At 66.6% G+C, this 111,562-nt stretch carries 106 protein-coding genes, 2 tRNA genes, 1 pseudogene and 2 riboswitches (1 of these 111 cut by a window edge); of the genes and pseudogenes, 40 read left to right on the forward strand and 69 right to left on the reverse strand.

All coding sequences use genetic code 11. The features are described 5' to 3' along the window. Positions 1-167 precede the first annotated feature (167 nt). Positions 168-244 (reverse strand) — tRNA-Met (locus C1H66_RS02435). 210 nt (positions 245-454) lie between these two features. On the opposite strand from C1H66_RS02435, the gene betI reads away from it, so the two are divergent. The 4 genes from betI to C1H66_RS02455 all read left to right on the forward strand — a co-directional run bounded on the left by betI (position 455) and on the right by C1H66_RS02455 (position 7,088). Then, positions 455-1,060, forward strand: coding sequence for a transcriptional regulator BetI (gene betI, locus C1H66_RS02440; protein WP_181423444.1), 606 nt, complete (start codon positions 455-457; stop codon positions 1,058-1,060). An 11-nt stretch (positions 1,061-1,071) separates the two neighbouring features. After that, a complete protein-coding gene (betB, locus tag C1H66_RS02445; RefSeq protein WP_102626328.1) occupies positions 1,072-2,541 on the forward strand; it encodes a betaine-aldehyde dehydrogenase in 1,470 nt (489 codons plus the stop codon). A gap of 235 nt (positions 2,542-2,776) precedes the next feature. Then, positions 2,777-4,468: a choline dehydrogenase gene (betA, locus tag C1H66_RS02450; RefSeq protein WP_102626329.1), complete on the forward strand. Its 1,692-nt coding sequence runs from the start codon at positions 2,777-2,779 to the stop codon at positions 4,466-4,468. A gap of 172 nt (positions 4,469-4,640) precedes the next feature. Further along, complete coding sequence (locus C1H66_RS02455) at positions 4,641-7,088, forward strand: acyl-CoA dehydrogenase (RefSeq protein WP_102626330.1); 2,448 nt, start codon at positions 4,641-4,643, stop codon at positions 7,086-7,088. Positions 7,089-7,205: 117 nt separating this feature from the next. Here C1H66_RS02455 and C1H66_RS02460 read toward each other — a convergent pair whose 3' ends face one another. The 4 genes from C1H66_RS02460 to C1H66_RS02475 form a co-directional block, all read right to left on the reverse strand. Beyond that, positions 7,206-9,134: an SLC13 family permease gene (locus C1H66_RS02460; RefSeq protein ID WP_102626331.1), complete on the reverse strand. Its 1,929-nt coding sequence runs from the start codon at positions 9,132-9,134 to the stop codon at positions 7,206-7,208. Between the two features lie 145 nt (positions 9,135-9,279). Beyond that, positions 9,280-10,086, reverse strand: a complete 807-nt coding sequence (locus C1H66_RS02465) for an enoyl-CoA hydratase-related protein (RefSeq protein WP_102626332.1) — start codon at positions 10,084-10,086, stop codon at positions 9,280-9,282. After that, positions 10,083-12,281 carry an acetate--CoA ligase family protein gene (locus C1H66_RS02470; RefSeq protein WP_102626333.1) on the reverse strand — a complete coding sequence of 733 codons (2,199 nt, stop codon included), beginning with the start codon at positions 12,279-12,281 and terminating at the stop codon, positions 10,083-10,085. Before C1H66_RS02470 ends, C1H66_RS02465 begins: the two co-directional genes overlap by 4 nt. Positions 12,282-12,338: 57 nt before the next feature. After that, positions 12,339-13,145, reverse strand: coding sequence for an enoyl-CoA hydratase/isomerase family protein (locus C1H66_RS02475; protein ID WP_102626334.1), 807 nt, complete (start codon positions 13,143-13,145; stop codon positions 12,339-12,341). A 238-nt stretch (positions 13,146-13,383) separates the two neighbouring features. On the opposite strand from C1H66_RS02475, the gene C1H66_RS02480 reads away from it, so the two are divergent. Further along, the gene (locus C1H66_RS02480) at positions 13,384-14,301 is read left to right on the forward strand and encodes a MurR/RpiR family transcriptional regulator (RefSeq protein ID WP_240618192.1); all 918 of its coding nucleotides are present in this window, start codon (positions 13,384-13,386) and stop codon (positions 14,299-14,301) included. Positions 14,302-14,493: 192 nt separating this feature from the next. Here the strand turns inward: C1H66_RS02480 and C1H66_RS02485 are convergent, their stop codons facing one another. Then, positions 14,494-15,471 (reverse strand): NADPH:quinone reductase, encoded by a 978-nt coding sequence (locus tag C1H66_RS02485; protein ID WP_102626335.1) that lies wholly within the window; start codon positions 15,469-15,471, stop codon positions 14,494-14,496. Between the two features lie 188 nt (positions 15,472-15,659). Here C1H66_RS02485 and C1H66_RS02490 point away from each other — a divergent pair, with 188 nt between their 5' ends. Further along, complete coding sequence (locus C1H66_RS02490; RefSeq protein WP_102626336.1) at positions 15,660-18,476, forward strand: LysM peptidoglycan-binding domain-containing protein; 2,817 nt, start codon at positions 15,660-15,662, stop codon at positions 18,474-18,476. A gap of 84 nt (positions 18,477-18,560) precedes the next feature. Further along, positions 18,561-18,756 (forward strand): annotated as a pseudogene (locus C1H66_RS02495) (SDR family oxidoreductase); the annotation flags it as partial. Positions 18,757-18,938: 182 nt separating this feature from the next. On the opposite strand, the gene C1H66_RS02500 reads toward C1H66_RS02495, so the two are convergent. Next, a complete protein-coding gene (locus C1H66_RS02500; RefSeq protein WP_102626337.1) occupies positions 18,939-19,505 on the reverse strand; it encodes a bactofilin family protein in 567 nt (188 codons plus the stop codon). Between the two features lie 416 nt (positions 19,506-19,921). On the opposite strand from C1H66_RS02500, the gene C1H66_RS22795 reads away from it, so the two are divergent. After that, a complete protein-coding gene (locus C1H66_RS22795) occupies positions 19,922-20,257 on the forward strand; it encodes a bactofilin family protein (RefSeq protein WP_170064073.1) in 336 nt (111 codons plus the stop codon). 256 nt (positions 20,258-20,513) lie between these two features. Here the strand turns inward: C1H66_RS22795 and C1H66_RS22540 are convergent, their stop codons facing one another. The 3 genes from C1H66_RS22540 to C1H66_RS02515 are packed head-to-tail and all read right to left on the reverse strand — an operon-like array spanning position 20,514 to position 23,065. Continuing rightward, the gene (locus C1H66_RS22540; protein ID WP_146010679.1) at positions 20,514-20,834 is read right to left on the reverse strand and encodes a hypothetical protein; all 321 of its coding nucleotides are present in this window, start codon (positions 20,832-20,834) and stop codon (positions 20,514-20,516) included. A gap of 20 nt (positions 20,835-20,854) precedes the next feature. Continuing rightward, positions 20,855-22,489: a DUF637 domain-containing protein gene (locus C1H66_RS02510; protein WP_102626339.1), complete on the reverse strand. Its 1,635-nt coding sequence runs from the start codon at positions 22,487-22,489 to the stop codon at positions 20,855-20,857. A 3-nt stretch (positions 22,490-22,492) separates the two neighbouring features. Further along, positions 22,493-23,065 (reverse strand): hypothetical protein, encoded by a 573-nt coding sequence (locus C1H66_RS02515; protein ID WP_102626340.1) that lies wholly within the window; start codon positions 23,063-23,065, stop codon positions 22,493-22,495. A gap of 143 nt (positions 23,066-23,208) precedes the next feature. Between C1H66_RS02515 and C1H66_RS02520 the strand changes: the two genes are divergently transcribed. Continuing rightward, on the forward strand, positions 23,209-23,961 hold the full coding sequence (locus C1H66_RS02520; protein ID WP_102626341.1) for a glycerophosphodiester phosphodiesterase family protein: 753 nt from the start codon (positions 23,209-23,211) through the stop codon (positions 23,959-23,961). Here the strand turns inward: C1H66_RS02520 and bluB are convergent. Genes bluB through cbiE form a run of 7 tightly spaced genes read right to left on the reverse strand, consistent with a single transcriptional unit; the run spans position 23,918 to position 30,010 of the window. Continuing rightward, complete coding sequence (gene bluB / locus C1H66_RS02525) at positions 23,918-24,691, reverse strand: 5,6-dimethylbenzimidazole synthase (RefSeq protein ID WP_102626342.1); 774 nt, start codon at positions 24,689-24,691, stop codon at positions 23,918-23,920. The genes C1H66_RS02520 and bluB overlap by 44 nt on opposite strands. A gap of 31 nt (positions 24,692-24,722) precedes the next feature. Then, the gene (locus C1H66_RS02530; protein ID WP_102626343.1) at positions 24,723-26,171 is read right to left on the reverse strand and encodes a cobyric acid synthase; all 1,449 of its coding nucleotides are present in this window, start codon (positions 26,169-26,171) and stop codon (positions 24,723-24,725) included. Between the two features lie 3 nt (positions 26,172-26,174). After that, positions 26,175-26,780, reverse strand: a complete 606-nt coding sequence (gene cobO, locus C1H66_RS02535) for a cob(I)yrinic acid a,c-diamide adenosyltransferase (RefSeq protein ID WP_102626344.1) — start codon at positions 26,778-26,780, stop codon at positions 26,175-26,177. A gap of 14 nt (positions 26,781-26,794) precedes the next feature. Then, positions 26,795-27,589: a precorrin-6A synthase (deacetylating) gene (cobF, locus tag C1H66_RS02540; protein ID WP_102626345.1), complete on the reverse strand. Its 795-nt coding sequence runs from the start codon at positions 27,587-27,589 to the stop codon at positions 26,795-26,797. Further along, entirely contained in the window at positions 27,586-28,404 is an 819-nt protein-coding gene (gene cobM / locus C1H66_RS02545) for a precorrin-4 C(11)-methyltransferase (protein ID WP_102626346.1), read from the reverse strand. Before cobM ends, cobF begins: the two co-directional genes overlap by 4 nt. Further along, positions 28,401-28,790, reverse strand: a complete 390-nt coding sequence (locus tag C1H66_RS02550) for a cobalamin biosynthesis protein (RefSeq protein WP_170064074.1) — start codon at positions 28,788-28,790, stop codon at positions 28,401-28,403. The genes cobM and C1H66_RS02550 overlap by 4 nt, the downstream gene beginning before the upstream one ends. After that, the gene (gene cbiE, locus C1H66_RS02555; RefSeq protein ID WP_102626453.1) at positions 28,790-30,010 is read right to left on the reverse strand and encodes a precorrin-6y C5,15-methyltransferase (decarboxylating) subunit CbiE; all 1,221 of its coding nucleotides are present in this window, start codon (positions 30,008-30,010) and stop codon (positions 28,790-28,792) included. The genes C1H66_RS02550 and cbiE overlap by 1 nt, the downstream gene beginning before the upstream one ends. Positions 30,011-30,095: 85 nt before the next feature. Between cbiE and C1H66_RS02560 the strand changes: the two genes are divergently transcribed. Next, a complete protein-coding gene (locus C1H66_RS02560; RefSeq protein ID WP_102626347.1) occupies positions 30,096-30,854 on the forward strand; it encodes a cobalt-precorrin-6A reductase in 759 nt (252 codons plus the stop codon). Here the strand turns inward: C1H66_RS02560 and cobJ are convergent. The 8 genes from cobJ to C1H66_RS02600 all read right to left on the reverse strand — a co-directional run bounded on the left by cobJ (position 30,818) and on the right by C1H66_RS02600 (position 42,512). Further along, the gene (gene cobJ / locus C1H66_RS02565) at positions 30,818-31,600 is read right to left on the reverse strand and encodes a precorrin-3B C(17)-methyltransferase (RefSeq protein WP_102626348.1); all 783 of its coding nucleotides are present in this window, start codon (positions 31,598-31,600) and stop codon (positions 30,818-30,820) included. The two genes, C1H66_RS02560 and cobJ, sit on opposite strands and share 37 nt — an antisense overlap. A 50-nt stretch (positions 31,601-31,650) precedes the next feature. After that, a complete protein-coding gene (locus tag C1H66_RS02570) occupies positions 31,651-32,376 on the reverse strand; it encodes a precorrin-2 C(20)-methyltransferase (protein ID WP_102626349.1) in 726 nt (241 codons plus the stop codon). 11 nt (positions 32,377-32,387) lie between these two features. After that, entirely contained in the window at positions 32,388-33,017 is a 630-nt protein-coding gene (locus tag C1H66_RS02575; protein ID WP_102626350.1) for a precorrin-8X methylmutase, read from the reverse strand. A 106-nt stretch (positions 33,018-33,123) separates the two neighbouring features. Then, on the reverse strand, positions 33,124-34,356 hold the full coding sequence (locus C1H66_RS02580; RefSeq protein WP_102626351.1) for a cobalamin biosynthesis protein CobG: 1,233 nt from the start codon (positions 34,354-34,356) through the stop codon (positions 33,124-33,126). Further along, positions 34,353-38,222 carry a cobaltochelatase subunit CobN gene (cobN, locus tag C1H66_RS02585; RefSeq protein WP_102626352.1) on the reverse strand — a complete coding sequence of 1,290 codons (3,870 nt, stop codon included), beginning with the start codon at positions 38,220-38,222 and terminating at the stop codon, positions 34,353-34,355. Before cobN ends, C1H66_RS02580 begins: the two co-directional genes overlap by 4 nt. Then, positions 38,222-39,349: a cobalamin biosynthesis protein CobW gene (cobW, locus tag C1H66_RS02590; protein ID WP_102626353.1), complete on the reverse strand. Its 1,128-nt coding sequence runs from the start codon at positions 39,347-39,349 to the stop codon at positions 38,222-38,224. Before cobW ends, cobN begins: the two co-directional genes overlap by 1 nt. Next, positions 39,346-40,761 carry a cobyrinic acid a,c-diamide synthase CobB gene (locus C1H66_RS02595; protein WP_102626354.1) on the reverse strand — a complete coding sequence of 472 codons (1,416 nt, stop codon included), beginning with the start codon at positions 40,759-40,761 and terminating at the stop codon, positions 39,346-39,348. The genes cobW and C1H66_RS02595 overlap by 4 nt, the downstream gene beginning before the upstream one ends. After that, positions 40,758-42,512, reverse strand: coding sequence for an ATP-binding protein (locus C1H66_RS02600; RefSeq protein ID WP_102626454.1), 1,755 nt, complete (start codon positions 42,510-42,512; stop codon positions 40,758-40,760). Before C1H66_RS02600 ends, C1H66_RS02595 begins: the two co-directional genes overlap by 4 nt. Before the next feature lie 160 nt (positions 42,513-42,672). After that, positions 42,673-42,904: riboswitch (cobalamin riboswitch) on the reverse strand. A 357-nt stretch (positions 42,905-43,261) separates the two neighbouring features. Here C1H66_RS02600 and C1H66_RS02605 point away from each other — a divergent pair. Genes C1H66_RS02605 through C1H66_RS02615 form a run of 3 tightly spaced genes read left to right on the forward strand, consistent with a single transcriptional unit; the run spans position 43,262 to position 46,016 of the window. After that, on the forward strand, positions 43,262-44,176 hold the full coding sequence (locus C1H66_RS02605) for an ABC transporter substrate-binding protein (protein WP_240618193.1): 915 nt from the start codon (positions 43,262-43,264) through the stop codon (positions 44,174-44,176). Positions 44,177-44,187: 11 nt separating this feature from the next. Further along, the gene (locus C1H66_RS02610) at positions 44,188-45,255 is read left to right on the forward strand and encodes a FecCD family ABC transporter permease (RefSeq protein ID WP_102626356.1); all 1,068 of its coding nucleotides are present in this window, start codon (positions 44,188-44,190) and stop codon (positions 45,253-45,255) included. Then, a complete protein-coding gene (locus tag C1H66_RS02615) occupies positions 45,252-46,016 on the forward strand; it encodes an ABC transporter ATP-binding protein (protein ID WP_102626357.1) in 765 nt (254 codons plus the stop codon). Before C1H66_RS02610 ends, C1H66_RS02615 begins: the two co-directional genes overlap by 4 nt. A 61-nt stretch (positions 46,017-46,077) precedes the next feature. On the opposite strand, the gene C1H66_RS02620 is transcribed toward C1H66_RS02615, so the two are convergent. The 11 genes from C1H66_RS02620 to cobT form a co-directional block, all read right to left on the reverse strand. Beyond that, a complete protein-coding gene (locus C1H66_RS02620; RefSeq protein WP_102626358.1) occupies positions 46,078-46,854 on the reverse strand; it encodes an ABC transporter ATP-binding protein in 777 nt (258 codons plus the stop codon). After that, positions 46,854-47,861 (reverse strand): FecCD family ABC transporter permease, encoded by a 1,008-nt coding sequence (locus tag C1H66_RS02625; RefSeq protein WP_370741276.1) that lies wholly within the window; start codon positions 47,859-47,861, stop codon positions 46,854-46,856. Before C1H66_RS02625 ends, C1H66_RS02620 begins: the two co-directional genes overlap by 1 nt. Beyond that, positions 47,842-48,705 (reverse strand): cobalamin-binding protein, encoded by an 864-nt coding sequence (locus C1H66_RS02630; protein ID WP_102626359.1) that lies wholly within the window; start codon positions 48,703-48,705, stop codon positions 47,842-47,844. Before C1H66_RS02630 ends, C1H66_RS02625 begins: the two co-directional genes overlap by 20 nt. Positions 48,706-48,751: 46 nt before the next feature. Further along, a complete protein-coding gene (locus C1H66_RS02635; protein ID WP_102626360.1) occupies positions 48,752-50,611 on the reverse strand; it encodes a TonB-dependent receptor domain-containing protein in 1,860 nt (619 codons plus the stop codon). Between the two features lie 122 nt (positions 50,612-50,733). Then, a riboswitch (cobalamin riboswitch) is annotated at positions 50,734-50,963 on the reverse strand. 52 nt (positions 50,964-51,015) lie between these two features. After that, the gene (locus C1H66_RS02640) at positions 51,016-51,444 is read right to left on the reverse strand and encodes a bifunctional adenosylcobinamide kinase/adenosylcobinamide-phosphate guanylyltransferase (RefSeq protein ID WP_102626361.1); all 429 of its coding nucleotides are present in this window, start codon (positions 51,442-51,444) and stop codon (positions 51,016-51,018) included. Beyond that, a complete protein-coding gene (locus tag C1H66_RS02645; protein ID WP_102626362.1) occupies positions 51,396-52,037 on the reverse strand; it encodes a histidine phosphatase family protein in 642 nt (213 codons plus the stop codon). The genes C1H66_RS02640 and C1H66_RS02645 overlap by 49 nt, the downstream gene beginning before the upstream one ends. Then, positions 51,989-52,747, reverse strand: coding sequence for an adenosylcobinamide-GDP ribazoletransferase (gene cobS / locus C1H66_RS02650; RefSeq protein ID WP_102626363.1), 759 nt, complete (start codon positions 52,745-52,747; stop codon positions 51,989-51,991). The genes C1H66_RS02645 and cobS overlap by 49 nt, the downstream gene beginning before the upstream one ends. Then, positions 52,744-53,277, reverse strand: coding sequence for a bifunctional adenosylcobinamide kinase/adenosylcobinamide-phosphate guanylyltransferase (locus tag C1H66_RS02655; RefSeq protein ID WP_102626456.1), 534 nt, complete (start codon positions 53,275-53,277; stop codon positions 52,744-52,746). Before C1H66_RS02655 ends, cobS begins: the two co-directional genes overlap by 4 nt. Then, the gene (cobD, locus tag C1H66_RS02660; protein ID WP_102626364.1) at positions 53,274-54,368 is read right to left on the reverse strand and encodes a threonine-phosphate decarboxylase CobD; all 1,095 of its coding nucleotides are present in this window, start codon (positions 54,366-54,368) and stop codon (positions 53,274-53,276) included. Before cobD ends, C1H66_RS02655 begins: the two co-directional genes overlap by 4 nt. Continuing rightward, positions 54,365-55,348 (reverse strand): adenosylcobinamide-phosphate synthase CbiB, encoded by a 984-nt coding sequence (gene cbiB / locus C1H66_RS02665; protein WP_102626365.1) that lies wholly within the window; start codon positions 55,346-55,348, stop codon positions 54,365-54,367. The genes cobD and cbiB overlap by 4 nt, the downstream gene beginning before the upstream one ends. After that, positions 55,345-56,394 carry a nicotinate-nucleotide--dimethylbenzimidazole phosphoribosyltransferase gene (gene cobT / locus C1H66_RS02670; protein ID WP_102626366.1) on the reverse strand — a complete coding sequence of 350 codons (1,050 nt, stop codon included), beginning with the start codon at positions 56,392-56,394 and terminating at the stop codon, positions 55,345-55,347. Before cobT ends, cbiB begins: the two co-directional genes overlap by 4 nt. 133 nt (positions 56,395-56,527) lie before the next feature. Between cobT and C1H66_RS02675 the strand changes: the two genes are divergently transcribed. Further along, positions 56,528-57,616 (forward strand): PA0069 family radical SAM protein, encoded by a 1,089-nt coding sequence (locus tag C1H66_RS02675; RefSeq protein WP_102626367.1) that lies wholly within the window; start codon positions 56,528-56,530, stop codon positions 57,614-57,616. Positions 57,617-57,775: 159 nt separating this feature from the next. Here the strand turns inward: C1H66_RS02675 and C1H66_RS02680 are convergent, their stop codons facing one another. From C1H66_RS02680 to C1H66_RS02745, 14 genes are all read right to left on the reverse strand, one after another. Beyond that, positions 57,776-58,639, reverse strand: a complete 864-nt coding sequence (locus C1H66_RS02680; protein ID WP_102626368.1) for a DUF2797 domain-containing protein — start codon at positions 58,637-58,639, stop codon at positions 57,776-57,778. Next, entirely contained in the window at positions 58,623-58,907 is a 285-nt protein-coding gene (locus C1H66_RS02685; RefSeq protein WP_102626369.1) for a YeaC family protein, read from the reverse strand. Before C1H66_RS02685 ends, C1H66_RS02680 begins: the two co-directional genes overlap by 17 nt. A gap of 12 nt (positions 58,908-58,919) precedes the next feature. Then, positions 58,920-59,771 carry a rhomboid family intramembrane serine protease gene (locus C1H66_RS02690; RefSeq protein ID WP_102626370.1) on the reverse strand — a complete coding sequence of 284 codons (852 nt, stop codon included), beginning with the start codon at positions 59,769-59,771 and terminating at the stop codon, positions 58,920-58,922. A 178-nt stretch (positions 59,772-59,949) separates the two neighbouring features. Next, complete coding sequence (locus C1H66_RS02695; protein ID WP_102626457.1) at positions 59,950-60,936, reverse strand: metallophosphoesterase; 987 nt, start codon at positions 60,934-60,936, stop codon at positions 59,950-59,952. Between the two features lie 19 nt (positions 60,937-60,955). Continuing rightward, positions 60,956-61,852 carry an NAD(+) kinase gene (locus C1H66_RS02700; protein WP_102626371.1) on the reverse strand — a complete coding sequence of 299 codons (897 nt, stop codon included), beginning with the start codon at positions 61,850-61,852 and terminating at the stop codon, positions 60,956-60,958. A gap of 63 nt (positions 61,853-61,915) precedes the next feature. Beyond that, positions 61,916-62,785 carry a carboxylate/amino acid/amine transporter gene (locus C1H66_RS02705; RefSeq protein ID WP_102626372.1) on the reverse strand — a complete coding sequence of 290 codons (870 nt, stop codon included), beginning with the start codon at positions 62,783-62,785 and terminating at the stop codon, positions 61,916-61,918. Between the two features lie 92 nt (positions 62,786-62,877). Then, complete coding sequence (locus C1H66_RS02710; RefSeq protein WP_102626373.1) at positions 62,878-64,554, reverse strand: glycerol-3-phosphate dehydrogenase/oxidase; 1,677 nt, start codon at positions 64,552-64,554, stop codon at positions 62,878-62,880. 172 nt (positions 64,555-64,726) lie between these two features. Further along, positions 64,727-66,466, reverse strand: coding sequence for an ABC transporter substrate-binding protein (locus C1H66_RS02715; RefSeq protein WP_102626374.1), 1,740 nt, complete (start codon positions 66,464-66,466; stop codon positions 64,727-64,729). A 59-nt stretch (positions 66,467-66,525) separates the two neighbouring features. After that, positions 66,526-66,798 (reverse strand): DUF2160 domain-containing protein, encoded by a 273-nt coding sequence (locus C1H66_RS02720; protein ID WP_102626375.1) that lies wholly within the window; start codon positions 66,796-66,798, stop codon positions 66,526-66,528. A 15-nt stretch (positions 66,799-66,813) separates the two neighbouring features. Then, positions 66,814-67,752 (reverse strand): carbohydrate ABC transporter permease, encoded by a 939-nt coding sequence (locus C1H66_RS02725; RefSeq protein ID WP_102626458.1) that lies wholly within the window; start codon positions 67,750-67,752, stop codon positions 66,814-66,816. Continuing rightward, complete coding sequence (locus tag C1H66_RS02730) at positions 67,742-68,635, reverse strand: carbohydrate ABC transporter permease (protein ID WP_102626376.1); 894 nt, start codon at positions 68,633-68,635, stop codon at positions 67,742-67,744. Before C1H66_RS02730 ends, C1H66_RS02725 begins: the two co-directional genes overlap by 11 nt. After that, positions 68,628-69,728: an ABC transporter ATP-binding protein gene (locus C1H66_RS02735; protein ID WP_102626377.1), complete on the reverse strand. Its 1,101-nt coding sequence runs from the start codon at positions 69,726-69,728 to the stop codon at positions 68,628-68,630. The genes C1H66_RS02730 and C1H66_RS02735 overlap by 8 nt, the downstream gene beginning before the upstream one ends. Before the next feature lies 1 nt (position 69,729). Further along, complete coding sequence (locus C1H66_RS02740) at positions 69,730-70,818, reverse strand: ABC transporter ATP-binding protein (RefSeq protein WP_102626378.1); 1,089 nt, start codon at positions 70,816-70,818, stop codon at positions 69,730-69,732. A 353-nt stretch (positions 70,819-71,171) separates the two neighbouring features. Continuing rightward, complete coding sequence (locus tag C1H66_RS02745; RefSeq protein ID WP_102626379.1) at positions 71,172-71,687, reverse strand: YqaE/Pmp3 family membrane protein; 516 nt, start codon at positions 71,685-71,687, stop codon at positions 71,172-71,174. Positions 71,688-72,020: 333 nt separating this feature from the next. Here C1H66_RS02745 and C1H66_RS02750 point away from each other — a divergent pair, with 333 nt between their 5' ends. From C1H66_RS02750 to C1H66_RS02795, 10 genes are all read left to right on the forward strand, one after another. Next, positions 72,021-72,428, forward strand: a complete 408-nt coding sequence (locus C1H66_RS02750) for a CBS domain-containing protein (protein ID WP_102626380.1) — start codon at positions 72,021-72,023, stop codon at positions 72,426-72,428. A gap of 346 nt (positions 72,429-72,774) precedes the next feature. Then, positions 72,775-72,848, forward strand: a tRNA-Gly gene (locus C1H66_RS02755). 144 nt (positions 72,849-72,992) lie between these two features. After that, positions 72,993-74,327 carry a tyrosine-type recombinase/integrase gene (locus C1H66_RS02760; RefSeq protein WP_102626381.1) on the forward strand — a complete coding sequence of 445 codons (1,335 nt, stop codon included), beginning with the start codon at positions 72,993-72,995 and terminating at the stop codon, positions 74,325-74,327. A 79-nt stretch (positions 74,328-74,406) separates the two neighbouring features. Further along, on the forward strand, positions 74,407-74,691 hold the full coding sequence (locus C1H66_RS02765; protein ID WP_102626382.1) for a hypothetical protein: 285 nt from the start codon (positions 74,407-74,409) through the stop codon (positions 74,689-74,691). A 77-nt stretch (positions 74,692-74,768) separates the two neighbouring features. After that, positions 74,769-75,071: a KilA-N domain-containing protein gene (locus C1H66_RS02770; RefSeq protein ID WP_102626383.1), complete on the forward strand. Its 303-nt coding sequence runs from the start codon at positions 74,769-74,771 to the stop codon at positions 75,069-75,071. 578 nt (positions 75,072-75,649) lie between these two features. Then, positions 75,650-76,045, forward strand: coding sequence for a Rha family transcriptional regulator (locus C1H66_RS02780; protein ID WP_102626385.1), 396 nt, complete (start codon positions 75,650-75,652; stop codon positions 76,043-76,045). A gap of 26 nt (positions 76,046-76,071) precedes the next feature. After that, positions 76,072-76,305, forward strand: coding sequence for a hypothetical protein (locus C1H66_RS22545; RefSeq protein ID WP_146010680.1), 234 nt, complete (start codon positions 76,072-76,074; stop codon positions 76,303-76,305). A gap of 148 nt (positions 76,306-76,453) precedes the next feature. Beyond that, complete coding sequence (locus tag C1H66_RS02785) at positions 76,454-76,990, forward strand: KilA-N domain-containing protein (protein WP_102626386.1); 537 nt, start codon at positions 76,454-76,456, stop codon at positions 76,988-76,990. A gap of 768 nt (positions 76,991-77,758) precedes the next feature. Continuing rightward, complete coding sequence (gene rnhA, locus C1H66_RS02790; RefSeq protein WP_370741280.1) at positions 77,759-78,235, forward strand: ribonuclease HI; 477 nt, start codon at positions 77,759-77,761, stop codon at positions 78,233-78,235. A 645-nt stretch (positions 78,236-78,880) separates the two neighbouring features. Then, complete coding sequence (locus tag C1H66_RS02795) at positions 78,881-79,453, forward strand: recombinase family protein (RefSeq protein ID WP_102626387.1); 573 nt, start codon at positions 78,881-78,883, stop codon at positions 79,451-79,453. An 83-nt stretch (positions 79,454-79,536) separates the two neighbouring features. Here the strand turns inward: C1H66_RS02795 and C1H66_RS22550 are convergent, their stop codons facing one another. Further along, complete coding sequence (locus C1H66_RS22550; RefSeq protein ID WP_146010681.1) at positions 79,537-80,655, reverse strand: hypothetical protein; 1,119 nt, start codon at positions 80,653-80,655, stop codon at positions 79,537-79,539. 491 nt (positions 80,656-81,146) lie between these two features. On the opposite strand from C1H66_RS22550, the gene C1H66_RS02800 reads away from it, so the two are divergent. The 5 genes from C1H66_RS02800 (at position 81,147) to putP (ending at position 87,445) form a co-directional block, all read left to right on the forward strand. Beyond that, positions 81,147-81,242 (forward strand): hypothetical protein, encoded by a 96-nt coding sequence (locus tag C1H66_RS02800; protein WP_276308819.1) that lies wholly within the window; start codon positions 81,147-81,149, stop codon positions 81,240-81,242. Between the two features lie 66 nt (positions 81,243-81,308). After that, the gene (locus tag C1H66_RS02805) at positions 81,309-81,683 is read left to right on the forward strand and encodes a hypothetical protein (RefSeq protein ID WP_102626389.1); all 375 of its coding nucleotides are present in this window, start codon (positions 81,309-81,311) and stop codon (positions 81,681-81,683) included. A gap of 63 nt (positions 81,684-81,746) precedes the next feature. Next, the gene (locus C1H66_RS02810) at positions 81,747-82,547 is read left to right on the forward strand and encodes a helix-turn-helix transcriptional regulator (RefSeq protein ID WP_102626390.1); all 801 of its coding nucleotides are present in this window, start codon (positions 81,747-81,749) and stop codon (positions 82,545-82,547) included. A gap of 184 nt (positions 82,548-82,731) precedes the next feature. Then, complete coding sequence (gene putA / locus C1H66_RS02815) at positions 82,732-85,923, forward strand: bifunctional proline dehydrogenase/L-glutamate gamma-semialdehyde dehydrogenase PutA (protein ID WP_102626391.1); 3,192 nt, start codon at positions 82,732-82,734, stop codon at positions 85,921-85,923. Between the two features lie 43 nt (positions 85,924-85,966). After that, positions 85,967-87,445 (forward strand): sodium/proline symporter PutP, encoded by a 1,479-nt coding sequence (gene putP, locus C1H66_RS02820; RefSeq protein WP_102626392.1) that lies wholly within the window; start codon positions 85,967-85,969, stop codon positions 87,443-87,445. 69 nt (positions 87,446-87,514) lie between these two features. Here putP and C1H66_RS02825 read toward each other — a convergent pair whose 3' ends face one another. After that, positions 87,515-87,808: a hypothetical protein gene (locus tag C1H66_RS02825; RefSeq protein ID WP_102626393.1), complete on the reverse strand. Its 294-nt coding sequence runs from the start codon at positions 87,806-87,808 to the stop codon at positions 87,515-87,517. Positions 87,809-88,098: 290 nt separating this feature from the next. Here C1H66_RS02825 and C1H66_RS02830 point away from each other — a divergent pair, with 290 nt between their 5' ends. Both C1H66_RS02830 and C1H66_RS02835 read left to right on the forward strand, forming a co-directional pair. Beyond that, complete coding sequence (locus tag C1H66_RS02830) at positions 88,099-88,692, forward strand: OmpW/AlkL family protein (protein WP_102626394.1); 594 nt, start codon at positions 88,099-88,101, stop codon at positions 88,690-88,692. A 195-nt stretch (positions 88,693-88,887) separates the two neighbouring features. Next, entirely contained in the window at positions 88,888-89,520 is a 633-nt protein-coding gene (locus C1H66_RS02835) for an OmpW/AlkL family protein (RefSeq protein ID WP_102626395.1), read from the forward strand. 69 nt (positions 89,521-89,589) lie between these two features. Here C1H66_RS02835 and C1H66_RS02840 read toward each other — a convergent pair whose 3' ends face one another. The 5 genes from C1H66_RS02840 to C1H66_RS02860 form a co-directional block, all read right to left on the reverse strand. Then, positions 89,590-90,090: a gamma-glutamylcyclotransferase family protein gene (locus C1H66_RS02840; RefSeq protein ID WP_102626396.1), complete on the reverse strand. Its 501-nt coding sequence runs from the start codon at positions 90,088-90,090 to the stop codon at positions 89,590-89,592. 20 nt (positions 90,091-90,110) lie between these two features. Next, the gene (locus C1H66_RS02845; RefSeq protein ID WP_102626397.1) at positions 90,111-90,443 is read right to left on the reverse strand and encodes a YqcC family protein; all 333 of its coding nucleotides are present in this window, start codon (positions 90,441-90,443) and stop codon (positions 90,111-90,113) included. A 65-nt stretch (positions 90,444-90,508) separates the two neighbouring features. Next, the gene (locus tag C1H66_RS02850; RefSeq protein ID WP_102626398.1) at positions 90,509-91,267 is read right to left on the reverse strand and encodes an amino acid ABC transporter ATP-binding protein; all 759 of its coding nucleotides are present in this window, start codon (positions 91,265-91,267) and stop codon (positions 90,509-90,511) included. Then, positions 91,264-91,938, reverse strand: coding sequence for an amino acid ABC transporter permease (locus tag C1H66_RS02855; RefSeq protein WP_102626399.1), 675 nt, complete (start codon positions 91,936-91,938; stop codon positions 91,264-91,266). The genes C1H66_RS02850 and C1H66_RS02855 overlap by 4 nt, the downstream gene beginning before the upstream one ends. Before the next feature lie 17 nt (positions 91,939-91,955). Beyond that, on the reverse strand, positions 91,956-92,714 hold the full coding sequence (locus tag C1H66_RS02860; protein ID WP_102626400.1) for an amino acid ABC transporter substrate-binding protein: 759 nt from the start codon (positions 92,712-92,714) through the stop codon (positions 91,956-91,958). 328 nt (positions 92,715-93,042) lie between these two features. Here C1H66_RS02860 and C1H66_RS02865 point away from each other — a divergent pair, with 328 nt between their 5' ends. The 4 genes from C1H66_RS02865 to C1H66_RS02880 all read left to right on the forward strand — a co-directional run bounded on the left by C1H66_RS02865 (position 93,043) and on the right by C1H66_RS02880 (position 96,019). After that, positions 93,043-94,068, forward strand: a complete 1,026-nt coding sequence (locus C1H66_RS02865) for a DUF3549 family protein (protein ID WP_102626401.1) — start codon at positions 93,043-93,045, stop codon at positions 94,066-94,068. 24 nt (positions 94,069-94,092) lie between these two features. Beyond that, positions 94,093-94,530: an ATP-dependent zinc protease family protein gene (locus tag C1H66_RS02870; RefSeq protein ID WP_102626402.1), complete on the forward strand. Its 438-nt coding sequence runs from the start codon at positions 94,093-94,095 to the stop codon at positions 94,528-94,530. A 23-nt stretch (positions 94,531-94,553) separates the two neighbouring features. Then, the gene (gene rimK, locus C1H66_RS02875) at positions 94,554-95,462 is read left to right on the forward strand and encodes a 30S ribosomal protein S6--L-glutamate ligase (RefSeq protein ID WP_102626403.1); all 909 of its coding nucleotides are present in this window, start codon (positions 94,554-94,556) and stop codon (positions 95,460-95,462) included. A 110-nt stretch (positions 95,463-95,572) separates the two neighbouring features. Further along, positions 95,573-96,019, forward strand: coding sequence for a hypothetical protein (locus C1H66_RS02880; protein WP_102626404.1), 447 nt, complete (start codon positions 95,573-95,575; stop codon positions 96,017-96,019). A gap of 13 nt (positions 96,020-96,032) precedes the next feature. Here C1H66_RS02880 and C1H66_RS02885 read toward each other — a convergent pair whose 3' ends face one another. The 7 genes from C1H66_RS02885 to C1H66_RS02915 all read right to left on the reverse strand — a co-directional run bounded on the left by C1H66_RS02885 (position 96,033) and on the right by C1H66_RS02915 (position 102,794). Next, a complete protein-coding gene (locus tag C1H66_RS02885; RefSeq protein ID WP_102626405.1) occupies positions 96,033-96,749 on the reverse strand; it encodes a SanA/YdcF family protein in 717 nt (238 codons plus the stop codon). 32 nt (positions 96,750-96,781) lie between these two features. Further along, positions 96,782-97,354 (reverse strand): putative Fe-S cluster assembly protein SufT, encoded by a 573-nt coding sequence (gene sufT, locus C1H66_RS02890; RefSeq protein ID WP_102626406.1) that lies wholly within the window; start codon positions 97,352-97,354, stop codon positions 96,782-96,784. An 8-nt stretch (positions 97,355-97,362) separates the two neighbouring features. After that, a complete protein-coding gene (locus C1H66_RS02895) occupies positions 97,363-98,622 on the reverse strand; it encodes a cysteine desulfurase (RefSeq protein ID WP_102626407.1) in 1,260 nt (419 codons plus the stop codon). A 15-nt stretch (positions 98,623-98,637) separates the two neighbouring features. Next, complete coding sequence (sufD, locus tag C1H66_RS02900; protein ID WP_102626408.1) at positions 98,638-99,996, reverse strand: Fe-S cluster assembly protein SufD; 1,359 nt, start codon at positions 99,994-99,996, stop codon at positions 98,638-98,640. Then, the gene (sufC, locus tag C1H66_RS02905; protein ID WP_102626409.1) at positions 99,993-100,745 is read right to left on the reverse strand and encodes a Fe-S cluster assembly ATPase SufC; all 753 of its coding nucleotides are present in this window, start codon (positions 100,743-100,745) and stop codon (positions 99,993-99,995) included. Before sufC ends, sufD begins: the two co-directional genes overlap by 4 nt. A 69-nt stretch (positions 100,746-100,814) precedes the next feature. Further along, a complete protein-coding gene (gene sufB / locus C1H66_RS02910) occupies positions 100,815-102,257 on the reverse strand; it encodes a Fe-S cluster assembly protein SufB (protein WP_102626410.1) in 1,443 nt (480 codons plus the stop codon). Between the two features lie 72 nt (positions 102,258-102,329). After that, positions 102,330-102,794 (reverse strand): SUF system Fe-S cluster assembly regulator, encoded by a 465-nt coding sequence (locus tag C1H66_RS02915; RefSeq protein WP_102626411.1) that lies wholly within the window; start codon positions 102,792-102,794, stop codon positions 102,330-102,332. 280 nt (positions 102,795-103,074) lie between these two features. On the opposite strand from C1H66_RS02915, the gene C1H66_RS02920 reads away from it, so the two are divergent. The 3 genes from C1H66_RS02920 (at position 103,075) to C1H66_RS02930 (ending at position 105,969) form a co-directional block, all read left to right on the forward strand. Further along, a complete protein-coding gene (locus C1H66_RS02920) occupies positions 103,075-103,842 on the forward strand; it encodes a class I SAM-dependent methyltransferase (RefSeq protein ID WP_102626412.1) in 768 nt (255 codons plus the stop codon). A gap of 16 nt (positions 103,843-103,858) precedes the next feature. Further along, the gene (locus C1H66_RS02925) at positions 103,859-104,761 is read left to right on the forward strand and encodes a complex I NDUFA9 subunit family protein (protein WP_102626413.1); all 903 of its coding nucleotides are present in this window, start codon (positions 103,859-103,861) and stop codon (positions 104,759-104,761) included. Positions 104,762-104,862: 101 nt separating this feature from the next. After that, entirely contained in the window at positions 104,863-105,969 is a 1,107-nt protein-coding gene (locus C1H66_RS02930; protein ID WP_240618194.1) for a histone deacetylase family protein, read from the forward strand. Positions 105,970-106,060: 91 nt separating this feature from the next. Here C1H66_RS02930 and gloA read toward each other — a convergent pair whose 3' ends face one another. The 5 genes from gloA to C1H66_RS02950 form a co-directional block, all read right to left on the reverse strand. Continuing rightward, the gene (gloA, locus tag C1H66_RS02935) at positions 106,061-106,594 is read right to left on the reverse strand and encodes a lactoylglutathione lyase (protein ID WP_102626414.1); all 534 of its coding nucleotides are present in this window, start codon (positions 106,592-106,594) and stop codon (positions 106,061-106,063) included. Positions 106,595-106,799: 205 nt separating this feature from the next. Then, positions 106,800-107,924, reverse strand: a complete 1,125-nt coding sequence (locus C1H66_RS02940; protein ID WP_102626415.1) for a CapA family protein — start codon at positions 107,922-107,924, stop codon at positions 106,800-106,802. A 15-nt stretch (positions 107,925-107,939) separates the two neighbouring features. Beyond that, positions 107,940-108,878: a hypothetical protein gene (locus tag C1H66_RS02945; protein WP_170064075.1), complete on the reverse strand. Its 939-nt coding sequence runs from the start codon at positions 108,876-108,878 to the stop codon at positions 107,940-107,942. Continuing rightward, a complete protein-coding gene (locus tag C1H66_RS22800; RefSeq protein ID WP_170064076.1) occupies positions 108,854-108,994 on the reverse strand; it encodes a hypothetical protein in 141 nt (46 codons plus the stop codon). The genes C1H66_RS02945 and C1H66_RS22800 overlap by 25 nt, the downstream gene beginning before the upstream one ends. Further along, positions 108,991-109,749 carry a VIT1/CCC1 transporter family protein gene (locus C1H66_RS02950; RefSeq protein WP_102626417.1) on the reverse strand — a complete coding sequence of 253 codons (759 nt, stop codon included), beginning with the start codon at positions 109,747-109,749 and terminating at the stop codon, positions 108,991-108,993. The genes C1H66_RS22800 and C1H66_RS02950 overlap by 4 nt, the downstream gene beginning before the upstream one ends. A 327-nt stretch (positions 109,750-110,076) precedes the next feature. Here C1H66_RS02950 and C1H66_RS02955 point away from each other — a divergent pair, with 327 nt between their 5' ends. Both C1H66_RS02955 and C1H66_RS02960 read left to right on the forward strand, forming a co-directional pair. Further along, a complete protein-coding gene (locus C1H66_RS02955; protein ID WP_102626461.1) occupies positions 110,077-110,676 on the forward strand; it encodes an NADPH-dependent FMN reductase in 600 nt (199 codons plus the stop codon). Between the two features lie 47 nt (positions 110,677-110,723). After that, positions 110,724-111,562: the beginning of a M14 family metallopeptidase gene (locus C1H66_RS02960; RefSeq protein ID WP_102626418.1), read on the forward strand. Its footprint extends 907 nt past the window's final position; the window shows 839 of its 1,746 coding nt (coding positions 1-839); it begins with the start codon at positions 110,724-110,726; the stop codon falls past the right edge of the window.

Below are 111,562 nucleotides of genomic sequence, written 5' to 3' on the forward strand. Positions count from 1 at the left end.
CAGTCATTTGCTCTACCAACTGAGCTATCGGGGAATGGCCTCGAGCACGGGGCGTAGTATACGGATCGGACGTGTCAGGTCAAGGGGGAGTTGCCGTGGCAGCCGGCCGAGAAACAGCGAAAAACGCCCGCACGGTCGGTGACCGGGCGGGCGTTCTCGAGGTGTTCTGGTGGCTACGCCCTGATTTGAACAGGGGACCCCATCATTATGAGTGATGTGCTCTAACCAGCTGAGCTACGTAGCCATTTTCCCGTTGCCGACCAGGCTGCGCCGAACAACGGGGGTGGATTATGCACGTGGCCCGCCGGCTTGGCAAGCCCCGGGCCCGCCTTGGCGTCTCGTCCATTTCTTTTATTGATTGAACGTTCAATAAAAAAATGCCATGCTGAAACCGTTGGCCCTCCTGCCTCCCTCGAGCGGCAGGATGAACCCCCACCGGAGAGGAGTCAGCAAGGTGCCCAAGGTCGGAATGGAACCCATCCGCCGCCAGCAACTGATCAAGGCCACCATGGCGGCCATCGACGAGGTCGGCCTGGCCGACGCCACCGTGATGCGCATCGCCCGTCACGCCGGCGTCTCCGCTGGCATCATCAGCCACTATTTCGGCGGCAAGGACGGCCTGCTCGAGGCCACCATGCGCCAGATCCTCAGCGATCTCGGGACCGCGGTGGCGGCACGGCGCCGGGCTCTCGCCGACGACAGTCCCCGGGCTCACCTCGGCGCCATCATCGACGGCAACTTCGACCGCAGCCAGGTCACCGGGCCGGTGGCCAAGACCTGGCTGGCCTTCTGGGCCAGCAGCATGCACAGGCCGACGCTGCAGCGCCTGCAGAGTGTCAACGACCACCGCCTCTACTCGAACCTGTGCAGCCAGTTCCGCCGCCTGATGCCCCGGCAGGAGGCACGCCGCGCCGCCCGCGGCCTGGCGGCGATGATCGATGGCCTGTGGTTGCGTGGCGCCCTGACACCGGAAGGGCTCGACGCCGACCACGCTCGCCGGCTGGCCCATGACTACCTGGATCAGCTGCTGGCCGCCCACCCTTCGTCACCCGCTTCCTGAGAGGAGACCCCATGGCAAGTCTCGACACCCAGACACTCTACATCGACGGCCGCCGAGTGGACGCCACCTCCGGCGAGACCTTCCCGGTCGTGAACCCCTTCGACGGCCGCCTGCTCGCCAATGTACAGCAGGCCTCCCCTACCGACCTGGACGCCGCCGTCGCCGCGGCGCGCCGTGGCCAGCGGGCCTGGGCCGCCATGACTGGCATGCAGCGCAGCCGCATCCTGAACCGCGCCGTGGCACTCTTGAGAGAGCGCAATGACGAGCTCGCCGAGCTCGAGACCCGCAACACCGGCAAGCCGATCAGCGAGACCTCGGCGGTGGACATCGTCACCGGCGCCGACGTGCTCGAATACTATGCCGGCCTGGCTCCGGCCATCGAGGGCAGCCAGATTCCGCTGCGCGAGGGGTCGTTCGTCTATACCCGTCGCGAACCGCTGGGAGTGATCGGCGCCATCGGCGCCTGGAACTACCCGATCCAGATCGCCTGCTGGAAGGCCGCCCCGGCGCTGGCCGCCGGCAACGCCGTGGTCTTCAAGCCCAGCGAGGTCACCCCGCTGACCGCCATGAAACTGGCCGAGATCCTCACCGAGGCGGGCCTGCCCGACGGTGTCTTCAACGTCATCCATGGCGACGGCCGGGTCGGCGCCCTGCTCACCGAACACCCGGGCATCGACAAGATCTCCTTCACCGGCGAGGTCGGCACCGGCAGGAAGGTGATGGCCGCCGCCGGCGGCTCGACGCTCAAGGACGTGACCATGGAGCTCGGCGGCAAGTCGCCGCTGATCGTCTTCGCCGATGCCGACCTCGACCGCGCCGCCGACGCCGCCATGATGGCCAACTTCTACTCCAGCGGACAGATCTGCACCAACGGCACCCGGGTGTTCATCGAGCGCCCCGTCAAGGCGGCCTTCGAGGCGAAGGTCGCCGAGCGCGTGGCGCGCATCCGCGCCGGTGACCCGCTCGACCCGGCCGTCAACTTCGGCCCCCTGGTGAGCTTCGAGCACCAGCAGAAGGTGCTCGGCTACATCGCCCTGGGCAAGCAGGACGGCGCCACCGTGCTGGCCGGCGGCGACGCCTGGGACAGCGGCGACTGGGCCCGCGGCGCCTGGGCCGCCCCCACGGTGTTCACCGACTGCACCGATGAGATGCGCATCGTGCGCGAGGAGATCTTCGGCCCGGTGATGGCGATTCTCGCCTTCGACGACGAGGACGAGGTGATCCGCCGCGCCAACGACACCCACTACGGCCTGGCCGCCGGGGTCTTCACCGAGAGCCTGAACCGCGCCCATCGCACCATCCACCGCCTGGAGGCCGGCATCTGCTGGATCAACACCTGGGGCGAGTCCCCCGCCGAGATGCCGGTGGGCGGTTACAAGCAGTCCGGCGTTGGCCGCGAGAACGGCATCGAGACCCTGGCCCACTACACCCAGACCAAGTCGGTCCAGGTGGAGATGGGGCCCTTCGAGTCGGTGTTCTAGGAGGCAGCGAAGACAGCACAGCTAACTGGATCGCTCGGGGCTGATCCGTCGACAAGCCTACGAGGAGGCGCTGTGAACCCCTCCCTGGGCGCTACCTACGCCATCCGTGGCGTAGGACCTCCTCTTCGTCTTGTCCCCGGCGCCCCTCGCTACAGCCAGCTGCGTCTGCCTTGGGCCGACTCTACTTGCACATGCAAGCAGACCCGCTTCCGTGGTGTTATCAGTGAGAGATGTTATGTCCCAGCTTCGCGAATTCGACTACGTCATCATCGGCGCCGGCTCCGCCGGCAACGTGCTCGCCACCCGCCTCACCGAGGACGAAGGCGTCAGCGTGCTGCTGCTCGAGGCCGGCGGTCCCGACCACCGCCTCGACTTCCGCACCCAGATGCCGGCGGCGCTCGCCTACCCGCTGCAGGGCAAGCGCTACAACTGGGCCTTCGAGACCGACCCCGAGCCGCACATGGACGGCCGGCGCATGGAGTGCGGCCGCGGCAAGGGCCTCGGTGGTTCCTCGCTGATCAACGGCATGTGCTACATCCGCGGCAACGCCCTGGACTACGACCACTGGGCCAAGGCGCCCGGCCTCGCGGACTGGACCTACGCCGACTGCCTGCCCTACTTCCGCAAGGCGGAGAGCCGCGACATCGGCCCCGACGCCTACCATGGCGACGACGGCCCGGTCAGCGTGACGACCCCGAAGCCCGGGAACAACCCGCTGTATCGCGTCTTCATCGAGGCCGGCAAGCAGGCCGGCTACGCCGAGACCGAGGACGTCAACGGCTATCGCCAGGAGGGCTTCGGCCCCATGGACCGCTTCGTCACGCCGGGCGGCCGGCGCGCCTCCACCGCGCGCGGCTATCTCGACCAGGCCAAGGCGCGCGAGAATCTCACCATCGAGACCCACGCCACCACCGACGTCATCGAGTTCGACGGCAAGCGCGCGGTGGGCGTGCGCTACGCGCGCAAGGGCCAGGTCCGGCGGGTCCGCGCCCGCCGCGAGGTGCTGCTCTGCGCCGGCGCCATCGCCTCGCCGCAGATCCTGCAGCGCTCCGGCGTCGGCCCTAAGGAGGTGCTCGACGAGTTCGGCATCGGCCCGGTGCTGGTCAACGACAACGTCGGCGCCCACCTCCAGGACCATCTGGAGATGTACATCCAGTACGAGTGCAAGCAGCCGATCTCACTCTATCCGGCGCTGAAGTGGGTCAACCAGCCGAAGATCGGCGCCGAGTGGCTGCTCCTCGGCCGCGGCGTCGGCGCCAGCAACCAGTTCGAGTCCTGTGGCTTCATCCGCAGCAATGACCGCGAGGAGTGGCCCAACCTGCAGTACCACTTCCTGCCCATCGCCATCAGCTACAACGGCAAGAGCGCGGTGCAGGCCCACGGCTTCCAGGCTCATGTGGGCTCGATGCGCTCGGAGAGCCGCGGACGGATTCGCCTGACCTCCCGCGATCCCGGGGCGGCGCCCAGCATCCTGTTCAACTACATGTCCACCGACAAGGACTGGCAGGAGTTCCGCGATGCCATCCGCCTGACCCGAGAGATCATCGCCCAGCCCGCCTTCGACGCCTATCGCGGCCGGGAGATCTCGCCTGGCCCGGACGTGGCCACCGACGCCGAACTCGACGCCTTCGTGCGCGAGCACGCCGAGACCGCCTACCACCCCTGCGGCAGCTGCCGCATGGGCGAGGGCGACGACGCCGTGGTCGACGGCCAGGGCCGGGTGCACGGCCTCGAGGGGCTGAGGGTCGTGGACGCCTCGCTGTTCCCGCTGATCCCCACCGGCAACCTCAACGCCCCGACCATCATGCTGGCGGAGAAGATCGCCGACCGGATCCGCGGCCGGGAGCCACTGCCGCGCAGCGATGCCCCCTACTACGTGGCGAACGGCGCCCCGGCCAGGGTCGAGCCTCGTCGGCGTCTCGCCTGACCCCCGAAGCGTTCCCACCCCGCATGACGCCCCGCCCTGTCGACGACAGCGCGGGGCGTCTTATCTTCCACGAGGGTCGACAAGGCTCGCCAGTTGCCACACCATGGGCTAGTCTGCAAGAATTCAAACAACCGTTCGAATGACGTGTTAACCGACGACACGGAGACGCCCCATGCTCACCCTGATTCTTCTCGTCCTCGCCGTGACCGGCCTGCTGGTGGTCATGCGCCGCGAGGCCGGCGCCCTGCCCGCCCTCGGCGTACTCGCCGTGCTCGGCCTGGTCGGCCTGCTGCTCGGCTCGCCGGTGCTCGGCGTGCTGCTGCTGATCGGCGCCGGCGGCGTGGCCGTGGCCGGCCTGCCGGCCCTGCGCATCCGCTGGCTCACCCCCCGGCTCTTCGCCACCTTCAAGGAGGTCGCGCCGAAGGTCTCGGACACCGAGCGCACCGCACTGGAAGCCGGTACCGTGGCCTGGGACGGCGAGCTGTTCTCCGGCCGGCCGGACTGGCAGCGCCTGCTCGACTATCGCGACGAGGGGCTCTCCGCCGAGGAACGCACCTTCCTCGAGCACCAGTGCAGCGTCGCGGCCGGCATGTGCAACGCCTGGGAGATCGCCCGGGAGCGCGCCGACCTGCCCCAGGAGCTGTGGGACTACCTCAAGCGGGAGGGCTTCTTCGGCATGATCATCCCGAAGGCGTATGGCGGCCTGGAGTTCTCGGCCAAGGCCCAGTCGCTGGTGCTGCAGAAGCTGTCGATCAGCGAGACGCTGATGGTCACCGTGGGCGTGCCCAATTCGCTGGGCCCGGGCGAGTTGCTGCTCAAGTACGGCACCCAGGCGCAGAAGGACCACTACCTGCCACGACTGGCCGATGGCCGCGAGATCCCCTGCTTCGGGCTCACCGGCCCGCGGGCCGGCAGTGATGCCACCGCCATCCCCGATACCGGCGTGGTATGCAAGCAGGTGGTCGACGGCAAGGAGGTGCTGGGCCTGCGGCTGAACTTCGAGAAGCGCTGGATCACCCTGGCCCCCATCGCCACCGTGGTGGGGCTGGCCTTCCGCATGTTCGACCCGGACCACCTGCTCGGCGACGAGGAGGACCTGGGCATCACCTGCGCATTGCTTCCCCGCGATACCGAGGGCATGGAGATCGGCCGCCGCCACCACCCCATCGGCAGCCCCTTCATGAACGGCCCGCTCAAGGGCCGCGACGTCTTCGTGCCGCTGGACACCATCATCGGCGGCCCCGAGATGGCCGGCCAGGGCTGGCGCATGCTGGTCGAGTGCCTCTCGGTGGGCCGCTGCATCACCCTGCCCTCCGGCGCCGCCGGCACCGCCCGCTACGGCCTGGGCTGGAGTGGCGGCTTCGCCCGCATTCGCCGCCAGTTCAGCGTGCCGGTGGCCGAGATGGAGGGCGTCCAGGAACCCCTGGCACGCATGGCCGCGCTCTGCTACATCGCGCGGGCGGCGGTGTACCAGACCGCCAACACCATCGATCACGGGGTCAAGCCGGCGGTGCCCTCGGCGATCCTCAAGAGCCAGCTCACCGAGTTCCAGCGCCAAGCCCTGGGCGACGCCATGGATATCCACGGCGGCAAGGCGGTGACCCTGGGGCCGCGCAACTACCTCGGCATCGGCTACAGTGCCAACCCGGTGGCGATCACCGTGGAGGGCGCCAACATCATGACCCGCAACCTGATGATCTTCGGCCAGGGCGCCATCCGCTGCCATCCCTATGTGCTCGAGGAGCTGGCCGCCAAGGACGCCGACGACCTCCCGGCCTTCGACCACGCCGTCTTCGGCCACACCGGCCTGATCCTCGGCAACGCCGCTCGCGCCCTCACCCAGGGCCTGGGGCTGGGCAAGCCGGCGGTGCCCTTCGACACCATTGCCGCCCCCTACGCCCAGGACGCCGCACGGCTCTCCGCCGGCTTCGGCCTGTGTGCCGATGCCGCCATGGCCAGCCTCGGCGCCAGCATGAAACAGCGCGAGATGCTCTCGGCGCGCCTCGGCGACGTGCTCTCCAACCTCTACCTCGCCTCCATGGTGCTCAAGCAGTGGCACGACGGCGACCGTGTCGAGGGCGAAGCGACGCTGCTCCACTACAGCTGCCGCTTCCTGCTCCACCGCGCCGAGCAGGCCCTGGACGAGCTGTTCGACAACCTGCCGAACCAGGCACTGGGCCGCTTGCTGCGCGTGATCGTGATGCCCACCGGGCGCCGCTGGAAGCGTCCCCACGACGATCTGGCCCGCGAGATCGCCCAGGCCGTCTCGCGGGATACCGCACTTCGCCGCACCCTGCTGGAGGCCACCTGGCAGGACAGCGACGGCGCCCGCGACAACCCCCTGGCCCACTACAACGCCCTGCTCGCCGAGTACGACCGTGCCGAGGTGCTCTACCGTACGGTCAACAAGGCCTACGCCAGGGGGGAGCTGCCGATGCAGGCCCTGCACCCCGAGCAACGCGTCGAGGCGGCCCTGGAGGCCGGCATCATCGGCACGGACGATGCCGACTTCATGCGGCGCTACGAGGCCGAGGTGCTGGAGCTGCTCAGCGTCGACGACTTCGACTACGACGCCTTCGCCAGCGACCAGGCCAACATCCTGCGCCATAACGCGGCATGACGCGTGCCGCCCGAGCGGCGGCCCCCGCCCCCTGAACGACGACGCCCCGGCATGCCGGGGCGTTTTGATGGCCGTAATTTCATCAAGCGCCCGAGCGCAGTAGCGAATCACGCTTTCCTACAGCGGCCAGACCAGCAGGATCATCGGAATGGCCACCGCCACCACCACCAACTCCAGCGGCAGCCCCATCCGCCAGTAGTCACCGAAGCGGTAGCCGCCGGGTCCCATCACCAGGGTATTGGACTGGTGGCCGATGGGGGTCAGGAAGGCGCAGGAGGCGCTGACCGCCACCACCATCAGGAAGGGGTCGATCGAGACATCGAAGCCACTGGCCAGGCTCGCCGCGATGGGCGCCATCAGTACTGCCGCCGCGGCGTTGTTGATCACGTCCGAGAGCATCATGGTGATCACGAACAGCCCCACCAGGGTGGCCACCACCGGCCAATCACGGCCCATGTGCAGCAGGCTCTCGGCGATCAGTTCCGCCCCGCCACTGGTCTCCAGCGCCTGGCCCACCGGGATCATGGCACCGAGCAGCACGATCACCGGCCCGTCGATGGCCTGGTAACCGTCGCGCAGCGGCAACACCCCCACCAGCAGCGAGAGCAGCGCCGCGGTGGAGAGCGCCACCGCGGCCGGCAACAGGTCGAACAGAATGGCCAGAATCGCCGCACCGAAGATGGCCAGGGAGACCAACAGCATTCGCGGCTGCCCAAGCGTCAGGTTGCGGCTGGCCAGCGGCAGGCAGCCCAGCGTCGCCAGGCTCTCGGAGAGCTCGCTCTCGCCGCCCTGCAACAGCAGCACGTCGCCGGGACGAAAACGGATCTCCCGCAGCCGCTGCTTGAGACGCCCACCGTCCCGGGCCACCGCCACCAGGTGCAGGCCGAACTGGTTGTGCAGGCGCAACTGGGTGACGGTACGGTTGACCATCATGGAGTCGGTTCGTACCACCACCTCGACCAGTTCGAGCCCCTCGGTATCGACTCCCTTCTTCTTCTTCTCCTTCTTCTCCTTCCTGTCCTTCTTCTTCTCCTTCCTGTCCTTCTTCTTCTCCTGCCTATCCTTCTTCTCCCCCCCGTCAGCCTGCTTGCCGTTGCCGCCATCGCGCTGCTCGCGTGGGGCCGGGTCGGCGGCGTCGGCCGTCTCCTCCTCGTCCTCCGTCTCGGCGCCGAGCGAGAGCCCCGCCTTGTCCTCGAGCAGCTTCATCTCCTCGGGGCCCGCCTCCACCAGCAGGATGTCGCCCTCCTGGAGGCCGCCGTAGAAGGCATGGCCGGCCCGACGCTTCTCGTCGCGCACCACCGCCAGCACCGGGATGGTCTCCTCCAGGGCATCATGCAGGTCACGCAGCGTCCAGCCGATGGCCTTCGCCTCCTCGCCGACCTTGAGCTCGACAAGGTAGTTGGCGGTATCGAACATGGCCTCGGTGGAGGCCTTGCCGGCCCGCTGTGGCACCAGCCGCCACCCCAGCAGCAGGATGAAGGCCAGGCCGGCCAGGGCGACCGATACCCCGACGGGAGAGAAGGAGAACATGCCGAAGGAGTCGCCGGTGACCGAGCCCCGGTAGCTGGCGATGATGATGTTGGGCGGGGTGCCGATCAGGGTGGTCAGACCGCCGAGCAGCGAGCCGAAGGCCAGCGGCATCAACAGCAGCGAGGGCGAGGTGTCGTGCTCGCGGGCCAGGCGCATGGCCACCGGCAGCAGCAGCGCCAGGGCACCGGTATTGTTCATGAAACCGGAGAGCACCACCACGGTGCCGGTCAGGGCGGCGAGCTGCAGGAAGAGCCGCTCGCCCACCTTGAGCACCTGCTCGGCGATCACGTCCACCACCCCGGAGCGCTCGAAACCGCGGCTGATCACCAGTACCGCGGCGACGGTGATCACCGCCGGGTGGCCAAACCCCAGGAACGCCTCATCGCCCGGCACCAGCCCCAGCAGCACCGAGCCCAGCAGGGCCGCGAGCGCTACCAGGTCGTAGCGGAAACGCCCCCAGACGAAGGCCGTCAGCGTCAGCCCGAGCACGATGAAGACCAGAGTGCTGTCGGCCATGCTCGCTCACCTCCGTGTGCCTTCGTGGTGCCTCAAGCACAACAGCAGCACGACGGAAAATCCAGCCTTTTTCGAGGCGATGGCGTTGCCCTGACGCGCAAGACCCGGCGAGCGCCGGGTCTTGCGGTGCAGCATCGAAGGCGTTTCACTTCTTCACCATCGCCTCCAGCATGGCGTTGACGGCCTCGAGATGCTCGGGCTCGTTGTGGCACAGGCCCTGGAAGACCGCGCAGAGGTCGAGGAAGTCCTTGAGCTCGGTACGCTGCGCCATCTTCATCAGCCGCTTGGTCAGGCGAGTCGCCTTCGGCGGCTGGGCGGCGATACGCGACGCCAGTTCGCCCACGCGCGCCATCAGCGCCTCGGGCTCCACCACCTCGAGCACGATGCCGAGTTCCCTGGCCTCCTCGGCGTCGATCACCCGGCCGGTCAGGGTCAGCTCGAAGGCGCGCTGGTAGCCGATCAGGCGCTGCATGAACCAGGCGCCGCCGTCGCCGGGAATGATGCCCAGGTTGAGGAAGGTCTCGCCGAACTTGGCCGTGCTCGATGCCAGCCGCAGATCGGCCATGTTGGCCAGGTCGAAGCCGGCGCCGATGGCCGGGCCATTGACCGCGGCGATGATCGGCACCTCCGCCTCCTGCAGGGCCAGCGGGATGCGCTGGATGCCGCGGCGGTAGCGGGCGGCCACCTCGGACACGTCACCGGCGAAGTCGCCGCCGCGGTTCGCCATGTCCTTGACGTTGCCGCCGGCGGAGAAGGCGCTGCCGGCACCGGTGATCACCAGCACCGAGACCTCGGCACAGCGGTTCACCCACTGCGCGGTGGCGACGATGTCGTCGGCCAGGGCGCTGCCGGTCAGGGCATTGCGCACGTCGTGGCGGTCCAGGGTCAGGGTCGCGACGCGCCCCTCCAGGGTGAGGCGGGCGTCGGTGAGTGGCGGTAGGGTCGGGCTCATGGGCGGGATTCCTCGTCGCTGGATTGACGGTCGACGATGACCCGGGCATCCACCACCGCATAGCCGTCCGCGTAGGCGATGACCGGGTTGAGGTCGAGCTCGGAGAGCGCCGGGTAGGCGTCGACGATGCTCGACACCTTGAGCAGCAGGTCGACCAGCGCCTCCTTGTCCACCGCGGGCTCGCCCCGGGCGCCCTCGAGCACCTTCTTCGCCTTGATCTGCGCCACCATGGATTCGGCGTCATGGCGCGACAGCGGAATCGAACGGAAGGCCACGTCCTCGAGGATCTCGACGAAGATGCCCCCCAGGCCGAACATCAGCACCGGCCCGAAGATCGGATCGCGGATCACCCCGACGATCACCTCGACCCCCTTGCTCTCCATCGGCGTCACCAGCACGCCCTCGATCTCGGCGGCCGGGGCATGGGCACGGCAGGATGCGAGGATCTCCTCGCGGGCCTGGCGCAGGGCCTGCTCACCGGTGAGGTTGAGCTTGACGCCGCCGGCATCGGACTTGTGCAGGATATCCTTCGACACTACCTTCATCACCAGCGGCGTCTCGCCGACCTCCTCACGGAACCGGGCCGCGATGGCCGCCAGCTCTCCCTCGCTTCTGGCGATGCGCTCGGCCGGCACCTCGACACCATGGTCACGCAGCAGCTGCTTGGCCTCGTATTCGAAGAGGTCCCGCCCCTCGCCGCGTGCCCGCTCGAACATCGCGGCCAGTTCCGGCCTGGGTGTCACGGCCGCCTCGCGGCTCTGGCGGTGCAACTGGGCCAGGTACTGGCCCCGCTCGCCCAGCGCGGCGAGCACCCGCACCGACTGCTCGATGGAGGCGTAGACCGGCAGGCCCGCCTCGTGCAGGCGACGCAGCGCCGGCGGCTTGATCGGCGTGTAGAGGCTGTAGATCACCAGCGGCTTGGTGGTGGCCCTGGACAGGTCGACCATCGCCTCGGCGCCGCGCATCTCGTCGCCCAGCAGCGACTCGGCGAAGCGGATGCTGTAGCCGCCGAACATGCCCACCAGGAAGACGCTGTCGACGTTGTCGTCGGCGGCGACGATCTCCATGCAGGTGGCCAGCAGCGAGGGCTTGGCATCGGTGGAGCCGGCCACGTCGACCGGGTTGACGGTGGAGGCCTGGGGGAGGAGCACCTCGCGCAACTGCTGGCGCGTGGTGTCGCTGAGCTCGGCCAGCTCGAGGCCCGCCTCGGCCAGCCGGTCGGAGGCGATGGTCGCCTGGCCGCCGCCGTCGGAGATCACCGCCACGCGCTTGCCATGGGCCTTCTGCAGCAGCCCCAGGCCCTCGGCCACCGGCAGGATCTCGTCGGAGTACTGCACCACGCTGACCCCGGCCTGCCTGAGCAGGTCCACGGTCATGGCGTAGCTGCCGGCCAGCGCCCCGGTGTGGGAGCTCGCCGCCTTCTGGCCCTGCTCGGTGGAACCGGACTTGTAGACCACCACCGGTTTCATGGCGGTGACCTCACGGGCCACGTCGAGGAACTTGCGGCCGTCGCGGAAGCCCTCGACGTAGAGGGTAGCGACGCGCGTATGCACATCCTCGCCCAGGTAGCGCAGGTAGTCGTTGAAGCCGATGTCGCTCTGGTTGCCCGGCCCGACGTAGGTGGAAAAGCCCACGTGGCCGTTGTGCTGAGCCTCCAGCGCCAGCGACAGCAGCATGTTGCCCGACTGGGAGATGATGCCGACGTCGCCGGGCCTGACATTGTCCAGCGCCAGCAGGTTGATCTTGTGGTGCAGGTTGAAGATGCCCGAGGTATTGGGGCCGATGATGCGCACCCCGTGCGCCTCGGCCTTGGCCATCATCTCGCGCTCGAGCGCGGCCCCCTCACCGCCGACCTCGGCGAAGCCGCTGGCGAGTATCACCGCCCCCTTGATGCCGCGCCGGCCACATTCGGCGATCAGCCCGGGCACCGTGGCGGCCGGGGTGCAGATCAGCGCCAGCTCCGGGTTGCCGGGGATCGCCGTGACCGAGGGCCAGGCCTTGACGCCGAGGATCATGTCGGCTTTGGGGTTGACCGGATAGATGCTGCCGCGATAGCCATCCTTGATCAGGCCGACCATGGCCTTGTAGCCGCGCTTGGTGGGGTCTGCCGAGGCCCCGACCACGGCGATGCCGGTGGGGGCCAGGATGTCGTGCAGGGGACTGCGGCTGTCGAGATGTCCTTCGATGGGATTCATGTAGTGCTGACCTTGGCCCGGGGGGCCCTTGAACGGTGATCGACGGGGGAACCTGGCTTACTTGCCCTGGAACCGCGGCGAGCGCTTCTCGGCGAAGGCGTCGACGCCCTCCTGCCAGTCCTCGGTGGTGGAGCAGGTGAAGACCGCGTCCAGCTCCTGCTGCAGCTGGCTGTCCAGGCCGGTGTCGCTGCCCTGGTTGACCAGCCGCTTGAGCATGGCGATCGACACCGGCGCCTGCTTGGCCAGCTGGCCGGCCAGGCGATGCGCCTCGCCGAGCAGGGCGTCGTCGGTCCAGTGGGAGGTCGCCAGGCCGATGTGGGTGGCCTCCTCGCCGTCGATGCGCCGGCCGGTGAACAGCAACTGGCGTGCCATGTTGAGGCCGACCAACTGGGGCAGGATCTTGGAGACGCCGCCCCCCACACAGGTGCCGATGCTGGTCTCGGGGAAGCCGATCTGAGCGTCCTGGGCCATCAGGATGAAGTCGCAGGAGACCGCCATCTCGGCCCCGGCGCCCAGGGCATAGCCGTTGACCGCGGCGATCACCGGCTTGCGAAGCCGGAAGATCGCCTCGCAGACATCGTTGCCGAGCTGCAGGTACTGGCGACGCTGGAACAGCGAGCGCTTGGCGCTGCCGTGCTCCTTCATGTCGGCGCCGACGCAGAAGGCCCGGCCCTCGCCGGTGAGGATCACGGCACGCACGTCGACGTCGGCGGAGGCCACGGCCAGGGCATCGAGCAGCTCGGTGTAGAGCGTCTCGACCACCGCATTGAGGCGGTGCGGGCGGTTGAAGCGGATCTCAAGCACCTGGTCATGGCGGCGGGTGATCAGGGTCTCGTAATCGGGCTTGGGGGTGGCGTGGGGCATACGGGTCTCGGCGGTAACGGACGGATGAACGGCAAGCGGAACAAACGTGTCGCCTGTGTATCGATGAAGACACGTCTGTTGTGGCGAATGCTAGACGAAGGTCATACGCCAGGTCAACACATCCGTACCACCACCCACCATAATGGGATACATTTGTTTCATCCATCCATCGACCCCATGGGTTACACTACGCCTCCGCGCTCGCGGGGCGATGACAGGATCAGTTGAGGAGAACCGTGTGCTGGAACAGGAGACCCCGAGTCCCGAGGCCCCTCTGGACGGCGCCGCCCGGCTGGATGCCGTCAATCAGCAACTCGCCGAGGCCTACCCGGAGCTCAGCCCCCAGCTCAAGCTGGCCGCCGGCTATGTGCTGGAGCATCCGGTCGAGATCGCCTTCCAGTCGATCCGCAAGTCGGCCACCGCCGCCGAGGTGACCGCCTCGACCCTGATGCGCCTGGCCAAGCGGCTGGGGTTCGAGAGCTACGAGCAGTTCCGCGAGGTGTTCCAGTCGGCGGTGCAGGCCGGCCCGGTGGAGCTCTCGGGGCGGGCCAGCCAGCTGCGCAGCCTGGCCAGCCAGACCGACGACCAGGTGTTCCTCGACGTGGGCGATGCGGCCTTCGACAACATCGGCCGGCTGTTCACCGCCGACAACCAGGCCCGGGTGCGCGATGCCGCCCGGCGGCTGCTGGCCGCGGAGAAGATTGCGGTAGTGGGCTTCCGGGACACCTTCGCCTGTGCCTACCACTTCGCCTATGTGGGGCGCATTGCCATGCCCAATATCCAGCTGATACGCGGCCTGGAGGGGGGGCTACTCACCGAGCTCGCGCCCTTCGGCGAAGGCGACGTGGTGGTGGCCTTCGGCTTCGAGCCCTACTGCGCCGAGACCATGCGCGCACTGGAGATCACCCGGGGGGCGGGGGTCAGCGCCATCGTGGTCACCGACACCATGCGCTCGCCGCTGGTGCCGGGGGCCACCATCACCTTCCCGGTGGCCAACGCCACGCCGCACTTCTTCCCCTCGATCCTCTCGGCGATCACCCTGATCGAGGGGCTGCTGGCCGAATGCGTGGCCTTCGGCCCCGACGACCTGGTCGACAACGTGGCGAGCTTCGAGTCGCGGATGCGCCAGATGGGCGCCTACGTGGAGACAAGCTGAGACACTAGCAGCAAGGCACTCGCCACTACCGAGAGCGAGAGGCGCCGGGGACAGGTCGAAGAGGGGGTCCTACGCCAGGGATGGCGTCGGTAGCGCCCAGGGAAGGGTTCACAGCGCCCCCTCGCAGACCTGTCGCCGGAACAGCCTCGAGCACTACCTACGACTGGTAGAAAACCCTGCTCCAATGACTGCTCAGGGCAGCAGGATGGTGGAGCCGGTGGTCTGGCGTCCCTGCAGGGCATCCTGGGCCTTGCCCGCCTCGGCCAGCGGATAGCGCTGGGCGATATCGATCCTGACCTTGCCGCTTTCGAGCATGGCGAAGAGCTCGTCGGCCATCGTCTTCAGCCGCTCGCGGGTATCGGCGTAGCCGTTCAGGCTCGGGCGGGTGACGAACAGCGAGCCCTTCTGGTTGAGGATGCCGATGTTCACCCCGTCCACCGGGCCCGAGGCATTGCCGAAGCTGACCATCAGCGCACGCGGCTTCAGGCAGTCCAGCGAGGTCTCCCAGGTGTCCTTGCCCACCGAGTCGTAGACCACGTCGCACATCTCGCCACCGGTCAGTTCGCGGACCCGCTCGGCCACGCTCTCCTTCGTGTAGTCGATGGTCGCCCAGGCGCCGTTCTTCTCGGCGAGCGCCGCCTTCTCGGGGGAGCTCACGGTGCCGATCAGCTTGACGCCCAGCGCCCGTGCCCACTGGCAGGCGATCGAGCCGACGCCACCGGCGGCGGCGTGGAAGAGGATCGTCTCGCCCCCCTTGAGCGGGCAGGTCTGGCGCAGCAGGTACTGCACGGTCAGCCCCTTGAGCATGCAGGCCGCCGCGGTCTCGAAGTCGACGGCCTCGGGCAGCACCACCGCCTTGGCGGCGGGCAGCACATGGTAGTCGGCGTAGGCCCCCAGCGGGCCCTGGGCGTAGGCGACGCGGTCACCGACCTTGAGGTGAGTGACGCCCTCGCCCACCGCATCGACCACGCCGGCCCCCTCGGTACCGAGCCCGGAGGGCAGCGACGGCGCCGGATAGAGGCCGGTGCGGAAGTAGATGTCGATGAAGTTCAGGCCGACGGCCCGATTCTCGACCCGGACCTCGCCCGGCCCCGGCTCGGCGGGAGTGACATCGACGAGTTCGAGGACCTCGGATCCGCCGGTGCGGGCAAACTGGATGCGCTTGGCCATGGGATGCATTCCTTTATTCGGCTGACGGGATCGGCTCACCATGGAAGCGCTGCCGGCCGAGCAGGTCAAGTCGCCCTTGCCCCGGCGCGCCCGGAAAGACCCATGCAACAAAAGATTCAAGGAATCTTCAGAAAGCCCGCCCCTTCCAGCCCCTATCTTGTGGGCTTCATGGAGGGAGGGACGGGAGCATGTCGTACCGGATCGATATCGAAGCACTACGCCGTTACAACGCCGACGGCGTGACATCGAAGGCCTTGACCGAGGCGGAGCGTCAGCGTTTCGAACAAGCCGTGGAGGATGCCCTCGACGCCCGCTCCGGCGCCGGTGGCGCGGGTGAGCTGGATGCCAGCGACGAGCGCGTGTTCATCGTCGAGGACGGCGACAGCCTGTGGCAGATCGCCGACGAGCTCAACGTCGACGTCGACGAGCTTCTCGCCCTCAACGAGCGCGACGACATGCCCGCTCCCGGCGAGATCGATGCGGGCGACGTGGTCTTCGTGCCCCATACCTCGCCTGACGAGGCCGCGACCTCGCCACGCGATGCGCAGGGTGTGCCGGAGGGCGAAACGGATTTCGTCCACAGCCTGCGCGAACGCGGCAACGCTCTCGAGTACGCCGACGATCCCGCCTCGATCGACTACGATGCCGAGGTCGGAGAGCTTGCCGCCGATATCGAGGCCTATCTGGCGGCGCTTCCCGAGGAGGAGCGACAGGCCGCCCTGCAACGCTTCCATGACCACGACTGGGTCGATGCCGGCCCCGCGCAGATGGCCATCGAACAGGCGGCGGAGAACACCGGCATCGCCCTCGAGGCGACCAGCCACGCCGGGCCCGAGGTCGAGTCCGAGGCGCGCGAGATCATCGCCGAGGCCGAGGCGGAAAGCGACCCGGCTGCCGCCCTGGGAGTCCTGGAGGAAGGCTACACCAGCGCCTCCGAGCGAGTGCAACGAGCCCTGGATCGCTCCAGCGATGCCCAGGCGATCATCGATGATGCCGCCGCCTGGGCAGCCGAGCCGCTTGACGGTGAGCTGGAAGGTACCGATACCCCGCAACTGCGCACGCTCGAAATGATCGAACGCCTCGACGCCCTGACCGAGGGGCTGGGGGTCGAACTTGCCAGCGAGGTAGTGGAAGCCCTGGTCGACGAGATCGAAGCGGCCAACCAGGGCGACCTGCAGGCTTACGGCGGGGCGATGGCCGGGCCGAACGGCACCGTGATGCTGATGGAGATCCTCGACCGCATCGCCGGGACGGAAGCGGGCGACCGCGCGGCGAACCGGCTCGCCGAGCAGCTACCGATCGACATGAACACGGTGCGCAACGAGATGCACGAGGCGGTCTCCTCCGGCGAGGCCATTCCCAGCCTGGCCTTGGCGATCGCCTCGCTGGAAGGCGTGGAGGGCTTTCGTGACGAGGTCTTCAGCGCGGTGGAGCATTTCCGCGACCGTACCATCGCCGAGCAGGCCGATGACTATCACGAGCATCTCGACGAATTGAGCTTCCTCATCCTCAACGGCGGCGCGGCGATGACGGAGGAACAGCTCGAAGCGGCCATCGACGACTACATCGCCTCGAATCCCGACTGGGAAGCGGAGTTCCAGGCGTTGCAGGAACAACTGGCCGAGAGCGGTGCCGGGCTGCTGGAACAGATCGAGCAGCTGCAGGCGCTGCCCGACGGTGTGCGGGCAGATCATCAGGCACGTATCGACGCCCTGCTCGACGACCCCAACGCCCAGTTGGCCGTCTCGACGGCCCTCCAGGAGAGACCCGAGCTGGTGACGGGGGAATCGGGCGACGCCCTGATCGAAACCTTCAACGAACTGGGCATCACTGGCGACCACCCCCTCGCGGTGAGCCTGGCCGGCGCCTACCTGCGCGAGAACGTGATCCTGCCGGCCGGCGACATCGACCCCAGTGACGCCCAGTCGCTGGAGGAGGCCCGGACTCGGCTTGACGAGACACTGCGCAACAACCCGGGACTCGCCGAACTGCTCGGCACCACGGCCGACGAACTCGACGAGCTCGCCGATGCCTTCGAACCCCTGATACCTGAGTTCACCGACGATTTCGATCCGCAGCGCTACGGCATCGACGTGGCGCGCAACCTCAACAACACCCTGGACAAGACCAACGAGATCTTCCGCGATTCGCCCTACAATCGCGCCTTCCGCGCCTCTGCCCTCTCCATCGTCGGCTCGGGGCTGGCCAACGCCATCGACGCCTACGGCGACGATCCTTCGCTGCGCAGCGCCCTGCAGGTTTCCATCGAGACGGCGCGGGTCGGCGTGGATGGCGCTCAATTGGTCGATGCCCTGCTCACCGGCGGCGAGGGCTCCCGGGTCACCCCTGGCCTCAAGCTTGGCGGCAAGTTCGTGCATCTGTTCGGTGCAGGGCTGGCCGGTGTCGATGCGCTGGTGCGCCTGAACGAGGGCGATGTCGTCGGGGCGGGCCTCAACGCGGCCGTTGCGGGCGGCGTCGGCTATGCGGTGTTCGGTACCTCGTCCCTGGCCGGGCCGATCGGCTTCGGCATCGCCACGGTGGCCACCCTGGTGCAGTTCGGCCGGGACGCCTACCAGACCGCACAGCACAACAGCCGCTTCGAGACCCAGACCACGGCCGATTTCCTGGCCCACGCCGGTTTCAGCGAAGAGGCCGCCCAGGTGTTGATCGACCAGAGCGGCGAGGGTCACAGCGTGGTGCCCCTGCTGATGAGCTACGGCGAACTGCACGGGCTCACGCCCGAGCAGACCGTGGAGTGGGTCAATTCGATACCGGAGGGCGAGAACGGCACGGTGATGCTCGCCGCGCTGCGCGACAACCTGCACAACACGCTCGACGAGTTCGACGGCGACGTCACGCAGTTCGACGAACATGCCGACGGCTTCGAACTGGCCTCGCCTTCCCTGGGGGAATCACGCAGCGGCTCCCTGACGCCCAGGTCCATGTTCGAACTCGATGCCATCCTGCCTCAGCTCGATATCGAATCGCCACAAGCCTATGCCTGACGGATGCCGGTCGGCAGTTTCCAGACAAAGCGCAGGAGGAGCCTTATGAAGCTGTTCTCCCTCGAAGGCCGAGTCGCCATGGTCACCGACAACACCCAGGCGCTGCGCGACGACCCGCAGCGCAGCGCAGCGCAGCGCCGACATCCTGGGGCGTATTCCCGCCGGCCGCTGGGGCGAGCCCGACGACCTGGCCGGCGCCGCGGTCTTCCTCTGCTCGGACGCGGCGAACTACGTGCATGGGCATGCCCTGGCGGTGGACGGCGGCTGGCTGGCCCGTTAGGGGGAGATGCTGGCAACCCATGTCCGGCCATGCGGGGAAAGCGGCCAGGGCCATATTCACCGGCGGGCCGTCACTCATCCGGGGGCCGACGGCTTCATGACAGAGGGAACCGCTATCCAAACGCCAAGCCGATACCGGGCCAGGGCACGACCCTGCCTACGCCCCTGGGCCCGGCGGAGTCCTCATGAGACACCGTCTCGACTGATCTCGTGGTCGGCGTGTGCGTCTGCCTCGTCCTCCCCCTGAAGAGGGGCATCGCTCACCATGGTCCCGACGAGAGCCCCTGGCGGCGGGGCATCGCCGAACGCCGCGACCAGAACCTCATGCTCGGGGTCCATGTCGATGCTGCCATGAAAAACGCCCCCCTCTTCCAGTGCCAGGCGGGGGGAGATGATCGTGCCGGTCACCCGTGCGCTGCGGTGAATCGTCACCTGGTGTGACGCAATCAGGCGTCCCTCAACGCACCCCGCCACATACAGGGTCTGCGCAAACACGTCGCCAACGACGTTACCCTCGCTGCCAATGGTGATCGGATGGTTCTTGCACTCGACCCTTCCCTTCACCCGGCCCTCTATCAACAGCTCCTCCTCCCCCGAGACATTGCCCTCGACAGACGACTCGGGCCCGATGGTGGCGATGCGCGACACACCACGGTTGCCTTCTATCTCACTGCCTCGCTGGGGGGCCCGGGAGGAAGAGGCCTCGGGAAGATCGACAGAGGCGCGGGGCGGATTCCGCTTGCTGAACATAGGAAGACTCCAAGTGACATGAGAGACGCAACAGCGCAGCGGCATATTGCCATGCGCCGCGACACGGCAAGCGGCCGATCAAACGCCGAAAAGCGCCGGTTAGCATGCCTTACCCGCGGTGGCGACCCCCTATAATGCCACTGGACATCAGCGATGAGGGGATACATATGGGAGGCAGCGAGTGGCTGATGGCCCTGGGGGGCTTGCTGGCTGTCATCATCGTTGCGGATGGCAGGTGGCGAATCGTCAAGCGAGTGCGACGGCGCCCGAGGGCCGAGGCTCCCGCCCAGCGGGCGCTGGCATCGCCGGCCTCGAACGCACCTTCCGCGACCACCGCACTCGCCTCCGCACACCCGGCATCGAGCGCATCCCAAGAGCCCACTTCGCTACCCTCGACGGTCGCGCCGGGGAGCCTCGTGGGCGCCTCGCTGCACATCAGCGGCGACCTGGTCTCGCAGGAGCCGCTGGTCATCCATGGCACCATCAACGGCAGCGTCACCGCCCGGCAGCATGGCGTCATGGTGGCGGCCTCCGGCACCGTGACCGATGCCATCGACGCCCGCCGCGTCGTCGTCGCCGGCAGGGTGACGGGCAGTCTGCATGCCGCGGAAGCGGCGGTGCTGCTCGCCACCGCCCATGTCGACGGCACCATCCACGCCGGACACCTCAGCTGCGCGGCGGGGGCCCGACTGCAGGGCGCCATCCACACCCCGCCGCAGCGTTCATGCCGCCGGGAGAAAGCACGCGGCTGATGGCCCACACCGACTTCAACGCCAGAATCCCAGCCCGCCGCTGTCCCGCTCCTCCGGCCACCCACGACTCATGCCCCCAGCATTAGCAACATGAAGCGTGCAGAAACCTGGGGGCTAATACAGATTCTTGACAGAGAACGTCAGGTAAATATCACCACTGTACACCATGAGAAGTGTTTCGGTTATTCTATAAATTCAGAAAGCAAGGTAACCCAGTGGACATCGTCACTGCACAACCTTTCCCCAGCGAGAGTCATCACCCCCAAGGATATCCATCAAATAAAAAGACGAAGGAATACCCAGCCAATGCAACAAAACATGCAGAAAGCCTTAACCCTTTACTATCTTCCTCCTTTACAACCCCCACACCCAAAAATATATTTTTTCCATACAAATAAGACTGAACAGCCTGCCAAAATATGAGATGTGCAATGAGGACGCCGAAAAAATACTTCCATTCACCCCAAAACCTGGCAAAGGCATTGAGCAACGCAGCCACAACCATCCCCAACAAAATATACAGCCTATATTTTCTCAGCACTTTCACCCACCCCCATAACATTACAACCATGGTCATACCAAACACCCCCCATAAAATCAATCTCCAAGCATGCCTCCCCCGTTCTCAACCACAGTATCCCAAACACCTGCCAAGTCCAGAAAAGCGGCAAATCGCGTCACCTCAGTAGCTGGGAACCCCCGGGCACTAGCATATCGCTCAAAGCCCAATATTAAGGCTTCTTTAGAGGCCGATGAGACGAAATCATCTTTCAAGTAACCAGACACCAAGCTAGCCGCCATACCACCTACGGCAAGACCCGCACCTATCTGCCCGACAGGTGTCATCACCACCCCGGCCGACGCCGCCTTGGAAACATCATCCAGCGCTTTGGCATTCAGCGCCCGCTCCCACGCCTGGGCCGCCGGATCGCCATAATCGATATTCGCACCCTGCACCACACAGGCCGCATCGCCACACGAGTAATGGGGCACGTGGAAAATCTTGCCATCCACCACATAGCTAACCGTGTAGCGGCCCTCCTCATCAAGCGGTCGCCCCGTCAGGCGGTCGCGCGGCTGGCCTGGTGCGGCCTCCTCCGCCGGCAACCGGTAGACGGGCGCACGATAGGGCGAACTTTCCCCGCCTGTCTGATCAATGATATAGGCAATCAGGTCTGGTGGTGCATCTGTCGGCACCTGCTGGATCAGGTAGCGAGTCGTGCCATCCGGGCCGGGTATGGCCTGCCACTCACCGCCATGGTCAAAGTAACTTGCATCGATGGTAGCAAGGTCTTGTAAATCGACGATGGTGTTGGCACCTCGCCCTTCGCCCAAGCCATCGTTGTGCATCCCCCGCAGTGCTTGTTCGATCTCTTCCAAGGTGAAGCGTCCATCGCTCACATCCGCCAGATCCCTCGCCAGCATGCGCTCCTCTGAATGCAGCTGGCGGTTGTAGGACTCCACCTGTCCGGCGATCCAGGCGCCGTCATTGATGTCGCCACCGGCCAGCCCCGCCGCCACAATGCCCACCAGCTGCGCCACTGTGTTGCTCAATACCGGGTTCGTATGGGCGTTTTCAACTAACTGATCCACCAAGGCCTCGCTGGCCCCTGCCGCCAACGCCCCACTGCGGAAGTCACCGCCCATCGCCTCGGAAACGGTGCCGCCAACCAGCGCATGCAGCGCGACTTTCTCGGCACTGCCGGGCTTGGCATGATCGCCCACGGCGTGAAACAGCACGCCGGAGACCACGTGCGCCAGGGCATCCTCGAGACCGTCGCCGAGGTGGTCCCGGAAGCTGCCGCCGTCGATGGCGCTGCGGATGCCGGCGTCGATCGTCGCCTGGGTGGCGCGCTGCCCGGCGAAGCGGGCGATGTCGCTCCCATTGCCGAAGCTGAGGTTAAGGTTGCGGGTGGCACCGGTGGTGGTGTTGGTCGTGGTGCCCCAGGCACGGTCGGTGATGCCCTGGGTCGCCCCGGCGCTCAGCGCGGCACCTTCGCCGAGGCCCGATTGCGAATAGGCCCAACTATTATGGAGTTCCTTGACCTGGCGCCAGTCGATATCGCCGCGCTCTTCCATCGCCTTGAGCCAGGCGAGATCGGGGTCGGCGGCCACCATGGCATCGACGGTCTGGCGCACCGAGTGCTCGTCGATCTCGGGCACCTCGATGGCGATGCCTTCGGCGGCCTGGATGATGAGCTCGCCTGGGCCGCCCCGCCAGCGACATGCCAAGCGTTACGGTTGCCGTCGGGCGGTGCCAACCGCCAGCCCCTCCACGAAAGCGCGTTTCTCCGCCTCGAAGAAGCGCGCGTCGTGCTTGAAGCGACGCAGCACCTCCTGATCGTCGAAGGCGAGCGTCGCGGCCGGCTCGCCGGAGGCATGCGCCGGATGGCGGCGAGACAGGCCGACGCGTGCGCCGCGAGCGTCCTCGGTCCAGCGCGAGATGCCGCAACCACGCAGGAACCCTTCGTCGAGGTCATCCGTCGGCTCGACCCGCAGCGGCGCATTCAGCGCCAATTCGCGAATCAACCGCCGCTGGGGCTCGCGGCTCTCGCCGAGCGAGGCGCTCAGCGCCAGCGTCATGCCGTCGCCGGCCTCGTCGAGCACCAGCAGGGCCAGCGCCAGTGGCGCCTCGTTGTCGTCCACCAGGGCCCACAGCCGTGCCGCCTCGTTGGCAAACAGCAGGTGGCGCGTGCCGCTGAACGCCACCAGCGGCGTCAGCCCCGCCGTCGTGCCGTGCACCGCGGCGCACAGACGGGCCAGGCAGGCATCGCGCCAGCCGCCCGGTTCGAGACTCACCACCTTCATCGCCATCCTCACCTGTGTCATACCGTCGCGCGAAGCCTAGCATATTCCCTCCGGCGACCGCCCGGCACATCGTGCGGTGACACTCCGTCGTCACAGCCGTGTAGGATGATCACAGTTCGACCGCTCAAGGATGCGACGTCCCTATGCCCCACCCCGCCATTGCCCTGCCCCGCCTGATGGCGCATCGCGGCCTCTCGGCCCATGCCCCGGAGAACACCCTGACCGCCGTACGGGCCGCCTGCGAGGCCGGCTTCCCCTGGGTGGAACTCGACGTGCAACTGCTCGGCGACGCCACCCCGGTGATCTGGCACGACGCCACCGTGCGGCGCTGCTCCGACGGGCGGGCGCGCCTGGTGGACCTGGACCTGCCCCGGGCACGCCGGCTGGACACGGGCGCCTGGTTCTGCGATCGCTTCCGCAGCGAGCGCATGGCGACGCTGCGCGAGATGCTCGCGCTGATCGAGGAACTCGGCATGGGCCTCAATCTGGAGCTCAAGGTCACCCGCGGGCGCAACCCGGCGGCACTGGTCGATGGCGTGCTGCCGACCCTGCTCGACGCCCTGCCCCCGGAGCGGCTGATACTCTCCTCGTTCCACGATGGTGCCCTGGCCCGCGCCCGGGAGCTGGCCGACTCATCGCGCCTGGCCCTCGGGGTGCTGTTCGAGGGCATCGGCCGCGAGTGGCAGTCGCGCTGCGCGGCGGTGGACGCCTACAGCGTCCATGCCAACTGGAAGCGCCTCAGCCAGCGCGGCGCCCAAGCCGTGCGCGAGGCCGGCTACCACCTGCTCTGCTATACCGCCAACGACCCCACCGCCTTCGCCCATCAATGGGCCTGGGGCGTGGAGAGCGTGATCAGCGACGACCCGGCGTGCTTCGTCGGTCATCTTCCGGATTGACGCCTACCTTACCGAGCGCCCCCAGCAGGGCGCCGTCGGCCTCGCCCGCGGCGCCTCCCCAACCATCGAAGTGCAGCAGCTCCTCCAGGGGCAGCCTGGACAACCACCCCGCTTTCTCCAGTTCGGGGCGAGCATGGAACTGGCTCACATAGCCCATGCACAGGTAGGCGATCGGCAGGATGTCGCGAGGAATCCCCAGGGTGTCGCGCAGGGCATCCTGATGGAAGATGCTGACCCAGCCGACGCCGAGCCCTTCGGCGCGGGCCGCCAGCCACAGGTTCTGCACGGCGCACACGGAACTGAAGATATCCATCGTCTCGATATGGGTGCGCCCCACCACCACCGGGCCGTGGCGCCGGCGATCGCAGGTGATGCACAGGTTGACCGGCGCCTCGACGATGCCCTCCAGCTTGAGGTTCCGGTAGGTCGCCTGCTTCTCGCCCTCGAACAGCTGAGCCGCCTCCTCGTTGGCCTGGCGATAGAGCGCCTGCACCCGGGCCTTGACCGCCGGCGAGCGGATCACCAGGAAGTCCCAGGGCTGCATGAAGCCCACCGAGGGGGCGTGATGGGCCGCCGTCAGTACTCGGGCCAGGACCTCATCGGGCACCGGGTCGGGGAGGAACTCGCTGCGCACGTCGCGACGGGTGAAGATCGCCCGATAGACGGCGTCACGCTCTTCCTCGCTGAACCCGGGGTGGGGCTGCATTCCCGGCGGGGTAGTGTCACTCATGGTCGGGCCTCGTCGTTCCAGGGTGGGGGTATCAACCAATCAGCTGCCACAGCCGGTCGGTGTCCAGATGGGCCTCGAGGGTATCGGCGAGGCGGTCGAGCTCGTCCTGGCGATGGGCGGCGTAGTCCACAGCCGCCGCCACGCCGGCCAGCCCGCAGCGCCCCAGCAGTGCCGCGCAGGCCTCGGCGCCATCGAAGAGGCCATGCAGGTAGGTGCCCATCACCTGGCCGTCGGTGCTCACCGCCCCGTCCGGGCGACCGCCCAGCTCGCAGAGGGGGTGCGCCAGGGCCGGGCCCTCGCTCACCCCATGGTGGATCTCGTAGCCGGTGATCGTCACGTCCTCAGGGCGCAACCGCCCCGTCACGTTGCGCAGCTGCTTGCCCGCCACCATGCGCGTCTCGAACTCCAGCAGCCCCAGCCCCGACGTGGTCCCGGGTCGACCGTCGAGCCCCGCGGGGTCGTGGATGGCCTGGCCCAGCATCTGGAAGCCTCCACAGATGCCGAGCAGCCGGCCGCCATAGCGCAGATGCTGCCGGATGGCCGCTTCCCAGCCTTGGGCACGGAGCCAGTCGAGATCGGCCCGGGTACTCTTGCTGCCCGGCAGGATGATCAGGTCGGCACGGGGAGGCGCCTGGTTCGGCCCCACGAAGGTGAGCTCGACCTCGGGATGCAAGCGCAGCGGGTCGAAGTCGTTGTGGTTGCTGATGCGCGGCAGCGCCGGCACCACCACGCGCAGCGCCGGCTCGCCCTCCCCCCGCCCTTCCAGCCCGATGCTGTCCTCGGCGTCGAGCAGCAGGCCCTGAAGATACGGCAGGGTGCCCAGCACCGGCTTGCCGGTACGCTCGGCGAGCCACTCCAGGCCCGGCTCGAGCAGGCCGATATCGCCGCGGAAGCGGTTGATGATAAAGCCCCGGGTGCGGGCCCGTTCGGATGCGGAGAGCAGTTCCAGGGTACCCACCAACTGGGCGAAGACCCCGCCGCGGTCGATGTCGCCGACCAGCAGCACCGGGCAGTCGACGGCCTCGGCGAACCCCATGTTGGCGATATCGTTGGTCCGCAGGTTGATCTCCGCCGGGCTGCCCGCCCCCTCGGCGATGATCACATCGTAACGGCTCGACAGTGCTTCCCAGGCGGCCAGCACCGAGGCCATCGCCTCGCGCTTGTAGGCGTGATAGTCCAGCGCATCCATATGGCCATGCACCCGCCCGCGCAGGATCACCTGGGCGCCGCGGTCGCTCTCCGGCTTAAGCAGTACCGGGTTCATGTCGCTGTGGGGCGCAACGCCGGCGGCCAGCGCCTGCAGGGCCGTGGAGCGACCGATCTCGCCGCCATCCTCGGTCACCGCACTGTTCAGTGCCATGTTCTGCGGCTTGAACGGCGCCACCGACACCCCGCGCCGCGCCAGCACCCGGCACAGCCCCGCCACCACCGTGCTCTTGCCGGCATCCGAGGTGGTGCCCTGAATCATCAGTGTCGCCATGGCCTAGAGTTCCACTCCCTTCTGGGCCTTGATGCCCTGCTCCTTGAAGGCGTGCTTGACCACCTTCATCTCGGTGACGGTGTCGGCCAGCTCGATCAGCGCCTCCGGGGCGTGGCGGCCGGTGACCACCACGTGCTGCATCTCGGGGCGAGCCTGGAGGTCGTCGAGTACCCGGTCGAGGTTCAGATACCCGTGGCGCAGGGCGATATTGAGTTCGTCGAGCAGCACCAGGTCGAAGCTGGCATCGGCCAGCATCCGGCTGGCCTCGGCCCAGGCGGCCTCGGCGGCCTGGACATCGCGCTCGCGATCCTGGGTGTCCCAGGTGTAGCCCTCGCCCATCACGTGGTACTCCACGCCAGGCTGCTGGCGGAAGAACGCCTCCTCGCCGGTCTGGAACTTGCCCTTGATGAACTGCACCACGCCCACCTTCATGCCGTGGCCCAGGGCACGCGCCAGCATGCCGAAGCCGGAGCTGCTCTTGCCCTTGCCGGGCCCGGTGAGTACCAGCAGCACACCCTGCTCCTTGTCGGCACGGGCGATGCGCTCGTTCATGATCTTCTGCTTGTGGGCCATGCGCTCGGCATGACGCTGCGGGTCGACCGTCTTCATTGCACTCTCCTTAATTACACTCGCCGTAACAGATAGGCATCCATGATCCAGCCATGCCGCTCGCGCAGGGCGGCACGCTGCTCGAGGATCGCTGCGGCCACGTCCACCAGCCAGCCGTGGATCAGGCTCTGCTTGTCCATGCCCAGGTAGGCGCCCCACCAGATATAGAGGCCTTCGGGCGGCAGCGACTCGAAGGCCCCGCCGCTGTCGAGCATTACCGCGACGCTTGCGGCATCGCTGGGCCAGCCGCGCTCGCGCAGCCGCCGCCCAGTGGTGATCTGCACCGGTTCGGCGAGGGCATTGAGGGGGATGCGGTGCTCGGCGGTGAGGACCTGCAGGCTGGTGATGCCCGGTACGATTTCCACCTGAAGGTCCACCTGCAGCTCCCCCTCGCCCTCTCTCCCGGCAGCGCTTTGCATAAACGATTTCAGGCGCTCGGCGATGCGCAGGCTGCTGTCGTACAGCGAGGGGTCGCCCCAGATCAGCATGCCGACTCGGCCGCCCTGGGGTAGATGGGTCGCCATCAGCTCCGCCCAGACCGCGGCAATCGCCCCGTGCCAGTCGTCCACCGCGCCCAGGTAGTCGGCGCGGGCATCGCGGCGCGGCAGGTCGAACTCCACGATTCGGGCGCGTGACGACGCCTCCAGCAGATTGCGGCACAGCAGCCGGCGCAGGTCGACCAGGTCCGACTTGGCCTCCCCCTTGCGCGGCAGCAGGATCAGGTCCGCTTCATTCAGCGCCCGCACGGCGGCCAGGGTGACATGCTCGGGATTGCCCGTGCCGATGCCGATCAGCGAGAGGTGGATCATGCCTCGCCCCTCTCGTCGGCCCTTTCGTCTCCGGGTGTGTTAACGGCGAAGGGCGAGTCCGCCGACTGGGGCCGAAAGCGACGGTCATAGCCGACCGAGTAAAGGCAGCTCTCCTGGAAGTCCTCGCTGCCCAGCACCGGCCCCACCAGGATCAGCGCCGTGCGCTGCAGGGAGTCATCGAGCAAGGTTTCTATCGTTGACAGGCGGCCCCGGAGCACTCGTTCATCGGGCCAGCTGGCCCGCCAGACGATGGCGACCGGGCAATCGGCGCCGTAGAACGGCTCCAGCGCGTCCACCACCTGGGCCAGGTTGTGGATGGAGAGATGGATCGCCAGGGTGGCGCCGGTCCTGGCGAAGTTGGCCAGGGTCTCGCCGTCCGGCATGGCGCTGGCCCGCCCCGGCGTGCGGGTCAGCACGAGGGATTGCGCCACCCCCGGCAGGGTCAGTTCCTGCCCCAGTGTAGCGGCAGCGGCGGCGAAGGACGGCACGCCCGGGGTAATGGCGTAGGGAATCTCCAGCGCGCGCAGCCGGCGCAACTGTTCCCCCATGGCGGACCACACCGACAGGTCCCCGGAGTGCAGCCGGGCCACGTCCTGGCCCGCGGCATGGGCGGCGTGCATCTCGGCGATGATCTCGTCGAGGGAGAGCGGCGCGGTGTTGACGATCCGGGCGCCCGCCGGGCAGTGCTCGAGCAGCTGTTCGGGCACCAGCGACCCGGCATAGAGGCATACGGGAGAGGAGGCGATGAGGTCCCGACCCCGCAGCGTCAGCAGGTCCGGCGCCCCGGGGCCGGCGCCGATAAAGTTTATCGTCATGCGCTCTCTCCTCTCAGGGCTCCTCTCGCCACCGCCACGGTGGCTCGCCGATCCGTGGAAATCAGCCGCGGCCCGAGCAATTCCGCCCCGAGGCCTGCCGCCAACAGGGCGACGGCTTCGGCGACGCTACCCGTACCCCGTGCTCGCAGGCTATGTCGGGAGTGCGAAAGGGTAACGGCCGATGGCAGGGCCTCGTCTTCCACGCGGATCACCGCGAGGCCCCGCGCGAGCCCCAATTCCTGCACCAGCGGCCACATCGTCTGGGTCGCGGCCAGCCGGTCGACGCTGCCATGCTGCGCCTCGAGCCGCTCCAGCGCATCGACCAGCGAGGCCAGCCGCGCCTCGCGACGAAAGCCGAAACCCGCCACCGTTATCGAATCACCCATCACCGGGCCACCCGCCACTGCACGATGGGGTAGCCGGCCTTCCAGCCCCGCCGCGTGCCGATGGGCGCGGCGGAGGCCAGCTCCAGACGTAGCAGCTCACCGCCGGCCTGCTGCTGCCAGTGCGCCAGCAGGGCCTCGGACTCCAGGGTCACCGCATTGGCCACGATACGCACGCCAGCCGGCAGACGCCGCCACAGCGCCTCCAGAAGCGCCTGCGACAGCCCGCCGCCGATAAAGACCACCTCGGGCGGCTGATCGCTCAGCGTCTGATCACTCAGCGCATCGAGGGCGCTACCCTCCACCACCTCGAGCCAGTCGACGCCGAGGTTATCGGCATTGCGACGCGCCCGCGCCGCTCGCTCAGCGTCACGCTCGAAGGCCACGGCTTGGTTATCCGGGTGGGCCAGCAGCCACTCGATGGCCACCGAGCCCGACCCGGTGCCGATATCCCATAGACGCTCCCCCGCCCTCGGAGCCAGGGCAGCCAGGGTCATGGCGCGCACGGCCTGCTTGGTGATCTGGCCATCGTGCTCGAACAGCGCGTCCGGCAGGCCGGGCGTCAGCGGCAGGGCCGGCCCGTCTCCGGCCACCTCCAATCCTACGGCGACCGGGTGAGCGATATCGCCTGGCAGATCAGCGTCGGCCCGCATGCTGCAGATACGCTCGCGGTCTCCGCCCAGCGCTTCCAGCACATGCAGCCGGGAGGCGCCAAAACCGAAACGCTTGAGCCAGCCGGCCAGCTCGATCACTGCGTCCCCATCCCTCACCAGCACCATCAGGCGCCTACCGCGTTGCAGGTAGGGCCGGATGCGAGTCAGGGGCTTGGCATGCAGGCCCAGGCAAGTGCAATCCTGCAGCGGCCAGCCCAGGCGGGAGGCCGCCAGGCTGAAGGTGGAGGGCGATGGCAGCGCCTGCCACTCCTCGGCGGGCAGGTGACGCGCCAGGCTGGTCCCAGCCCCGAACCAGAACGGATCGCCGGAGACCAGCATCACAACCCGGCGGCCGCGCTCGGCCAGCAGTTCAGGGATGCCATCGGCAAAGGGCACCGGCCATTCGCGCACCTCGGCGGCCAGGGGCGGCAGCAGGCGCAGGTGGCGTCGGGCGCCGAACACCACCTCGGCGGCGTCCAGCGCCTGCCGGCTTGCCGCCGTCAGGCCCGCTGTGCCACTCTCGCCCCAGCCGAGCAGCGTCAGCCAGGGAGCGTCGTCAACGTCAGCCATCATCTGAGCCTCGCTAAAGGAGATGAGCTGTTCGGGCGCTCATCTTGCCAACTGCTTGAATGGGAAAGGAGCTCAAGAAGCCCCAATGAACGTCCTGATTCTGGGCGGCACCACCGAAGCCAGTGCCCTGGCCCACGCGCTGGCCGAGCGCTCGGTCCCTGCCCTGTTCAGCTATGCCGGTCGAGTGGCCGCGCCCAAGTCGCAGCCGCTGCCGACCCGCGTCGGCGGCTTTGGCGGGGTGGAAGGCCTGGCCGCCTTCCTGGCAGACAACCGCATCACCCACCTGGTCGACGCCACCCACCCCTTTGCCGAACGCATGAGCCGTAACGCCATCTTGGCGGCACAGCAAAACAGGATCCCCTGCCTCGCCCTGACCCGGCCGCCCTGGGTGCCCCAGGCCGGTGACCGCTGGCAACGGGTCGCCGGCATCGAGGCGGCGGTGGACGCCCTGGCCGGCCCGCCCGAGCGCATCCTGCTGGCCATCGGGCGCCAGCACCTCACTGCCTTCGCGGCCCGGCCCCAGCACCACTATCTGCTCAGGCTGGTCGACCGGCCCGAGGCACCGCCGCCCCTGCCGCATCACCATGTGGTTATCGACCGCGGCCCCTTTACCCTGGCAGGCGACCTGTCCCTGCTGCGGGAACATGGCATCCAGTGCCTGGTGTGCAAGAATTCCGGCGGCGACGGCGCAGTGTCCAAACTCACCGCGGCCCGTCAACTGGGGCTGCCGGTGGTAATGATCGAGCGGCCGGCGCTGCCGGAGCGCCGGGAAGCTCACTGCGTCGAAGCGGTGCTGGCCTGGCTCGATCATGAGCCCGCCCCTGATACCGAGCGCGGCGTATAGACCCAGGGCGTACTCTGACGCTCGGCACCTCCGGCATGGCGCTGGATGAGACGCGTATGACTGGAGCCCACCATCACCAGGGTGCGCATATCGGCCATGTCCGGTTGCGCCTCGCCGAGGGTCGTGACCCGCAGGGACTCCTCAGGAGTGGAGACGGCCCGGGCGAACACGATCAAACGCTCCGGCCCGCAAGCCTCTCGTAGTACTTCCAAGGCGCGTTCGAACCCTTCCGGCCGTGCCCGGGAGCGGGGGTTGTAGAAGGCCATGGCGAAGTCGGCCTCGGCGGCCAGCCGCAGGCGCTTCTCGATCAGCGCCCAGGGCTTGAGGTTGTCGGAGAGGTTGATACAGCAGAAATCGTGCCCCAGCGGCGCTCCCACCCGCGCGCTGGCGGCCAGCATGGCGGAGATACCCGGCAGCACCTGGATGTCCAGCGCCCGCCACGCCGGCTCGCTCGCCTCCAGCGCCTCGAAGAGGGCCGCGGCCATGGCGAATACGCCGGGGTCGCCTGACGAGACCACCACCACCCGATGGCCAGTGGCGGCCAGCTGCAGCGCCTGCTCGGCCCGGCGGATCTCCTCGCGATTGTCCGAGCCGTGGCGCGTCAGCCCCGGCCGCGGCGCCACCCGCTCGACATAGGGTACGTAGCCCACCACATCGGTGGCATCCGCCAGCGCGGCAGAGACCTCGGGGGTGATCAGCGCATCATCGCCCGGACCCAGGCCGGCAACCTTCAACCATCCACCCAAAGACTGTTCACGACCTGCTGCGCGTCGGCCATTCGGCGTAGTCGCCTCTTTCATGGCCGCCTCCCATTGCCATGAATCAGCAGAATGGAAAAGTACGGCACGCTGTCGCCCACTTCGTGCAGTGGCAGGATCCGCTGCTGGGGCATGGCGGCGTATTCGATCAGCCAGGCCTCGTCCTCGCGGCCGGTCTCGGCCAGGGCTCGCCTGACCTTGTCCAGGTTGCGGCCGATCTTCATCACCACCAGGGCATCGGTCTGGGCGATGCGCTCCACCAGCATCGCCTCCGGCAGGGTACCCATCAGCACGGTGAGGATGTCGTCGCCCCAGGTCACCGGCCGCCCGGTGGCGGTCCAGGCGGCGGACATGCCGGTGATACCGGGCACCACCGCCACCGGTACCCGCCCCTGCAGCCGTGTATAGAGATGCATGAAGGAGCCATAGAAGAACGGGTCGCCCTCGCACAGCACCACCACATCCTGGCCAGCAGCGGCGATCTCGGTCAGTTGGGCGACGTGGCGTTCGTAGAAGGCCGCCAGCAGCTCGTTGTAGCGGGGGTCGTCGAAGGGGATTTCGGTAGTGACCGGATACTCCATCGGCAGCTCGATGGCATCAAACGCGATCAAGCCTTCCACGATGCTGCGGGCATGGCCGGTGCGGCCCCTCTTGCGAAAATAGGCGACATGCGACGCCCCGCGGATCAACCGGTCGGCGCGCACGCTCATCAGGTCCTGGCTGCCGGGCCCGAGGCCTACCCCGTGGATGGTGCCCGGCTTCATGGTTCCGAGGCTCATTCGCTACGATCCGCCATGGCATTGATGGCGGCCACCGTCACCGCACTGCCGCCGAGTCGCCCCTGGACGACGACGCAGGGCGCCGCGGCGCTCTCCCACAGGGCCTGCTTGGATTCGGCGGCGCCCACGAAACCCACCGGGCAGCCGATGATGGCCGCCGGGCGGGGGCAGTCCGGGTCTTCCAGCATGTTCAACAGGTGAAACAGGGCGGTGGGTGCATTGCCGATCGCCACCACCGCCCCCTCCAGGTGAGGCCGCCAGAGCTCCAAAGCCGCCGCCGAGCGGGTGGTGGACAGCTCCCTGGCCAGGTCGGGCACCCGCTCGTCGTGTAGGGTGCAAAGGATGGCGTTGTCAGCCGGCAGGCGCTTGCGGGTGATGCCCTCGGAGACCATGCGCGCGTCGCACAGGATCGGCGCGCCGCGCTCCAGCGCCGCCCGGGCACGGTTAACCGCGTCGCCGTGGAAATGAATGTTTGCGGCGAGCTCAACCAAGCCCGCGGCATGGATCATGCGCACGGCCACCGGCTCTTCCTCCGGCGCGAAGCGCGCCAACTCGGCCTCGCGCCGGATGATGGAAAAGGACTCCCGGTAGATAGCCGGGCCATCCGTTTCATAGACGTGAGGCATTTCTCTTCTCCAAATAAACGACGACTCTCCTTCACCACCGAGCAAAGGAGATGAGCTTTCCCGACGGCAACCCTCCGCGAGGGCGCTGTAAACCCATCCCTGGGCGCTACTTTTGCCTTCCATGGCAAAAGACCCTCGCTACGCCTTGCCCTCGGCGCTCATCTTCCCGATGTCGGGAAATAAGCGCTATTACCTCGGCTTCACTAAGACCAGTAGCCACCGGCGCGCCATCGGCGCGACCACCGACGATCAGATCGAAGCGCCCGTCCCGCCCGCTCAGGCACAGACCGGCCGGCGCCTGGCGGGCACAGCCCTTGGCACAGCCGGAGACATGCACGCTGCCTTCGATCCGGCCACTCAACCGCTCAGCCAGCGCCAAGGTCTCTACGCTCGCCTGCTCACAGTGGGGAGCGCCTGGGCATACATCCATGGATAAACGCGGATCGCGGTTATCGTCCAGCAGGCCCTGCACCGCCGTCGGCGCTTCGCCCTCCACCAGCAGGCGCCGCCAGGGCGTGACCCGCACGGCGCTGACCGCGGCTGAATCGACAGCGGCACGCAGCGCCGCGGCCGGAGCCCGCCCGAACGGCAAGCCGACTACCCTGCCCCACGCACCCTTTCCTTCGAGATATGGGCCCAATGCCAGCCGGGGGCCAGGCGCGGCGGGGGCCATGACTGCCGGCGCCCATGCCGGCAGCGGTGCCGCGTGACGGCGCATTCGCCCGGCTTCTCGCCCACCGCTGTCGACGAACCAGTGCGCCAGCCGAATCAGCAGCGCGACGGCCGCGGCGGGCGAGTCCACCGGGGTGCCCAGCGCCCGCCCATCGGTGCGGACGAGTAATGTGCCCGCTGCCGCGCACTCGATGCGCAGGTCCGCGGAAACCTCACCCAGCAGCGGCGCGGCACCGGCATCGATGGCCAGGCCCCACTTGGCCGGCAGTGCCGGTAATTCGTCGAGGCGGGCCTCCAGCAGCCGAACCGCCTCAAAGGTGGCGTCGCCCGCCTGCCAGTCCGGTGCCAGCAGCAGTTGGGGCCGGCGCTCGCTGTGGGGGTCCGGGTCGACCAGCCCATGCTCGACGAGGAAATCCATCAGGCCGGGCCAACTGGCCTCGGATACGCCGCGTAGCTGCAGGTTGGCGCGGCTGGTGAGCTCGATCAGGCCGCTGCCGAAGGTCTCGGCCGCCTCGCACAGCGCCAGCATCTGGTGGCGGCTGAGTCGCCCCAGCGGAGGGCGCACGCGTACCAGCAGCCCATCGCCGCTGGCCATGGGTCGCCACGCCCCGGGGCACCAGCCCTTGATCCGTGGTGCAACCGGCTTATCCCGCTGGCCGGTCGTCATGGCGCGAGCTCCCGGGTCTCGTCGATCTCGAGCAGCAGGTCCTGCAGGGCCGGCCCTTGCTCGCCGGGCTCCTGCCACAGGCCCCGCTGAACGGCCTCCAGCAGCCGCTCGGCCATCTCCTCCAGCGCCGCCGGGTTGTGCTCGCGCAGGAACGCCTGGTTGGCGCCATCCAGCACCAGCGCCTCGCTGACCTGGGCGTACTGGTAGTCGGCGACCAGGTCGGTGGTGGCGTCATAGGCGAACAGGTAGTCGACGGTGGCAGCCATCTCGGAGGCGCCCTTGTAGCCGTGCTCGCGCATGGCCTCGATCCACTTGGGATTGAGCACCCGGGAGCGGATCACCCGGGCCAGCTCCTCCTTGAGGGTGCGCATGCGCGGCTGCGCCGGGTTGGCGTGATCGGCGTGGTAGATGGTCGGCGCTTGCCCGCCGAGGGCCCGGCTGGCGTTGGCCATGCCGCCCTGGAATTCGTAGTAGCCGTTGGAATCGAGGATATCGTGCTCACGGTTGTCCTGGTTGTGCATCACCGCCTCCAGGCCCTTGATCCGCTCCTCGAAAGCGCGCCGCGCCGCGGTCCCCGACTCCGGGAACTGGCCGTAGGCGTAGGCCCCGGCATCGAGATAGGCCTCGGCCAGGTCGTCGGCGCTGCCCCAGGCGCGACTGTCGATCATGCGGTTCAGGCCGGCGCCATACTCGCCGGGCTTGCTGCCGAAGATACGATACGCGGCTTCTTGGGCGGCGGCATCCGGGTCGAGCCCCTGGCTTTCGAGCTCCTGGCAGCGCGCCAGCACCGCCGCGCGGATGGTGTTGCCATCGCCCGGCTCGGCGTATTCGGCCACCGCCCTCACTGCACGGTCGAACAGGCGAATGACGTTGGCAAAGGCATCGCGGAAGAAGCCGGAGACCCGCAGGGTAACGTCCACCCGGGGGCGCTGCAGCAGCATGGCGGGAATCACCTCGACATCGATCACCCGCTGGGAGCCCAGCGACCAGATCGGCCGCACCCCCATCAGGGCGAAGGCCTGGGCGATATCGTCGCCGCCGGTGCGCATGGTGGCGGTGCCCCAGATCGACAGCCCCAGCTGGCGTGGGTAGTCGCCGTGATCCTGCAGGTAGCGCTCGACGAAGGCCTGGGCCGACTTCTCGCCCAGCGACCAGGCTGCGGGTGAGGGTATCACCCGGTTATCGACGCTGTAGAAGTTGCGCCCGGTGGGCAGCACGTCCAGCCGCCCGCGGCTGGGGGCGCCGCTCGGTCCGGGTGGAACGAACAGGCCGTCGAGGCCATCCAGCAGCGACTGGATCTCCATCTCGGCGCCGCGCTGCATGGCGGCCCACAGCCGCTCGCGGGCATAGCGGCACTGCTCGGCGGTGGCCGGGTAATCCCGGGCCAGGGTGGCCAGGCAGCCCGGTTCCAGCACGTAGGCGTCGATCAGCCGGTGGGCGAGCAACTCCAGGCGCTCGCGGGTATCGGCGGCGGTGCGCCAGGCGGAGCTGTCCTGCTCGGCCAGGGCCGGCGGCCGCGGGCCGTGCCAGGGCTCGGCCCCGGCCATCAGCGGATCGAAGTCTGCGGCCAGCCCCAGGTCGTTTGCCAGGTTATGCAGCAGGCCGCGCTGGGCCGGCGTCTCGCCCCGCGGCAAGCGCAGGATGGCCGCCAGAGTTCCCGCCTGCTTGTCCCGCGGCGGCACGCTGCCCAGCACGTGCAGGCCATGGCGGATCTGGGCCTCCTTGATATCGCACAGGTAGGTGTCCAGCTCGTTGAGCAGACGCTCGTCATCGGTAACCTCAGCGTTATTCCCGCTCTGGGCCAGCTCCTGGTCGATACCGGTGCGGCGCAGATGCGCGATGATCCGCTCGCGCAGCAGCGTCTCGCGCCGCGGATCCATGCCCAGGGCCTGATAATACTCGTCGGTCAGGGCTTCAAGCTCCGCCATGGCGCCGTAGAGTTCGGCGCGGGCCAGCGGCGGCATCAGGTGGTCGATGATCACCGCCTGGCTGCGGCGCTTGGCCTGGGCGCCTTCGCCCGGGTCGTTGACGATAAACGGATAGAAGTGCGGCAGCGGTCCCAGGGCGATATCCGGCCAGCACTCGGCGGAGAGCGCCGTGCTCTTGCCCGGCAGCCACTCCAGGTTGCCGTGCTTGCCCACATGTACCACCGCATCCACCCGGTAGTGCTCGCGCAGCCACAGATAGAACGCCAGGTAGCTGTGGGGCGGCACCAGTTCGGTATCGTGGTAGCTCTTGACCGGGTCGTCGATGCGCCAGGGGCCTTGAGTGAAAGCACGCTCCGGCTGTATGCCGACGAAGGTCTCGCCCAGGCGAATTCCGGCGATCATCAGCCGGCCCTGGCGGCACTTGGGGTCCTCCGACGGCGCCCCCCAGCGTGTGCATACTGCTTCCTGCAGCGTCTCCGGCAGGGTCCGGAACCACGCCAGGTAGTCGTCGAGCCCGATGCTCTGCCAGCAGGCGCGCTGATCCAGCACATCGCGGTCATTGGTGACGCCGCCCTGCAGCAGCCGAATCAGGCCGTCGCTGTCGTCCGGGACATCGCTCACCGGATAGCCCGCCGCGGCCAGCGCCCGCAGGAGCTGCAGCGTCGAGGCCGGGGTATCCAGGCCGACGCCGTTGCCGATGCGCCCATCGCGGTTGGGGTAGTTGGCCAGCACCAGCGCCAGGCGCTTGTCGGCGTTGGGTGTCTGACGTAACCCACACACGCGGCGCGCCAGCGTGGCCACGAAGGCGGCACGCTCGGGGTGCAGCACATGACGGATTACCGATAGCTGGCAGCGCTCGCTGTAGTGCGCCTCGCTCTTGAAGCCCACCGCCCGGGTGATGACGCGGCCGTCCATCTCCGGCAGCACCACCTGCATGGCCACGTCGCGACTGTGCAGGCCGCCGGCCTTGGCCTGCCAGTCCTCCTCAGTGCTGCTCGCCAATATGGCCTGCAGCACCACCGGCCGGCCGACGAACTGCCCGGCGAAGCGCCCCTCGAATGGATCCCCTCCCAGGGCCTCCTTGTCGTCGTCACTGCGATTGACGGAAAAACTGGTGGTATTGACCACCAGCATGGCCCCGGTCTGCTCGATCAGGTGATTGACGAAGGCCACACAGGCCTCCTCCTTGAGCGACGCCACGGCCACCGCCAGCGGCTCGAGCCCCTGCTCCCGCAGCGCCTCGATCAGGCCATCCAGCATGGCGGTGTTGGCGCCCTGCAGATGGCTGCGGTAGAAGAGCAGCAGGCAGACCGGGCGTTCGGGATCGCGCCGTGCCATCCATTCGTTCAGCGTCGCTTCCCGTTGTGTGGCGGCATGCGGCATGTAGAGCAGCGCCGCGGGAATCGCCCTGGGCTCCTGCCAGTCCAGCCCATGGCCAAAGCACTCGCTGCCGACAAAGCGCAGCAACTGCTCGGCATTGTCCACGCCGCCCTCGCGCAGGTAGCGCCACACGCGGTGGGCCGAGGCGAAAGGCACGCTGGAGTCCTCCAGCAGGGCGTCGTCCGGGGCGTCGCAGCCCGGCACCAGGATCAGTTGGCGCCGTTTGTCAGCGGCGGCCCAGGCCAGCAGCCGCTCGTGGCCGTAGCGCCAGTAGCCGCTGCCGCCCAGCAGCGAGACGATTACCAGGCGCGCCTTCTCCAGCACGCGGTCCTCGTAGAGGTCGTAGGCGGCGGGCTTGACCAGGTTCATCCAGTTCGCCAGCCGCACCGTCGGGTAGTCGTCGCCGAGCGTCACGCTCAGCCGCTCGACCGCCTGGGCCAGCGCCGACAGGCTGCTGTCGGCGGCGGACAGGATAACGATCTCGGCGGGGCTCTGCTGCAGGTCGACGATGCCCTCTTCCTCGACGAAGCCCCCGGGCTTGGCGGCGAAGAGATGCATCAGGCGGTCGCTTCGATCTCGGCGCTCGCCAGGGCCGCGTGCAGGGCCTCGCTGTCCAGCGCCTTGCCGATGATGACGAGCTGGGTGCGACGCGGCTCGCCCTGCCCCCAGAGCCGGTCGAAGTAGCCGTCCAGGCGCTCGCCGACGGCCTGGATCACCCGGCGCATGGGCTTGCCGGGAATCGCCGCGAAGCCCTTGGCGCGATATATCTCGTAGCGCTCCAGCAGCTGCTGGAGCCTGTCCGCCAGGAGGTCGCCATCGACCTCTCCCAGGCGGATCACGCAGGAGTCGAAATGGTCGTGGGCGTGGTCGTGGTGCGCCCCCTCGGCGTGATGACGATCGTGGTGGTTGTCGATGCGGTCGATGCTCTCCTCGCTCGCCGCGCCGATGCCCATCAGGGCTTCCAGCTGGGCGCTGTCCGAGGCCCGGGGCTGGTTAATATACAAGCTCTGGTCGATGAACAGCGTCTTCACGGATGCCGGCACCCGCTGGGCCACCAGTTCCTCCACCCGCTTGCGGTCGGCCGGCTCGAGCAGGTCGGTCTTGCTGACCAGCACCAGGTCGGCGGCGCTCAGCTGGTCGTCGAGCAGTTCGCGCAGGCTGGGGTCGTGGTCCAGGGAGTCGTCGGCCAGGCGCTGGGCCTCCACCTTGCCGACGTCGCTGGCATAGCGGCCGGCGGCCACCGCCGGGCCGTCGATCAGGGTGATGATGGCGTCGACGGTGCAGTGCTGGCGCACCTCCGGCCAGTTGAAGGCCTGCACCAGCGGCTTGGGCAGGGCCAGGCCGCTGGTCTCGATCAGGATATGGTCGATGTCGTCGCGGCGGGCCATCAGCTTCTTCATCACCGGCAGGAACTCCTCCTCCACGGTGCAGCAGATGCAGCCGTTGGCCAGTTCGAAGATGCCGCTCTCGGTTTCCATAGCGGTGGCGTCTTCTTCACAACCCTCTTCACAACTCAAGGCACAGCCGCGCAGCAGGCTGGAGTCGATGTCCTGCTCGCCGAACTCGTTGACGATGACGGCGATGCGCTTGCCGGTGACCTGACGCAGCAGGCTGGCCAGCAGCGTGGTCTTGCCGCTGCCCAGGAAGCCGGTCACCACCGTGGCGGGGATCTTGTTCAGGTTCATCCGTGGAATTCCTGTGTGGTGATGGAGTGAGTCTCGCTGGTCGGGCATGACGCCGCCGGGCCCGGCATGAACAGACGGGCCACGGCGGCGGGGTTGTCGGGGAAGAACAGGTGCAGATAGGTCGCCGTCAGGCGGCGCTGGCGATAGATGGCCTCGCCCGGCGCGGGGTGGCGCTGGCGCCGGCCAAAGCCGATGGGCGCGGGCGTGTCCGCCGCCAGCGAACGGTGATGGGCATGGCCGCGGATCGGCCCCTCCGGCAGCTCGGCGGTCTGCATCCCCTGGCACCCTCGCCGCCCGCGCATGGCGCCATGGCCGGGCAGCAGCCCCAGCATGGCGTGGGTGCTGTCGGCATAGTCCGTCAGGGTTTCCAGGCAGTAGAGCAGGCCGCCGCACTCGGCGAGGATCGGCTTGTCCGCGGCAAAGAAGCGGCGAACGTCCTCGCGCATGGCGCCATTTTCCGCCAGCCGCGCGGCGTGGAGCTCGGGATAGCCGCCCGGGAGCCAGAGGGCATCGCAGGTCGGCAGGTGGGCATCGTTCAGCGGCGAGAAGAAGCGCAGGGTCGCCCCCAGCCGCTCCAGCAGGTCCAGGTTGGCCTGGTAGATGAAGCTGAAGGCCGCATCCCGGGCCACGCCGATGGTCTGGCCGGCAAGGGAATGCGTAAGCGACGACAAGGCCTGCGTCGCCTCCACGTCTGGCGCCGAAAACATGACCGGCGGCAGTCGCAGCAGCGCCTCCGCCAGCCCCTCGGCCTCGAGCGCCGCGGCACCGGCTTCGAAGCGGGCCTCCAGCTCCTCGCGGATCTCATCGGCCTGCACCAGCCCCAGGTGACGCTCGGGCAGGGCCAGGGCGGTGTCCCGCGGCACCGTGGCCAGCAAGGGAATGGCGTCAGGCAGCGCGGCCTCGATCAGCTCGCGGTGGCGCTGCGAACCGCAGGCGTTGGCGATCAGCCCGGCGATGCGGATGTTGTCACGGAAGCCCGCCAGGCCGGCCACCAGCGCCGCCGCGGTCTGAGCCATGCCCTTGACGTCCATGACGATGACCAACGGCAGGTCGAACAGGGCGGCGAGATCGGCGCTCGATGGCTCACCGTCGAACAGGCCCATGGCGCCTTCCACCAGGATCAGGTCCGCCTCGAGCGCGGCCTCGAACAGGCGCTGCCGGCAGTAGGCCTCGCCGGCCATCCACAGGTCGAGCTGGTCCACCGGCTGGCCTGAGGCCTGGGCCAGCACCAGGGGATCCAGGTAGTCCGGGCCGGTCTTGAAGACCCGCACCACCTTGCCCCGGTTGCGCAGCATCCGCGCCAGCGCGGCGGTTACCGTGGTCTTGCCCTGCCCCGAGGCCGGTGCGGCGATAAAGACCGCAGAGCAGGCGGCACTCGTCGGCGCCGCACGGTTCGGATCATGCTCGATCATGACGCCTCCAGGCGGCGCTCTAGACTGGACAGGGGCCGGTACAGGGCACCCAGCTGCCGGGCGATCAGCGCCCCCCGGCCCCGCTTGACCGCGGCCTGCTCGGTATCCACGACGATGCAGTCACCCAGCGGCGGCAGGCCATCCAGGGATTGGCGGGTACGCCCATCGGTGATGAGGTAGGTTCGCACATGCAGGCCAGGATCCTGTCGCCGCCACTGGCGAATCAGACGCGCCGCCCGCCGGACGGCGCCGTGCAGCGGCGTGCCGCCACCACCGTCTACGGCATCGAGCCGCTCACGCAGCGCCTTGGGGGCGCGGCGGCGCAGCAGTACAGGCATGACGCCGTCATTGCCGAAGCTCAGCACCGCCATCTGCTCCCGGGCGGCATAGGCCTGCTGCGCCAGCCGCTCGACCAGGCCCTTGGCCCGGCCCAGCAGCTGCCGACCCAGGGTCGAGGCAGAGGTATCCAGCAGCACCAGATTCAGCACCGGCTGGCCGCGGCGGGCCTTGCGATAGCGCAGCTCCCGCCAGGGCCAGCGGCCGCGGTTGGCGACCAGGGTAGCGAACCAGTCCGGCCGCGCCTCCTCGGCATGGGCTCGGCGCTGCCCGGGCTGTTGTCCGCGGCGCACGGACGCCGAAGGCGCCGAGGTCGTCGGTTTCGCGCGTTGTGCCGGGGAGATTCCCGGCAGCTCCGCCGCCGGCACACTGACGCTTGTCTGGGTGACCGGCGGCATGGCGCCCCACTGCCCCTGCGCTTGCGAGGCTGGAGCGCTCTCGCTAGCGCCCGGCGCCTGACCGCCAGTGACGCCGTCACCCTTACCCTGCCCCGAGGGCGGAGGTGTGCCGGTCGGCGGAGATGGCGGCGTGTGAGACGGAGGCTGATGGGTGGTACGGCGGTGGGCCAATACCCAGGGTTCGACGGTCTCCAGGTCCTCCTGGCCCACCGTGGTCGCGCCGCGCCAGGCGGCATGGGCCCGGGCGGCCCGATGCCAGGTCACGTCTGCCCGCAGGCCCTCGACACCGGCGGCCTCGCAGCGCACCGCGATATGCTCGTAGACCCAGGGTTCGCTGGTGATCTCAGCCAGCACCCGCTGCGCCTGCCGCAGGCGCTGGGTCAGCGCGGCCTGGGCCTCCGCCTGGCGGGCCACGTAGCCCTCGGGGTCACGGTCGAAGGCCTCGCGCTGCTGCAGGATGGCCACCCGCTCCCGTACGCTCATCGCCGCGCCCTGCTCGAGACACAGGCCGAAGCGGTCGAGCAGTTGGGGGCGCAGCTCGCCCTCGTCGGGATTCATGGTGCCGATCAGGCTGAAACGGGCGGGATGGGTATGGCTGATGCCGTCGCGCTCGACGATATTGGTGCCGCTCGCGGCAACGTCGAGCAGCAGATCCACCAGGGGATCCGGCAGCAGGTTGACCTCGTCGACGTAGAGCACGCCGCCGTGGGCCTTGGCCAGCAGCCCCGGCTGAAAGCTCGCCTCGCGCTCGGAGAGCACCCGCTGCAGGTCCAGGCTACCGGTCAGGCGCTCTTCGCTGGCGCCCAGCGGCAGGGTGATGAACGGCGGGCGGCGCCCTTCGGGGTCATCGGGCAGGATCGCCGCCAGCGCCCGGGCCAGGGTGGACTTCGCAGTGCCGCGAGGGCCGCTGATCAGCACGCCCCCGACCCGGGGATCGATGGCGTTGAGCAACAGTGCGGTCTTGAGCGCCTGCTGGCCGACCACGGCGACGAAGGGAAACTCAGCCCGTGACATCATGGCCCCGGACATCATGACCACCAGGCGTGCCGATACGCGACGTCGAAGCGAGGGCACACGAGTGCCCGGCCGACAGCCGGCAGGAACGGAAAGCTCCCGGGAAGGAGGAAAAAGGAATCATTGAGACACGCTATCCCCGATGCCCACCGCACCGTTGCTGGATGAAACGAGATGACGGGCCGGTCTCCGGGCTCGAGGAGTGACGCGAAAAATCGCGCCAGTGCCTGCACCTTCCCGGCCTCGGAGGCTGTCCGACAGCCTCCTAGCCAGTGGTTCTTGCAGGCTACTCACTCATTACCGTTGCGGGGGCAGCGATGGGATGGGCGCAAGGGCCGTACCATACTTCCCGATTATCCCCTGGTAGCAGGGGCACCCGTCTCGAGTAGGCCCATCCTAAAGCAATTGGCGCAACAGGCGCAATTTGGCCACCGGATGGCCCGCCGTGGCTCGCAGTCACCCCAACCGGCAGGCTGGCCTGACAGGTGATATCCAAGCTTCTCCTCAAAATTGTTATAGTATAACATAACAAAATCTTTCTCATCCTGGTAGCTGGCAATCGAGGCGCCGACATGCAAAATGCAGTGCTATGATCGCCGCCCACCAGGGTCGAATTGGCCAATACTCTCCCGCCACCCGGATTTGACGCGATGAATTACGCTCGACGACTACTGGCATCTCTCGCTTTTTTCCCAGCACCATTTATTATGGCGGATAGCACCGATTACCCCCTGACATTGACGAATTGCGGCATGGAAATCAGCTTCTCGTCCGTACCAGAAAGCACGGTTACCGTCGGGCAATCGGCTACGGAAATCCTCTATGCACTGGGACTTTCCGAGCAGGTATCCGGGACATCCGTGTGGTTCAATCCCGTGCTGCCAGAGTTCAGCGAGATCAATGCCGATATCGAGCGTCTCGCCGACAACGATCCGAGTTTCGAGTCCGTCATCAGCCGCAGGCCCGATCTTGTCGCTGCCCAATATGAGTGGCACGTTGGCCCCACCGGCAGCGTGGCGAGCCGGGAGCAGTTCCATGAGCTCGACATCGCCACCTACATCATGCCGGCCGACTGCGACACCAAGGACAACAGCACCGGTGGCGACGGCACGCGCATCGCCGCCTTCTCCCCTGAACACGTCTACAAAGGCATCAACGAGCTGGCCAGTATCTTTGATGTCCGCGAAGCCGGAGATGCCCTGGTCGCCGACCTCCAGTCGCGCGAGGCCAGCGCCATCGAGAGTGCCAGGCGCCTTGAGCTGCCGGAAGACCTGTCAGCGGTATTCTGGTTCTCCTCCCCCGACGAGTCGGCGGATCCCTTCGCCGCCGGCCGGCTCGGCGCGCCGGGCTACATGATGGATGCCTTGGGCATCCATAACGTGGTGGAATCCGATGAAGAGTGGCCAGTGGTCGGCTGGGAAACCATCGCCCGGGCCGATCCCGATATCATCGTGGTTGCCAGCATGGACCGCCGCCGCTTCCCGGCAGACGATATCGCCAATAAGCTCGAATTCCTGCATGGCGACCCCGTGACCCGCGAAATGTCGGCAGTGAAAAATGGACGTATCATCGAGATGGATGCCCATGCGATGAGCGCCACCATGCGCACGATTTTCGGTCTCGAAACGCTGGTCGAGGCCCTGTCGACGCTGCCCTTCGACCAGTGATCCTTCGACCAATGATTTCGACCCTGGCTTTGCGCCCGGCGCTACCTATTCGCTGGCACTGGACCTGGCTGACGCCATTGATCCTGTTCATGGCGATAATGGCCGGCACCGCAATCGGCGAGACGCCGATTGCGCTGGATACCATTTTCAAGGTGCTGGCCAATCAACTCTGGGGGGGGCAGCACGCGGTGGATCGGATCGACGCCGGCATCATCTGGAACTACCGCCTCAGTCGCGCCATTCTTGCCGCCTGTTGCGGGGCCGGACTGGCACTTGCCGGCGTGGTACTGCAGGCACTGCTGCGCAATCCCCTGGCCGACCCCTTCCTGATGGGGATTTCCGCCGGCGCCTCCACCGGTGCCGTGGCGGTGACCATCGCCGGGTTTGGCGCTGGCGTCGTCACGCTCTCCCTCGGCGCCTTCGCCGGGGCGGGGCTGGCGTTCGGCCTGGTGGTGATGCTCGCCCATGCCGCCGGCAGTGGCACCGGAGGCGGACGCAGTACTCAGGCCGCGGGGGCCATCATCCTGGCCGGCATCGCCGGCTCGCAGCTGTTCAATGCCCTCACCGCCTTTATCATCGCCAGGTCGGCGAGCGCCGAGCAGGCGCGGGGCATCATGTTCTGGCTGATGGGCAACCTCTCCGGGGTGCGCTGGGAGGATGTCTCCCTGGGATTGCCCGCCGCCGTGGCCGGCCTGCTGGTCTGCCTGTGGTACCGGCGGGCGCTGGATGCCTTCACCTTCGGTGCCGACAGCGCCGCCTCGCTGGGCATCCCCGTGCGCCGTGTCCGCGGCATCCTGATTGCCAGCATGGCCCTGGTCACCGCCGTCATGGTCTCCATGGTCGGCGCCATCGGCTTCGTGGGACTGGTGATTCCCCACGCCATGCGCTTTCTGGTCGGCAGTCGACACACCCGGCTGGTGCCCGCCTCGGCGTTGGCCGGCGCGGTCTTCCTGATTGCTGCGGATATCCTCTCGCGCATCCTGGTGCCGGGGCAGGTGCTGCCGATTGGAGTCGTCACGGCGCTGGTCGGCGCCCCGGCCTTTGCCCTGATCCTGGTACGTGGGACGAGGACGAAATGAGGCTGGCCGCCGAACACATCGACTGGTCGGTCCATGGCCACCAGCTGCTGGATGATGTCAGCCTCACGATAGAGCCCGGCGAAACCTTCGGCCTGATCGGCCCGAACGGCTCGGGCAAGACCACTCTGATGCGGGTGCTGGCCGGACTACGCAAGCCCAGGAGCGGGCGCGTACTGGTGGACGATGCGTCGATGTACGCGATGCACCAGCGCGACATCGCCCGGATCATCGCCTTCGTCGAGCAGCAGGCCGAGACCCTCGACCGTATCGTGGTTCGCGAGGCGGTGGCCCTGGGCCGGACGCCCTTCCTCTCGGCGCTGCAGCCGTGGTCGGAGCAGGATGACGCCATCGTCGCCCAGGCTCTTGCCAATGTCGGCATGACACATCTTGCGGATCGATTCTGGCATACGCTGTCCGGCGGCGAGCGCCAGCGCGTCCACATCGCACGCGCCCTGGCCCAGCAGCCGAGGATCCTGCTGCTCGACGAGCCCACCAACCACCTCGATATTCGTCACCAGTTGTCGATCCTGTCGTTGGTCCGGCAGCTGTCGGTCACGGTGGTCATCGCCCTGCATGACCTCAATCAGGCCTTGGACTGCGACCGCATCGGCGTGATGGATGGCGGTCGCCTGGTCGATGTCGGCCCACCCAGCCAGGTGCTGACGGCCGCAAGGCTGCGCCATACCTTCGGTGTGCATGCCGATTTCCTCGATGATCCCGTCGATCATCGCCGGATCATGCGCTTCCGCAGCGCCCTGTAAAGCCTCCGAAAGCCCTGCCCGCGTAGCCCGCCATTGATAGCGCTGGCAGGCCCACTTGGCGCTATCTCACGGGTACGAAGACAGGCGCGCCGTCGATCTCGGCGGTGGCCAGGCGCTGGCCGTACAACGCCTCGAGCGCGGCAGGCTCCAGCATGGCGTCGCGCGGACCCCAGCATGCCTCGCCGTCGGGATAGAGCAGCAGCAGGTTATCGCACCAGCGCGCCGCCAGGTTGAGATCATGCAGGCACATCATCACCGCGCGCCCTTCCCCGGCCTCGGCGGCCTGCTCGGCGAGCAGCGCCATCACCGCGGTCTGGTGGTGCAGGTCGAGATGGTTGGTGGGCTCGTCGGCGAGCCAGATCCGTGGCGCCTGGGTCAGCACCGTGGCAATGGCCAGGCGCTGTCTCTCACCGCCCGAGAGCGTACTGACCAGTCGCTCGGCCAGGTGATCGACGTCGAGTCGCTCCAGCGCCGCCTCGGCCAGGCGCAGGTCCTCGCCGCCCTCCATCTGCCACGCCGAAAGCCACGGGTGGCGGCCGATCAGCGCGGTTTCGCGCACCGTGGCGGGAAAGCCGTCCTGGCGATCCTGGAACACCAGCCCCAGGAGGCGCGCCACCTGTCGCCGGCCAAGCGCTGCCAGCGGGCGGCCATCGATCAATACCTGGCCGCCACGCGGTGCGCGCAGCCCGGCCAGGGTATGCAGCAGCGTGGTCTTGCCGGCGCCGTTGGGACCGAGCACGCCCCATACCTGCCCCGGTTCGATACTGAACGACAGCGCTTGGCCGCTGCGCCGTCCCGGCACGTCGATGACGAGTTCACGCGCCTCGAGGCGGCTCATCAGCGGCTCCGATAAAGCAGATAGAGGAAGGTGGGCACGCCGAGCAGCGCTGTGATCACCCCCACCGGCAGCTGTTCCGGGGCGATCAGGGTGCGCGCCAGGGTGTCGGCCAGCACCAGCAGGGTACCACCGGCCAGGGCGCAGGCCGGCAGGATCAGGCGCTGGTCGTTTCCCAGCACCAGCCGCAGCATGTGCGGCACCACCAGGCCGACGAAGCCGATGCTGCCGGCGGTGGTCACCGCCATGGCGGTGAGCGCGCTGGCGGCGAGATGGATCGCCCACTCCAGCGGGCGCACGTTGACCCCCAGCGCTGCCGCCTGCAGCGGCCCCCGCGCCATCACGTTGAGGCTGCGGCCCAGCGGCATCAGCAGCAGGCAGATCAGCAGCAGCAGCGCCAGCGGCGGCCAGGGCGTGCGTGAATAGGAAAGATCCCCCATCAGCCAGTAGAGCATGCCGGGCAGGCGCTCGGCGGGGCTTATCGCCAGCATCAGGGTGATCACCGCGCCCCAGCCGGCGGCCACCACCACCCCGGTGAGCAGCAGCCGCGATGGCGTCCAGCTACCGGTGCCGTGGGCCAGGCCGAAGACGAGCAGCGTGGAGAAAAAGGCACCGGCAAAGGCGGAGCCGGTAATCACCGCCCCGCCCAACCCCGCCAGCATCGCCGCCAACGCCCCCACCGCGGCGCCGCCGGAGAGGCCCAGCACATAGGGGTCGGCCAGCGGATTGCGCAGCAGCACCTGCATCAGCGCCCCGGCCACGGCGAGCAGGCCACCCACGGCGAAGGCCGACAGCGAGCGGGGCACTCGCAGGTCGAGCACCAGGGTGCGCGCCAGCGGGCTGCCCTCGCCTAGCATTACCGCCCAGACATCACCCAACGACAGCGCGACACTGCCCACCGTCACCGACAGCAGCAGCGCCGCCAACCCCAGCAGGGCCAGCACGGCCAGCGGTGGCCACAGCGAGCGACGCGCTCCCGGCGTCATCGCCTCAGCGCCTGGCGCGGGCATGATCGAGCTTCTCGCAGAACAGTCGGCTACCCTCCAGCAGCCGCGGCGTGGGCCGCTGAATCAGCGAGGGCGGCACGAAGTAGAGGTTGTCGCGCTCGACCGCCGTCAGGCTCGGATACTGCTCCCAGTGAGTCAGCCAGTCGCGGTTCTCCTCACCCATGCCGCCGGCAACGATCGCCTCGGGATCGGCGGCGAGCACCGCTTCATCGTCGATGCGTGGCACCAGGCGCGACAGCTCGCCGAAGACGTTGACGCCACCGCACAGGGTCAGCACCTTGCCGATGAGGTGCTCGTCGTTGACGGTCATCAGTGGCTCGCCCCAGACCTGGTAGAACACCGTGACCGGCTCGGCGTCGGCATAGCGCTCGGCGAGCTCCGCCATGCCATCGCGGAACTCGGCGGCGACGCGACCTCCCTCCTCGCGGGTGTCGGCGAGCAGCGCCAGCCGCTCGACGGCACTGGAGACGCCCTCGACATCGCGCGGCTCGATATAGAACACCGCCATGCCCAGGTCCTCGAGGGTCTCGAGCTGCTCGGGCGGGTTGCCGGTGACCCAGCCGATCACCAGGTCCGGTTGCAACGCCACCAGGGCCTCCAGATCCATGCGGGTGTGGCTGCCCACCGAGGTGACCGCCTTGGCTTCCGGGGGGTAGTCGCTGTAGGCCACCACCGCCACCACCTTGTCGCCCGCCCCCGCGGCGTAGGCCAACTCCGTCGCCCCGGGCGACAGCGCGGCGATGCGGGTGGCCGGCGCATCGAGGCACACCTCGCGGTCGCGGTCGTCGGTGGCGCAGAGCGCATCGGCGCGCGCCTCGCCGACGCCCAGCCCCGGCAGGCCTAGCAATGCAACGAGAACTGCAGCGGGGCCAAGGGCCCCGCCGAGCCGGCCGCTACTGGCCGAAGTGAACACTGACGAAGGCCGCGCGGCCGGCGTTGATGTAGTCACGTGAGGTTTCGTACTCCTTGTCGAGTGCGTTCTCTACCGTCAGCCGGGCCGACCACAGCGGGGCGAACTGCCAGCCGGCACGCAGGTTGAGCGTGCCGAAGCCGGCCAGACGATGCTCGTTGGCAACATCGTCATAACGGTGGTTCTGAGCAGTCCAGGAAGCACCAAGCTCCCAGTCACCGAATTCTCGATCCACGTCCAGGCGCAGACTGCGGGAGGCACGGCGCGGCAAGTTATTTCCGGTTTCGCGATTCTCCGTGTCGAGATAGGTAAGCGCGACCTGAAGAGTCCAGTCATCCAGCTCTGCACCGGATGCCAATTCCGCTCCACGAATGCGCGCGTCGGCCACGTTCGTCGGGCGATAGCGCACCACATCAGGTGCCGGCGAGTCGCTGGCCCAATCGATCAGGTTATCGACATCGGTCTGGTATAGAGCAAAATCCCAGAATAGAGATCGATACTGGCCTCGTACACCGAGTTCGTAGGTGGACGAAGTCTCGGCTTCGAGTTCTTGGTTACCTTCGAACAGATAGGTAGTCCCAAAGAAGGTGCTTTCTTCGTAGGGATAGTAGAGATCATTAAACGTCGGGGCTCGAAAAGCCGTGCCATAGCTGGCACGCAGTGTATGCCAGTCATCGAGCGCATAGCCCAAAGCCAGGTTGCCGGTAAGCTCGTCTCCAAAGGCCTCGTTGTCGTCATGGCGCAGGCTTGTTTGCAGGGTAACGGGGTGGAAGTCGAGAAGCCCCTGGGCAAACAAAGCACGGTTGTCACGGCTCTTCTCGGTATAGTTTTCCGTGGTAGTGACATCGTCGCGATCGAACTCCGCCCCGAAGATCACATCGTGAGGACCGAAGCGCAAGGTGTTCTCCCACCGAGCGGTGCGTAGGCGAGTATCGAAGGTGGAATCGCCAAAGGTGCGCTGGCTTTCCTGCTCGTCCCGAGACTCACTCAGGGTCAGGCGGCTGCGCCAATTATCCGTAACAGGCAGTTCTCCATATATCCCGGCCACCTGTTGTACGAAGTCGGTATCGCCATTGTCGATCTCAGTATTGCCCCGTGCACGCAAGGCCATTGCTCCGATCTCAGAGCCGTTGTCAAAGGTATGAGAGAGTCGCGCCAGCCCGCTGGTGTTGTCGAAACCCTTGTCCTCGCCGTCGCGTCGAATGGGCCGGCCATCGGTGCTGAAGTGGCTGCCGGCGAAGGTGTAGCGGGTGCCCCCACTGCCGCCGGAAAGCCCGGCGCTGTAGCGCTGGGACCCGAAGGAGCCGCCGCCGGCGGACATCCGGGGATGCGGACCGCCTTCTTCCGCTTCATGAGTGAAGAGCTGCACCACGCCCCCCACCGCATCGGCCCCGTAGAGGCTGCCGCGCGGCCCGCGTACGATCTCGGCACGCTGGAACAGGCGCGGGTCGAGGAACTGCCAGGCGGGGCCACCGGCCGTCGCCGAACGCAGGCGAATCCCGTCGATCAGCAACACATGCTGGTCGCTGTTGGTGCCGCGGATGAAGACGCTGCTGTGCTTGCCGAAGCTACCATTGGTGCTGACGTCGACCCCTGGCTGGCCACGCAGCAGGTCGGTGAGACTGGTCGGATCCTGGCGACGCAGGGTGGCCTCGTCGAGCACGGTGACCGAAGCGAGACTCTGGTCGGCGGTACGCGGCGCCAGGGTGGCGGTGACCACCATCGGATTGAGGCGCAGCGACTCCTCCGTCTCGGCTGCGGCGGTCTGGGCATTCACGGTCAACGGCAGCGCGGCGAGACCGAAGGCGGCCAGGCCACGGACGGCATGGATTCTGGTGTTCATGGGTTTCCCTTGCTCGCCGTGCCTACCCGCACGGTCGAATGGCGTTGTTATCGCCGGGGCAAGGGGATCGAGGAAGAGGGAAAACGACGGCGCCTGCCCTGCCTCGAGGTCGCCCACCGCAACCCGGCATGATCTCTCGGGCCGGTCTCCGGGCTGACGAGCGGAAGCGGTGTCTGGAACACCCGGCTTCCCGAACGACCGCCTTCCCGTGCCTGGGCACAGTGGCATGAAGGCCGTTCTTGTCTCGATCACCGTTGCGGGGGCAGCGTCGGAATGGCGGCATGGGAGCGCGCACCGACTTCCCGTTTCACCGGCGGATATTGCCGCCGGTACCTGAGAGTCGAGGTAAGCTAGCAACCCCACCGGAGAGCGTCAACGCGCATCTGCCCCGGCCTTGACCTGGCTCAGCCCAGCCGCCGCACCAGGCCATGGCGTACGTACCACACCGCGTCGCTGCGCCTGGCGGCGTCCTGGGCCAGCCAGCCGACCAGGTCGCGCAGCCGGCGCGCCTCGGCGGCCATGGGCACGATGCCGCGGCCCATCTCCGGCAGGATCAGCACCACCTCGAGAGCCATCTCGCGTTCGGCATCGACAAGCGCGGTAAGCCCCTCGCCCCACTCGCGGCGCAGTCGGTCGTCGTCGGGCGTCGCAACCAGCGCCGCCTCGAGCCAGGCCGTCCAGCCGGTCAGCACCAGCGGATGGCCGGCCATCGCCGTCTCGCGCCAGGCCCCCAGGGGGGCGCCGGGGGCGAGACGGTGCCAGGTCGCCGCGGGGAAGCGCCCGCTTACCGCGTCGCGCTTGCCGGCGCAGGCACCGCCGATGAAGAGCTGCATCGCCAGCCTCCTTCCTGGTGAACGAAGACGAATCGCCGGCCCTGGGCCTGCCCCACGCTGCCCGCCCAGAAGTCGATCGCCTCGAAACGCCGGCGCAGCTCGCGGATGACCCCGCCATGGGTCATCGTCAGCACACGGCGGTGCCCGCCGGCCTCGGCGGCCACGAGCAGCTCGCCCAGCCACGCCCCCAGGCGCTCGCGCAGGGCGGCCGCCGACTCGCCGTTCGGCGGCGCCTGCTCGCCGCGGCTATCGATCCACTCGCGGTACGCGGCCAGCTCCTTGAGCTCGGCATAGCACTTGCCCTCGTAGTCACCGAAGTCGAGCTCGCGCAACCGCGCATCGAAACGTGTGGCGCCGCCGGGCTGCCGCCCCTCGAGCACGTAGGCCAGGGACTGGCGACAGCGGGTCAGGTCGCTGCAGTGGACGGCATCGAAGCGCTCCGCGGCCAAGTGGTCGCGCAGCCGGTCCAGGTCCGGGCGCGCCTCGGGCAGCAGCAGCGGGATGTCGCGCTGCCCCTGGTAGCGCTGCTCACGATTCCAGGCGGTCAGCCCGTGGCGAACGACCACCAGCTCCAGGCGATCAGCAACAGCCATAGCTCTCCTCCCTCGATGGCGGCACCGACGATATCGCCGTTGATGCCCTTGAAGGCACGTATCATCGCCGCGCCATATGTCAGCAGGAAGACCGGCAGCGCCACCAGCAGCAGCGGCCAGCCCGGCAGCCACCCGAGGAGCAGCGCCGGCGGCACCAGCGCGAGCAGCAGGTCGCGGCGATCGAGATGCTGCTTCCAGTGCCAGGCCAGCCCCTCGGATCGTGCCGCCGGGGCCAGCACCAGCAACGCCACCGCGCCGAGGCGTCCCAGCGCCGGCACCAGAGCGAGCAGCACCGGACTGACCCGGGCCTCCAGCAGCGCCCACAGCAGCATGGCCTTCCAGGCGAGCAGGAACAGTAGCGCCAGGATGGCGAAGCTGCCCACCTGGGGATCCTTCATGATCGCCCAGCGCTTCTCCAGCGGGGCATTGCTGCCCAGCGCATCGGCCACGTCCATCAGGCCGTCCAGGTGCAGGCCGCCGGAGAGCGCCACCCACAGGCTGAGCAGCACCAGCGCCAGCAGCGGCGTGGGAAGCCGCTCCTGCAGCAGCAGGTAGACGCCGGCCAGGACGGCACCCAGCAGCAGCCCCACCAGCGGGTAGCAGCGCACCGCCCAGCGGCTGGTCGCGGCCGTCCAGGGAGATTCGACCGGTACCGGCAGCCGGGTCAGGAACTGGATCGCCAGCAGCAGCCCGTAGCCCGCTTCCCTCATCTCGCCTCCTTCCAGTCGATGGGCAGCCCGGCGACCACCTCGACCACCCGGTCGGCCTCTATGGCCAACTGACGGTGCAGCCGCTGCAGGAAGGCGAGATAGCGCCACACCTCGGGATCCCGCGGCGGCAGGTCTTCGTTGATGTCGTTGGAGACCACTACCAGGGCGATCGACTGCCCCCGGGCACGGGCCAGCAGTTCGCCCAGCACGCGCTCGCCCTCCGCCGCCGGGCCTCCACCGCCGTAGAGCCACTGGCTGGCCCACAGGGTCAGGCAGTCGAGCAGCACGGTGCCGCCGGCCTCGACCCGGGCCAGGGCCGCGTCGAGCGCCAGCGGCGCCTCCAGGGTGAACCAGCCGTCGCCACGCTCGCGGCGATGACGGGCGATGCGCGCCGCCATCTCGCTGTCCGAGGCCCGGGCAGTGGCCAGGTAGTAGCGCCGTCCACCGCGCCCATGGTGCCACTCCCGGGCCAGCCGCTCGGCGAAGGCGCTCTTGCCGGAACGCGCCCCGCCGCTGACGAAGGCGATCATGCCGGCCTCCATGCGGCCAGGGTCGTCAGCAGCCGCTCGTTGTCGGCGCGTCCGCGCAGCGCCAGGCGCAGCCAGCCGCCGTCGAGGCCGGGGAAATTATGGGTATGGCGGGCCAGGATGCCGGCCTGCAACAATCGCCGCAGCAATGCATCGCCTGTTGGCGGGCCACTGCCCTGGCGCACCAGAAAGAAATTGACCCGACTCGGCACCACCTCGAGGCCCAGCGACAGCAGGCCCGACTGAAGGCGCGGACGCTCCTCACGCAGCCAGGCATGGGTGCGATCGAGGAAGTCGCTATCCGCCAACAGGGGCGCCACCAGGGCAGCGGAAAGGTGATTGACGCTCCAGGGGGGCTGGCCAGCCTGGAGCCGACGGATCGTCTGCGCGCCTGCCAATATATAGCCCAGCCGCAGTCCCGGCAGGGTATACAGCTTGGTCAGGGAACGCAGCAGGATCAGGTTGTCGAAATGTGCCAGCAGCGGAGTCAGCGCTTCCCCTGGCTCATCGACGAAATCAATGAAGGCCTCGTCCACCACCACCGTGACGCCCTGCTGCCGCGCCGAATCGAGCAGCCTCTCCATGGTATGCCATGGCAACAGGGTGCCGGTGGGGTTGTTGGGCCGGCAGAGAAACAGCACGTCGGCCTGGCGGAGCGGGGAGGCGAGCCTGTCCGGGTCCAATGCGAAGGCCGGTGCCGCCAGGGGAAGCGAGGTGATCTGGAGACCATGTGCCGCGCAGGCCCGGGCATACTCCGAGAAGCTCGGCTCGACGATGACCGCCTGGCCACGGGCATGCAGCCCGGCGGCCAGGAAGATCGCCTCGGCCCCGCCGTTGGTCGGCAGTACCTGATTAGGGTCAACGCCTTCGTGACGGGCGATCGCCTCGCGTGGCTCTGTGTAGCTCGGGTCGGGGTAGCGGGCTAGTCCCGCCATCGCACCGGCAATGGCATCGCCCAGCCAGTCGGGCGGCCCCAGCGGATTGATATTGGCGCTGAAGTCGAGCAGCTCATGGTCGGCGGGCAGGCCGAAACGCGCCAGCAGCGTCGCCGCCTGTCCGCCGTGACTCGGCCAGGCCTCGTCGGATCGCCTCATGCCAGCCACTCCCGCACCAGCACCGCCGGCAGCATCAGCAGCAGGAAGGCCGACCAGCCCCCGTGCATCAGGCGAATCGCACGGCCGATATGTGCCACCCCGAGGGCTTCGAGGGGCTCGCCGAGGAGGGCGCGGCGGGAAAGCACGCCGCCGTAGCGGTTGACGCCGCCCAGTTGCACGCCGAGCAGCCGGGCCACCATCGCCTCGGGCCAGCCGGCATTGGGGCTAGGGTGGCGTGGGGCCTCCCGCCGGGTCGCCGCCAGGGCGCCGCGATGCCGCCAGTGCCCGGGCAGCCCCCGGGCACCGAGCCACAGGGCCAGGGCGGTGAGGCGCGCCGGCAGCCAGTTGGCCAGGTCGTCGAGGCGGGCCGAGGCCCAGCCGAAGTCGGCATGGCGAGCGTTGCGGTAGCCGACCATCGAATCCAGGGTATTCACCGCCTTGTAGGCCAGCGCCAGCGGCGCCCCGCCGAGCAGCGCCCAGAACAGCGGCGCGGTGATGCCATCCACCGTATTCTCGGCCACGGTCTCCACCGCGCCTCGGCTGATCTCGCCCTCGTCCAGCGCCACGGTATCGCGACCGACGATCATCGCCAGCGCCCGTCGCGCCCCCGGCAGGTCACCGCGACCCAAGGGCGTCGCCACCGCCCGCGCGGCATCGCGCAGCCCCTTGATCGCCAGGGTCGTGGCCAGCAGCCAGAGCTCCGCCGCCAGGGCCAGCCAGGGGTCGAGCCGGCCGAGCAGCGCGAGCAGCCCCCAGGCGAGGGCGTAGGCACCGAGCACCACCACCGCCGTCAGCAGGACACCCCTGGCCCGGCGCGCCGCCGCCGAGCCGTGGTTCCAGGCCCGCTCGAGGCGAGCGATCATCCACCCCATGCCGACCACCGGGTGGGGCAGGCGGCGGGGATCGCCGACCCACAGGTCGATAGCGATGGCCGCCAGCACCAGGCCCAGCAGGGGCAGGCTGAGGGGAGCCTGGCTCATGCCCGGTCGTCGCCGGCCACGCCGGCGTCGGCAAAGGTCGCCATCTCCGCCAGCATGTCGCAGGCGGCCTCCAGCAGCGGGAAGGCCAGCGCCGCTCCGGTGCCCTCGCCGAGCCGCAGCGCGAGGTCGAGCAGCGGCTCGGCGTCGAGCGCGGCCAGGGCCACGGCATGGCCCGGCTCCCGGGAGCGATGCCCGAACACCAGGTAGTCGCGCGCGCCCGGGGCGAGACGACAGGCCACCAGCGCCGCCACCGTGGCGATGAAGCCGTCGACCAGCAGCGGCACGCGGCGTACCGCCGCCTCCAGGCAGGCGCCGGCCATGGCGGCGATCTCCAATCCGCCGAGACTCGCCAGCACCCCGAGCGGGTCCGCCGGGTCGGGGGCACGCGCGGCGATGGCGCCCTCGACCACCCTCCGTTTGTGGGCCAGGCGGGCGTCGTCGATGCCGGTGCCGCGCCCCACCAGCCGCGCCACCGGCTCACAGGTCAGCACCGCCAGCACGGCGCTGCTGGCAGTGGTGTTGGCGATGCCCATCTCGCCGACGATCAGGCAGCGACAGCCGGTCTCGACGGCCCGCCCGGCCGCCCGCCGCCCCGCTTCGATGGCCGCCTCCGCCTCGGCGCGGCTCATGGCGTCCCGGTGGGCGATGTTCGCCGTGCCGGGCCGCACCTTCTCGTCTACGACGCCCTGGCCGGACACGGCGCCGGCCACGCCGACGTCGATCACCTCGAGTCGCGCCCCGATCCGGCGGGCGAAGACGTTGATCGCCGCGCCGCCGGCGACGAAGTTGGCCACCATCTGGGCCGTCACCTCTTGGGGAAAGGCCGAGACGCCCTCGTCGGCGACGCCGTGATCGGCGGCGAACACCAGCACGCCGGGCGGCGTGACCCGGGGAAAGGGCTCACCGGTCATCGCGGCCAGGTCCACCGCGAGCCGCTCCAGGCGGCCCAGGCTGCCCGGCGGCTTGGTCAGGGTATCGAGGTAGGCACCTACGCGCTCGCCGAGGCGCCGGTCGGGTGCGGCAATGGGCAGGGGGGTATCGGTCACGGGGCCGCTCCAGGTAGGTCATCCATGTCGGGCCGCTCATGTTACCAGAGTCATGGCCGTCCTCCGCAGGACGGCTGACATACTGCCGACACCTCTCTATACTGTTTATATATACAGTACCTGGAGGGCCGCCATGAGCACGAACCGCCATCGCGACGCCATGGTCCGCAAGGGGCGTGGCGCCACCTTCGACCCGCGCAACCGCTTCGCCCCCACCGTCAGCGAGGCCGTCGATGACGGCTGGTGGCAGGAGGCGGTCCCCGAGCGGCTGGCCACCGAGGTCCGCGACGAGCGCACCCGCAGCGCCCTGTCGTGGAACACCTCGCCCGACCTGCCCTTCGATCGCTCGCTCAACCCCTACCGCGGCTGCGAGCACGGCTGCATCTACTGCTATGCCCGCCCCAGCCATGCCTACTGGGACCTCTCGCCGGGACTGGACTTCGAGACCAGGCTGATCGCCCGTACCGGCCTGGTCGAGCGGCTGGAGGAAGAGCTGGGCAAGCCCGGCTACGTCTGCCGGCCGATCGCCCTCTCCGGCAACACCGACTGCTATCAGCCGCTGGAGGCCGAACGGCGCACCACCCGCGCCATCCTGGAACTGTTGCTCGCGTGTCGCCATCCGGTCTCGATCGTGACCAAGAGCGCGCTGGTGCTGCGCGACCTCGACCTGCTGCGCGACCTCGCCGGGCACCGCCTGGTGCGGGTGATGGTCAGCCTGACCAGCCTCGACAGCGATCTCAAGCGCACCCTGGAGCCCCGTGCCGCCTCGCCCGGCGCGCGGCTGCGAGCGATCGGCACCCTGGCCGAAGCCGGCGTGCCGGTGGGTACCCTGGTGGCGCCGGTGATTCCCGGCCTGACGGATCACGAGATGGAGCGGCTGCTCGGCGCCGCACGAGAGGCCGGTGCCGACTGGGCCGGCTGGACGCTGCTGCGGCTGCCCCGGGAGGTGGCGCCGCTGTTCGAGGCATGGCTCGAGGCCCACTACCCGGAGCGGGCCGCCAAGGTGATGAGCCTGATCCGCCAGTGCCGCGGCGGGCTGGATTACGACCCGCGTTTCGGTCACCGCATGCGCGGTCAGGGTGTCTTCGCCGATCTGCTCGAGCAACGCTTCCGTGCGGCCTGTCGACGCCTCGGCCTCAACGCGCCCGCCACCAGCGAGGCCATGCGGCTGGACACCACGGCGTTCCGGCCGCCCCGGGCCCAGGGCGATCTCTTCGACTAGTCAAGGAATCAGTACCGCGGTCCCGGTGACCCGCATCGCACGCATCTCGTTCATGACCACCTCCAGCGCCGGCGCCCTACCCCAGCAGCATAAGGCAGGCCGCCATGGAGGCGTCGAAGCGTCAAGCCTTCCCAGGGCCCCGAACCGGCTGGCTCAGTCTCAGCTCACCCCCACCTCGTAGCCGGTGAACTTGCGCAGGTTGATCACCCCGCTGTCGAGGATCAGGTACTGGCCCTTGAGACCGAGCAGGGTACCGGCGACCTCGGGGTGCTTGTCGAGATTGTGGGAGACCACCTTGGTGGGAAACTCCAGCACCGGATAGTCGAAGGCGACCGGCGCCTCGTCGAGGGTGCGGATGGCCTCGGTGCCGAAGCGCTCGCGCAGGTTGGCGAGCCCGCCCTCCAGGCGTGCCAGCAGGCGGTCGCGCTCGGCGACCAGGTCCATGGGCTCGGTGTCCCCCTTGAGCATGGCGCGCCAGTTGGTGCGGTCCGAGACCTCCTCCTTGAACAGCACCTCGACGAACCCCGATTGCTGGCGGGTGTCGACCTCGAGGATCGGCAACGCCTGCACCGCCCCCTGGTCGAGCCAGCGGGTCGGCACCTGGGTGCGGCGGGTGATGCCCACCTTGAGCCCCGAGGCATTGGCCAGGTAGACCACATGGGGCTGGAAGCAGTGGCGCTCGCCCCACTCCGGCTCGCGGCAGGTGCCCTCGAAGTAGTGGCAGAGCTCGGGCTTCATGATGCAGGTGTCGCACTGGGCGAGTTTCCTGAAGCAGGGGTAGCAGTAGCCCTGGGCGAAGCTCTTCTTCGTCGCCCGGCCGCAGTGGGTACAGGCGATGGCGCCGGTCCACTCGAGGGCGAGCGGCCGGCCGAGCCGCGCGTTGAGGTCGAGACGCTGCTCGCCGACCCGCAGGGTATAACGTACCGCCTCCCCCATGGCGCCGGGGGCGATGGCCATCTTGGTCAGGCAACCCTGCACGGGCGTGGCGGCATCGATCCGGATCGTCTCAGTCACTGCCGACATCCCGGGCCAGCCCCGCCAGCTCCGGCGACACACCGGCCCCGCTGCTGGCCCCGCCACAGGTGCGCTGCTGGAGATAGCCGACCCGCTGCTCCTCGGGCACCCGGTTCTCCACTTCGTAGCGGATCACCGCCTCGAGGCAGAGCTCGGTCTGCTCGTCGGTCAGCCGGCGACCGTCCGGCCACTTGCGCAGGGCCACGGCCTGCTTGAGGCTGTCGTAGATGGCCGGGGTCATCTGCTGGATCATGCGCTCGAAGGTCATATCGCTCATCGGGATCGTCTCTCACTGCTTGCGGCGGGCTCTGCCGGAATGATACCAGCCCAGCACCAGGCCCACGACCAGCCCGCCCAGGTGGGCCTCGTTGGCGACGTTGCCGAAGCCCACGGCGCCCGCCATGTCGGTCATGGTGAAGAGCATCCAGCCGAGCATGAAGACCACCAGCATCTGCGGCACGAAGAAGCCGCTGCGCGGCGCACGGCGCGACATCAACCACACATAGCCGAGCAGCGCGAAATCGACCCCGGACATGCCACCGAACAGCACCGTGCCGGTGGCGTACTGGGCCAGATTCGCACCGATGCCCGCGGTGAGCAGGATCGTCAGCATGCGCCCGCTGCCCTGCAGCACTTCCACCTGACGGCCGAAGTACCACAGCCACAGCATGTTGAAGATCAAGTGCATCCAGCCGAAGTGCAGGAAGGCCGGCGACAGCAGCCGCCACACCTGGCCCGAGGCGAGCGCGTCGGTCAGGCTGCCGAAGGCCAGGCTACCGTTGACCACGCCGAGCGGCACGATGGCCAGCGCCGCGATGACACGGTCGCCGAGCACTCCCATCGTGGCGAACACCAGCAGACAGAGCGCGAGGGTGGTCGCGGCAACGGGCGCCTGGCGAAAGGGGACCATCAGGCTCTTGCCACCGGACGGCGCGGCGCGGCGCCGCTCGGGCATCAGCGACTCGCCGCGCTGCCAGCGCTCGAGCAGGCGCAGCATCGCCTCGTGCTGGGCCGGATCGATCAGCCACAGCACCTGGCCGTCGGCCTCCTCGGTGATGCGGTGGCCGATGCGGTGGGCCCACAGCGCGCGGCGCAGCTCACGGGTATCGGCATCATAGGGCAGCTGGATTACCCGGTACATGGCAGCTCCGGTGGTTGTCGATGCGGGGGTCGCGGCACGCCGGGGACGCACACAGAAAAAATCCGGCGGAGGGGGCCGCCGGACAAGAGCAAGGGATCATTCAAGGGAACACCTACTCTGATGGGCTTGATGTCCACGAGTTCAGTCCGTCGCCGGCTTTTTTGAGTAAAAAATTGTATCAATCGAAATCGATCTCCCAGGGCTGCGGGCGAGCCTGCTCCTCACGCGGCACGCGGATCCACACGAAGTGATTGGCATCCAGGCGGCGCTCGCCGCTCCAGCGATAGGCGACCAGTCGGCCGAACTTGACCGCACTGTAGTCCAGGCAGGCGACATTGGCGGCCGGCAACGCCGGAATCCCCTCGCACCAGTAGTGGCCGATGAACAGTGGCGGCTCCTCGGGACCATAGTGGCTGAGGCTCGCGCGCTCCTCGGCGGAGAGTGGCCGCAGTTCCAGATCGCCCGGCAGGTTGTCTGGCTGGAACACCACGTCGCCCCAGGTCTGCGGGTCGCGGGCCCAGAAGTGGGCGCGGAAGCTGCGCCGGGAGAAACCGTCGCCGGAGTGGATCTCCACCCCCTCGGGCAGCGGGATATGGATACCGCGAGTGAGCCGGTCGAGGATACGGAAGGCCCGGGTACCGGGCGTCACCGATTCCGCCAGGAAGTCCTCGTCGATGCGCCCATCGGGGAAATCGCGCCGCAGGGCATCGATCAGCGGCGGATCCCAGCAGGCGTGGACCACCCGCAGGCCATCGCGCTCGAGGCACAGCGGGATCTCCAGGAACCAGGCCAGCACCTCTTCCCACTCCTGGGGGTGATCGCGGAACTGCTCGAGGGTCTCCTTGATGATGCGGTTGTGGCGCGGCGTATGCCTGCGCAGCCACTCGTGCCCCTGGCCGGCCGGTGCCCGGTGGCAGTAGGCCAGGGCATTGTATTCGTGGTTGCCCATGACGATGAAGGCCTCGCCCTCCTCCACCATGCGCCGGGCAATGGTCACCGCCAGGCGGATCCGCGGCCCGCGATCGATCAGGTCACCGAGGAAGATCACCCGGCGACGTGGATGACGGTAGACCCCGCCGCGCTGATGGTAGCCGAGCTTCTCGAGCAGGGCCGCGAGCGTGGCGCCGCAGCCGTGTACGTCGCCGATCAGGTCGTAGCCTTCGATCCTGGCCTGTGTCTTCACGTCAGTCCCCCAGGCGGTTGCTCCAGCCCAGCTTGCTGCGCAGGACCTCGTAGAAATTGTGACCCAGGGGGTGTACCAGTTGCACCCGCTGCGGCTTGCGGCGGATCACCAGCACATCGTCGGGCTTGGCCACCGCGCGGGTCTGGCCATCGCAACTGATGTGGGGATAGGTCTGGTTGGTCTCGCCGATGTGCACACGGATCTCGCTGGCGGCATCGATGACGATGGGGCGGCTCGACAGGGTGTGGGGAAACATCGGCACCAGGGTCACCACATCGAGCCTGGGGTGCATGATGGGCCCGCCACCGGAGAGCGAGTAGGCGGTGGAACCGGTAGGGGTGGCCACGATCAGGCCATCGCTGCGCTGGCTGTAGACGAACTGCCCGTCGATGAACAGCTCGAACTCGATCATCCGCACGGCCTTGCCGGGGTGGATCACCACTTCGTTGAGCGCATCGCCACTGCCCGACAGCACACCGTCGCGATGCAACTCGGCATCCAGCAGGAAGCGTTCCTCCACCTCGTAACGGCCCTCGAGCACCCCTCCGACCCGCGCCTCGAGCTCATCGGGTGAGATATCGGTGAGAAAGCCCAGGCGCCCGCGATTGACGCCCAACACCAGGGTACCGCTATGGCAGAGCGTGCGTGCGGCGCCCAGCAGGCTGCCGTCGCCGCCGACCACGATCACCAGGTCGCAGAGTTCGCCGAGCATGCGCCGGCTGGCCTCGGGATGGCCGTGGTCGAGCAGTACCGTGGCGGTGCGATCCTCGATGATGACGTGATAGCCGCCCTCGTCGAGGAAGCGGATCAGCCGCTTGAGGGTGTCGACCACCCTGGCGCTGCCCAGACGACCGATCAGGCCGATGTTCCTGAAACCATCACTCTTGAAGGATTGCATGCACACGCCTCTCGCTTCGCGGCCGCTCATTATGGGGGCTGGCCGCAAGGCGGGCAAACGGCCTCAGGCCGTGGCAGGCGAGCGTCGGCGCAGCCACCACTCATTGAGCGCAAGCGATCCCACGATGATCGCGCCGCCCAGTGCCAGCCGCGGCAGGTCGGCATCGCGATTCCAGATCACCAGGTTGACCAGCAACCCGGCGGGGATCAGGGCGTTGTTCATGATCGCCAGCGCTCCGGCATCCACCCGGGTGGCGCCGAGGTTCCACAGGAAGTAGCCCAGTCCCGAGGCCACCAGCCCCAACCAGGCGAGCACGCCCCAGTGCACGCCGGTGGCGGGAAGCGCGGACGCATCGCCGAGCAGCGCGAAGGCCGGTACGGCCACCGCCAGGGCGCCCAGATAGAACCAGGCGAAGATGCTGTGGCGAGGCAGCGCCGCGGGCAACCCCGCGGAGAGTCGGCGGTATCCCACCTGCCCCAGGGCGAAGCAGAGATTGGCCCCCTGCACGACGAGAAAGCCCAGCCAGAAGCCGCTGTCGATGCCCTGGTAGCGGATCACCGCCGCCCCGGCCACCGCCAGGCCCGCGGTGACGAGGTGGAAGGGGGTGAAGCGCCCGAACAGGGCGTCGTCGAGCAGGGTGACGTAGAGCGGGGTGAAGATGGTGAACAGCAGCACCTCGGGCACCGAGAGCAGCAGGAAGGACTGGTAGAAGAAGATATACATCACACCGAGCTGCACGGCCCCCAGCCCCATCAGCGCCAGGCGCTGGCGGCCGCGCAGCAGCGAGGGGCGCAGGAAGGGCAGGAACACCAGCGCCGCCAGGGCGATACGGGTGAGGACCGCGAAGTAGCTGTCGACCTGGCCGGCGAGATAGACGCCGATCAGCGAGAACGAGAAGGCCCACAGTACGGTGACGCCGACGAGATAGCCCACGGTCAACTCCCGACATGAAAAAGGTTGACGGGATTATACCCGCATCCGCCGGGGCATCAATGTGACGGCATCAATCGCGCCGCCGCGGGTATTCACCACTTGAGCGACTCGGAATGTACCGGGGTATCGGCCCCCCGTTCCTGCGTGGTCGCGTCCTGCTCGACTCGGGAGTCGCGGAAGTACTCCGCGAAGCGTTCCTCGGCACGGTCGCCGAACAGGATCCCGCAGGCCTCCTTCAACCCCGGGGAACGGCGCATCGTCTCCTCGGGCACGACCAGGGCGATCTTGGAGCGCCGCCTCAGGAAGTCCTCGAGCCGGGTGACCATCTCGCGGCGCTGCGCCTGGCGCAGCTCGCAGCGCAGGTACTCGGTGCCCTCGATCAGCACCTCGGCCTGCCGCGGGTCCTCGCGGATCTCCTCGAGCATATCCAGGGCATGGGTGCCATAGCGCCGCCACAACCGGGTCGACAGCGGCTCCGAGGCCTGGGGCGAGGTCATGGCGTCGAGTTGCATCAGACCGGCCTGATGCAGGAATTCCCGACGCACCTCGTCGGGTGCCTCGCCGTACCAGCGATGCCGTGGATGGGGTACCGCGACCCCCAGGCGCCGGACGAGGTCGATGACCTCCGCACCGACGTTGAGGCAATCGGTGAGCTTGCCGCCGAAGATGCTGAGGTGCGCATCGCCCGCGCTGACGTCGATGGCATGCTTGCGCGACAGCTGGAGAAAGTCGCGATCCCCTCCCCCGCTGGCGCGCACGGCCAGGGGGCGGACCCCGCAACGGGTGGCGATGATGTCCCCACTGTCGAGCGGCTTGGCCAGGTTCAGGCGCTTGTTGATGTTGTCGAGCACGAAACGGACGTCGTCCCGGGTGACGCCGACCTCGGGGTTCTCCACGCGGGTATCGGTGGTGCCGATGCAGGTCCTCTGGCCCATGGGGATGACGAAGAACAACCGGCCGTCATCGGCGAAGAAGGCCAGCACTCGCCGACTGTCGGTCAAGCGGGGAACGATCAGGTGCACGCCCTTGGAGTAGACATGGCGATGATCGGTCTGCTGCCCCGTCAGCGCGTTGTGCGTATCGACCCAGGGGCCGGCGGCATTGATCAGCACCCGCGAGCGAACCTCCAGCTCGCGACCGTCGATGACGTCCCGCACCCGGGTGACCCACAGGCCGTTCTCGCGCCGGGCTCCCAGCGACTCGACGTAGTTTACCGCCACGGCGCCGTAGTTGAGTGCGCCGCGCACGAAGTTGAAGACGAAGCGGGCATCGTTGTCGTGCAGGTAGGCGTCGGAGTACTCGAAGCCGCCCACGGCATCGTCGATATCGATGATGGCTTCGCTCTGCTTGATCGAGGCCGGCGTCAGGAAGCGCGGGATGCGGGTGAAACCGTTGCCGATCAGCCAGTAGAGCCAGCTGCCGGCCCAGAGATAGCGGGGATGATAGCGGAAGCCCCGGGAGATGGTGGTCAGGAAGCGGATCTCCTGCACCGTGGAGGGGTAACTCTTGATCAGGTGATTGCGACTCTTGCAGAGCTTGCGGACCAGGGCGAAGTCACGGCTCTCCATGTACTTGATGCCACCCCAGACCAGGTTGGAAGAGTGCATGCTGGTGCTGCCCGCGAAGTCGCCGCGCTCGACCAGCGCGACCCTGACACCCGTTCCCGCCAGGGCGGCCGCCGCCACGGCACCGTTGACGCCGCCGCCGATGACCAGGGCATCGAAGACCTCGTCGTCCAGCTTGTCGATATTGCTGCTGCGCAGTTGCATGTGCGGACCTTTCTGCAGAAGGAAGGGCACCGCTCGGCGGGCACCGAGGGGCACCAGACTGACCCGGACGGACTGCCGGACACCACGCAGGGTGGGCAGCGTACCCGACACGCCTCATGCCGAGGGCGGGCCGGGCACGGTGCTGCCAGCGGGGGCAGGCCTGACGGCCCCCTCAACGGGTACCGGCGGCCATCCACTCCTCCATCATCTGGTCGTACGGCACCGTAGTGCCCTGGGGCATCTCGTCGTCGAGGCGCGCCTTGGGCGCACCGTCCTGGGACAGCCAGTACTCGGGGTCGCGCTCCTCGTTGAGCACCGGTGCGTAGGTCTCGAACACGTTGGCGCGCGCCAGCCGTGACATGATGCTGTCCAGCGCCCCGGCCAGGTTGTCGAGGCCTTCCTGGGCCGTGATCTCGCCGCTGATCACCGGGGCCAGGTTCTGCCACCACAGCGGCGCCATGCGCGGATAGTCAGGCACGTTGGTGCCGGTCGGGGTCCAGTTGGACTCGTTGGGACTGCGGTAGAACTCGACGAGACCGCCCAGCCTGGGGGCCAGTTCGGTCATCTGATCGGAGAAGATGTCCGACTCGCGGATCGGCGTGAGACCATGCATCAGCTTCTCCAGTGACACCGTCTTGGCAGTGGTGAACTGGGCGAACAGCCAGGCGGCGGTGCGGCGGTCCTCGGGGGTGGAGTCGAAGAAGGTCCAGGAACCGACGTCCTGATAGCCGACCTTCATGCCCTCTTCCCAGTAGGGCCCCACCGGAGAAGGCGCCATCCGCCACTTGGGGTTGCCCTCGTCGTCGGTGACCGCGACGGAAGGATCGGTCATGTCGGCGGTGAAGGCGGTGTACCAGAAAATCTGCTGGGCGATGTTGCCCTGGGCCGGTACCGGGCCGGCCTCGCCGAAGGTCATGCCCTGGGCCTCCGACGGCGCATAGTCACGTAGCCAGTCCACCGCCTTCTGCATGGCGAACACCGAAGCGGGGGAATTGGTGCCGCCGCCCCGGCTCACGCTGGCACCCACCGGACGGCTCTGGTCGTCGACGCGGATGCCCCAGTCATCCACCGGGTTGCCGAAGGGCACACCGGCGCTGCCCATGCCGGCCATGGAGAGCCAGGAGTCATGGAAACGCCAGCCCAGCGACGGGTCGCGACGACCGTAATCCATATGGCCATAGACCCTGGTGCCGTCGATCTCGCCGACATGCTCGGTGAAGAACTCGGCGATGTCCTCGTAGGCCGTCCAATTGGTGGGCACGCCCAGGTCATAGCCATAGATGTCGTGGAACTGCTCCTGCAGGTCCTCGCGCTGGAACCAGTCGTAGCGGAACCAGTAGAGGTTGGCGAACTGCTGGGTAGGCAACTGGTAGATGCTGCCATCCGGGCCGGTGGTGTATTGCAGGCCGATGAAGTCCTCCAGGTCGAGGGTCGGTAGCGTGTAGTCCGCCCATTCGTTCTCCATGGCCTCGGAGAGATTGATGGTGGTGCCATAACGAATATGGGTACCGATGGCATCCGAGTCGTTGACGTAGCCATCATAGATATTGCGCCCCGACTGCATCTGGGTCTGCATGTTGTCGACGACATCGCCCTCGCCGATGATGTTGTGGGTCACCTCGATGCCGGTCAGCTCGGCGAAGACCTCGGCGAGCACGTCACGCTCATAGACGTGGGTGGTCAAGCCCTCGGCCACGGTATTGATCTGCATCCCGCGGAATGGCTCGGCGACCTCGGCGAACCACAGCAGTTCCTCGATCTGTTCCTCACGGCTTAGTGTGGAGTTCTGGAAGTGTGCATCGACGAGACGCTCCGCAATCGCCCGTGCATCGTGATCATCGGCGTGGAGGTGGGCGCTCGCCAGCATGAGACTGCTGGCGAGCAACGTCAGCTTCATCCTGTTGTTCTTCATAGTGACCTCTTCGTTATGGTAGCCATCCCTGGCACTCCCATCGTCCATGCGATCGTGGCTCAACCCCAGCGCATCAGGATCAGCATCCATAGCACGGATACCGCCAGAGCCAACCAGATAGAGATATCGGTAAACCCCACCGCCAGCAGGTGGATATAGGCAGCGGAGAGCAGGCCGATGAACAGCCGGTCCCCCCGGGTAGTCGCGATGGGAAGGAACCCCTTCCGCTCCACCGATGGCGAGACGACTTCCCAAGCCGTCATCCCCGTCAGTATCGCAGCGATACTCGAGAAGAATATTGCCGTCGGTACGGTCCATACCATCCAGGACATGGCGGTTTCCTCCACTCAGGTACGCCCCAGGGCAAAACCCTTGGCGATATGGTTACGCACGAAATAGACCACGATGATTCCCGGGAGTATGGTCAACACGCCTGCCGCGGCCAGTGTGCCCCAATCGATACCAGATGCCGTCGACGTTCGCGTCATTATCGATGCAATTGGCTGGGCATTGGTCGCCGTCAGTGTGCGAGAAAGCAACAGCTCCACCCAGGAGAACATGAACAGGAAGAACAGCGTCACACCGATCCCCGATCGGATCATGGGAATAAATATCTTGACGAAGAACGACGGAAAGCTATAGCCATCTATGTAGGCGGTCTCATCGACTTCCTTGGGCACACTGCTCATGAACCCTTCGAGAATCCAGACCGCCAACGGGATATTGAACAAACAGTGCGCCAGCGCTACGGCGATATGCGTATCGAACAGGCCCACTGAATAGTAGAGCTGAAAATAGGGCAGGAGAAACACGGCCGGCGGCGCCATCAGATTGGTCAGCAGCCAGAAGAACAGATGCTTGTCACCGATGAACTTGAAACGACTGAAGGCATAAGCCGCGGGCAAGGCCACCGAGATGCTGATCAACATGTTCATCGACACATAGGCAATGGAGTTGACATAGCCCATGTACCAGTTGGAGTCCGTGAAGATGCCGATGTAATTATCGAAGGTGACCTCCCTGGGCCAGAAGGAAAGCGCCCCCAGTATCTCCGAATTGCTCTGCAGCGACATGTTGATCAACCAGTAGATCGGTAGCAACATGAGGATCAGATACAGGGCCAGCAGGAACCGAGACCGCCCCACGGAGCCTCCCCGTCGCCTGGCCCTGGCACGTTCGAGCCTGGGCGATTCGTCTGCCGCGGTGGCCGCCGACGCTACCGAGGGTGAGGTTCCGGTGGAAGGCGACACCCGGGCGTCCTGGCGAGTCGTGGCGTCATGCGTCATGGCGATGCCCTCCCGTGGCGTCATCCTTCTGCATGTTCATGATGGCGGTGTAGAAGACCCAGCTCACCAGCAGAATGATCAGGAAATAGATAAGCGAGAAAGCGGCCGACGGCCCCAGGTCCTGCTGGCCGATCGCCATGGTGGTCAGCGACTGACTCAAGAAGGTCGTCGAGCTTCCCGGGCCGCCCCCGGTGAGCACGAAGGGCTCGGCGTAGATCATGAAGGAGTGCATGAAGCGAAGCAGCACCCCGATCACCAGTACATTGGTCAGTTTCGGCAATTGAATGTAGCGGAAGACTGCCCAGCGGGAGGCACGATCGATGCGTGCCGCCTGATAGTAGGCTTCGGGAATGGCGCGCAGACCGCTGTAGCACAGCAGGGCGATCAGCGGAGTCCAGTGCCAGACATCCATCAGGATGATGGTCGCCCAGGCATCGACCGGGTTGCGCGTGATATTGTAGGAGTAGCCGAGCTCACGGATGCCCCACCCCATCAGGCCAATATCGCCGCGGGTGAAGATCTGCCAGATGCTGCCGACCACGTTCCAGGGGATCAGCAACGGAAGCGTGATCAGAATCAATACCGCCGAGGCCTGCCAGCCGCGCTTTGGCATCAGCAGGGCGATGCCGATGCCGAGCGGCACCTCGATGGCCAGGATCGTCATCGAGAAGGCGAACTGCCGCAGCAGGGCCGCCTGGAGTGCCGAGTCGTTGAGCATGGTCTCGAACCATTCGGTCCCGGTGAAGAAGCGTGTGTTGGCATCGAAAACGTCCTGTACCGAGTAGTTGACGACTGTCATCAACGGAATGATGGCGGAGAATGCCACCAGGACGAGCATGGGCAATATCAGCAGCCATGCTCGATTGTTCTGTACCTTAGTCATTCCCCACCTCCACACGGCATTCGTCGATATAAAGATGCGTCGACGCTTCGGGAAATCTCACATGGGCATATTCACCCCTTATTGCATGTTCCTCACCAAGCCGTGCCTTCAGGGAGACCCCATTCAGCCGAAAGGAGAGAATCGAATAGGTGCCAAGATCCTGGATGTCCTCCACCTTAACGGAGAGAGTATTCGACCCGACCTCCTCATGGACCTCGACGAACTCCGGCCTGATACCAAGCTTGACATTATTCGATCCCGACCGATGCGCCAGCTCGAGAAGACGTGGATCGACGGGTATCGGAAGCTTTCCAAATGACAGCCCGGATTCCGTGACCGTCATCTCCAGGAAGTTCATACCTGGACTGCCGATGAAGAACCCGACGAAGGTATGAGCAGGCTTTTCGAACAGCTCACGCGGTGTACCGAACTGTACGACCTGTCCTTCGTACATGACCGCAATCTTCTCGGCGAATGTCGAGGCTTCCAGCTGGTCGTGGGTCACGTAGATCATGGTGATATTGAAGCGCTCATGGATCTCCTTGAGCTTGCGGCGGAGCTTCCACTTGAGCTGAGGATCGATCACGGTCAGGGGTTCATCGAACAGGATGGCCGAAACGTCGTCGCGCACCAGCCCTCGCCCCATCGAGACCTTCTGTTTCTCATCGGCGGTCAGGTTCTTGGCCTTTCGCCTCAATAACGGCACCAGGTCCAGGATATCGGCAACTTCCGCTACGCGTTCACGCACCTTGGCCTCGGGCGTCCTGATGTTACGCAGCGGAAAGGCCAGGTTGTCGAAGACCGTCATGGTGTCGTAGATCACCGGGAATTGGAAAACCTGGGCAATGTTGCGCTCTTCCGGCGGCAGCTCGTTGACGATACGGGAGTCGAATACGACATCACCGTCGGAGGGTTGCAGCAGCCCGGAGATGATATTGAGCAGGGTGGACTTGCCGCAGCCGGACGGTCCCAGCAAGGCATAGGCGCCCCCCTGGTGCCAGACATGGGTCATTTCCCGTATGGCGTAATCCGCCGGTGACTGTGGGTTGGACACGTAAGTGTGTGCCAGTGCCTTGAGCATGATTTCGGCCATCTCAGAGACTCCCCAGACGCGGCGGAATATGCACCACCGATCCATTGTGGTCGAAGGCATAGAGCTTGTGGGTCGGGAAATAGACCTTGATCGGTTCATCGACGGCGAACTCATGAACACCGGCCAGATGCAACACCAGATGGAACAGCTCGTTGCTCACATGCAGGAAGGTTTCGGAGCCACTGATCTCCGCCAGGTCAACGCGGACCTGGAGCTCGAGATCATCGGCCGACTGAGGCGCGAGGCCGACGTGCGAGGGACGCACACCGAAGCTGTACTGGCCGGGCGGCAGGGAGCGCAGGTCCTCGTTGAGCCGGAAGTGGACGCTCTTGTCGAAGGTCACTTCTGCCCCCGACACCAGCCCGGGAACCACGTTGATCGGCGGCTCGGAGAACATCTCCGCGGTCAGGATATTCCCTGGACGGTGATAGACATCCTCGGTCCTGCCGTACTGCAGCAACCGCCCCTCGTGCAGCACCGCGGTATGCCCTCCCAGCGCCAGGGCCTCGTTGGGCTCGGTGGTGGCATAGACGGCGATACAGTTGCGCATCCTGAACAGCTCACGAAGTTCCTGGCGAAACTCCTCGCGCAGCTTGTAATCGAGGTTGACCAGCGGCTCGTCGAACAGGATCAGGTCGGCATCCTTGACCAGGGCTCGCCCCATGGCGGTGCGCTGCTGCTGGCCACCCGAGAGCTCCTGGGGGTAGCGGTCGAGCAGGTGCTCGATATGCAGCATCTCGGCGGTCTCGCGTACCCGCCTGGTGACCTCGGCCTTGGGCACTCGCGCCAGTTTCAACGGCGAGGCGATGTTGTCGAAGACGGTGAGGCTTGGGTAGTTGATGAATTGCTGATAGACCATGGACACGTTGCGCCGGCGGACGGAAACCCCCGTCACGTCCTCGCCGTTCATCAGGACCCGTCCACGTGTCGGCGGCTCGAGACCCGCCATCAACCGCATGAGCGTGGTCTTGCCGGCCAGGGTCCGGCCCAGCAGGACATTGAAGGAACCTGGGGCCAGCTCCAGGTCGATGCCTTCGATGTGCGTGGCGCCATTGACCACATGATCGATGTTTTCAAGGATCAGGGACATGCTGCCCTCGTTGTCGTTGTTGTCGCGCTTGATACGTGAAGCACAGCGGATTAACCGTGGCCAGGGCGGGCAGGGCCAACACGCTGTTCGATTTGCAACACCATCGAGCATCAATGTTCGTTTTCGATAGCGAGACTAGCCCAGCGACTATCACACGGCAATGGCGAGATCGCCCACCAGGCCCTAGACCTTGGTCTAAAAAGCGCCGTGAATTAACGATTTTTTCATGGAATATCAAACGGAAGGAAGAAAAACAGGACGTGATGACCCGCAATCAAGCCGCTCCGCCAGACGCCGCCGGCAGAGTTTCACTTTCGATCAATCAGGAGAAAAACGCTCACGACAGGGATGGGTCACAGACGACCTCGCCGCCTCAGCCACCAGAGGGCATGTCCGACCCCCGGCACCCAGCCAAGCAAGGTGAGCAGCAGGTTCAACGCCACCCGCCCGCCGCCTCCCCGGGAGAGCGCCACGGCCAGGGGGGGCATCAGCAGCGCCAGGGCCACCAGCGCCGCCCGGGGCTCGGCGGGCACCGGCGTATCGCCATCGCCTGGGGCGTCTGCCGCTCGATCGACCCGCACGCCCGCACCGGCGGCCGGGGCAAAATGCTGCACGCCCTGGTGCGACCCATGCTCGAGGGCCTTGCGATGAGCCTCGTGGTCGATCTTCTGCTCGAGTTCCATGGCACCCTCGGCCAGCTCGTCATGGAAACGCTCCCAGTCCTCCCAGTCGTGGGGAGTACCGGCCCGGGGACGGTGATCCCCGGCTTCCCGGGCCCGCGACCAGGCCTTCTCCTCCAGGGTGTTGGGCCGCTCCTCGTCGCGCTCTCCGCTCAGCCCCTTCCTGGCCAGGTATTCACGGGCATCCATGACGCGCCTCCATCACTCGGTTGGGCTCGACTCCGGCCGAGGGCGCACGCCGCCCATGACCGGATTGGTAACACCTTGGAACCGATGCTTCCCCTCGGGTTCCGGCTGGCGGCAACCCGCACAGGCGTGGGCCTCGGGTAAGCGACCATGAAGCGTTGGCAGCAGCGCTTGCCGATCGCCCTTGGCACCCCAGCGAGTCGGCTATGCTGAAGCCGAGACCCGGCTGCGGGCCCGGTATCGCCCTGCCACCAGGCTCGCCGGGAGGGAAAGACCCGGGCACCGACACGGCCCCGTAGCAAAAAGGCAATCATCGCCGGCACAAGGAGAAATGCCATGCCCAACAAGGCCCCTACCACCGTTCGCGAGATCATGTCCCGTGACTGCTACCGGGTCACCGGCAAGACCTCGGTGTCCACTCTGGCCAAAGGCCTGGCACTGCATCGCCTGCCCGGGGTCCCCGTCGTCGATGAGCGCGACCAGCTGATCGGCTTCATCTCGGAGCAGGATGTGATGGGGAAGGTGCTGGAGAGCTCCTATCTCAACGAGGAGCCGCCGCTGGTCAGTGAGCTGATGCGCAACGAGGTACTCTCCGTGCCACCCAACAAGAGCATCACCGACCTGGCGCAGGAGATGCTCGGGGCCAAGCCCAAGGTCTACCCGGTGGTCGAGCAGGGCCGCCTGGTCGGCATCGTCACCCGTCGCGACGTGCTCAGTGCCATCCTGCGCATGCGCTACAGCTGAGCCGCCCGTCCCGACGCCACCCGGTCGCCCGCCGGGTGGCGTCGTCGTGTCGGCGTTGCCGCCTCGGACGCGCACAAGAAAAAGCCGCCCCGTTTCCGAGGCGGCAAGAATCGATCGAAACTGCGAGCCAGAACAACAGTGTTAGCGACTGCTATCGCCTCTGTTGCCTGTGTCCATTCAGACAGCAGCGGAGCGAAAAGTTCTCCAGCGAGGCAAATTTTTCTTTCCCTACGCCCCCCAGCCACCCGATGTTAAAGTAAAACAATCACTTAGCGTTGGCGCATCACGAAAGGCGCGAGACGGCTTGCAAAGGGCAAGTCATTGGATTTACTATCGAAACCGCCCCGCGGGTGTAGCTCAATGGTAGAGCAGAAGCTTCCCAAGCTTAAGACGAGGGTTCGATTCCCTTCACCCGCTCCAGGCCTACCCTAACGCTTTGACCTCCCTCAGAAAGCCCGTCGTTACTGGGTTCGGTGGCTGCAGAAGTGGCTACACAAATGGCTACACCTGTCATCCGCTCCATTGTATGCTTCAGCGGTCGCCACCACAGGACAGGTCACCGCCATGGCCAGAGGCAAGCCCGCTGATCGCCGCCACCTCCGCCTGAGAGGGAACGTCTGGTTCGTCCAGAAGCGGCTCTCCCCTACCCTCGCCCAGCACCTCGGCAAGCAGATGCTCCAGCAGAGCACCCAGACCGGTGACCTTGACGGAGCCTGTCGAGTCAGGGACCGGCTGCTGGTGGAGCTGTCGGAGTTGGAAGCCTCCCTCCAGGGCCGTGCCTCCCAGACACAGCAGAGACGTTTGTTCATGGAAGCCCGTGAGCGGTTCCAGGAGGCCGAGCAGAGCATCGTAAGCACCGACCCTGTTGCTCCCTCCTTCCTGGAGATCATCGACCCTGAGAAGCTCCCAGAGATCGAGCAGGACGCCTTGCGCTCCATGTACTCGACCGAGACCCCGGAAGCGTACCGGCTCACCTTCAAGGGCGCTCTGGAGGATTGGCAGCAGTCGCCGCAGATCGAGAGGAAGCACTCCACACGGTCCAAGAACTCCTTGGCGGTCCAGCTCTTCCTCGACAGCCTGGGGAGGGAGGACGTGGCACTTGTCAGCGTCACCCGCAAACAGGCAAGGGACTTCATCACCGCCCAGCTCCGCAACGGCAAGACCAAGCAGACCGTGGCCAACTACCTGTCGGGGCTGTCCGCCATCTGGCGCCATGCCGAGGACGCCATGGAAGAGCCGCTGCCAGCGAGGAACCCCTTCAAGGGCCACAGCCTCAATCCCAAGGCAACGGTGAAGAGCTACGATCAGTTCACCCGAACCGACGTCGAGGCGATCTTCGCTGCCACTGACCGAGAGCAAGGCATCTTCCACCTGCTCCCCCGCCTCGGGTTCTACACTGGGGCGAGGCTCGAAGAGCTGTGCTCGCTGAAGACGACCGACATCATCCAGCAGCAAGGCGTCTGGTGCTTGTCGGTGCGTGAGGGCAAGGGGAAGAACAGTAACGCCACAAGGGATGTCCCTCTTCACTCGGCGGTCAAGCCGTTGGTGCTGGAGCAGCTCAAGCACGCACAGTCGGCAGGGTCAGAGTATCTCTTCCTGGAAGCCGGGGAGTCGATCCGGGCGGATGGCAAGAAAGGACCGAAGTTCTCTCAGTGGTTCTCTCGCCTCACCGGGAAGACCATCCCCAAGCAAGGCCGGAAGCTGGGCTTCCACTCCTTCCGAACGACCGCCATCACCATCATGCTCGGAGCTGGCTTCCAAGAGCAGCTCGTGGTCTGGGTCACCGGCCACGAACGAGGGCTGACCACGGCCAGCAAGGTCTATCACCGTGGGCCGGACTTCAAGACGAGATTGAAGGCCGTGGAGGCGATCCAGATCGACGCTCTACAGGGATCATGAGCAACGTCCTGATAACTAAGCAGTGGCTCAACGAAAGCCGCCACTAACTCTATCGAGGTCAAGCGCAAGGGGAACCACCATGAAACGACTGATATTGACTGGACTCATTACTGCCGGTCTGCTAGCTGAAGTCTCGTCCGCCCATGATAGCTGGGGCGTCAGCCATTCCTGCTATAAGCCAATGAAGCCCTTCCAGTTCACCAGCCAATGGCAGGTAGATCAGTTCAACATGGAAGTGGAGACCTACCAGATGTGCATCCAGAGGTTCGTGGATGAACAGAACGAGGCCATTCTCAATCACAGTCGTGCTGCAGAGGAAGCCATCGACGAGTGGAACAACTTCGTGAACTTTGAGTTGAACTGACCTCTTGCTCTCCCAACGCCCCGGCCACTTACTTGGGCACCACTGCCGAGTGTCCCGACAACTGGGAGAAAAACGACATGACTACCCAACTGATCATCGCTGAGACCTCCATCAAGACTGACGCTGAGGGCCGCTACTGCCTGAACGACCTGCACCGGGCAGCCGGTGGTGAACAGAAACACAAGCCCGCTGAGTGGCTCCGCTACTCCACAGCCAAGGAACTGATCGAAGAGTTAAAGGTGGGAAATCCCACCCTTTCCCCGCTGGCTACCAAGCTCGGGCGCAACGGGGGCACCTTCGTGGTGAAGAAGCTCGTCTACACCTATGCCATGTGGATCAGCCCTTCCTTCCAACTCAAGGTGATCCGCGCATACGACTAGCTGCAGACCCAGAGCCCTCTGTACCCTTTACACAAAGGAGGGTAGATTGACTATCCGGCTTCCGTAAAAACGGACTCCGCATGAGCACCGAGGAAGATAAGGAAGAACAATGCAACTGTTTCAGACCACCTCCGCAGGGATCATCATAGGCGCCACCCTCCTTGCATCGGCTTTCCTGTACTCCAGCCATGTCAAGAGCATGGATGATCGGTGCGCACAATTCTTTCAAAGTCTTGACCGGAGCCTGAACAATGGCTTCCTTCCCCTCCTGATGAGTCCAATTTCAGAAGACAGTCCCGCTTGGAGAATGCTGGAGCTGGCCGAGAGTGTGCACGGGGTGACTCTGAGCACTTGTTCAAGACGGTAGATTGGTGCTTGACCCAGATTCCGACACGACCCCAGCCAGATCGACGAATTGAGAAAAGGTGAAAATCTGTACCCTTTGCAGACCCAGCTCGGGCGCAACGGCGGCATCTTCGTGGTTAAGGAGCTGAAAACCACCACATCTGGTGGGTTATCCCCGCTCGACAAACATCACTTGGAGTTAGGTTTGCCGGGCACGAGTTGAGTCAATCTACATGACCAACCAGCTGACCACCACCATCACCATGAGCAGCCGCGAGATCGCCGAGCTGGTCGAATCCCGCCACGACAGCGTGAAGCGGACCATGGATACGCTCCAGTCCAAGGGGCTGATTTCGATTACACAGGTTGTGGAACCGCAAGCACGGGGAGGTAAACCGACCACGATCTATCTCGTAGGCAAGCGGGACAGCTATGCGGTCGTCGCCCAACCCTCCCCTGAGTTCACCGCTCGACTGGTGGACCGCTGGCAGGAGCTGGAAGAGCAAGTCGCCAAGCCTCAGGCACCGTCCCTACCCACCGACTACCTGTCTGCCCTCAAGGCCAAGGGATTGGAAGACCCCCAACCGTCGAAGTATTCTGCTTCAGGGCCAGACCAAGGCCCCATATAAAAACATCACACAAGGAAATACCGCGCATGGATCGGAACATGTCTCGCTTTCTCTACGATGGCCGAAAGTCACAGCGTATCGCAGCGTTCACCGTCTACGCGACGACTGTACTCGGGGTGCTGGGCTATGCCGAAGGCACTTTGTCGGTACCGATATGGCTAATTGCTGGGCCTTCAACGCTGGTGGCTGTTTGGTATATCGCTTCGAACTTGATTCATGCCGCAGGATGGTTGAGCAACCGCACTAAGCGGCGAAACTGACTCGCTGATCCTCCCATGGCCCCGGCTCCCGCCTGGGATCTTCGACGACGACTGATTACCACACAGTATTGGATGACCTCGCGGACCCCTGGCCAATCGGCTGGGGGTTCCTGCTTTCAAGCACCCCGACAACTGGGAGAGAAACGACATGAACAACCAACTGATCACCAAGCAGTGGAACGACAAGACCCTGACCTTCCGTGAGGATGGTTACTTCAACATGACGATGGCCGCGAAGGCGTTCGGGAAAGACCTGAGCAACTTCATGCGGTCACCTGAAACGAAGGAATACATCGCTGAACTTTCTAGGGCCGTGAAATCCACGGACCTACTCATCAAAGTCCCCGGCAACCGCTACATTCCTGACCGTGGCACCTGGGCACACCCAGAGCTGGCTGTGTTCTTCGCCCGCTGGCTGGATGTCCGCTTCGCCCTCGCCTGTGACCTGATGATCAAAGAGATCCTACGCGGCAACGTCGAGGTGAAGCAGAAGGAAGTTCTCCCGGCTGTCCGCAAGGCTCCTGTCACAGGGGTGGAGAATGACGACCGTATCGACCGCCTGGAGCGGATGGTAGAGAAGCTGGTGGACGCGGTGACCATCATGGTGCATCCGATGGTGACCATCGAGAGCGATCCCTTCATCACCCTCCGTGAGTACGAGGCCGCGCCTTCCAAGACTGAGTGACCAAGGAAATACTCCCAACCATCCGCAAGACCGGCCAATCAGCCAAAACAAGATCGCGCACGATGCCGTCAAGGTCGACGACGTTCGATAACCACACACTTTTGGAGAACCAACACGTTCTCCAGGGAACAGACTCAGGGCTCGCTCATGTGATGGCTTCGAGTTCCCCTGACATACGCTGCTTTGAGCTTCAGGCCGAAGCCGATGACCGCACCTTCATGGTGGCAGGTGGACGGACAGGAACCTGACATTGCTGGCTGGGAGGTGATGGCACCCAGTCGAGGCATGGCTACCTGTGATTCACAGGGTGACAGCGGATGGCAGGGAACAGATCTAGGGACTGCTATGTGATGGATTCCCCCATCTTATAGATGTCCCTGGGTTCCTTCTGGTGTTCTCTGACTACCATCACCACCATTGTTCATCCCAACAAGGATTCCCTCTCTAGGTGAAATCATCAAGAGAGCTTGAGGAACCACTTCAAGGCACAACTACGAGTGACCTCCTCAAATCGATCTTGATGAGGAAACCTTGCATGGATGGGATTTATGGGTGGTGATGGTAGATCGTTCACCTTCAGTCTCTCTTCACTTGCTGTCAGACACGCCCCCGTGTCGGATGTCAGCTTTACTACCGGCTTTCCCCGAGCCACTCCTCAAGTAAACCCCAGTGACATTCTCGAAGGCGATAGACAGGCAGCGGCGTGTGTCCGCTCGCTGGGTCCGTTGCCTGTGGGGACTGTCGCCTTCGACAATGACGGACACACACATGATCATGAAACGAACCATTCTCATCTTCACCGATGGAGCTTGCAGCAACAACGGACGAGCCAACGCATCTGGTGGATGGGCAGCCATTCTGGTGAATCCTGAAGGCGAATGCCTGAAGATCGCCAGTAAGCTGACCGGTGACGAGATCACCAACAACCGGGCCGAGTTGACCGCTGTCATCGAGGGGCTGTCCGCCCTCAAGCGTCCCGCCGATGTGATTCTGACCACCGACAGCAAGTACGTGGCGGACGGTGCGACTACCTGGCTGGCAAGCTGGAAGCGTAACGGCTGGAAGACGGCCACCGGGAAGCCGGTCAAGAATGTCGATCTCTGGCAGCGTCTCGATGCCCTGCTGCAGATCCACATCGTGCGCTTCGACTGGGTGAGGGGACACAGTGGCCACCCGGAGAACGAACTGGCCGACACTCTCGCCCAAGCTGCCTGTTATGGGCAGGTGGTCAGAGAGCGTGGCTGATCGCCCCACGAGACAGCCCACGGAGTTTTTTTGTGGAGCAGATTTTCGAGCCGACACCAACGGGTACCGCTCCGCCTTCTACCCCCGCTACCCCCGGTCGGCACCTCTCTGAGGGACGGAGCACCCCTCCCCCACCCTTCCGCTCGCAGCCCGCGAGGAGGGAAGAGCAGCAGCGAAGAGAGTAAACGATGGATGCACAGCAGATGACATGGCCGTGGGTGGGTGATCGCTCCTACCGCAAGCCCATCCTGTCCGAGGTCCGCAAGCCCCGACCACGGAAGGCCCAGCCTACTGACAGCGAAGGGCCAGCAGCAGCGCCAGCACTCCCCCTTCGAGTTGCCCCAGTAGTCAGCGACGAGGCGACCCGGATGACCGGCTGACTCTCCGAGAGGCGCTGTACCGCTCTCATGAGCCCTACATGGCGTGGAACGGTCTAGGGTAGACCATCCCAACAGCCCATCCCTATCGCCCCGCCACAGGCCACCAACAAGCGGCTGGAGCGCTGCCTCAGATGGCTCAGAAGGTACACCTTGCGAGCCATGCTGAAGGCTTACACTCAATGTGGCTCATTTATGTTGAAATTAAATGATCTATGCTCTACGTTGTGAACCATACTTTGTGAGCCAATTTGAAGGAGCAGTCTACATGTCAGCCATCATCGCTTACGTCCGGGTCAGCACTGTGGACCAGTCCACCGACACACAGCGAGCCACCATCGAGGAACGGCACAAGGTCGACCGGTGGTTTGTCGATGAGGCGACCTCGGGAGCCATCAAGGCAAAGGACAGGAAGGGGCTCGGTGAGCTACTAAGTTATGTCCGCGAGGGTGACACCGTCATCGTCTACGCCATCGACCGTCTGGGACGGAACACCATCGACGTGCTGGAGACAGTCGAGGCGCTCAACGCTAAGCGAGTCGCGGTGCTGTCGCTCCGTGAAGGCTTCGACATGAGCACACCGATGGGCAAGGCGATGCTCACCATGCTGTCGGCGATGGCTGAGCTTGAACGCTCCAACATCAAGGAGCGCCAGATGGCGGGCATCAAGAGGGCGAAAACAGAAGGGAAGGCACTCGGCAGGGAGAAGATCATCATTGATGAGGATGTGGCTCAGTGGCGCCAAGAGAACAGCGCCAGCATCAAGGCTACAGCGGAGCACTTCAATATCTCACCGGCATCTGTGAAACGAGCCTGTAGGGCCGCTAAAGCGTCCATCTGACACGATACTCGGCTATCATTCATAACGTATAGACAACCTTAATTCATAAGACCCACCTGTACTGTGGTGGGCTTATTTTTTCTTTACCTTTGACCACCATACTCTTCCATCAACTTCGACACCTGTGAAGCAACAGACTTTTGCATAGCCCTATATCCACGCCATTTATTATCAAGGAAGAACCTCCCTCCCCAATAACGACACAACTTCCTATTCGGGACTGACAAATCAGACCACTGAGGCACTACCTCTTGAGCGTCCTCAGTGCCAAGCATCGAAACTCCTCCTGAAAGCTGCATTCCAGCCACATAGAAGAACCTGGAGTAGACCCTCATCTCTTTGCTATAAACATCATCAAAACCAGAAGAAATCTCAGCCACATAATACAAACACGAAGCCACGGAAAAAAGATTTCTTGTCAACTTACTTAAACCTTCGACTTGCACCGTATCCATTTCCAGCTCAGGATCGTCAGAAGTAAAATAGCTACTAAAAGGAAGTTGATCATTGGTCTCCCGTTTTAGGATGTCTCCCGCTGCCAAATGCACGGTCGTACCAGGTATTTTATGAGACACACCACAAGCAGCACATAACCCATACACAGACTTGGAGAAATCTATTAGCCGGTCGGCCTTGATCCTGGATACGTTAAGGTAGTTATCACAATCTTCTGGCCCAACCTCTGCCACCTCCAAAAAACCCTGATATTTCTCGACACAACGAAACATAACTTGAAAAACACTCTCCCTTCTAACGCTAAGGTCATCATCAAAGTCAAAGAAATAGTTAAACGTATGAAGTGGAGAAGGTATACACCCCTGATCAAATTCACGCTTATACTGACCAAACCCAAACTCTCTGTTATTATAAAAACTCAACATGTCGAGAAAACTACTCATCACACTCTGCCTAAACTCTTTATTATTCTTATCGACAACAATGGATAGAGAGTCAGCAGTTTGCTTCGAAGAATGAATCCTTGAGAATGTCGCCCCAAATGGTATAGATAAAGCTGCAATCGCCATGAACAACTTGGCGTGTTCATAAAAAAACACCACGCCATCTGGTGAAGGGTCAAAGGGAAGATGAAAGATGCCGAACCAGTACGCTAACCCTAGAGATGTGAGCAATGGAGCAGCAATGCTTCCCCAAAAAAGGCAATGCTTATGTAAAGGTTTATGCCCATTGACGAGTTTAGACATCACTCCACCGCCCTTGAAAACATCATAATTTTCTGATTTTAACAGTATTTGGCATCATAGATCACACTCAGTGACTTAGGACATCGTTCGCGCTCCCTGTGAGAATTGCTCTCATCATACATAGCTGGTAGCGTATAGGCATTGGCTACGCGAATGGCTACAGTAGCGGCTACAGATGGCTACCCCATTTTCGTAACCTATTGATTTCATTGGAGAAAAGGGAGAGAAGGGCGATTCCCTTCACCCGCTCCAAGAGCACATCCAGACTCCTCCAGACATACCGCCCAGCGCTCGCAACCTCCTGTAATTCCTCGTTTTACCCATCCAGACATATCCAGAGACATCCAGGCATAGCGTTTCTCACCCTGCATGGTCTGGTGTATGGTGGCTCTCCCGGCCATACACGAGCCGCCGAAATGAAGCGTTCCGCGATCACGCGTCGCCCTCTCGTCGACACCGTCTTGTAGACCCTGCTCTTCTCCAATGCGGCCCTGGTCGAACGCGTGGCCGAGATCTGCGAGCGCTACGAGCGGCCCGTGGCGACCTGGCGGCAGGCCCGCGAGATCCTCCGGCTCGACATGCCCTGAGGGCCATCGGCTACAATGCCCGGCCACGGCTCGGACATCTCCGGGCCGTCAGGCAAGGGGTCTTCCATGGCACTGTTTCTGCTCGTCTTCGCCGTCTGCCTGCTGATCTTCGGCGGCATGATCGCCATCCTGCTGTTCTCCCGCACGCCCCGCTACCGCACCGAACCCCGCCAGTTGCTCGAGCTGTTCGACAAGGCACTGGAGGACCGTGTCGACGAAGGCGAATGGAACGCCATCATCGACTACCCGATTCGCCATGACGACTATCTTGACGGCGTGCGCCGACGGGCCCACCGATTGATGGAGGAGCACGGCCGCCACTGGCGCAGGGCACAGGGCGGCCCGCTGCTCGACAGCACCGGGCGCGAGGAGCTCGCCGCGCTGCGCAAGCACCTCGCCGCCCATGCCGACCTGCAGGAGCGCCGGCGCAACGAGACATGAGTTCGGGCACCGCTTCGGCTAGAATACAGGCTCATGCCGACACCGTCCGGGACGGGAACCGCCATGCCCAGCATCATCCGCCAGCTACCCCTCGACACCGCCACGCAGCACCACGATCACGACTTCCACCAGATCGTGATCGGACTGCGTGGCCAGGCGGAATTCGAGATCGAGGGGCTGGGCGGCTCGATCACGGCGCTGTCGGGCTGCATCGTGCCGGCCAACCACGTGCACTACTACGCCGGCACCGGCGACAACCATCAACTGATCCTCGACCTGCCCGCCCAGGCCCCCTCGTTGACCGGCTTCCACCACGAGCTGGCACGCCTCTTCGATGCCCCGCGCTTCTTCACCCTCGATGACCCGCTGAGGCGCTATCTCGACTTCCTGCTCCACGAACTGGCCGCCTCCCCGTCCTCGGCGACCACCACCCAGGGCGACCGCCTGGCCGCCACCCTGCTGGGCTGCCTGCACGCCCGCCTGGCCGGCGGTGACGAGCCCGACCGCCACCGGCTGGACCTGAGACGACTCGACCGCTTCATCGAGCGTCATCTCTCGAGCCGCCTGAGCGTGGGCGATCTGGCCCGTGAGGCCTGCCTGAGCGAGGCCCACTTCCGCCACTGCTTCCGACGGCAGACCGGGCTCAGTCCCTGGCAGTACGTGCGCCGCAAGCGCCTCGAGTCGGCACGGCGGCTGCTGGCCGAGAGTCGGTTGCCGCTCTCGGAGGTCGCCGCCCTGACCGGTTTCGCCACTCAGAGCGCACTCTCCCACGCCTGTCGCGAAGCCTTTGGCCAGTCACCCAGCAAGTTGCGACGCTTCGGCCATCTCGGGTCGCCGCGTGCCGCGGCGCTCGGCGGGCATTAGACCAAGGTCGCATTTCCCGCCGCGCGCCCGCCGATACCCGCAGAATCGACAAGAATCCCCGCGGAATCGACAAGCGGCCGTGTCCGTCGCCTCCTAAAGTCAAGGCAAAGCCGTTTCACATGGCGCATCACGCCTGCCACGAATCCGGCCCATCCTCGTCTGACGACTCCATCAGGGGACTTTCATGCTCAACTCCAACAACATGCTGGATACCGCCACCTGGCAGCAGGATCTCGACTCCCTCTTCTCCCGCATCAGCGACCACTACGTGGTCGACGAGGAAGCCTTCGTCGGAGAGCTGATCGAGACCCTCAGCGCCAACCCCGAGGACTTCCGCCGCATCGCCGGCAAGACCGCCGAGCTGGTGCGCGAGGTCCGCGAGATGGAGACCGCCGTCGACACCATCGACGAACTGCTGCAGCAGTACAGCCTCGACACCCACGAAGGGCTGATGCTGATGTGCCTCGCCGAGGCGATGCTGCGCATCCCCGACAAGGCCACCGCCGATGCCCTGATCGAGGACAAGCTGGGCCCTGCCGACTGGAAGGCCCACCTCGGCCAGAGCGAGTCCTGGCTGGTCAACGCCTCCACCTGGGGCCTGCTGATGACCGGCCGCGTGGTGACCCTGGACAAGCCGCGCGATGGCAAGCCCAGCGGTTTCATCAACAGGCTGGTCAACCGCATGGGCGAACCGGTGATCCGCCGGGCCATGCTCGAGGCCATGAAGGTGATGGGCAAGCAGTTCGTGTTGGGCCGCGACATCGACGAGGCCCTCAAGCGCTCCAAGCCGCTGTTCGACAAGGGCTACACCTACTCCTACGACATGCTCGGCGAGGCCGCTCGTACCCGGGCCGACGCCAAGCGCTACTTCGATGACTATGCTCGCGCCATCGAGCAAGTCGGCAAGACCAGCAAATCGCTCTCCGACAATACGCCCTCCCCGTCGATCTCGATCAAGCTCTCGGCGCTGCATCCACGCTACGAGTTCGGCCGACGCGACCAGATACTGCGCGAACTGGTCGGCCGCGTACGCGAGCTGGCGGCACTGGCCCGCGAGCGTGATGTCGCGGTGACCATCGATGCCGAGGAGGTCGACCGCCTCGAGCTGTCGCTGGAGGTGTTCCGCGCCATCTACGAGAGCGACACCTGCCGCGGCTGGGGCCACTTCGGCCTGGTGGTGCAGGCCTATTCCAAGCGCGCCCTGCCGGTGCTGCACTACCTCAACCGCCTGGCCGATCGCCAGGGCGACGAGATTCCCCTGCGGCTGGTCAAGGGGGCCTACTGGGACAGCGAAATCAAGGAGTCGCAGCAGCTCGGCGTGGAGGGCTACCCGGTCTTCACCCGCAAGGCGAGTACCGACGTGGCCTACCTGGTCTGCGCCCGCTTCCTGCTCTCCGACGCGACGCGGGGTCGGATCTTCCCGCAGTTCGCCACCCACAACGCCCACACCATCAGCGCCATCCTCGAACAGGCCAACGAGGCCTCGCGCGCCTTCGAGTTCCAGCGCCTGCACGGCATGGGGGAGGCGCTCTACGACGCCGCCCTGAAGCGCGCGCCCCGGGGCACCTACTGCCGCATCTACGCGCCGGTCGGTGCCCACAAGGACCTGCTGCCCTACCTGGTGCGCCGCCTGCTCGAGAACGGCGCCAACTCGTCGTTCGTGCACCAGCTGGTGGACCCCAAGGTGCCGGTCGAGTCGCTGTGCGAGCACCCGGTGGAAACCCTGAAGCAGTACTCGCGCCTGGCCAACCCTCGCATCCCGCTGCCGCGGGATATCTATGGACCGCAACGCAAGAATTCACGGGGAGTCAACCTGAATATCCGCAACCAGTACCAGCCGCTGATGGATGCCATGTCGCGCTTCATGGACAAGACCTACCGGGCCAGGCCGCTGCTGGCCTTCGAGGTGGCCGACGATGCGGCCAGCACCCATGAGGTCACCAGCCCCTATGATCGCAACCAGCGCGTCGGCAGCGTGCAATGGACCAGCGCCGCCCAGGCCGCTCAGGCCCTGGAGGCCGCCTGGACCGCCTTCCCGCGCTGGAACGACACGCTGGTCGCCGAGCGCGCCGCCATCATTCGCCGCTTCGCCGACCTGATGGAAGAGCATCTCGCCGAGCTGATGACGCTCTGCTCCCGCGAAGGCGGCAAGCTGCTGACCGATGGCGTCGACGAGATCCGCGAGGCCGTGGACTTCTGTCACTACTACGCCATGCGCGCCGAGCAACAATTCGCCGAACCGACCGTACTGCCCGGCCCCACCGGCGAATCCAACGAGCTGATGCTCTCGGGCAAGGGGGTGTTCGCCGCCATCAGCCCCTGGAACTTCCCGGTGGCGATCTTCTGCGGCCAGGTGGTGGCCGCCGCAGTGGCCGGCAACACCGTGCTGGCCAAGCCCGCCGAGCAGACCTCCATCGTCGCCCATCGCGTGATCGAGCTGCTCCACGAGGCCGGCATGCCCCGCGACGTGGTCCAGTTGCTGCCCGGCGACGGCCCCACCGTGGGCAGCGTGCTGACCAGTGATCCGCGCATCACCGGCGTGGTGTTCACCGGCGGCACCGACACCGCCCAGATCATCAACCGGGCGCTGGCGGCGCGGGAGAACGCCCCGCTGCCGACCCTGATCGCCGAGACCGGCGGCATGAACGCCATGATCGTCGACTCCACCGCACTGCCGGAGCAGGTGGTGGCGGACGTGATCCAGTCGGCCTTCCAGAGCGCCGGCCAGCGCTGCTCGGCGCTGCGGGTGCTCTACCTCCAGGAGGACGTGGCCGACCGCGTGATCGAGATCCTCGACGGCGCCATGGCCGAGCTGCACGTCGGCGATCCCCGCGACCTGGGCACCGACGTCGGCCCGGTGATCGACGAGGACGCGCGCCAGGGCCTCATGGCGCATATCGAGAAGCTCAAGGGCGAGGGTCGCCTGCTGGCCGAGACCCGCCTCGACCCGGCCCACACCGCCCATGGCACCTTTGTCGCGCCCACGGCCTTCCGCATCGACGGCATCGACGCCCTGGAACGGGAACAGTTCGGCCCCGTGCTGCACATCGTGCGCTACAAGGCCAGCGAGATCGACGCGGTGGTCGCATCGATCAACGCCAGGGGCTATGGACTGACCTTTGGCGTCCACAGCCGCAATGAATCCTTTGCCGAACTGATCACGCAGAAGATTCGGGTTGGCAATGTCTACGTCAACCGCAATATCATTGGCGCCGTCGTCGGGGTCCAGCCCTTCGGTGGTCAGGGCCTCTCCGGTACCGGCCCCAAGGCGGGCGGGCCACACTACCTGCAGCGCTTCGCCACGGAAAAGACGGTGACCGTCAACACCGCGGCCCTGGGCGGTAACGCCTCACTGCTCGCGCTGGGAGACGAGTGACCCCGCTCGTCCGTTACGACAACAACTCTGAAGGAACCCCCTCATGGTCGAGAACAATGCCACCATCGGCTTCACATTCGCCCTCTATCTGCTGGTGATGCTCGGCATCGGCGTCATCGCCTACAAGCGCACCACCAATCTGTCCGACTATATCCTCGGCGGCCGCTCGCTGGGCCCCTGGACCTCGGCGATCTCCGCCGGGGCCTCGGACATGTCCGGCTGGCTGCTGCTGGGCCTGCCCGGGGCCGCTTACGTCAGCGGCCTGTCGGCGGGCTGGATCGCCGTCGGCCTGCTGGCCGGCACCTGGCTCAACTGGCTGGTGGTGGCGCGGCGACTTCGCGTCTACAGCTTCACGGCGAGCGACTCCCTGACCCTGCCGGAGTTCTTCGCCAACCGCTTCCGTGACAAGTCCCACGTGCTGCGGGTGGTCTCGGCGATCTTCATCCTGATGTTCTTCATGTTCTACACCAGCTCGGGCCTGGTGGCCGGCGGCAAGCTGTTCGAGACCGTGTTCGGCTTCGACTACACCATGGCGGTGACCATCGGTACCCTGGCGATCATCTCCTACACCTTCTTCGGCGGCTTCCTGGCGGTCTCCTGGACCGACCTGATCCAGGGCCTGATGATGGCCGTCGCCCTGCTGATCGTGCCGGTGATCGCCCTGACCGAGCTGGGTGGCTTCGGCGGCAGCGGCGCACAGATCGTCGCCGAGAACCCGGACATGCTGAAATGGTTCACCGACGCCTCCACCGGCGAGACCCTGACCCTCATCGGCATCGTCAGCTCGCTGGCCTGGGGGCTGGGCTACTTCGGCCAGCCGCACATCCTGGCCCGCTTCGCCGCCATCCGCAGCGAGGCCGACATCCCCGCCGCGCGGCGCATCGCCGTCTCCTGGTCAGCGCTCTGCCTGGTCTGTGCCATGGCGGTGGGTATCCTCGGATCCGTCTACATGGCCCGCGATCTGGGCGACGGCGAGACCATCTTCATGGTGATGGTCAATGCCATCTTCCACCCGGTGATCGCCGGCGTGCTGCTGGCCGCCATCCTGGCCGCCGTCATGTCCACCGCCGACTCCCAACTGCTGGTGTCGTCGTCTGCGCTGACCGATGATTTCTACAAGGCCATCTTCCGCAAGGATGCCGGCCAGTCCGAGCTGGTCTGGGTCGGCCGCTTCGCGGTGATCGGGATCGCCGCACTCGCCTATCTGCTGGCCATGAACCCGGACTCCACCGTGCTGGGCCTGGTCTCCTACGCCTGGGCCGGCTTCGGTGCGGCCTTCGGCCCCGCGCTGATCATGGCGCTGTTCTGGCGGCGCATGAACACCGCCGGCGCCCTGGCCGGCATCGTGGTGGGGGGGGTGACCGTGGTGCTGTGGGCCCAGGCCTCCGGCGGCATCTTCGACCTCTACGAGATCGTCCCCGGGGTCGTTTTCGCCTACATCGCCATCGTGGTGGCGAGCCTGGCGACAGGCGAACCAAACGACCAGATTACCGCCGAGTTCGACGGACTCGACACCATCTGATCCAGGGTTGTCGGCTCGACACGGCAAGCCGCCCTCGGGCGGCTTTCCTCGTCTCCGGGGCAGGCCTGCTCAACTCGTCAGCCCCCGGCCCAGCAGCACCAGGGTGAAGGCGGCGAGTGCCACCAGGCTCCAGGGTGGCGTGGTCATCCGCCTGAGCCACGGCCAGCGAGCCTCCAGCCCGAGCGCCTGCATGAAGGCCGCGCCCAGTGCCCAGATACCGAGCCCCATCAACGGCAGCCGCAGCGGCAGCGGGAGGTCGCGCAGCAGCCCAGGCTGCAGCAGCAACCACACGGCCAGGCCCGCGGCGAGCAGGATGCTCCCCAGCAGCGCCCAGGGCAGATGTCGGCGTGTCTCGATCCTCATCACGGCTCTCCTTGTCGCCTCCCTCTAGTCAAGACGATTCCGGCCGAACTGGCGAGTCGTACCTGCTGCAGCGCGATAATATTTGTACAAGCTTTGCAACACCCTGTTATCCTGTCACCGCCGCCCTGAGCGAGAATATCGGCGATACACCCGCCATATCAGGATCGCCGAGGCCATAACAATTTTTTACAAGACTTTTAGAAACACTGTTTCTTATAATGAGAGCGTCCAATGCCCGCCGGACTGACCGGTGAGATGTTTCTGGCTCGAGAAGATGGAGGAATCCCCTCATGAGCAAGACCAAATTGATCTCTGCCGTCGCCATCGCCGCCGGCTGTGTCCTCGCCAGCCAGGCCGCCATGGCCTACAGCGCCGGTGACTTCTTCGTTCGTGGCGGCATCGGCAAGTCCGATACCCGCTCCGACAACGGTGTCGTCGACAGCATCAGCAGCGGCGAGCGTGGCTTCACCGCTGGCGCCGGCTACCTGTTCCACGACAACATCGGCGTCGAGCTCAACGGTTCCGAGAAGATCGAGCACGACTTCTCCGCCGGCGACCTGTCCGGCAGCTTCGACCGCATGCCGGTCAACCTGCTGGTCAACTACTACCCGCTGGGCGGCCTCGACTCCCGTGTCCAGCCCTACGTCGGCGCCGGTCTCAACTACACCCGCTTCTCCGGCGAGCCGGAAGGCGTCCACGCCCGTCGCAGCTACGGCGCCGTGGGCCAGGTGGGTATCGATCTCGCCGTGACCGAAAACTTCATGCTCAACGGCTTCGCCAACTACGCCGACGTCGATTCCCGCCTGTCGGTGGACGGCGAGCGCATCGGCACCGCCAAGGTGGACCCGATGACCATCGGCGGCGGCGTGACCTTCCGTTTCTAAGCGTCACAGCAGTGCCACCGCGAACCTCGACGCCGGGCCCAGCGCCCGGCGTCGTTTCGTATGCCGGCGACATTTTCACCGTTCGCCAGGAACCCTTGCCCTGGATCAAGAACAGCCGCTTACGCACTGGGTAGACTCGCGCTATTCGATCATCGCGGCCACCGCCGCCTCTCGCTGCCCTCAAGGAGTCGATCCATGCGCAAGCCCCTCCTGTCCACCCTGCTCGCCGCCGGCCTGGCCACCGCGGCCTTCACCACCAGCACCCAGGCGTTCGCCTATGGCGCCGGGGATGTCTTCACCCGTCTGGGCGTGGCCAAGGTGGCCCCCAAGAGCGACAACGGCAGCCTGGCCGACGGCGCGCTCGACGTCGATGTCCAGGACGACACCGGCTTCGCCTTCACCCTGGGCTACCGCTTCCATGACAAGCTCGGCGTGGAGCTGCTGGCCGCCCTGCCCTTCGAGCACGACATCGAGCTCAACGGCAACAACGTCGCCTCCACCAAGCATCTGCCACCGACCCTGACCCTGCAGTACTACCCGCTGGGTGGCACCGCGGCCCGGGTCCAGCCCTATGTCGGCGCCGGCATCAATTACACTCGCTTCTCCAGCGAGAAGCTGGACATCGAAGGCGTCGACCTCGAGCTGGACAGCTCCTGGGGGGCCGCCGGCCAACTGGGTGTCGACCTGCTGATCAATGACAACTGGGCGCTCAACGCCGCCGCCTGGTACCTCGACATCGATACCGACGCCACCGTCGGCGGCGCCGATGCCGGCACCGTCAATATCGACCCGGTCGTGGTGATGGGCGGCATCAGCTACCGCTTCTGAGCCTACCGCCCATCATGACGAGGCCCGCCATCGGCGGGCCTCGTCGCACTTACGAGTGGCGGAGCGACCTCAACGGGGCGTATGGCGCGACAGCCCCAACTGCCCCAGGGCGTGGTCGTCGAGGTCGGCCACGGCCTCCACCGCCGCCAGGCGTCGATGGTAGTCGGGACTGAGGAAGGGCTCGCCGGCCAGCAGGTGCTCGAGATACTCCCGGGCTGGCCGCAGCGCTTCGGCGGTGGTGCCCTTCGCGGCGATATAGACCCAGGCCTCGATGGCTCCCTCGCGGGTGACCACCGGCAGGCGGTGACGATCGTACTCGCGGGGGAAGCCCTCGAAGGGGTCCATCAGCCGGATCTGTTCCGGGTGCTCGAGCTCGAACAGCGCCCCCTCGACCCGCTCGCCCGGCACCGGCACCACGTTGGCATGGGCGATGCCGGCGATCCGCGAGGCCTTGTCGAAACGCAGGGCATGATCGCGCAGGATCCCGGCGAGCACCCGTCGGGTGGCGCCGATGCGCGCCGCGACCCGGGCCGGGTTCATGTTGCTGCCGTAGGCGAAGTAGTAGGGCATGTCAGGCTCGGTTCGCGTCGCTAGTTCTCGGTGACGAGGCGGTCGATCTCCTCGATCACCTTGCGCATCAGCAGACGCTCGCTGGTACGCGCCCCCTGCTGGGCCAGGTAGGTGTCCACCGCCGGCGCCACCTCGCACTTCGCCGGCAGCGGCGCCGCCTCCTCGACCAGGGCGTTGAGGCGCACGATGAACACGAAGCGCAACCACTGGGGCAGCGCCATGGTATCGACGCAGAAGGGCTGCACGCTCTCGAAGGCCGCCGGGTCGGGGCGCTCCATGCTCCACAGGTCGGTGGCCCTCATGGTGGCCTCGAGTTCGCGCAGCGCCTGCTCGAGCTCCTCGTGAACGGTCATGGGGTGTCCTCCAGTATGTCTGTCCCACTATTATCCCGCGCCCGCCCGGTGAGGGCCAACCGGGATCAGAACGTTCCGGAGGCTGGCTGGCCGGCCAGGACCTTGCGCAGGAAGTCGCGGGTGCGGGGGTCCTCGGGGGCGTTGAACAGCCGGGAAGGGGGCCCCTGTTCGACGATGCGCCCCCCTTCCATGAAGATCACCCGATCGGCCACGTCCCGGGCGAAGCCCATCTCGTGGGTCACCACCAGCATGGTCTGTCGCTCCTTGGCCAGCTGCTTCATCAGCGCCAGCACCTCCTCGACCCATTCGGGGTCCAGCGAGGAGGTCGGCTCGTCGAACAGGATCACCTCGGCCTGGGCCGCCATGGCACGGCCGATGCCGACACGCTGCTGCTGGCCCCCGGAGAGTGAGGCCGGATAGGCATCGGCCTTGTCGGCCAGGCCGATGCGCGCCAGGATCTCCCGGGCCCGGGCATGCGCCTTGGCCCTCGGCCAGCGGTTGACCACGATCAGCCCCTCGGCGATGTTCTCCAGCGCCGTCTTGTTGGCGAACAGGGCATAGTTCTGGAACACGAAGGCCGTTCGCCGTCGGGCCGCCAGGATGTCGGCGCGGCTGGCTCGGGTGACGTCGACGTCGAGATCGCCGATGACCAACCGCCCGGCGTCCGGTCGCTCGAGGAAGTTCAGGCAGCGCAGCAGGGTCGACTTGCCGGTACCCGAGGGGCCGATCACCACGATGATCTCACCCCGGTCGATCTCCAGGTCGATGCCATCGAGCACGGTGCTGTCGCCGAAGCGCTTGACGAGATGGGTTACCTTGATCATCTGCGATACGCCCTGTTGAGCCGTGCCTCCAGCCGGCGTTGCAGCCATGCCAGCAGCTCGACGATGACCCAGTACATCACCGCCACCGTGACGAAGGCCTCGAAGTAGAGGAAGCTGCCGGCCGCCTCCTTCTGGGTCGCCCCCATCAGCTCGGTGACGCCCAGGGTGAAGGCCAGGGAGGTGGCCTTGATCATGTCGATGAAGTAGTTCATCAGGGTGGGCACCGCGACCCGGGTCGCCTGGGGCAGCACGATGCGTCGCATCAGTTGGCCATTGGTCATGCCGATCGACAGCGCCGCTTCGGTCTGGCTGCGATCGACCCCGACGATGGCGGCGCGGATCGACTCCGCCATGTAGGCGGAGAAGTGCAGCGTCAAGCCCATGATGGTGGCGGTGATGCCGTTGATCTGGGTCAGGAAGGCCAGCAGTTGCGGTAGCCCGTAGTAGAACAGGAACAGCTGGACCAGTAGGGGGGTGCCGCGGAAGAAGGAGATGAACAGCAGCGTCGCCGCGTTCAACCCCGGAATCCGCAGCACCCGGATCACCGCCAGGCCGCAGGCCAGCACCAGGGCCAGCGCCATGCCCGCGGCCGCCATCTGCAGCGTCAGCGGCAGATAGCGCAGCAGGACCGGCAACAGCCCCAGCATGTAGTCGAAATCGAGAACGCGCATATCGGTGTGTGAGCCGATCAGGGACGAGTGATATCGGTACCGAACCAGCGCTCGGAGATCTCGGCCAGGGTGCCATCCTCGCGCAGTGTGGCCAGCGCCGCGTCGACCCGGTCGCGCAGGGCGCGATCCGCCTCGGTGTCGCGGAACGGCAGGGCGTTGCGGATCTGCGAGAAGGGCTCGCCGGCCAGCTGCAGGGGCAGCGGTTTCTCCTTGATCACCTGGCTGGCGCTGACCCGATCCATGACGAAGGCGTCGACGCGCCCCAGGGCCGTGTCCTGCTCGATGTTGCTGTCGTAGGTGCGGATATCGATCTCGTCGGCATAGGGCAACTCGCGCAGCAGCTGCTCGTAGTTGGAGCCCAGGTTCACCGCCACGGTCCTGCCGCGCAGGTCCTCGACGCCACCGATGGACTCGTTGCCGGTCCTCACCACTACCTGGGCACCGTCATAGACGTATGGCTCGGTAAAGGTGTACTTGGCCTGCCGCTCCTCGGTGATGGTGATCTGATTGGCGATGGTGTCGATACGCCCCGACTCGAGCATGCCGAACAGCCCGGAGAAGTTGGCGGTCACGAACTCCACCTCGCTGCCCATCTCCTCGGCCACCGCCTCCATGACGTCGACCTCGAACCCCTTGAGGGTATCCTGCTCGACGAAGGTGAAGGGGAAGTAACCGCCGGACATGCCGACCTTGATGGTCTCCCCCTGGGCCAGTGCGGTGCCGGAGAAGGCGATGGCGCCAGCGGCGAGCATCGTCAGGGTAAAGGAACGCAGCATGGGTATGCCTCCCGTGGGTGAAAAAGCCATTTTTTGGAATAAAAACCACTTCATTATATTCCATATGTGCACATACCGTAGGAGAAATCCCCGACGGCAGCCAATAGCCGTTGATTATGCCTGCCATAGGCCAGCGGTGCAGGACGTTCATGCACAGAATCCCTGAACGTCCCTGTGGATAATCGTTGGACAGGTGTGTCATCACCCGGTCATCCGGGCCTTCCGCGCCGCTGGTCAGATATTGACCAGCCAGGCGCCCCTTCCTGCTCGCTGCGAGCTGACAGGAGGCAAGTGCCACGGTAGAGTGCACGGTCCGAGAGGAGGGAGCATGCAACCGATTCACAGCCTTCACGATTTCTTCACGCGCAGTGGCGCCGAGGTGTACCTCTACCACCTGGGGCGCCGGGTGGAGCCCTGCCCCCTGGCCACCCTGGCCGGCTTCGAGGCCGGCGAGCTCCCCTGGCCGACCCCGTGGCGAGGCGAGGCGCGCCTCGGCCTGGTGTTCCGTCTGGGCGACGTGCGCGACCCGCTGATCTGGTTCCTGGCCCTGCCCCTCGACGAACAGGGTCAGCTGGTACCGGCGCCTCGGGACGCCTTCGTCCAGCGCCTGCTCGAGACCCTGGGGCGCAGCGTCTCGGCCGCGGGCCGAGAGGATGGCACCGCGACGGATAACCTGATGAAGGACAACCCCCTCGCCTTCACGCCCTCCCTGCCCTTCCAAGCCATGCTGCACGCCCGCGCCAGCCTCGACCTGGGACTGCCGGCCAGCCAGCACCTGGAGCCGGTGGAGGCCTACCTCAGCGGCCAGCAGCCGGTCGACTGGCAGGCCCTCGGCCTGCAGGGCCTGGCCGACTTCGCCGTGCGCATGGACGACGAGGCGGGTCGTGCGCTGGCCTCGCGTCTCCCCGAACTGCCCGACGAAGTGCTCACCTCGCTGTGCTACTGTCTCGAGCATGTGGCCATCGGCGACGAGCTCGCCGAGGCGCTGCGCCGGCGTGGGGAAGCCGCCGCCGCCACCGGTGATATCGAGGGGTTCTGCGCCTGCGTGCGCGCCATGGGTGGCGCCTCGACGGAGATCGCCGGCCGCTGGTTCGATGCGCTGCTCGACGACCCGGGTGCCTGTGGCCCCGACCTGCTCGCGGCCATTGCCGCCCGCGGCTGGACACACCTCGAGCACGGCGAGCGCCTGCGGTGCTTCCTCACGCGGCTCGCGGAACAGCCAGGCGTCGAGTTCACTGCCCTGGTGCGCGACCTGGCGCTGGTGCCACGCTTGCGCGTTCCGGTGCTGATGACGCTGCGCGAAGCCGCGGCAGACAGCGCCATCGGACGCCGGGTGGCCGGGCTGACACGCTGAGCGCAGAGACCTGGGAGCGAGACGATGAAAGAACTACCCTACACGCCCAAGGCGGTGATCGGCCGGCGCGAGATGGTTACCCTGCCGGAGCTGCACCTGACCCTGTGTGCCAAGGCCGACACCGGGGCCCGTACCTCGGCACTGCATGCCGAGGACATCGAGTCCTTTGAAGAGGAGGGCCACCTCTGGGTCAGCTTCACGACCCGCAGCGGCGGCCCCGGCACCCCGGCGCACGTCCACCGCCTGCACCTGCATGACCAGCGCCGCGTGACCAGCTCCAACGGCCAGGCCGAGTGGCGCTACGTGATACGCACACCGATGCGTCTGGGCAAGCTCGAGTACCCGGTGGAACTGACCCTGTGCGACCGGCGCAACATGCGCCACCCCATGCTGCTGGGACGCCGCGCCCTGCGCCGCCTCCTGGTGGCGCCCGGCGTCGCCTTCCTCCACGGCGAACCCTGATCCCCCGGCACACGGAGTCCTGCATGCATATCGCGCTGCTGTCACGCAATCGCAATCTCTACTCCACCCGCCGGCTGGTGGAGGCGGCCGAGCAACGGGGCCATACCGCCCGGGTCGTGGACACCCTGCGCTGCTACATGAACATCGCCTCGCATCGCCCCTCGATGCACTACAAGGGCCAGGAGATCGAACCGTTCGACGCGGTGATCCCGCGCATCGGCTCCTCGGTGACCTTCTACGGCTGTGCGGTACTGCGCCAGTTCGAGATGATGGGCACCTATGTGCTCAACGACTCGGTCTCCATCACCCGCTCCCGGGACAAGCTGCGGTCGCTGCAGCTGCTCTCGCGCAAGGGGCTGGGCCTGCCGATCACCGGCTTCGCCCACTCGCCGGACGACATTCCCGACCTGATCACCATGGTCAAGGGGGCCCCACTGGTGATCAAGCTGCTGGAAGGCACCCAGGGCATCGGCGTGGTGCTGGCCGAGACCAACCAGGCGGCCGAGAGCGTGGTCCAGGCCTTCATGGGCATGAAGGCCAACATCATGGTCCAGGAGTACATCAAGGAAGCCAGGGGAGCCGACATCCGCTGCCTCGTGATCGGCGACAAGGTGGTGGCGTCGATGAAGCGCCAGGCGGCCGATGGCGAATTCCGCTCCAACCTGCACCGCGGCGGCACCGCCAGCGTGATCCGCATCACCCCGGAGGAGCGCTCAACGGCGATCCGTGCCGCCAAGGCCATGGGGCTGCGAGTGGCGGGTGTCGACCTGCTGCGTTCCAACCATGGCCCGGTGATCATGGAAGTGAACTCCTCGCCCGGCCTGCAGGGCATCGAAAGCGCCACCGGCAAGGACATCGCCGGCCTGATCATCGAGCATATCGAAAAGAATGCCGCCACGCCGCGCAAGCCCCCCCCTAAACCCAAGGGTTAATTGCGAGGAAAGTGCCCGAACTTGTAAAAAGAGGAAATTAATCGCTCCCGGGGGTAGCAAAACAGTGTTTCCCCCGCCACAATCGCCGTCACCGGAGGAGGTGACCGCTCATGTTTCTCGACAATCGCCAAGTGGCGATGGACAGTGTCCTCGAGGCACTGGCCGACAGCATCGACTATTTTCAGGACAATCTGGAACGCCTGCGGCCGCCCCTGCGCGATGCCCTCAAGCCGCACTACGAGGCCAGGACGAAGTCGATGCGCGAGTTGCAGGAACTGGCCCGCAAGCACCTCGACCTGCTGCCCCGGGACGCCGATGTGGAGCGAGACGACTACCTGTGGCTGTGGAGCCGGCTGAAGAGCTTCGTCGGCAACGATAGCCAGGTACTGATCGGTGAGCTGCTCGAACAGGAGCGGGTACTGATGCAGTCGCTCTCCACCCTCTTCACCCACCCCCTGCCCGCGGCCATCGAGCCGGTGATCGAGGAGTGCTGGAAGGGCTGCCGGGCGCTGATCCGCGAGCTCTACGCCCTGCAGAAACAACGCCAGCGCCGCTGAACCGGCCGGCCAGCTACTCGTCGACGGTGGCCCCGCCGTCCAGCACCCACGCCTCCCAGGTGCGTGGTGCAATCTCCAGCGGCTCCAGTGGGCCCAGGAAGTAGGGCTCGCGCCCCCACAGGTAGAGGTCGCCCAGGGTCGCCACCCGGGCGATCCACTCGCGTGCCTGCAGCCGCCATACCCCCGTCACCGGTCGCGACGGCACCGCACAGCCGGTCACCTCGAGCCCCAGGGTATCGGCGATGTAGAGCGCCCGCGGCAGATGCCACGCCTGGGTGATCAGCAGCGCACTCTCGACGCCGAACACGTCGCGCGCCCGGGTCAGGGTGTCGAAGGTACTGAACCCCGCATAGTCCAGGGTCATGTCCTCGTCGCGGATGTGGCGCCCACGCAGGTCCCGCCACATGGTCACGGGTTCGTTGTAGAAACGGGTACGGTTGTCGCCCGAGAGCAGCAAGTGGTCGACCCGCCCGAGGCGGATCAGGCGTGCGGAGGCGCTCATGCGGGCATCGAAGTGGGGGTTGCGGACGCCGCTGCGCGTCCAGTGGGAGGTGCCGAAGACGATGCCGACCCGCTGCGCGCCGCACAGCGGCAGTTCGTGCTCGATGCGGGCCTGGGTCTGGCCCAGGACCCAGAGGTTGCCGGCCACGAACAGCAGGGTCGCCAGCAGCAGCAGCGCCCCCAGTGACATCAGCAACACCTTGAAGAGCTTCCACAGCAGCGCGTGCATCCATCCCCCCGACGGGAAGAAGCCGAAGGGCGTCAGAACATCCCCAGCTCCAGCTTGGCCTCGTCGCTCATCATCTCACGGCTCCAGGGTGGATCGAAGACGATCTCGGTGTGCACCTTGCTGATCTGCGGGGCGCCGAGGATCTTGTTGCGGGCATCGGCGGCGATCACGTCACCCATCCCGCAGCCCGGCGCGGTCAGGGTCATGCGGATGGTGACGATGCGCTCGCCAGTGATCAGCCGCTCGATGCGACAGCCGTAGACCAGGCCCAGGTCGACGATGTTGACCGGGATCTCCGGATCGAAGCAGGTGCGCAACTGGTCCCAGACGAACTCCTCGATCTCGTCGTCGGAGGCCGTCTCGGGCAGCGTCGGGCGCGGCAAGGCCTCGAGCCCCAGGGCATCCAGGTTGGCGCCCTCGATCAGGTAGAGCCGCCCCTCGAAGCCGACGCTGACCGAGCTGCCCTTGGCCTGCATCACGCTGACCAGGCTGTCCTCGACCAGGGTCACGGTCTTGCCGAAGGGAATGGAGATCGCCTCCACGTCGCGCTGCAGCGGCAGCGTCTGGCCCTTCTCGAGGCCGGCAATCTGCTCGATAGTGCTCATGGGGCTCCTTAGCGCACCATGCCGATGACCCGCTCCAGGGCCTCGGCGAAGACATCGACTTCTTCCAGGGTGTTGTAGGCGGCGAACGAGGCCCGGCAGGTGGCGTCCACGCCGAAGTGTGTCAGCAGCGGCTGGGCACAGTGGTGGCCGGTGCGGATCGCCACGCCGAGCTGGTCGATCAGCAGGCCGATGTCCTGGGAGTGGGCCCCGTCGACCACGAACGACAGCACGCCGGCCTTGCCCGGCGCGGTGCCGAGGATGCGCAGGCCGTCGATGCGCGAGACACGCGCGGTGGCGTGCGCCAGCAGGCGCTGCTCCCAGGCGCCGATGGCCTCGAGGCCCAGGGCGTCGACCCACTTCAGTGCGGCGCCCAGGGCGATCACCTCGGCGATGGCCGGGGTGCCGGCCTCGAACTTGTGCGGAATCGCGGCGAAGGTGGTGGGCGTCTCGAAGGAGACGCTCTTGATCATCTCGCCACCGCCCTGCCAGGGCGGCATGGCCTCGAGCAGCTCGGCCTTGCCGTACAGCACGCCCGCCCCGGTGGGCCCGTAGACCTTGTGGCCCGAGAAGGCATAGAAATCAGCATCGATGTCGCGCACGTCCACCTTCTGGTGGGGCGTCGCCTGGGCGCCGTCGACCAGGATCAGGGCCCCCTCGGCGTGGGCGATCGCCGCCATCTCGCCCACCGGGTTGACGGTGCCGAAGGCATTGGAGACATGGTTCACCGCCACCAGCCGGGTGCGCGCGGTGAACAGCGCCCGGTAGGCGTCGAGATCGAGCACGCCCCGCTCGTCCACCGGGATCACCTTGATCACGATGCCGAGCTCGCTGGCCAGCAGCTGCCAGGGCACGATATTGGAGTGGTGCTCGAGCAGCGACACCAGCACCTCGTCGCCCGGCGTCAGGTTGGCCCGGCCCCAGGCGCCCGCCACCAGGTTGATCGCCTCGGTGGTGCCGCGGGTGAAGATGATCTCGCGGCTCTCGGCGGCGTTGAGAAAGGCCCTCACCGTCTCGCGGGTGCCCTCGAAGGCGGCGGTGGCCTCGTCGGCCAAGGTATGCAGCCCGCGGTGGATATTGGCGTTGTAGCGGCCGTAGTAGTCGTCGAACACCTCGATCACCTGCCGCGGGGTCTGGCTGGTGGCGGCGTTGTCGAGATAGACCAGCGGCCTGCCGTGTACCTGGCGCGCCAGGATCGGGAAGTCCGCGCGGACCGCGGCCACGTCCAGGGACGGGACATCGAGTGTGGTGCTGGTGGCCAGATCAGTCATGGCTGCTTCCCCTCCTCATTGCTCGCCGAGTGCCACGGCGGCCTCCACCAGGCCGGCCAGGTTGAAGCGTTCGGGCAGCTTGCCGGCCACCGCCAGTTCGACCCGTTCGGACACGGCATCGAGATCCACCTGCTCCATCACCTCGCCGGCGAAGGCCAGGGTCAGCAGGCCGCGGGCGGTCTGCTCGTCGATGCCGCGGGTACGCAGGGCGTAGATCGCCTCCTCGTCGAGCTGACCGGTGGTGGCGCCGTGGGAGCACTTGACGTCGTCGGCGTAGATCTCGAGCTCGGGCTTGGTGTCGATCTCGGCGCGGTCGGAGAGCAGCAGGTTGGCGTTGTTCTGGTACGCCTCGATCTTCTGGCTGTCGCGCTTGACGATCACCTTGCCGTTGAACACGCCATGGGCACGGTCGTCGAGAATGCCCTTGTAGTTCTCGCTGGAGCGGGTAAGCGGCGCGTTGTGGTTGACCAGGGTGTGGTTGTCCACGTGCTGGCGCCCCTGGCCGTAGAACAGGCCGTTGAAGTGGGTCTCGGCGCCCTGACCGTTGAGGTCCGCCACCAGGTCGGTGCGCACCAGGCCGCCACCGAGGTTCAGGTTGAACGAGGTGAAGCGGCTGTCGCGGGCCTGCTCCACCTGAATGCTGGCCACGTGCAGGTCGCCGAGCGGCGCCTCCTGCAGCTTGTAATGGGTCAGGATGGCGCCGCGATCCAGCATGATCTCCTCCACCAGGTTGGTGAAGTTGGCCGCGGCCACCTCACCCACGTGGTGCTCGATCACCGTGGCCTGGCTGCGCCCCCCGGCCTCGATCAGGATGCGCGGATGGCTCATCACCGGGGCCGCATTGGCCCGGGAGAGGAACTGCAGGATGATCGGCTTCTCGACCACGGTGCCCGGCGCCAGGCGCAACACGGCCCCCTCCTCCATGAAGGCGGTGTTGAGCGCCGAGAAGGGCGAGAACTCGACCCCGGTGAGCCGCCCCAACGGGCCGCCGACGGCCTCGTGGTTCTCGGCCAGCGCCTGGGACAGCGACAGCAGCCGCACGCCGGCGGGCAGGTCGTCGAGGTGGGAGAGCGCCGCCGAGTAGACCCCGTCGACGAAGGTCAGGCGGTGCGCCTCGATGGGTAGCGTCAGGGCCGCCGCCGAGGCCTGGGAAAACTCGCCGTCGGCGGCCAGGGCGAAGTCGCCCCGGGCGATGGCGCGCACGTCGGTGTACTTCCACTGCTCGACGCGGCGATGGGGAAAGCCCATGGCCTCGAAGCGGGCGGCGCCGGCCTGGCGGCGGGCGGCGATCCAGGTCGGCTCGGGCCCTCGTGCAGCGGCGCGCTCGGCCAGGCGGTCGAGGAAGCGCGTCACATCGTTCTGAACTTCGCTCATGCGGCGGTTTCCTCCAGCAGCCATTCGTAGCCGCGGGCCTCGAGCTCGCGGGCCAGCTCGGCGTCCCCGCTCTTGACGATGCGGCCGTCGACCAGCACGTGGACCTTGTCGGGCACCACGAAGTCCAGCAGGCGCTGGTAGTGGGTCACCAGCAGGATGCCGCGATCCTTGGCGCGCAGGGAGTTCACGCCGTCGGCGACCACGCGCATGGCGTCGATATCGAGGCCGGAGTCGATCTCGTCGAGCATGGCGAGCTTCGGCTGGAGCACCAGCATCTGCAGGATCTCGTTGCGCTTCTTCTCGCCGCCGGAGAACCCCTCGTTGACGGCGCGCTGCAGGAAGCTGGTGTCCATCTTCATGAAGGCGACCTTCTCCTTGATCAGCTTCATGAACTCCGGCGCCGGGATCTCCCCCTCGCCGCGGGCCGCACGCTGGGCGTTGAGCGCCGCCTTGAGCAGGTAGATGTTCTTGACCCCGGGGATCTCCACCGGGTACTGGAAGCCCAGCAACAGCCCGGCCTGGGCCCGCTCCTCGATCTCCATCTCCAGCACGTCCCGGCCCTCGAAGGTGATGGAGCCGGCGGTCACCTCGTAGCCGTCCTTGCCGGCGATCACCGCGGACAGGGTCGACTTGCCGGCCCCGTTGGGCCCCATGATGGCGTGAACTTCCCCGGCCTTGACGGTCAGATTGAGGCCCTTGAGGATTTCTGAACCCTCGACCGTGACGTGCAGATCCTTGACTTCGAGCATGTTGATTACCTTTGATCCGGTTTGCGCCGCCCGCGCGACGCCGATAGGTGCGATGGTTGCCGCGGCGGCCTAGCCGACGGCCCCCTCGAGGGTCACGTTCAGCAGCGCCTCGGCCTCGACGGCGAACTCCATGGGCAGTTCCTGAAAGACGTCCTTGCAGAAACCGTTGACGATCATGCTGACCGCGTCCTCCTCGGAGATGCCACGGCTCTGGCAGTAGAACAGCTGGTCCTCGCCGATCTTCGAGGTGGTCGCCTCGTGTTCGACGGTGGCGCTGCTGTTGCCGATCTCCTGGTAGGGAAAGGTGTGGGCGCCACACTTGTCGCCGATCAGCAGGGAGTCGCACTGGGTGAAGTTGCGCGCATTCTTCGCCCGCGGCCCCACCTTGACCAGCCCGCGATAGGATTGATTGGCGCGCCCGGCGGAGATGCCCTTGGAGACGATGTAGGAGCGGGTGCCCTCGCCGATATGGATCATCTTGGTGCCAGTGTCGGCCTGCTGGCGGCCATTGGTCACCGCCACGGAGTAGAACTCGCCAATGCTGTCCTTCCCGCGCAGCACGCAGGAGGGATACTTCCAGGTGATCGCGGAGCCCGTCTCGACCTGGGTCCAGCTGATGCGCGAGCGGTCGCCGCGGCAGTCGCCACGCTTGGTGACGAAGTTGTAGATGCCGCCCTTGCCGTCCTCGTCGCCGGGGTACCAGTTCTGTACCGTGGAGTACTTGATGTAGGCATCCTCCAGGGCCACCAGCTCGACCACCGCGGCATGCAGCTGGTTCTCGTCGCGCATCGGCGCGGTGCAGCCCTCCAGGTACGACACCTGGGCGCGGCTCTCGCAGATGATCAGGGTGCGCTCGAACTGGCCGGTGTTGGCGGCGTTGATACGGAAGTAGGTCGAGAGCTCCATGGGGCAGGTCACGCCCTCGGGCACGAACACGAAGGAGCCGTCGGTGAACACCGCCGAATTGAGCGCCGCGAAGTAGTTGTCGCCCTGGGGCACCACGGTGCCCAGGTACTGCTTGACCAGCTCCGGGTACTCGCGGATCGCCTCGGAGATCGAGCAGAAGATCACCCCCGCCTCGTGGAGCTTCTCCTTGAAGGTGGTGGCCACCGAGACGGAGTCGAACACCGCATCCACCGCCACCCCGGCGAGCGCCGCCCGCTCGTGCAGCGGAATGCCCAGCTTCTCGTAGGTCTCGAGCAGCTTGGGGTCGACCTCGTCGAGGCTCTGGGGGCGGTCCTCCGGGCGCTTGGGCGCGCTGTAGTAGGAGATCGCCTGGTAGTCGATAGCCGGGTAGTCCAGGTGCGCCCAGGAGGGCGGCGTCATCTTCAGCCACTGATGGTAGGCCTTGAGGCGCCACTCGAGCATCCACTCCGGCTCGCCCTTCTTGTTCGAGATGAAGGCGATGGTGCTCTCGTCGAGACCGGGCGGTACCGTATCGCTCTCGATGTCGGTCACGAACCCTTCCTTGTAGTCGCGACGGACGAGCTGTTCCATTTCCTGACTTGCCATGATGCGTCCCCTCCCGGGCGGTTGGGTCGGCGAGCCGTGCTCGCCTCGGGTAATGAATCCGGTTCGGTGGGCTCAGGCCGTGTCGGCGGCCAGGCTCACGCTCTGTATGGGTAGCTGCACCGGCAGCTTGAGCGGCGCGGTATCGGCCAGGTGGGCAAGCGTCACGCTGTCGAGCAGGGTGCGCACCCCCAGTGAAACGCGCTGCCAGTTGTCGGCGACCCCGCAGGTGGCGGCGAGATCACAGTCGCCCTCGGCGTGGCTGCATTCGGTCATCGCTACCGGCCCCTCGATGGCGGTGATGATGTCGATGGCGGTGATCCGGGAAGCCGGTCGCGCCAGGGAGTACCCCCCCTGGGCGCCGCGGTGCGACTCCAGCAGCCCCGCCTTGACCAGCATCTTCAGGGTCTTCGAGACCGTGGGATGCGGCAGCTGCACCGCCTCGGCGAGCTCCGCCGCCGCATGCGACTGCTCGGGATGCCGGGCGATCTGGGCCATCACCACCGCGGCATAGTCGGTCAGCCGTGAAAGCTTGAGCATGCCTGACTCCTCAGGGGCACGGGCCTGGACGGACCCGCGATCGATTGGGGACCATTTTAGTCCTGTATGATTTCGATGTGAAGCCCCCCGGCCAGATCCCGCCCGCAGTGGACAGGATGTCGGCATGATCAGCGCCGATCCCATCAAAAACGCCAATCATTCTCATTCGCCATCACTATCGAGACCCCGCCGCTGATCCGCGAGCTGATGGCCGGCGACCGCTAATGGGTTAACCTGAGACCAGCAAGGCACGAAACCTGCCCCCGTCACGGAGCCGCCCATGACCGATGTCCCGCACAATGCCCCCGGCCAGAACTGGAATGCCCGCGGCTATGCCCAACACGCCGACTTCGTGCCGGCGCTGGGGAGCGCCGTGGCCGAACTGCTGGCGCCACGCCCCGGCGAGCGTATCCTCGATCTGGGTTGTGGCGACGGCACCCTGACCGCAGCCCTGGCCGAGTCCGGCGCCACCCTCGTCGGGGTCGACGGCGCGGACGACATGGTCGATGCCGCCCGGGCTCGCGGGCTGGATGCCCGGCTGGTGGATGCCCACCACCTGCCCTTCGACCACGAGTTCGATGCCGTCTTCAGCAACGCCGCGCTGCACTGGATGCTCAATCACGAGGCCGTGGTCGCCGGCGTGAGGCGGGCACTGAAGCCGGGGGGGCGCTTCGTCGCCGAGTTCGGCGGCCACGGCAATGTCGCCGCCATCTGCACCGCCCTGCTCGCGGCGCTGCATGTCCGCGGCATCAGCGGCAAGGCCCGCTTCCCCTGGTACTTTCCCACCACCGAAGAGTATCGCTCCTGCCTGGAGGCCGCCGGCTTCACGGTCGAGACCATCGAGCTGATTCCACGCCCCACGCCACTGCCCACCGGCATGGCCGGCTGGCTGGCCACCTTCGCCAACCCCTTCCTGCACGGCCTGGACGACGACGTTCGCGAGGCGGTGCTGGAAGATGCCCTCGCCTGGCTGGCCCCCAGCCTGTGCGACAGCCACGGCAACTGGACGGCCGATTATGTGCGGCTGAGGCTCAAGGCACACTGCTGATGCAGGAGGCATCGCCATGACCCGGGGCCCGATCACGGTCTTCGGTGGTACCGGTTTCCTGGGCCGCGCCATCGTCCGCGAGCTGGTGGATGCCGGCCAGACGGTACGCATCGCCGCCCGCCACCCGGCCCTGCCCGACTGGGCCGAGGACGGCGACCAGCTCGAACTCGCCCACGCCGATATCCGTGACGAGGCCAGTACGGCCTCCGCCCTCGCCGGGGCCAGTGCCGCGGTCAATGCGGTGAGCCTCTACGTGCCGACCCGCCAGGCGAGCTTCGAAGCCATCCATGTGGAAGGCGCGAGCCGCCTGGCACGCCTGGCCAGACGGGCCGATATCGAACGTCTGGTGCAGATCTCCGGCATCGGCGCCACCCCGCACTCGGATTCGGCCTACGTGCGCGCCCGCGCCCGGGGCGAAGCCGCGGTGCTCGATGCCCTGCCCAGGGCGATCATCGTGCGCCCCAGTGTGCTGTTCGGACCGGGCGACGCCTTCCTCTCCACCCTCGCCGGGCTCACCCGGCTGCCGCTGATCCCGCTGTTCGGCCAGGGCGAGACCCGGCTGCAGCCGGTGCATGTGGTGGACGTCGCCCGGGCCCTGATCCGGCTGCTCGGCGAGCCGCTCACCGAGCGGCGCCTGTTCGAGCTGGGCGGGCCGGACGTGATGCGCTACCGCGACATCCTCGAGCTGGTACTGGCCCACCGGAAACGCGACCGACGGCTGCTGCCGGTGCCCTTCGTCGCCTGGCGGACGCTGGCGGCGCTGGCATCGGTCCTGCCCAACCCTCCCCTGACCCGCGATCAGGTGATCCTCATGCAGCGGGACAACATCGTCGACGACGGCACCGGCACCTTCGACGACCTGGGCATCACGCCTCGTGCCCTGCGCGAGAGCCTGCCGGAGTGCCTGCCCCCCCCGTGAGTTCGACGACACCCGTTCCCCCGACTCCCCTGCCCCGTCTATGCTGTAGCCAGGCATTTGCCTGAATCGCCTTTTCGCCGCACACCCATGGAGCTTCAATCGTGGCCGACGAGAACAGCGTGATCGCCTTCTATGACGAGCGGATGCTGGCCCATGAGCCGGATATCGAGGCACCTTTCCTGCCGGGTCGCATGGACAAGCGAATCCGCTCGCTGTTGTCGGGGTTGGGGGTCCCCTGGAAGTATCCGGAACACCCCGCCAGGCTCACCGCCATCCGGCATCTGCTGGAACTCGAGCCGGTTCCCGGCGTGACCTTCGAGTCAGGCAAGGCGGCGACGCGGGAGCAACTGGGCCGCGTGCACACCAGTTCCTACCTGGACCATATCTTCGAGCTTCGCGGCCAGAGCGCCTGGCTGGATGTGGACACCACAGCCGTGTCGCCCGGTAGCGTCGACGCCGCCGAGGTAGCCGCCGGCACGGCGATCGCCGCCGTCGAGGCCGTCGTCGAGGGCAGAGCCGCGAGCAGTTTCGCGCTGGTGAGACCCCCCGGCCACCACGCCGAGCCGGTGCGCGCCCGCGGCTTCTGCCTGTTCAACAACGTGGCGGTGGCCGCCGCTCATGCCCGCGCGGCACTGGACTGCAGGCGAGTGATGATCGTCGACTGGGATGCCCATCACGGCAACGGCACCCAGGATATCTTCTGGGCCGACCCGCATGTGCTGTTCTGCGACCTGCACCGCGCCGCCCCCTTCTATCCCGGCACGGGGAGCCTCGAGGAGATCGGCATGGGCCTGGGGGATGGCACCAACGTCAATATCCCCCTCCCCGCCGACGCCGGCGACGCCGCCTACCTCAAGGCCTTTCGCGAGATCCTGGTACCGGCGGCCGAGTGGTTCCAGCCCGACCTGATCCTGGTCTCGACCGGTTTCGATCCGCACAGCCATGACCTGGCCATGGAGGTCTCCTATGACGGCTTCGCCGCCATGACCGGCATCCTCAAGACCCTGGCCCGCCGGCACTGCCAGGGACGCCTGGTCTTCGTGCTGGAGGGCGGCTACAACCTGATCTCGCTGTCACGCGGCGTCAGGTCGGTGCTTCGGGTGCTGGCCGGCGACGAGCCGCCGGAACCCGGCCAGCGTGGCATCGCCGAGGTCGAGGCCGCGGCGGACTTTCACCGCGGCGCCTTCGTCGGGCCACCCCCGGACTGACCCGGCGAACGCAGGGAACGGGGCCGGCCAACCCAGCAGGTGGCACGAAAGCGACTTCTCGGATCACGATGCCGGACTCGGGCAGGCGGATTCAGTCGCCCAGGGCGGCAAGCCGCTCGGCCTGGACCACCTCGATCCAGTAGCCATCGCGGTCCTTGACGAAGACCACGTTCTTCATCTTGCCCTGGTCCGAGCGCTTGACGAACTCGACGTCGTTGGCGTCGAACCAGGCCTCGGCCGCCTCGAGATCGGGCACCGAGAAGCAGATATGCCCGAAGCCCTGGGGCTCGGCATTGCCGTCGTGGTAGGCGAAATCCGCCTGCTCCTCGGTGCCCCAGTTGTGGGTCAGCTCCAGCACGCCGCGCTGGCCGAAGGTCCAGACCGTGCGCTCGCCGGTCGCTTCGGGCACGCTCTCGCCGGCCTCCGGCCGGGCCAGGAAGTAGAGCGAGAACTGCATCTCCTCGAAATCCAGCCGGCACAGCACACGCATGCCGAACACCCGGGTATAGAAGGCCAGCGCCCTCTCCGGGTCCTTGACCCGCAGCATGGTGTGGTTGAGGCGAAAGCCGTCGGACTCCGCGGTCGGCGACTGCACGCCGGGATACTGCTCACCCTGAAAGCTCATCTTGATCTCCTTTTCACTGTACGAGCGTGGGCACCCGGCCAGGCCGGGTGCCCGCCATCGGCTTCGGACCTCGCCTACCCGCCCGATGCCGGCCAGCTTGTCGTGCTGGCCGGTGCTCCGGTGCAGGGCTCCCGGGCACGGGGTCGAGACAGGCTGCCACGAACGGCGGGGCCGGCGCCAGGGTCTCCCCCTCGCCACCGGACCATCAATGCCACTCGAGGACCAGCCGCCCCTGCGCGTCGAGTCGTACCCCGGTGCCGAACCGCCGCCCTTCCCGGTTCAGCATCCGGCACAGCCACTGCGCCTCGTCGGGTGTGGCCCGGTTCAGACGAAAGTGGCGCAGCCGCATGGGCACCAGGACCAGCCGCGCCAGGCGGCCACCGGCCAGCCCCAGAGTCGGCGAGTAGAGCAGCACCAGATCACTGCGGAAGCCCTCGTGCCCGGAGATGCCTTCATAATCGTTGATCAGGTCGCCGCAGCCGTAGAGGATCAGCTTGCCGCGGTGCACCTCGATGCCCAGCGGATGATGCGAGGAGTGTCCCCAGACGAGATCGACGCCGGCCTCGTCGACGAGCCGATGGGCGAAGCGCCGATGCGCGCGAGGAATCTCGTAGCCCCAGTTGCCGCCCCAGTGCAGCGAGACCACGGCGAGGTCCCCCGGCTCCCGACGCCTGGCGATCTCGGCCGCAATGGCACCCACGGCCTCGGCCGTGAGCTCGGGCAACAGGTGAATGCCGGGCCGCTCATCGGTAGCCGCCCAGGCCCGGGGGATGCCGCTGCTGGGGGCCCCCAGGGCCTGCAGCCACACCCGCCCCCCCGCCACGTCGAAGGGCACCGGCGCCAGCGCCTCTGCACGGCGGCGCCCGGCCCCCACGGTGCGCAAGCCGGCGCCTTCGAGCACCTCCAGGGTCTCGACGAGGCCATCCGGCCCCCAGTCGAGCACATGGTTGTTGGCCAGCACGCAGCCCTCCACCCCGGCGGCACCGAGCACGGGCAGGTTGGCCGGGTGCATGCGGTAGTTGATGCCCTTGGGCTCGGCGTCGTCGCTGGTGGTGACCGCCGTCTCCAGGTTGACCAGCCGCAGGTCCGGCGCCAGGCGGTCGAGTTCCTCCAGGGCATCGCCCCAGATGTAGGAGAAGTCCTGGGGCCGGGGGATGGGACCGGTCGCCCGTTCGGCCAGCGAGACATAGCCGATGGCCGACGTCATGTACGACTCGAAGAGCCGGGGATCGCCCGGGTGGGGCAGTATCTGGTCGATGCCGCGCCCGGTCATCACATCCCCGGTCAGCCACAGGGTCGTATCGGTCACGTCGCGACGTGGGAAAGCCATCGGGGCATGCCTCCGTTATCGTCCCCCCGGCGCCGCTTCCCTGGCCAGGGCCTGCTGGCGCTCGTACTCGCGCCGCTTCTGGTCGAGGTAGGTGGCCCGGTCGGTCTCGAAGAGCTGGCGGGGGTAGCGCATCGTCATCGTGAACCAGCGATCCAGGCTGGCCTCGAGGCGTTCGGCCTCGGGCAATGCACGAGTATCCAGATGCGCTTCCAGCGCCAGGTAGAAACGCATGACGTTGCGCTCGATCATGCCCCGCGTGCCCCCCACATGGGTCGGCTGCCCGTCCGCTCCCGTGCCTTCCAGCGTGAACCCCACAAGATCGCGCCCGCCGAAGGTGAAATAGCCACGCAGGGCGAGCCGCGCCCGCATGCCGAAGACCAGGGAGTAGCGCAGCTGGACCAGGCTGTGCTCATCGTCATCGGGTACCGCCCGCAACTGCAGGCGAAAGGCGCGAGTGCCGTAGGGCCCCTCGTCCCCTTCCAGTGCCACGTCCAGGTAGCGCGGCTCGCGGGCCACGACCCGCCACCGCAGATCGAGGCGCTCGGCATGCGCCGGATCGACCTGGTCCTGGCGCCCCACGAAGAGCGCCAGGGCGGTGCCCGCGGTACTCCCGCCCGGCCCGTGAAGGCAGCCCTTGACGTTGAGATGCAGGAAGAGGATCTCGCACCAGGCCGCGGGCGATGAGAGTTCGTCGGCGAGACGCTCGAAGGGCTGATGGACCCGGGCGTGGACGCTGCCGCTGACCGAATGGCTGCGCGCCTGCGAGTCGACCTGCAGGGGCTCGTCGAAGGGGGAGCCAGCGATCACGTCGCGCCAGCTATCGCGCAGCCAGTCGTCCTGGGCCATGGCGGGTCCCGGCAGTAGCCAGGCCAGCCATGCCCAGAGCACCAGCCACACCGGCCAGGCGAGGAGATCCGCCCGGACCGGAGTTATTCGTCGATTTCCTCGTTCCATAGCGCCGGCGACTCCTGGATGAAACCCTCCATCAGCGTAATGCACTCGGGCGACTCCCGGCGCTGGACGCTGCGGCCCGAGACCGGACTCCCCACGTCGCGGGCCGGCTCTGTCACGGGCCCACGCCGAACAGCAGCCTCGCCAGATGGCCAGTAAGGAAGGCCAGCCCCGCCGCGGCCCCCCCCACCAGCAGGGTACGCAGCCCGGATAGCAACACCGGCCGGTGATAGACAAGGCTCTTGCCCATGCCGATCAGGAAGAACATCAGCGCGGCCAGCGCCAGGCTCGCAAGGAACTGCTGGGTGATGTCGAGCCACGGCAGGGTATAGGGCAGCAGCGGCATCATGCCGACGAACAGAAAGGCGGCGAAGGTGGTCAGCGCCGAACGCATCGGGCTCAGGGCCACCCTCTGCAGGCCATGCTCTTCCACCAGCATGGTGTCGATCCACACCTGGCGATCGCGGCTGATGGTGTCCACCACCTGCTCCAGAATTTCCCCCTCGAAGCCTTTCCGGTAGAAAATCTGGCGTATCTCCTCGCGCTCCCCCTCGGGCACCCGGTCGATGTGCCCCGCCTCGCTCTGACGGACCCCTTCGATATGGTCGCGCTGGGCCTGGATCGATTCGTAGTTGCTGACCGCCATGCTGAAGCCATCGGCCAGGAGGTTGGCGAATCCCAGCACCAGGGCCACCGACGCGGAGAAACCGGCGCCGAAGGCAGCCGATACCACGGCGAAGGTGGTGACGCAGCCATCGATTCCCCCCAGGATGGCATCGGGGACCGTCTCCGCCCGCTGGGGAGTATTCAACCGGCGCCGAATCGCTTCGGGGTGATGATCATGGTCCAGGGGATCTCGACGGCTCCACTTCATGGCGGCCTCCCGTGACCTGCATCATCGCAGGGGCTCTTCCCCTAGCCTAGGAGGCTGTCGGACTTCACGCTGATCTACTGCGCAATCCGTGTCTCTCGCGACGACCGGTCAAATCCGACAGGCTCCTGGCCGGGATCTCATGGTAGTTGGCCCGACTCAAGGGCCCCCTGCCCCAGGCATCCGTCAGCAGTCGAGCGACGAGGCCACGCCTGGGATCACGACGAGCAGCCGTGCCCCGCGTCCCGCCTGGCGCAGACGGCCCATGACGGCCACTCTTGCTAGGGAAGCCCGTCAAGATGGAAACACCAGCCCATGGAGCCCGAGGACATGACCGATCGCACGCCCCCCATCCTGGTCTTCGCCGGCAGTGCCCGGGAAGACTCCTTCAACAAGCAGCTGGCCCGCCTGGCCGCCGACCGCATCGAGGCGCTGGGCGGCGAGCCCACCTTCATCGACCTGCGCGACTACCCGATGCCGCTCTACGACGGCGACCTGGAGGCCGAGAGCGGCCTGCCCGAGAACGCCCTGGCGCTGCGCCGGCTGCTGGCCGAGCACCAGGGGCTGCTGATCGCCTCGCCGGAGTACAACGGCTTCATCACCCCGCTGCTCAAGAACACCATCGACTGGCTCACCCGCCCCCATGAAGGCGACAGCGGGCTCAAGCTGTTCCAGGGCCGGATCGCCGCGGTGGTCTCCGCCTCCCCCGGCGGGCTCGGCGGCATCCGCAGCCTGGCGCTGATTCGCCAGTTGCTGAGCAACATCGGCGTGACGGTGCTACCGGATCAGCTCGCCGTGGCCAGGGCCAAGGAAGCCTTCGATGACGACGGCAGCCTGGCAAGCGACGGCCAGCAGCAGAAGCTGGACGCCATCTGCGGGCGGCTGATCGATACGCTGGACCGGCTCGGGGCCCAAGGCCCGCGAGCGTGAGGGACATCCCGCGGGGGGAGCCCGACTGACAGCGACGGAGGCACGGCATGGCGCTGGACGCACTCGATGGCCCTTTTCGGCATCGCTACCTGTCCCACGAGGCGCTGACGCGACAGCTCGAGGAGTGGGCCCAGGCCTTCCCGCAGCTGGCTCGCCTGCAGAGCATCGCCACCACCCCGCAGGGGCGCGACATCTGGGTGCTGACCATCGGCCCAGAGCCGGACCGCCGGCGTCCCGGGGTCTGGGTGGATGGCAACATGCACGGGACCGAGCTGGCCGGCTCCAGCGTCGCCCTGGCCGTGGCCGAGGCGGCCCTGGCCCTGCACCTCGCTCCCGAGGCCCTGCCCGGCGGCTGGCCGGAGCACCAGCTCCGGTTCCTGCGCGAGGTACTGTTCTACGTCTGTCCGCGCATCTCGCCGGACGGTGCCGAGCAGGTGCTGCGGCAGGGCGGTTTCGTGCGCTCGGCCCCGCGGCGCACCCCGGACAGTCCCGCCAGGCCCCACTGGCTCGCCCGGGACCTGGATGGCGACGGCCACTGCCGCTACCTGCGCCGGCACGACGAGGCCGGCGACTTCGTCGAATCGCCCAACCATCCCGGCCTGATGCTGCCGCGCCGGGTGGAAGACCCGCCACCCTACTGGCGACTCTATCCCGAGGGCGTGATCGAACACTGGGACGGCGTGACGATTCCCGAGCCCGACGCGCTGCGCGATACGCCGGACTTCAACCGCCACTTCCCCTGGGGCTGGCGGCCGGAGCCCGACCAGCTCGGCGCCGGCCACTGCCCCGGCGCCGAACCCGAGCCCCGTGCCGTCATCGATTTCGCCCTCGCCCACCCCAACCTCTACGCCTGGCTGAACCTGCATACCTTCGGCGGCGTGTTCAT

The organism is Halomonas heilongjiangensis (assembly GCF_002879645.1).
GTDB classification, from domain to species: Bacteria; Pseudomonadota; Gammaproteobacteria; order Pseudomonadales; family Halomonadaceae; genus Halomonas; species Halomonas heilongjiangensis.

What these genes read in the sequence shown, in the direction of transcription:
- C1H66_RS02805 (WP_102626389.1), top strand. Translation starts at nt 81,309, where the DNA reads ATGGCACTGTTTCTGCTCGTCTTCGCCGTCTGCCTGCTGATCTTCGGC.
- C1H66_RS02685 (WP_102626369.1), bottom strand. Translation starts at nt 58,907, where the DNA reads ATGAGCGATATGACCTTCGAGCGCATGATCCAGCAGATGACCCCGGCC.
- C1H66_RS02600 (WP_102626454.1), bottom strand. Translation starts at nt 42,512, where the DNA reads ATGATGTCACGGGCTGAGTTTCCCTTCGTCGCCGTGGTCGGCCAGCAG.
- C1H66_RS02725 (WP_102626458.1), bottom strand. Translation starts at nt 67,752, where the DNA reads ATGACGCATGACGCCACGACTCGCCAGGACGCCCGGGTGTCGCCTTCC.
- C1H66_RS02945 (WP_170064075.1), bottom strand. Translation starts at nt 108,878, where the DNA reads ATGGAACGAGGAAATCGACGAATAACTCCGGTCCGGGCGGATCTCCTC.
- C1H66_RS02860 (WP_102626400.1), bottom strand. Translation starts at nt 92,714, where the DNA reads ATGCTGCGTTCCTTTACCCTGACGATGCTCGCCGCTGGCGCCATCGCC.
- C1H66_RS02500 (WP_102626337.1), bottom strand. Translation starts at nt 19,505, where the DNA reads ATGTTCAGCAAGCGGAATCCGCCCCGCGCCTCTGTCGATCTTCCCGAG.
- C1H66_RS02680 (WP_102626368.1), bottom strand. Translation starts at nt 58,639, where the DNA reads ATGTCGGCAGTGACTGAGACGATCCGGATCGATGCCGCCACGCCCGTG.
- C1H66_RS02940 (WP_102626415.1), bottom strand. Translation starts at nt 107,924, where the DNA reads ATGGCTTTCCCACGTCGCGACGTGACCGATACGACCCTGTGGCTGACC.
- sufB (WP_102626410.1), bottom strand. Translation starts at nt 102,257, where the DNA reads ATGGCAAGTCAGGAAATGGAACAGCTCGTCCGTCGCGACTACAAGGAA.
- C1H66_RS02750 (WP_102626380.1), top strand. Translation starts at nt 72,021, where the DNA reads ATGCCCAACAAGGCCCCTACCACCGTTCGCGAGATCATGTCCCGTGAC.
- bluB (WP_102626342.1), bottom strand. Translation starts at nt 24,691, where the DNA reads ATGAGTGACACTACCCCGCCGGGAATGCAGCCCCACCCCGGGTTCAGC.
- C1H66_RS02675 (WP_102626367.1), top strand. Translation starts at nt 56,528, where the DNA reads ATGAGCACGAACCGCCATCGCGACGCCATGGTCCGCAAGGGGCGTGGC.
- C1H66_RS02950 (WP_102626417.1), bottom strand. Translation starts at nt 109,749, where the DNA reads ATGAAGTGGAGCCGTCGAGATCCCCTGGACCATGATCATCACCCCGAA.
- rnhA (WP_370741280.1), top strand. Translation starts at nt 77,759, where the DNA reads ATGATCATGAAACGAACCATTCTCATCTTCACCGATGGAGCTTGCAGC.
- C1H66_RS02745 (WP_102626379.1), bottom strand. Translation starts at nt 71,687, where the DNA reads ATGGATGCCCGTGAATACCTGGCCAGGAAGGGGCTGAGCGGAGAGCGC.
- cbiB (WP_102626365.1), bottom strand. Translation starts at nt 55,348, where the DNA reads ATGAGCCAGGCTCCCCTCAGCCTGCCCCTGCTGGGCCTGGTGCTGGCG.
- cobN (WP_102626352.1), bottom strand. Translation starts at nt 38,222, where the DNA reads ATGCATCTCTTCGCCGCCAAGCCCGGGGGCTTCGTCGAGGAAGAGGGC.
- C1H66_RS02895 (WP_102626407.1), bottom strand. Translation starts at nt 98,622, where the DNA reads ATGACTGATCTGGCCACCAGCACCACACTCGATGTCCCGTCCCTGGAC.
- C1H66_RS02785 (WP_102626386.1), top strand. Translation starts at nt 76,454, where the DNA reads ATGAACAACCAACTGATCACCAAGCAGTGGAACGACAAGACCCTGACC.
- C1H66_RS22545 (WP_146010680.1), top strand. Translation starts at nt 76,072, where the DNA reads ATGGATCGGAACATGTCTCGCTTTCTCTACGATGGCCGAAAGTCACAG.
- C1H66_RS02880 (WP_102626404.1), top strand. Translation starts at nt 95,573, where the DNA reads ATGTTTCTCGACAATCGCCAAGTGGCGATGGACAGTGTCCTCGAGGCA.
- C1H66_RS02620 (WP_102626358.1), bottom strand. Translation starts at nt 46,854, where the DNA reads ATGAGCCGCCTCGAGGCGCGTGAACTCGTCATCGACGTGCCGGGACGG.
- betA (WP_102626329.1), top strand. Translation starts at nt 2,777, where the DNA reads ATGTCCCAGCTTCGCGAATTCGACTACGTCATCATCGGCGCCGGCTCC.
- C1H66_RS02690 (WP_102626370.1), bottom strand. Translation starts at nt 59,771, where the DNA reads ATGTACCGGGTAATCCAGCTGCCCTATGATGCCGATACCCGTGAGCTG.
- C1H66_RS02475 (WP_102626334.1), bottom strand. Translation starts at nt 13,145, where the DNA reads ATGCCCCACGCCACCCCCAAGCCCGATTACGAGACCCTGATCACCCGC.
- C1H66_RS02560 (WP_102626347.1), top strand. Translation starts at nt 30,096, where the DNA reads ATGAACGTCCTGATTCTGGGCGGCACCACCGAAGCCAGTGCCCTGGCC.
- C1H66_RS02515 (WP_102626340.1), bottom strand. Translation starts at nt 23,065, where the DNA reads ATGAAGGTGGTGAGTCTCGAACCGGGCGGCTGGCGCGATGCCTGCCTG.
- putA (WP_102626391.1), top strand. Translation starts at nt 82,732, where the DNA reads ATGCTCAACTCCAACAACATGCTGGATACCGCCACCTGGCAGCAGGAT.
- gloA (WP_102626414.1), bottom strand. Translation starts at nt 106,594, where the DNA reads ATGAGCTTTCAGGGTGAGCAGTATCCCGGCGTGCAGTCGCCGACCGCG.
- C1H66_RS02605 (WP_240618193.1), top strand. Translation starts at nt 43,262, where the DNA reads ATGGAAATCAGCTTCTCGTCCGTACCAGAAAGCACGGTTACCGTCGGG.
- C1H66_RS02780 (WP_102626385.1), top strand. Translation starts at nt 75,650, where the DNA reads ATGACCAACCAGCTGACCACCACCATCACCATGAGCAGCCGCGAGATC.
- C1H66_RS02920 (WP_102626412.1), top strand. Translation starts at nt 103,075, where the DNA reads ATGACCGATGTCCCGCACAATGCCCCCGGCCAGAACTGGAATGCCCGC.
- C1H66_RS02710 (WP_102626373.1), bottom strand. Translation starts at nt 64,554, where the DNA reads ATGCAACTGCGCAGCAGCAATATCGACAAGCTGGACGACGAGGTCTTC.
- C1H66_RS02490 (WP_102626336.1), top strand. Translation starts at nt 15,660, where the DNA reads ATGTCGTACCGGATCGATATCGAAGCACTACGCCGTTACAACGCCGAC.
- C1H66_RS22540 (WP_146010679.1), bottom strand. Translation starts at nt 20,834, where the DNA reads ATGACCATGGTTGTAATGTTATGGGGGTGGGTGAAAGTGCTGAGAAAA.
- C1H66_RS02825 (WP_102626393.1), bottom strand. Translation starts at nt 87,808, where the DNA reads ATGAGGATCGAGACACGCCGACATCTGCCCTGGGCGCTGCTGGGGAGC.
- sufT (WP_102626406.1), bottom strand. Translation starts at nt 97,354, where the DNA reads ATGAGCACTATCGAGCAGATTGCCGGCCTCGAGAAGGGCCAGACGCTG.
- C1H66_RS02655 (WP_102626456.1), bottom strand. Translation starts at nt 53,277, where the DNA reads ATGATCGCCTTCGTCAGCGGCGGGGCGCGTTCCGGCAAGAGCGCCTTC.
- cobD (WP_102626364.1), bottom strand. Translation starts at nt 54,368, where the DNA reads ATGAGGCGATCCGACGAGGCCTGGCCGAGTCACGGCGGACAGGCGGCG.
- C1H66_RS02610 (WP_102626356.1), top strand. Translation starts at nt 44,188, where the DNA reads ATGATTTCGACCCTGGCTTTGCGCCCGGCGCTACCTATTCGCTGGCAC.
- C1H66_RS02845 (WP_102626397.1), bottom strand. Translation starts at nt 90,443, where the DNA reads ATGACCGTTCACGAGGAGCTCGAGCAGGCGCTGCGCGAACTCGAGGCC.
- cobO (WP_102626344.1), bottom strand. Translation starts at nt 26,780, where the DNA reads ATGAAGACGGTCGACCCGCAGCGTCATGCCGAGCGCATGGCCCACAAG.
- C1H66_RS02640 (WP_102626361.1), bottom strand. Translation starts at nt 51,444, where the DNA reads ATGCAGCTCTTCATCGGCGGTGCCTGCGCCGGCAAGCGCGACGCGGTA.
- C1H66_RS02625 (WP_370741276.1), bottom strand. Translation starts at nt 47,861, where the DNA reads ATGCCCGCGCCAGGCGCTGAGGCGATGACGCCGGGAGCGCGTCGCTCG.
- C1H66_RS02810 (WP_102626390.1), top strand. Translation starts at nt 81,747, where the DNA reads ATGCCCAGCATCATCCGCCAGCTACCCCTCGACACCGCCACGCAGCAC.
- cobW (WP_102626353.1), bottom strand. Translation starts at nt 39,349, where the DNA reads ATGAACCTGAACAAGATCCCCGCCACGGTGGTGACCGGCTTCCTGGGC.
- putP (WP_102626392.1), top strand. Translation starts at nt 85,967, where the DNA reads ATGGTCGAGAACAATGCCACCATCGGCTTCACATTCGCCCTCTATCTG.
- sufC (WP_102626409.1), bottom strand. Translation starts at nt 100,745, where the DNA reads ATGCTCGAAGTCAAGGATCTGCACGTCACGGTCGAGGGTTCAGAAATC.
- C1H66_RS02925 (WP_102626413.1), top strand. Translation starts at nt 103,859, where the DNA reads ATGACCCGGGGCCCGATCACGGTCTTCGGTGGTACCGGTTTCCTGGGC.
- C1H66_RS02850 (WP_102626398.1), bottom strand. Translation starts at nt 91,267, where the DNA reads ATGATCAAGGTAACCCATCTCGTCAAGCGCTTCGGCGACAGCACCGTG.
- cobF (WP_102626345.1), bottom strand. Translation starts at nt 27,589, where the DNA reads ATGATCCACCTCTCGCTGATCGGCATCGGCACGGGCAATCCCGAGCAT.
- C1H66_RS02760 (WP_102626381.1), top strand. Translation starts at nt 72,993, where the DNA reads ATGGCCAGAGGCAAGCCCGCTGATCGCCGCCACCTCCGCCTGAGAGGG.
- C1H66_RS02530 (WP_102626343.1), bottom strand. Translation starts at nt 26,171, where the DNA reads ATGGCGACACTGATGATTCAGGGCACCACCTCGGATGCCGGCAAGAGC.
- cobM (WP_102626346.1), bottom strand. Translation starts at nt 28,404, where the DNA reads ATGACGATAAACTTTATCGGCGCCGGCCCCGGGGCGCCGGACCTGCTG.
- C1H66_RS02570 (WP_102626349.1), bottom strand. Translation starts at nt 32,376, where the DNA reads ATGAAGCCGGGCACCATCCACGGGGTAGGCCTCGGGCCCGGCAGCCAG.
- C1H66_RS02770 (WP_102626383.1), top strand. Translation starts at nt 74,769, where the DNA reads ATGACTACCCAACTGATCATCGCTGAGACCTCCATCAAGACTGACGCT.
- C1H66_RS22550 (WP_146010681.1), bottom strand. Translation starts at nt 80,655, where the DNA reads ATGTCTAAACTCGTCAATGGGCATAAACCTTTACATAAGCATTGCCTT.
- C1H66_RS02470 (WP_102626333.1), bottom strand. Translation starts at nt 12,281, where the DNA reads ATGAATCCCATCGAAGGACATCTCGACAGCCGCAGTCCCCTGCACGAC.
- C1H66_RS02465 (WP_102626332.1), bottom strand. Translation starts at nt 10,086, where the DNA reads ATGAGCCCGACCCTACCGCCACTCACCGACGCCCGCCTCACCCTGGAG.
- C1H66_RS02460 (WP_102626331.1), bottom strand. Translation starts at nt 9,134, where the DNA reads ATGGCCGACAGCACTCTGGTCTTCATCGTGCTCGGGCTGACGCTGACG.
- C1H66_RS02885 (WP_102626405.1), bottom strand. Translation starts at nt 96,749, where the DNA reads ATGCACGCGCTGCTGTGGAAGCTCTTCAAGGTGTTGCTGATGTCACTG.
- C1H66_RS02485 (WP_102626335.1), bottom strand. Translation starts at nt 15,471, where the DNA reads ATGGCCAAGCGCATCCAGTTTGCCCGCACCGGCGGATCCGAGGTCCTC.
- C1H66_RS02575 (WP_102626350.1), bottom strand. Translation starts at nt 33,017, where the DNA reads ATGCCTCACGTCTATGAAACGGATGGCCCGGCTATCTACCGGGAGTCC.
- C1H66_RS02730 (WP_102626376.1), bottom strand. Translation starts at nt 68,635, where the DNA reads ATGACTAAGGTACAGAACAATCGAGCATGGCTGCTGATATTGCCCATG.
- C1H66_RS02915 (WP_102626411.1), bottom strand. Translation starts at nt 102,794, where the DNA reads ATGCTCAAGCTTTCACGGCTGACCGACTATGCCGCGGTGGTGATGGCC.
- C1H66_RS02835 (WP_102626395.1), top strand. Translation starts at nt 88,888, where the DNA reads ATGCGCAAGCCCCTCCTGTCCACCCTGCTCGCCGCCGGCCTGGCCACC.
- C1H66_RS02635 (WP_102626360.1), bottom strand. Translation starts at nt 50,611, where the DNA reads ATGAACACCAGAATCCATGCCGTCCGTGGCCTGGCCGCCTTCGGTCTC.
- C1H66_RS02735 (WP_102626377.1), bottom strand. Translation starts at nt 69,728, where the DNA reads ATGGCCGAAATCATGCTCAAGGCACTGGCACACACTTACGTGTCCAAC.
- C1H66_RS02615 (WP_102626357.1), top strand. Translation starts at nt 45,252, where the DNA reads ATGAGGCTGGCCGCCGAACACATCGACTGGTCGGTCCATGGCCACCAG.
- C1H66_RS02840 (WP_102626396.1), bottom strand. Translation starts at nt 90,090, where the DNA reads ATGCCCTACTACTTCGCCTACGGCAGCAACATGAACCCGGCCCGGGTC.
- C1H66_RS02795 (WP_102626387.1), top strand. Translation starts at nt 78,881, where the DNA reads ATGTCAGCCATCATCGCTTACGTCCGGGTCAGCACTGTGGACCAGTCC.
- C1H66_RS02720 (WP_102626375.1), bottom strand. Translation starts at nt 66,798, where the DNA reads ATGTCCTGGATGGTATGGACCGTACCGACGGCAATATTCTTCTCGAGT.
- C1H66_RS02855 (WP_102626399.1), bottom strand. Translation starts at nt 91,938, where the DNA reads ATGCGCGTTCTCGATTTCGACTACATGCTGGGGCTGTTGCCGGTCCTG.
- cbiE (WP_102626453.1), bottom strand. Translation starts at nt 30,010, where the DNA reads ATGGCTGACGTTGACGACGCTCCCTGGCTGACGCTGCTCGGCTGGGGC.
- C1H66_RS02955 (WP_102626461.1), top strand. Translation starts at nt 110,077, where the DNA reads ATGACCGATCGCACGCCCCCCATCCTGGTCTTCGCCGGCAGTGCCCGG.
- betB (WP_102626328.1), top strand. Translation starts at nt 1,072, where the DNA reads ATGGCAAGTCTCGACACCCAGACACTCTACATCGACGGCCGCCGAGTG.
- sufD (WP_102626408.1), bottom strand. Translation starts at nt 99,996, where the DNA reads ATGAGCGAAGTTCAGAACGATGTGACGCGCTTCCTCGACCGCCTGGCC.
- C1H66_RS02520 (WP_102626341.1), top strand. Translation starts at nt 23,209, where the DNA reads ATGCCCCACCCCGCCATTGCCCTGCCCCGCCTGATGGCGCATCGCGGC.
- C1H66_RS02580 (WP_102626351.1), bottom strand. Translation starts at nt 34,356, where the DNA reads ATGACGACCGGCCAGCGGGATAAGCCGGTTGCACCACGGATCAAGGGC.
- C1H66_RS02865 (WP_102626401.1), top strand. Translation starts at nt 93,043, where the DNA reads ATGCAACCGATTCACAGCCTTCACGATTTCTTCACGCGCAGTGGCGCC.
- C1H66_RS02455 (WP_102626330.1), top strand. Translation starts at nt 4,641, where the DNA reads ATGCTCACCCTGATTCTTCTCGTCCTCGCCGTGACCGGCCTGCTGGTG.
- C1H66_RS02740 (WP_102626378.1), bottom strand. Translation starts at nt 70,818, where the DNA reads ATGTCCCTGATCCTTGAAAACATCGATCATGTGGTCAATGGCGCCACG.
- rimK (WP_102626403.1), top strand. Translation starts at nt 94,554, where the DNA reads ATGCATATCGCGCTGCTGTCACGCAATCGCAATCTCTACTCCACCCGC.
- C1H66_RS02715 (WP_102626374.1), bottom strand. Translation starts at nt 66,466, where the DNA reads ATGAAGAACAACAGGATGAAGCTGACGTTGCTCGCCAGCAGTCTCATG.
- C1H66_RS02870 (WP_102626402.1), top strand. Translation starts at nt 94,093, where the DNA reads ATGAAAGAACTACCCTACACGCCCAAGGCGGTGATCGGCCGGCGCGAG.
- C1H66_RS02645 (WP_102626362.1), bottom strand. Translation starts at nt 52,037, where the DNA reads ATGGCTGTTGCTGATCGCCTGGAGCTGGTGGTCGTTCGCCACGGGCTG.
- C1H66_RS02550 (WP_170064074.1), bottom strand. Translation starts at nt 28,790, where the DNA reads ATGGGTGATTCGATAACGGTGGCGGGTTTCGGCTTTCGTCGCGAGGCG.
- C1H66_RS02700 (WP_102626371.1), bottom strand. Translation starts at nt 61,852, where the DNA reads ATGCAATCCTTCAAGAGTGATGGTTTCAGGAACATCGGCCTGATCGGT.
- C1H66_RS02595 (WP_102626354.1), bottom strand. Translation starts at nt 40,761, where the DNA reads ATGATCGAGCATGATCCGAACCGTGCGGCGCCGACGAGTGCCGCCTGC.
- C1H66_RS02765 (WP_102626382.1), top strand. Translation starts at nt 74,407, where the DNA reads ATGAAACGACTGATATTGACTGGACTCATTACTGCCGGTCTGCTAGCT.
- C1H66_RS02830 (WP_102626394.1), top strand. Translation starts at nt 88,099, where the DNA reads ATGAGCAAGACCAAATTGATCTCTGCCGTCGCCATCGCCGCCGGCTGT.
- cobS (WP_102626363.1), bottom strand. Translation starts at nt 52,747, where the DNA reads ATGAGGGAAGCGGGCTACGGGCTGCTGCTGGCGATCCAGTTCCTGACC.